This window comes from Actinomadura physcomitrii (genome assembly GCF_008923205.2).
GTDB lineage: Bacteria > Actinomycetota > Actinomycetes > Streptosporangiales > Streptosporangiaceae > Spirillospora > Spirillospora physcomitrii.
The window spans coordinates 7,335-99,685 of sequence record NZ_WBMS02000039.1 but is presented as its reverse complement, the minus strand read 5'-3'; the positions used below and the strand labels follow the sequence as shown (position 1 = coordinate 99,685).

95 protein-coding genes, 3 tRNA genes and 5 pseudogenes are annotated in these 92,351 nt (G+C 72.0%); 43 read left to right on the top strand and 60 right to left on the bottom strand.

Going from position 1 to position 92,351, the window contains the following annotated elements:
* Positions 1-490 precede the first annotated feature (490 nt).
* A complete protein-coding gene (locus F8568_RS35770; protein ID WP_151598058.1) occupies positions 491-1,057 on the bottom strand; it encodes an RBBP9/YdeN family alpha/beta hydrolase in 567 nt (188 codons plus the stop codon).
* 90 nt (positions 1,058-1,147) lie between these two features.
* Here F8568_RS35770 and F8568_RS35765 point away from each other — a divergent pair, with 90 nt between their 5' ends.
* The 3 genes from F8568_RS35765 to F8568_RS35755 are packed head-to-tail and all read left to right on the top strand — an operon-like array spanning position 1,148 to position 3,377.
* Positions 1,148-1,984, top strand: a complete 837-nt coding sequence (locus F8568_RS35765; RefSeq protein ID WP_328601169.1) for a patatin-like phospholipase family protein — start codon at positions 1,148-1,150, stop codon at positions 1,982-1,984.
* A 1-nt stretch (position 1,985) separates the two neighbouring features.
* Positions 1,986-2,945 (top strand): 1-acyl-sn-glycerol-3-phosphate acyltransferase, encoded by a 960-nt coding sequence (locus F8568_RS35760; RefSeq protein ID WP_151598057.1) that lies wholly within the window; start codon positions 1,986-1,988, stop codon positions 2,943-2,945.
* 30 nt (positions 2,946-2,975) lie between these two features.
* Positions 2,976-3,377, top strand: a complete 402-nt coding sequence (locus F8568_RS35755) for an RNA-binding S4 domain-containing protein (protein WP_151598056.1) — start codon at positions 2,976-2,978, stop codon at positions 3,375-3,377.
* A 14-nt stretch (positions 3,378-3,391) separates the two neighbouring features.
* On the opposite strand, the gene F8568_RS35750 is transcribed toward F8568_RS35755, so the two are convergent.
* Positions 3,392-4,861, bottom strand: coding sequence for an arylsulfotransferase family protein (locus F8568_RS35750; RefSeq protein ID WP_151598055.1), 1,470 nt, complete (start codon positions 4,859-4,861; stop codon positions 3,392-3,394).
* A 171-nt stretch (positions 4,862-5,032) separates the two neighbouring features.
* Between F8568_RS35750 and F8568_RS51240 the strand changes: the two are divergent.
* Both F8568_RS51240 and F8568_RS35745 read left to right on the top strand, forming a co-directional pair.
* Positions 5,033-5,662, top strand: a pseudogene (locus F8568_RS51240) (hypothetical protein); the annotation flags it as partial.
* A gap of 115 nt (positions 5,663-5,777) precedes the next feature.
* The gene (locus F8568_RS35745; protein ID WP_202125723.1) at positions 5,778-6,095 is read left to right on the top strand and encodes a hypothetical protein; all 318 of its coding nucleotides are present in this window, start codon (positions 5,778-5,780) and stop codon (positions 6,093-6,095) included.
* A gap of 67 nt (positions 6,096-6,162) precedes the next feature.
* Here the strand turns inward: F8568_RS35745 and F8568_RS35740 are convergent, their stop codons facing one another.
* Together F8568_RS35740 and F8568_RS51235 are read right to left on the bottom strand one after the other, a co-directional pair.
* Positions 6,163-7,260, bottom strand: coding sequence for a flavin-containing monooxygenase (locus F8568_RS35740; RefSeq protein WP_236009823.1), 1,098 nt, complete (start codon positions 7,258-7,260; stop codon positions 6,163-6,165).
* A 106-nt stretch (positions 7,261-7,366) separates the two neighbouring features.
* Positions 7,367-7,615: pseudogene (locus tag F8568_RS51235) on the bottom strand (monooxygenase); the annotation flags it as partial.
* Positions 7,616-7,809: 194 nt separating this feature from the next.
* On the opposite strand from F8568_RS51235, the gene F8568_RS50740 reads away from it, so the two are divergent.
* Positions 7,810-9,009, top strand: a complete 1,200-nt coding sequence (locus F8568_RS50740) for a phosphorylase family protein (RefSeq protein ID WP_151598054.1) — start codon at positions 7,810-7,812, stop codon at positions 9,007-9,009.
* Between the two features lies 1 nt (position 9,010).
* Here F8568_RS50740 and F8568_RS35730 read toward each other — a convergent pair.
* Positions 9,011-9,298, bottom strand: a pseudogene (locus tag F8568_RS35730) (theronine dehydrogenase); the annotation flags it as partial.
* Positions 9,299-9,507: 209 nt separating this feature from the next.
* Here F8568_RS35730 and F8568_RS35725 point away from each other — a divergent pair.
* The gene (locus F8568_RS35725; RefSeq protein WP_151598053.1) at positions 9,508-9,900 is read left to right on the top strand and encodes a DUF2267 domain-containing protein; all 393 of its coding nucleotides are present in this window, start codon (positions 9,508-9,510) and stop codon (positions 9,898-9,900) included.
* Positions 9,901-10,069: 169 nt separating this feature from the next.
* Positions 10,070-11,125, top strand: a complete 1,056-nt coding sequence (locus tag F8568_RS35720) for a S1C family serine protease (protein WP_151598052.1) — start codon at positions 10,070-10,072, stop codon at positions 11,123-11,125.
* Positions 11,126-11,167: 42 nt separating this feature from the next.
* Here F8568_RS35720 and F8568_RS35715 read toward each other — a convergent pair whose 3' ends face one another.
* Entirely contained in the window at positions 11,168-12,268 is a 1,101-nt protein-coding gene (locus F8568_RS35715; protein ID WP_151598051.1) for a hypothetical protein, read from the bottom strand.
* Between the two features lie 75 nt (positions 12,269-12,343).
* Positions 12,344-12,877 carry a potassium channel family protein gene (locus tag F8568_RS49965; protein ID WP_151598050.1) on the bottom strand — a complete coding sequence of 178 codons (534 nt, stop codon included), beginning with the start codon at positions 12,875-12,877 and terminating at the stop codon, positions 12,344-12,346.
* Between the two features lie 72 nt (positions 12,878-12,949).
* Between F8568_RS49965 and F8568_RS35705 the strand changes: the two genes are divergently transcribed.
* Positions 12,950-14,077 carry a glycosyltransferase gene (locus F8568_RS35705; protein WP_328601168.1) on the top strand — a complete coding sequence of 376 codons (1,128 nt, stop codon included), beginning with the start codon at positions 12,950-12,952 and terminating at the stop codon, positions 14,075-14,077.
* Here F8568_RS35705 and F8568_RS35700 read toward each other — a convergent pair.
* From F8568_RS35700 to F8568_RS35670, 7 genes are all read right to left on the bottom strand, one after another.
* The gene (locus tag F8568_RS35700; protein ID WP_151598048.1) at positions 14,070-14,873 is read right to left on the bottom strand and encodes an SAM-dependent methyltransferase; all 804 of its coding nucleotides are present in this window, start codon (positions 14,871-14,873) and stop codon (positions 14,070-14,072) included. The two genes, F8568_RS35705 and F8568_RS35700, sit on opposite strands and share 8 nt — an antisense overlap.
* 122 nt (positions 14,874-14,995) lie before the next feature.
* A complete protein-coding gene (locus F8568_RS35695) occupies positions 14,996-15,406 on the bottom strand; it encodes a VOC family protein (protein ID WP_151598047.1) in 411 nt (136 codons plus the stop codon).
* A 10-nt stretch (positions 15,407-15,416) separates the two neighbouring features.
* Positions 15,417-15,863 carry a helix-turn-helix transcriptional regulator gene (locus tag F8568_RS35690; protein ID WP_151598046.1) on the bottom strand — a complete coding sequence of 149 codons (447 nt, stop codon included), beginning with the start codon at positions 15,861-15,863 and terminating at the stop codon, positions 15,417-15,419.
* A 72-nt stretch (positions 15,864-15,935) separates the two neighbouring features.
* Positions 15,936-18,326, bottom strand: a complete 2,391-nt coding sequence (locus tag F8568_RS35685; RefSeq protein ID WP_151598045.1) for an ATP-binding cassette domain-containing protein — start codon at positions 18,324-18,326, stop codon at positions 15,936-15,938.
* A 123-nt stretch (positions 18,327-18,449) separates the two neighbouring features.
* Positions 18,450-18,806 carry a VOC family protein gene (locus tag F8568_RS35680; RefSeq protein WP_151598044.1) on the bottom strand — a complete coding sequence of 119 codons (357 nt, stop codon included), beginning with the start codon at positions 18,804-18,806 and terminating at the stop codon, positions 18,450-18,452.
* A gap of 222 nt (positions 18,807-19,028) precedes the next feature.
* A complete protein-coding gene (locus F8568_RS35675) occupies positions 19,029-19,439 on the bottom strand; it encodes a DUF7144 family membrane protein (protein WP_151598043.1) in 411 nt (136 codons plus the stop codon).
* Positions 19,440-19,580: 141 nt separating this feature from the next.
* Positions 19,581-20,303: a class I SAM-dependent methyltransferase gene (locus F8568_RS35670; RefSeq protein ID WP_151598042.1), complete on the bottom strand. Its 723-nt coding sequence runs from the start codon at positions 20,301-20,303 to the stop codon at positions 19,581-19,583.
* A 139-nt stretch (positions 20,304-20,442) separates the two neighbouring features.
* Here F8568_RS35670 and F8568_RS35665 point away from each other — a divergent pair, with 139 nt between their 5' ends.
* Positions 20,443-21,870, top strand: coding sequence for a glycoside hydrolase (locus tag F8568_RS35665; protein WP_151598041.1), 1,428 nt, complete (start codon positions 20,443-20,445; stop codon positions 21,868-21,870).
* A gap of 11 nt (positions 21,871-21,881) precedes the next feature.
* Complete coding sequence (locus F8568_RS35660; protein ID WP_151598040.1) at positions 21,882-22,280, top strand: VOC family protein; 399 nt, start codon at positions 21,882-21,884, stop codon at positions 22,278-22,280.
* A 30-nt stretch (positions 22,281-22,310) separates the two neighbouring features.
* Here F8568_RS35660 and F8568_RS35655 read toward each other — a convergent pair whose 3' ends face one another.
* Together F8568_RS35655 and F8568_RS35650 are read right to left on the bottom strand one after the other, a co-directional pair.
* Positions 22,311-22,589, bottom strand: coding sequence for a hypothetical protein (locus tag F8568_RS35655; RefSeq protein ID WP_236009822.1), 279 nt, complete (start codon positions 22,587-22,589; stop codon positions 22,311-22,313).
* 2 nt (positions 22,590-22,591) lie between these two features.
* Positions 22,592-22,948: a hypothetical protein gene (locus F8568_RS35650; protein ID WP_151598039.1), complete on the bottom strand. Its 357-nt coding sequence runs from the start codon at positions 22,946-22,948 to the stop codon at positions 22,592-22,594.
* Positions 22,949-23,371: 423 nt separating this feature from the next.
* Here F8568_RS35650 and F8568_RS35645 point away from each other — a divergent pair, with 423 nt between their 5' ends.
* A complete protein-coding gene (locus F8568_RS35645; protein ID WP_160573886.1) occupies positions 23,372-23,509 on the top strand; it encodes a hypothetical protein in 138 nt (45 codons plus the stop codon).
* A gap of 171 nt (positions 23,510-23,680) precedes the next feature.
* Here the strand turns inward: F8568_RS35645 and F8568_RS35640 are convergent, their stop codons facing one another.
* Positions 23,681-25,039: a serine/threonine-protein kinase gene (locus tag F8568_RS35640; protein WP_202125722.1), complete on the bottom strand. Its 1,359-nt coding sequence runs from the start codon at positions 25,037-25,039 to the stop codon at positions 23,681-23,683.
* Between the two features lie 198 nt (positions 25,040-25,237).
* Between F8568_RS35640 and F8568_RS35635 the strand changes: the two genes are divergently transcribed.
* On the top strand, positions 25,238-27,268 hold the full coding sequence (locus F8568_RS35635; protein ID WP_151598038.1) for a phosphocholine-specific phospholipase C: 2,031 nt from the start codon (positions 25,238-25,240) through the stop codon (positions 27,266-27,268).
* 16 nt (positions 27,269-27,284) lie between these two features.
* Here F8568_RS35635 and F8568_RS35630 read toward each other — a convergent pair whose 3' ends face one another.
* The 5 genes from F8568_RS35630 to F8568_RS35610 all read right to left on the bottom strand — a co-directional run bounded on the left by F8568_RS35630 (position 27,285) and on the right by F8568_RS35610 (position 34,309).
* Entirely contained in the window at positions 27,285-28,019 is a 735-nt protein-coding gene (locus F8568_RS35630) for a class I SAM-dependent methyltransferase (protein ID WP_151598037.1), read from the bottom strand.
* Between the two features lie 74 nt (positions 28,020-28,093).
* Positions 28,094-28,918 carry an SWIM zinc finger family protein gene (locus tag F8568_RS35625; RefSeq protein ID WP_151598036.1) on the bottom strand — a complete coding sequence of 275 codons (825 nt, stop codon included), beginning with the start codon at positions 28,916-28,918 and terminating at the stop codon, positions 28,094-28,096.
* Positions 28,915-31,839: a DEAD/DEAH box helicase gene (locus F8568_RS35620; RefSeq protein WP_328601167.1), complete on the bottom strand. Its 2,925-nt coding sequence runs from the start codon at positions 31,837-31,839 to the stop codon at positions 28,915-28,917. Before F8568_RS35620 ends, F8568_RS35625 begins: the two co-directional genes overlap by 4 nt.
* Positions 31,840-31,913: 74 nt before the next feature.
* On the bottom strand, positions 31,914-32,879 hold the full coding sequence (locus F8568_RS35615; protein ID WP_160573885.1) for an asparaginase: 966 nt from the start codon (positions 32,877-32,879) through the stop codon (positions 31,914-31,916).
* A complete protein-coding gene (locus F8568_RS35610; RefSeq protein WP_151598034.1) occupies positions 32,879-34,309 on the bottom strand; it encodes a cytosine permease in 1,431 nt (476 codons plus the stop codon). The genes F8568_RS35615 and F8568_RS35610 overlap by 1 nt, the downstream gene beginning before the upstream one ends.
* Positions 34,310-34,411: 102 nt before the next feature.
* Here F8568_RS35610 and F8568_RS35605 point away from each other — a divergent pair, with 102 nt between their 5' ends.
* Positions 34,412-35,968, top strand: coding sequence for a PucR family transcriptional regulator (locus F8568_RS35605; RefSeq protein ID WP_151598033.1), 1,557 nt, complete (start codon positions 34,412-34,414; stop codon positions 35,966-35,968).
* Positions 35,969-35,981: 13 nt separating this feature from the next.
* On the opposite strand, the gene F8568_RS35600 is transcribed toward F8568_RS35605, so the two are convergent.
* From F8568_RS35600 to F8568_RS35590, 3 genes are read right to left on the bottom strand one after another with little or no spacing between them, the layout of a single operon-like run.
* Complete coding sequence (locus F8568_RS35600) at positions 35,982-36,854, bottom strand: polysaccharide deacetylase family protein (RefSeq protein WP_151598032.1); 873 nt, start codon at positions 36,852-36,854, stop codon at positions 35,982-35,984.
* A gap of 32 nt (positions 36,855-36,886) precedes the next feature.
* A complete protein-coding gene (locus F8568_RS35595) occupies positions 36,887-38,011 on the bottom strand; it encodes an oxidoreductase (RefSeq protein ID WP_151598031.1) in 1,125 nt (374 codons plus the stop codon).
* 43 nt (positions 38,012-38,054) lie between these two features.
* The gene (locus tag F8568_RS35590; RefSeq protein ID WP_151598030.1) at positions 38,055-38,651 is read right to left on the bottom strand and encodes a DUF1989 domain-containing protein; all 597 of its coding nucleotides are present in this window, start codon (positions 38,649-38,651) and stop codon (positions 38,055-38,057) included.
* A gap of 90 nt (positions 38,652-38,741) precedes the next feature.
* On the opposite strand from F8568_RS35590, the gene F8568_RS47185 reads away from it, so the two are divergent.
* Positions 38,742-38,957 carry a hypothetical protein gene (locus F8568_RS47185; RefSeq protein WP_202125721.1) on the top strand — a complete coding sequence of 72 codons (216 nt, stop codon included), beginning with the start codon at positions 38,742-38,744 and terminating at the stop codon, positions 38,955-38,957.
* Between the two features lie 213 nt (positions 38,958-39,170).
* On the opposite strand, the gene F8568_RS35580 is transcribed toward F8568_RS47185, so the two are convergent.
* Positions 39,171-39,244, bottom strand: a tRNA-Phe gene (locus tag F8568_RS35580).
* A gap of 20 nt (positions 39,245-39,264) precedes the next feature.
* Positions 39,265-39,342, bottom strand: a tRNA-Asp gene (locus tag F8568_RS35575).
* A gap of 265 nt (positions 39,343-39,607) precedes the next feature.
* Between F8568_RS35575 and F8568_RS35570 the strand changes: the two genes are divergently transcribed.
* The 3 genes from F8568_RS35570 to F8568_RS35560 all read left to right on the top strand — a co-directional run bounded on the left by F8568_RS35570 (position 39,608) and on the right by F8568_RS35560 (position 43,913).
* Entirely contained in the window at positions 39,608-41,029 is a 1,422-nt protein-coding gene (locus F8568_RS35570) for an amino acid permease (protein ID WP_202125720.1), read from the top strand.
* Positions 41,030-41,070: 41 nt separating this feature from the next.
* On the top strand, positions 41,071-42,801 hold the full coding sequence (locus tag F8568_RS35565; protein ID WP_328601166.1) for an adenylate/guanylate cyclase domain-containing protein: 1,731 nt from the start codon (positions 41,071-41,073) through the stop codon (positions 42,799-42,801).
* Between the two features lie 155 nt (positions 42,802-42,956).
* Positions 42,957-43,913: a glycerophosphodiester phosphodiesterase gene (locus tag F8568_RS35560; RefSeq protein ID WP_151598029.1), complete on the top strand. Its 957-nt coding sequence runs from the start codon at positions 42,957-42,959 to the stop codon at positions 43,911-43,913.
* Here the strand turns inward: F8568_RS35560 and F8568_RS35555 are convergent.
* Positions 43,910-44,809 carry a LysR family transcriptional regulator gene (locus F8568_RS35555; protein WP_151598028.1) on the bottom strand — a complete coding sequence of 300 codons (900 nt, stop codon included), beginning with the start codon at positions 44,807-44,809 and terminating at the stop codon, positions 43,910-43,912. The two genes, F8568_RS35560 and F8568_RS35555, sit on opposite strands and share 4 nt — an antisense overlap.
* A 348-nt stretch (positions 44,810-45,157) precedes the next feature.
* On the opposite strand from F8568_RS35555, the gene F8568_RS35550 reads away from it, so the two are divergent.
* Entirely contained in the window at positions 45,158-46,465 is a 1,308-nt protein-coding gene (locus F8568_RS35550) for a sensor histidine kinase (protein ID WP_151598027.1), read from the top strand.
* Between the two features lie 33 nt (positions 46,466-46,498).
* Here the strand turns inward: F8568_RS35550 and F8568_RS35545 are convergent, their stop codons facing one another.
* Positions 46,499-47,863 carry a cyclic nucleotide-binding domain-containing protein gene (locus tag F8568_RS35545; RefSeq protein WP_151598026.1) on the bottom strand — a complete coding sequence of 455 codons (1,365 nt, stop codon included), beginning with the start codon at positions 47,861-47,863 and terminating at the stop codon, positions 46,499-46,501.
* 895 nt (positions 47,864-48,758) lie between these two features.
* Between F8568_RS35545 and F8568_RS35540 the strand changes: the two genes are divergently transcribed.
* The 3 genes from F8568_RS35540 to F8568_RS35530 all read left to right on the top strand — a co-directional run bounded on the left by F8568_RS35540 (position 48,759) and on the right by F8568_RS35530 (position 51,894).
* Entirely contained in the window at positions 48,759-49,631 is an 873-nt protein-coding gene (locus tag F8568_RS35540) for a helix-turn-helix domain-containing protein (protein WP_151598025.1), read from the top strand.
* A gap of 262 nt (positions 49,632-49,893) precedes the next feature.
* Positions 49,894-50,106: a DUF397 domain-containing protein gene (locus F8568_RS35535; protein WP_151598024.1), complete on the top strand. Its 213-nt coding sequence runs from the start codon at positions 49,894-49,896 to the stop codon at positions 50,104-50,106.
* Positions 50,107-50,397: 291 nt separating this feature from the next.
* The gene (locus tag F8568_RS35530) at positions 50,398-51,894 is read left to right on the top strand and encodes an alpha/beta hydrolase (protein ID WP_202125719.1); all 1,497 of its coding nucleotides are present in this window, start codon (positions 50,398-50,400) and stop codon (positions 51,892-51,894) included.
* Here F8568_RS35530 and F8568_RS35525 read toward each other — a convergent pair.
* The 4 genes from F8568_RS35525 to F8568_RS35510 are packed head-to-tail and all read right to left on the bottom strand — an operon-like array spanning position 51,888 to position 53,662.
* A complete protein-coding gene (locus F8568_RS35525; RefSeq protein ID WP_151598023.1) occupies positions 51,888-52,580 on the bottom strand; it encodes a maleylpyruvate isomerase family mycothiol-dependent enzyme in 693 nt (230 codons plus the stop codon). The genes F8568_RS35530 and F8568_RS35525 overlap by 7 nt on opposite strands.
* Positions 52,581-52,615: 35 nt before the next feature.
* Positions 52,616-53,233 carry an alpha-ketoglutarate-dependent dioxygenase AlkB gene (locus F8568_RS35520; protein ID WP_151598022.1) on the bottom strand — a complete coding sequence of 206 codons (618 nt, stop codon included), beginning with the start codon at positions 53,231-53,233 and terminating at the stop codon, positions 52,616-52,618.
* A 37-nt stretch (positions 53,234-53,270) separates the two neighbouring features.
* Entirely contained in the window at positions 53,271-53,537 is a 267-nt protein-coding gene (locus tag F8568_RS35515) for a hypothetical protein (protein ID WP_151598021.1), read from the bottom strand.
* Complete coding sequence (locus F8568_RS35510) at positions 53,489-53,662, bottom strand: hypothetical protein (protein WP_160573884.1); 174 nt, start codon at positions 53,660-53,662, stop codon at positions 53,489-53,491. Before F8568_RS35510 ends, F8568_RS35515 begins: the two co-directional genes overlap by 49 nt.
* On the opposite strand from F8568_RS35510, the gene F8568_RS35505 reads away from it, so the two are divergent.
* On the top strand, positions 53,651-54,001 hold the full coding sequence (locus F8568_RS35505; protein WP_151598020.1) for a hypothetical protein: 351 nt from the start codon (positions 53,651-53,653) through the stop codon (positions 53,999-54,001). The two genes, F8568_RS35510 and F8568_RS35505, sit on opposite strands and share 12 nt — an antisense overlap.
* A gap of 46 nt (positions 54,002-54,047) precedes the next feature.
* Here the strand turns inward: F8568_RS35505 and F8568_RS35500 are convergent, their stop codons facing one another.
* Positions 54,048-55,679: a DEAD/DEAH box helicase gene (locus tag F8568_RS35500; protein WP_407924504.1), complete on the bottom strand. Its 1,632-nt coding sequence runs from the start codon at positions 55,677-55,679 to the stop codon at positions 54,048-54,050.
* Positions 55,680-55,863: 184 nt separating this feature from the next.
* A complete protein-coding gene (locus F8568_RS35495) occupies positions 55,864-56,067 on the bottom strand; it encodes a cold-shock protein (RefSeq protein ID WP_131944142.1) in 204 nt (67 codons plus the stop codon).
* Between the two features lie 254 nt (positions 56,068-56,321).
* Here F8568_RS35495 and F8568_RS35490 point away from each other — a divergent pair, with 254 nt between their 5' ends.
* Positions 56,322-56,549, top strand: a complete 228-nt coding sequence (locus F8568_RS35490; protein ID WP_151543932.1) for a hypothetical protein — start codon at positions 56,322-56,324, stop codon at positions 56,547-56,549.
* 115 nt (positions 56,550-56,664) lie between these two features.
* Here the strand turns inward: F8568_RS35490 and F8568_RS35485 are convergent, their stop codons facing one another.
* The 6 genes from F8568_RS35485 to F8568_RS35460 all read right to left on the bottom strand — a co-directional run bounded on the left by F8568_RS35485 (position 56,665) and on the right by F8568_RS35460 (position 60,586).
* On the bottom strand, positions 56,665-57,225 hold the full coding sequence (locus F8568_RS35485; protein WP_151598019.1) for a GAF domain-containing protein: 561 nt from the start codon (positions 57,223-57,225) through the stop codon (positions 56,665-56,667).
* A gap of 41 nt (positions 57,226-57,266) precedes the next feature.
* Positions 57,267-57,632 (bottom strand): STAS domain-containing protein, encoded by a 366-nt coding sequence (locus F8568_RS35480; protein WP_151598018.1) that lies wholly within the window; start codon positions 57,630-57,632, stop codon positions 57,267-57,269.
* Between the two features lie 271 nt (positions 57,633-57,903).
* Positions 57,904-58,968: an XRE family transcriptional regulator gene (locus F8568_RS35475; RefSeq protein ID WP_151598017.1), complete on the bottom strand. Its 1,065-nt coding sequence runs from the start codon at positions 58,966-58,968 to the stop codon at positions 57,904-57,906.
* A gap of 6 nt (positions 58,969-58,974) precedes the next feature.
* A complete protein-coding gene (locus F8568_RS35470; RefSeq protein ID WP_328601165.1) occupies positions 58,975-59,616 on the bottom strand; it encodes a hypothetical protein in 642 nt (213 codons plus the stop codon).
* A 10-nt stretch (positions 59,617-59,626) separates the two neighbouring features.
* Complete coding sequence (locus tag F8568_RS35465; protein WP_151598016.1) at positions 59,627-60,208, bottom strand: hypothetical protein; 582 nt, start codon at positions 60,206-60,208, stop codon at positions 59,627-59,629.
* 72 nt (positions 60,209-60,280) lie between these two features.
* Positions 60,281-60,586 carry a hypothetical protein gene (locus F8568_RS35460; RefSeq protein WP_151598015.1) on the bottom strand — a complete coding sequence of 102 codons (306 nt, stop codon included), beginning with the start codon at positions 60,584-60,586 and terminating at the stop codon, positions 60,281-60,283.
* Between the two features lie 310 nt (positions 60,587-60,896).
* Here F8568_RS35460 and F8568_RS35455 point away from each other — a divergent pair.
* A pseudogene (locus F8568_RS35455) lies at positions 60,897-61,545 on the top strand (RibD family protein).
* Between the two features lie 131 nt (positions 61,546-61,676).
* Here F8568_RS35455 and F8568_RS35450 read toward each other — a convergent pair.
* Genes F8568_RS35450 through F8568_RS35430 form a run of 5 tightly spaced genes read right to left on the bottom strand, consistent with a single transcriptional unit; the run spans position 61,677 to position 63,303 of the window.
* The gene (locus F8568_RS35450; protein WP_151598014.1) at positions 61,677-61,859 is read right to left on the bottom strand and encodes a DUF397 domain-containing protein; all 183 of its coding nucleotides are present in this window, start codon (positions 61,857-61,859) and stop codon (positions 61,677-61,679) included.
* A 49-nt stretch (positions 61,860-61,908) separates the two neighbouring features.
* Complete coding sequence (locus tag F8568_RS35445) at positions 61,909-62,091, bottom strand: DUF397 domain-containing protein (RefSeq protein ID WP_151598013.1); 183 nt, start codon at positions 62,089-62,091, stop codon at positions 61,909-61,911.
* Positions 62,088-62,264, bottom strand: a complete 177-nt coding sequence (locus F8568_RS35440) for a DUF397 domain-containing protein (protein ID WP_151598012.1) — start codon at positions 62,262-62,264, stop codon at positions 62,088-62,090. The genes F8568_RS35445 and F8568_RS35440 overlap by 4 nt, the downstream gene beginning before the upstream one ends.
* 47 nt (positions 62,265-62,311) lie before the next feature.
* Entirely contained in the window at positions 62,312-62,497 is a 186-nt protein-coding gene (locus F8568_RS35435; protein WP_151598011.1) for a DUF397 domain-containing protein, read from the bottom strand.
* The gene (locus tag F8568_RS35430; RefSeq protein ID WP_151598010.1) at positions 62,494-63,303 is read right to left on the bottom strand and encodes a helix-turn-helix domain-containing protein; all 810 of its coding nucleotides are present in this window, start codon (positions 63,301-63,303) and stop codon (positions 62,494-62,496) included. Before F8568_RS35430 ends, F8568_RS35435 begins: the two co-directional genes overlap by 4 nt.
* A 117-nt stretch (positions 63,304-63,420) precedes the next feature.
* On the opposite strand from F8568_RS35430, the gene F8568_RS35425 reads away from it, so the two are divergent.
* Positions 63,421-64,182 (top strand): ATP-binding protein, encoded by a 762-nt coding sequence (locus F8568_RS35425; protein ID WP_151598009.1) that lies wholly within the window; start codon positions 63,421-63,423, stop codon positions 64,180-64,182.
* A 1-nt stretch (position 64,183) separates the two neighbouring features.
* Here the strand turns inward: F8568_RS35425 and F8568_RS35420 are convergent, their stop codons facing one another.
* From F8568_RS35420 to F8568_RS51230, 3 genes and pseudogenes are all read right to left on the bottom strand, one after another.
* Positions 64,184-65,098: an HNH endonuclease gene (locus F8568_RS35420; RefSeq protein WP_202125718.1), complete on the bottom strand. Its 915-nt coding sequence runs from the start codon at positions 65,096-65,098 to the stop codon at positions 64,184-64,186.
* A gap of 502 nt (positions 65,099-65,600) precedes the next feature.
* The gene (locus F8568_RS35415; protein ID WP_151598008.1) at positions 65,601-65,810 is read right to left on the bottom strand and encodes a DUF397 domain-containing protein; all 210 of its coding nucleotides are present in this window, start codon (positions 65,808-65,810) and stop codon (positions 65,601-65,603) included.
* A pseudogene (locus F8568_RS51230) lies at positions 65,807-65,980 on the bottom strand (Scr1 family TA system antitoxin-like transcriptional regulator); the annotation flags it as partial. The gene F8568_RS35415 and the pseudogene F8568_RS51230, both read right to left, overlap by 4 nt.
* Before the next feature lie 391 nt (positions 65,981-66,371).
* Here F8568_RS51230 and F8568_RS35410 point away from each other — a divergent pair.
* Genes F8568_RS35410 through F8568_RS35400 form a run of 3 tightly spaced genes read left to right on the top strand, consistent with a single transcriptional unit; the run spans position 66,372 to position 70,069 of the window.
* Positions 66,372-69,467, top strand: coding sequence for a protein kinase domain-containing protein (locus F8568_RS35410; protein ID WP_151598007.1), 3,096 nt, complete (start codon positions 66,372-66,374; stop codon positions 69,465-69,467).
* On the top strand, positions 69,464-69,922 hold the full coding sequence (locus F8568_RS35405) for a WD40 repeat domain-containing protein (RefSeq protein ID WP_151598006.1): 459 nt from the start codon (positions 69,464-69,466) through the stop codon (positions 69,920-69,922). Before F8568_RS35410 ends, F8568_RS35405 begins: the two co-directional genes overlap by 4 nt.
* Positions 69,923-69,925: 3 nt before the next feature.
* Complete coding sequence (locus F8568_RS35400; protein ID WP_160573882.1) at positions 69,926-70,069, top strand: hypothetical protein; 144 nt, start codon at positions 69,926-69,928, stop codon at positions 70,067-70,069.
* A 4-nt stretch (positions 70,070-70,073) separates the two neighbouring features.
* On the opposite strand, the gene F8568_RS35395 is transcribed toward F8568_RS35400, so the two are convergent.
* Genes F8568_RS35395 through F8568_RS35385 form a run of 3 tightly spaced genes read right to left on the bottom strand, consistent with a single transcriptional unit; the run spans position 70,074 to position 72,316 of the window.
* Positions 70,074-70,631 (bottom strand): TetR/AcrR family transcriptional regulator, encoded by a 558-nt coding sequence (locus F8568_RS35395; RefSeq protein ID WP_151598005.1) that lies wholly within the window; start codon positions 70,629-70,631, stop codon positions 70,074-70,076.
* Positions 70,632-70,649: 18 nt separating this feature from the next.
* Positions 70,650-71,816 (bottom strand): acyl-CoA dehydrogenase family protein, encoded by a 1,167-nt coding sequence (locus F8568_RS35390; protein WP_151598004.1) that lies wholly within the window; start codon positions 71,814-71,816, stop codon positions 70,650-70,652.
* Between the two features lie 17 nt (positions 71,817-71,833).
* Positions 71,834-72,316, bottom strand: a complete 483-nt coding sequence (locus tag F8568_RS35385; RefSeq protein WP_202125717.1) for a TetR family transcriptional regulator C-terminal domain-containing protein — start codon at positions 72,314-72,316, stop codon at positions 71,834-71,836.
* Here F8568_RS35385 and F8568_RS35380 point away from each other — a divergent pair.
* Complete coding sequence (locus F8568_RS35380) at positions 72,309-72,833, top strand: TIGR03086 family metal-binding protein (RefSeq protein WP_202125716.1); 525 nt, start codon at positions 72,309-72,311, stop codon at positions 72,831-72,833. The two genes, F8568_RS35385 and F8568_RS35380, sit on opposite strands and share 8 nt — an antisense overlap.
* A gap of 146 nt (positions 72,834-72,979) precedes the next feature.
* On the top strand, positions 72,980-73,498 hold the full coding sequence (locus tag F8568_RS35375; protein ID WP_151598002.1) for an LLM class oxidoreductase: 519 nt from the start codon (positions 72,980-72,982) through the stop codon (positions 73,496-73,498).
* Positions 73,499-73,536: 38 nt separating this feature from the next.
* Here F8568_RS35375 and F8568_RS35370 read toward each other — a convergent pair whose 3' ends face one another.
* The gene (locus F8568_RS35370) at positions 73,537-74,469 is read right to left on the bottom strand and encodes a GlxA family transcriptional regulator (protein WP_151598001.1); all 933 of its coding nucleotides are present in this window, start codon (positions 74,467-74,469) and stop codon (positions 73,537-73,539) included.
* Between the two features lie 72 nt (positions 74,470-74,541).
* Here F8568_RS35370 and F8568_RS35365 point away from each other — a divergent pair, with 72 nt between their 5' ends.
* The 6 genes from F8568_RS35365 to F8568_RS35340 all read left to right on the top strand — a co-directional run bounded on the left by F8568_RS35365 (position 74,542) and on the right by F8568_RS35340 (position 80,975).
* Positions 74,542-75,768: an MFS transporter gene (locus F8568_RS35365; RefSeq protein ID WP_151598061.1), complete on the top strand. Its 1,227-nt coding sequence runs from the start codon at positions 74,542-74,544 to the stop codon at positions 75,766-75,768.
* 338 nt (positions 75,769-76,106) lie between these two features.
* The gene (locus F8568_RS35360) at positions 76,107-76,982 is read left to right on the top strand and encodes an SDR family NAD(P)-dependent oxidoreductase (protein ID WP_151598000.1); all 876 of its coding nucleotides are present in this window, start codon (positions 76,107-76,109) and stop codon (positions 76,980-76,982) included.
* A gap of 37 nt (positions 76,983-77,019) precedes the next feature.
* Positions 77,020-77,784, top strand: a complete 765-nt coding sequence (locus F8568_RS35355; protein WP_202125715.1) for an alpha/beta fold hydrolase — start codon at positions 77,020-77,022, stop codon at positions 77,782-77,784.
* 1,023 nt (positions 77,785-78,807) lie between these two features.
* The gene (locus F8568_RS35350) at positions 78,808-80,115 is read left to right on the top strand and encodes a hypothetical protein (RefSeq protein WP_151597998.1); all 1,308 of its coding nucleotides are present in this window, start codon (positions 78,808-78,810) and stop codon (positions 80,113-80,115) included.
* Positions 80,116-80,193: 78 nt separating this feature from the next.
* Entirely contained in the window at positions 80,194-80,553 is a 360-nt protein-coding gene (locus F8568_RS35345; RefSeq protein ID WP_151597997.1) for an nSTAND1 domain-containing NTPase, read from the top strand.
* The gene (locus F8568_RS35340; RefSeq protein WP_151597996.1) at positions 80,550-80,975 is read left to right on the top strand and encodes a hypothetical protein; all 426 of its coding nucleotides are present in this window, start codon (positions 80,550-80,552) and stop codon (positions 80,973-80,975) included. The genes F8568_RS35345 and F8568_RS35340 overlap by 4 nt, the downstream gene beginning before the upstream one ends.
* Here the strand turns inward: F8568_RS35340 and F8568_RS35335 are convergent.
* Positions 80,965-81,144, bottom strand: coding sequence for a hypothetical protein (locus tag F8568_RS35335; RefSeq protein WP_151597995.1), 180 nt, complete (start codon positions 81,142-81,144; stop codon positions 80,965-80,967). The two genes, F8568_RS35340 and F8568_RS35335, sit on opposite strands and share 11 nt — an antisense overlap.
* 262 nt (positions 81,145-81,406) lie before the next feature.
* Between F8568_RS35335 and F8568_RS35330 the strand changes: the two genes are divergently transcribed.
* A complete protein-coding gene (locus tag F8568_RS35330; RefSeq protein WP_151597994.1) occupies positions 81,407-81,901 on the top strand; it encodes a hypothetical protein in 495 nt (164 codons plus the stop codon).
* Between the two features lie 85 nt (positions 81,902-81,986).
* Here the strand turns inward: F8568_RS35330 and F8568_RS50735 are convergent, their stop codons facing one another.
* The gene (locus F8568_RS50735) at positions 81,987-83,756 is read right to left on the bottom strand and encodes a SpoIIE family protein phosphatase (RefSeq protein ID WP_151597993.1); all 1,770 of its coding nucleotides are present in this window, start codon (positions 83,754-83,756) and stop codon (positions 81,987-81,989) included.
* 214 nt (positions 83,757-83,970) lie between these two features.
* The gene (locus F8568_RS35320) at positions 83,971-84,888 is read right to left on the bottom strand and encodes a C40 family peptidase (RefSeq protein WP_328601164.1); all 918 of its coding nucleotides are present in this window, start codon (positions 84,886-84,888) and stop codon (positions 83,971-83,973) included.
* Between F8568_RS35320 and F8568_RS35315 the strand changes: the two genes are divergently transcribed.
* On the top strand, positions 84,797-85,774 hold the full coding sequence (locus F8568_RS35315; RefSeq protein WP_151597991.1) for a recombinase family protein: 978 nt from the start codon (positions 84,797-84,799) through the stop codon (positions 85,772-85,774). The two genes, F8568_RS35320 and F8568_RS35315, sit on opposite strands and share 92 nt — an antisense overlap.
* Positions 85,775-85,853: 79 nt before the next feature.
* On the opposite strand, the gene F8568_RS35310 is transcribed toward F8568_RS35315, so the two are convergent.
* Positions 85,854-85,926: transfer RNA gene (locus F8568_RS35310), tRNA-Glu, on the bottom strand.
* 73 nt (positions 85,927-85,999) lie between these two features.
* Positions 86,000-87,718 (bottom strand): metallophosphoesterase family protein, encoded by a 1,719-nt coding sequence (locus F8568_RS35305; RefSeq protein ID WP_236009819.1) that lies wholly within the window; start codon positions 87,716-87,718, stop codon positions 86,000-86,002.
* Positions 87,719-87,749: 31 nt separating this feature from the next.
* On the opposite strand from F8568_RS35305, the gene F8568_RS35300 reads away from it, so the two are divergent.
* Together F8568_RS35300 and F8568_RS35295 are read left to right on the top strand one after the other, a co-directional pair.
* Positions 87,750-88,091, top strand: a complete 342-nt coding sequence (locus F8568_RS35300; protein ID WP_151597989.1) for a metallopeptidase family protein — start codon at positions 87,750-87,752, stop codon at positions 88,089-88,091.
* 112 nt (positions 88,092-88,203) lie between these two features.
* Complete coding sequence (locus F8568_RS35295) at positions 88,204-89,538, top strand: MFS transporter (protein WP_151597988.1); 1,335 nt, start codon at positions 88,204-88,206, stop codon at positions 89,536-89,538.
* Positions 89,539-89,596: 58 nt separating this feature from the next.
* Here the strand turns inward: F8568_RS35295 and F8568_RS35290 are convergent, their stop codons facing one another.
* Positions 89,597-89,914 carry a PspC domain-containing protein gene (locus tag F8568_RS35290; protein WP_236009818.1) on the bottom strand — a complete coding sequence of 106 codons (318 nt, stop codon included), beginning with the start codon at positions 89,912-89,914 and terminating at the stop codon, positions 89,597-89,599.
* Between the two features lie 270 nt (positions 89,915-90,184).
* Here F8568_RS35290 and F8568_RS35285 point away from each other — a divergent pair, with 270 nt between their 5' ends.
* Both F8568_RS35285 and F8568_RS35280 read left to right on the top strand, forming a co-directional pair.
* Positions 90,185-91,204, top strand: coding sequence for an aspartate-semialdehyde dehydrogenase (locus tag F8568_RS35285; protein ID WP_151597987.1), 1,020 nt, complete (start codon positions 90,185-90,187; stop codon positions 91,202-91,204).
* A 90-nt stretch (positions 91,205-91,294) separates the two neighbouring features.
* Positions 91,295-91,921, top strand: coding sequence for a hypothetical protein (locus F8568_RS35280; protein WP_151597986.1), 627 nt, complete (start codon positions 91,295-91,297; stop codon positions 91,919-91,921).
* 21 nt (positions 91,922-91,942) lie between these two features.
* Here F8568_RS35280 and F8568_RS35275 read toward each other — a convergent pair whose 3' ends face one another.
* Positions 91,943-92,161, bottom strand: a complete 219-nt coding sequence (locus F8568_RS35275) for a DUF2277 domain-containing protein (protein WP_151597985.1) — start codon at positions 92,159-92,161, stop codon at positions 91,943-91,945.
* Between the last annotated feature and the right edge of the window lie 190 nt (positions 92,162-92,351).

Genomic DNA, 92,351 nt, shown 5'->3' with positions numbered 1-92,351 from the left:
GGGGGGGCGCCCCCGGGGGGCGGGGCCGGCGGCCCCGGCCCCCAACACCTGCCCAGGGGCCGCAGAGGCTCCACAGTCAAGGGTGGACGAAGTCCATCGCGTAGCGACGCCGAAGGCGCCCTTGACTTTGGAGGGGCGGCCCCGTACGCAAGCGCCACCTCATCACCCGAACACCCCTCTTGTGGATTTTCGAACACCCGAACACTCCTCGCGAGGAACACCCGAACACCCCCTTGAAGAACAGCCGAACACCCCCTTGAAGGCCTCCGGCACGTGTGCAACCCATGGCCGATCGTCTGAGCGAACTCAGGTCGGGCGGTTGATGCGTCATGTGCTGCCGCATGCTTGGGGATGTTCGGTGCTCGCACCATCCCCCCTTATCCACAGGCTGTGGATAAGGGGGGATGTGAGGACAGGGACAGAGAAACCGCGCCGATCGCGCCTACCGCACTGACCGCACCGAGCGCGCCGACTGCGGCACCTGATCGTTTCAGGGTAGGGCGGCGGTCAGGGCCTGGGGGAGGGACGTGATGCCTTCGGTGGCCAGGAAATGGCCTGCGCCGGGGACGATCTCGGCGGTGGTGCCGAGCCGCCGGGCGAGGCGGTCGGTGTGGCCGGGTGGGACGACCGGGTCCGCGTCCGAGCGGAGGACCGTGAGGTGGTCGATGCGGTCGGCGAGGCCCTCGACGTCGCAGCCGTCCGCTATGTAGGCGTCCAGTCCGGGGAGGGCGGGCAGCGGCTCGGTGAAGCCGGCGACCAGGACGAGGGTGCCGAGGCGCGACGGGGCCGGGAGGGCGCGCAGGTGGCGCAGGGCGGTGAGACAGCCGAGGCTGTGCGCGACGATGATCGAGTTCTCGTCGGGGGCGCCGGCGGCGGCGCGGACGGCGGCCGTCCACGCGGCGGGGTCGGGGTCCAGCGGGTCCGGGAGCGCGGGGATCGTGGTAGCGACGCCGGCGCGGCGGAGTTGTCCGGCGAGGTCGCCGAACCAGTGGTCGGCGGGGGTGGCGCCGTAGCCGTGGACGATCGTCGCGCGTCGCTGTGGTGTCCGGGTGGTCATACCGGGACGGTAGGGCCTCGCATGGGTGTGAAGGTCAAGCGGATTTGGCTTGGTTTCTGGGGGGATGTACCGGTGGGCTGAGGAGGGACGGTGGCGGAGTCGGGCGGGACGGCGTTCGTGCTGGGCGGCGGGGGCGTGCTCGGTGCGCACGAGGTGGGGATGCTGCGGGCGCTGGAGGAGGCCGAGGTGCGGCCCGATCTGGTGGTGGGGACGTCGATCGGGGCGTTGAACGGGGCGTTCGTCGCGGCGGATCCGGAGACGGCGGTGGAGCGGCTGACCGGGGTGTGGTCGGACGACGCGGCGCGGGAGGTGTTCGGGGCGCGGGTGTGGGAGCGGTTGTGGACGCTGGCGCGGTCGGGGACGCATCTGCATTCGGCGGAGCCGCTGCGGCGGATGCTGGACGGGCTGCTGCCGGCGCGGGCGTTCGAGGAGATGGCGGTGCCGTTCCAGTGCGTGGCGGCGGGGATCGAGACGGCGATGGGGCACTGGTTCTCGCGGGGTCCGGTGATCCCGGCGGTGCTGGCGTCGTGCGCGGCGCCGGGGCTGCTGCCGCCGGTGGAGGTGGACGGGCGGCACTACTTCGACGGGGGGCTGGTGCACAGCATCCCGGTGGGGCGGGCGGTGGCGCTGGGCGCGACGAGGATCTTCGTGTTGCAGGTGGGGCGGGTCGAGCGGGCGCTGGCGCCGCCGCGCAGGCCGTGGGAGGTGGGGATGGTGGCGTTCGAGATCGCGCGGCGGCACCGGTTCTTCGAGGAGATGGCGGCGCTGCCGGACGGGTTGGAGGTGCACGTCCTGCCGGCGGGCGGGAAGCGGCATAAGGCGGGCGTCGACTACACGCAGATCCGGTACCGGGATGCGTCGGGGATCGCGGGGCATATCGAGCGGGCGTACGCGGCGTCGGCGAGGTATCTCGAGGAGCGGGTGTGAGATGGTGCCGCCCCCCGTGGTCCGGCGGCTGGTCTGCACGCCGGTGCTGTTCCTGCTGACGTCGCTGGTGGTGCTCGCGTTCCCGTTCGTGTGGTTCTTCGGGACGGTGTTCGGGCGGGAGCGCCGGCGTGCCGTCCGGTTTCTGTGGTTCGCGCTGGCGTGGGGGCTGCGGGAGTCGGCGGCGGTGCTGGAGTGCGGGTGGCTGTGGTGTACGGGGCGGGGGCGTGACGAGCGGCATTACGACGTCATCCGCCGTTACGTCGCGGGCCTGTACGCGGTGGCGGGGCGGCGGCTCGGGCTGCGCGTCGAGGACGAGGGGAGCTGGGACGGGACGGGCGGCGACCGTCCGCTGATCGTCCTCAGCCGGCACGCGGGTCCGGGCGACGCGCTGATCCTCGTCCACCACCTGCTGTCGGGGTACCGGCGGCGGCCGCGGGTGGTGATGAAGGGGGAGCTGCAGCTCGATCCGTGCATCGACATCGCCGCGAACCGGCTGCCGAACGTGTTCGTGCAGGGCGGCGGCGCGACGGAGCGGATCGGGCGGCTGGCGGAGGGGCTGGGGCCGCGGGACGCGCTGCTGATCTTCCCGGAGGGCGGGAACTTCTCGCCGGAGCGGCGGCGCCGGGCGATCCGCCGGCTGGCGCGCCGCCGCCGGCGGCGCGACGCGGTGCGGGCGGCGCGGATGCGGAACCTGATGCCGCCGCGGCCGGGCGGCGTCCTCGCGGCGATCGAGGCGGCGCCCGGCGCGGACGTGGTGTTCGTCGCGCACGTGGGGCTGGATCACATGGCGTCGGCCGGGGACATCTGGCGGCGGGTGCCGCTGACGGAGCCGGTCCGCGCGCGGTGGTGGCGGATCCCGGCGGAGGACGTCCCGGAGGAGCGGGAGGCCCGGATCAACTGGCTGTACGCGCAGTGGGAGCGGGCGGACGCGTGGATCACGGCGCATCGAAGATCGGGATAAGCCGTTGACGTGGTCAATAGACTCCTGGGCATGGCGGACGAGGGGACGGTGCGGGTCGATCTGTGGATCTGGTCCGTCCGGCTGCTGAAGACGCGGTCGATGGCGACGACGGCCTGCCGCGCGGGGCACGTGCGGGTGAACGACGAGCGGGCGAAGCCGGCGACCGCGGTGAAGATCGGCGACGAGGTGCGGCTGCGGCACGACGGCCGGGAGCGGATCGTGGTGGTGCAGAAGATCGTCCGCAAGCGGGTGGGGGCGCCCGCGGCGGCCGAGTGCCTGATCGACAAGAGCCCGCCCCCGCCGCCGCGGGAGGCGCTGATCCCGATCGGCCGCCGGGACCGGGGCGCGGGGCGCCCGACGAAGCGGGACCGCCGCGAGCTGGACCGGCTGCGGGCGCTGAACTCGACGCTGAACCGGCCGCCCGGGGCCTGACCCCGGGGCCGGAATCAGACGCTGACGGCCTGGACGGCGGACCGGGCGAGGAGACCGCCGTCCGCGCCGAGCGCCTCGGCGATGACGCGCGGCGCGACCGGCATGGTCGCGGCCGTTTCGAATCCGGTGCGCCGGACGGTCGCGGCGGTCGTGAAGCGGGCCGCGTCCGCGTCGGTGCGGAACCGCCAGGCCGCGACGTCGGTGGCCCCGTTCCAGCTCGCGTGGACCCGCATCCGCCCGCTCGCCACCGACGCGACGGCGACGGACGGCGCCGTCGCGGGCCGCGCCGACCAGGGCGAGCGGTACGCGCGGTAGGAGCCGGCGCCGGTCATCTCCATGACGGGCTCGCCGTCCGGCCCGTACTCGATGACCGCGGCGGTCGAGCCGTACCCGACGAGCACGTTGCCGCCCTGGAGTTGCTGGACGTTGCCCATGTACTGCCCGTAGGTCTTGCCGTCGGTGTACTCGCGCAGCAGCGTGGCCTTGCGGGCCTTCTCGTCGATCTTCAGGACGAGCCCGCGGGACGCTCCGTCGCCGACGTTGGTGATGTGGTTGTCGAACAGCGAGATCGTGGTGGCGTCGAGGCGGCGGGCGTCGTGCTGCCAGGCGAACGCGGCGCGGGAGCCGACCGCGAAGTCGCTGCGCCGGCCGCCGAGCCGCCACCGCACCGCGCCGGTCCGCCGGTCGACGCAGTACAGCGCGCAGGTGTCGCGGGCGGAGATCAGCAGCGTGTCGCCGTAGGCCTGCACGGAGTTGACGTGGACGGGGTCGAACGTCTTGCCCTCCGTCCCGTCGGTGTCCTTGGTCATCGGCATCCTGGTCTCGGCGATGTCGATGTGGTCGAGCGCCTGCCAGTCGAGCAGCACCTTCCCGGACGCGATGTCGACCTCCTGGACGCGGCAGCCGTACACGTGCCCGTCGCGGGGGCCGCCGATCGGCCGCAGGTCCGCGGTGACCTCGGGGTAGGCGGTGAGGAGCGCGGTGCCGCGGTCGGTGAGCTGGAACTCGTGCAGGTCGCCCTGCACGCCGTCGCCGGCCCGGACCTCCGCGATCTTGGTGTAGGTCCGGTCGAGGACGACGCCGTTGCCCGCGCCGTGCCCGCCGGTGAGCCGGGCGCCCTCCCAGTACGTCAGCACCGGCTCGCCCTTGTAGGTCTGGACGCGCAGGTCCGTCACGAGGTCGGTGGAGCCGCGGAACCAGACGGGTTCGCCGTCGTCGTCGACGATCAGGGCGTCGGCGTAGTCGGTGCCGCGGAACGGCCCGAGGAACACCAGCCCCGGCGCGACCTGCCCGGTGCGGCGGACGGTCACCTTGGGCGGCTGCGTTCCGGGCAGCGTGAGGTATCCGCTCGGCTCGGCGGCGGCTGCGGTATCGGCATCGGCGTCCGTGCCGCCGCCGCGTTGCAGCGTTCCGGCCGCGCCCGCCAGGGCGGCCCCGCCGGCCAGTACCGTCCCCATCAGGAACCCGCGTCGTGTCAGACCCATGACGGACGGTCTATGCGGCCCAGTTCAACGTCCGGTGAAAGAACCCTGAGAGGTTCCTGGTGGGTCGCGGTGGATCCTCCAGTGCGGGCGTGAAGTATGTGGACATGACGGGCCGGCGTCTGCCAGCATGCGGTACATGATCGATGAAAGGGGCGCCGCCGCCCGCATCCGATGAGCGGAGCCGTGCAGCGGGACGCTGCCGCCATCCGCGACGCATGGCTGGGCCGGGCACTGCGCGCGCGGCCCGCCGACCGACCGGCCGCCGAAGCGGCCATCTCCGGCCTCTACCGCCTGGCCGGACTCGCTCCTCCCCGGTTCCACTGGGTTCCCTCGCCGCTCGCGGCCTTCGAGACCGTCCCGCCCGGGATGCGCCTGCGCCCGGAGGGCCCGCACGTCTTCGACGGGCCCGCCGCGCGCGCACTCGCCGCGTCCGCGCTCCGGCTCCGCCTGGACCTGGACGAGGCGGTCAGGGAGCACTGCTCCGGCCTGGCCGGCCTGTTCCAGCAGCAGGTGCGGTTCTCGCTGGCCCGCTCGGTGCGCGGCACGCTCGCCATGGCCGCACGCGAGGCGCACGATTTCCGGCGCCTGGCCCCCACCTGGTACGGCACGCTGTGCGTCTCCTGGATCGCCTACTACGACGTCGTGCGCCGTCTGGCGGGCGTCCCGTTCACGTCCGGGCAGGCCGAACACCTCGATCTGTGGGAAGCCGCGCTCACGTCGGCCGGCTGGTGGTGGCCGCACGACGACGTGTGCGCGGTGTCCGAGCGGCCCGTCGCCGTCCGCACCGAGCCGTGCGGGGACGACGGCGAGGTGCGCCTGCACGCCCCGGACGGCCCGGCCGTCCGCTACGCCGACGGCTGGGACGCTGCAGGCCCAGGGCGACCTGATCGTCATCCCGCTGGACGCCGTCCCCGGCGTGAAGGTCCTGCCCGAGCGCCCCGGCCCGTCCGCCCGCCCGGGCTGGCGGGACGTCCCGCCGGAGGGCGTCGAGCTGCTGCGCGCCGAGGCGGGCCGCAACACGCACTCGCTCGTCGCCGAGCCCGGCACCTGCCGCTGGACGAGGAACGTCGTCGACGACACCCTCCTCGCCATCGGCGTGTTCGAGGCGTCGGAGGTCGTGTACCTGCTGCATCCCGAGCACGGCGCGTCCGGCTGCGCGCCGGGGACGTACGTCGTCCGGCGGCAGCGCGAGCACGACCGCCGCCGCGGCGGAACCCGCTACGTCGCCGACTAACCCGTTGACTTGTGGCGTGTCGTGGTTATCGCGCGCGGAATAACCACGACACGCCACAACTCAACGGTTAGTGGAACCGTAGGCCCGCGAATGTCGTGCGCCAGCGTTCCAGGTAGGAGAAGTAGGCGGTGGGGCCGGCCGGGTAGCCGACGTTCAGCAGCGACCACGGCGACGGCGCCTGGCCCTCGTTGTTGTAGTAGCCGGGCGTGCAGTCCGGCAGGAACGCCATCCGGGGCGGCGCGGTGCGCAGCAGGTCGAGCCAGGCGTCCTCGGCCTCCCGCGTCACCTCGACCTCGGTGTACCCGCCGTCGAGGGCGTGCCGGATCACCGCCGCGGTCGTCGCGCCCGCCTCGGTGAGGTTGTGCGGGATGTTGGAGATGAGGTTCGCGCCCTGCGCGGGCTGCACGATGAACGCGTTCGGGAAGCCGTGGACGTGGGTGCCGTGCAGGGTGCGCATCCCCTGCGACCAGTACTCCGACAGCTTCACGCCGCCGCGTCCGGTCATGTCGTAGCCGGCGCGGCGGGTGTGCTCGGTGCCGACCTCGAACCCGGACGCGTAGATGACGCAGTCCACCTCGTACTCGCGGCCGCCCGCGACGACGCCGGACGCGGTGACGCGCTCGACGCCCTTCCCGTCGGTGTCGACGAGGTGGGTGCCGGGGACGTTGAACGCCTGCAGGTACTCGTCGTGGAAGCAGGGCCGCTTGCACAGCTGCCGGTACCAGGCCTTCAGCCCGGCCGCGGTCTCCGGGTCCTCGACGATCGCGTCGACGCGGGCGCGGATCTCCTCCATCTTCTCGTGGTCGGACTCCTCGTAGACCTCCGCCATCCGCTCGGGCGTCGCCTCGCCGGGGCCGAGCGCGGCATAGCGGGCGCGGATGCGGCGGCTGAGGTCGGTCCAGCCGTCCATGACGAGGTCGGTCTCGGCGGTGCCGCCGGTCTGGTTGGAGGTGAAGTTCTCCAGCCAGCGCCGCTGCCAGCCCGGCGTCGCGATCCCGGCGAACCACTCGGGGTCGATCGGGTGGTTGCCGCGGACGTCCACCGACGACGGCGTCCGCTGGAAGACGTACAGCTCGCGGCAGGCGCGCGCGAGGTGCGGGACGCACTGGACGGCCGTCGCGCCCGTCCCGATGATCGCGACGCGCTTGTCCGCGAGCCGGTCCATGGGCGCGCCGGACGGGTCGCCGCCGGTGTAGGCGTAGTCCCAGCGGCTGGGCGCCCGGGTACCGGTTCCAGTACCAGGTGCCGCCGAAGTCGCCGCCCTTCTCGACGATCCGGACGTCGTCGACGCCGGCCTCCTTCAGCCGGGCGCCGGTGACGAGCCCGGCGAACCCGCCGCCGATGAACGCGGCGGTGACGTGGTCGGTGCGCGGCTCGCGCGGCGCGACGGGGGTGTACGGGTCGGCGAGGTAGTGGGCGAACCGGCCGGTCAGCCGCTGGTACTGGGCGTTGCCGTCGGGGCGGAGGCGCTTGTCGCGTTCGGCGCGGTACTTCCGGCGGAGGGCTTCCTTGTCAAGCATGCGTGCTCCGGGGGCGGGGCCGGCGGGCGGGCGCGCGCACCCGCCCTCGTCCAGAACAGAATGACATTCAGGACCGTGCAAAGGCGACACTCATGAACTGATCACCTGCTCGCGGTCGTCCGGCCGGATACGATCGCCGCGGGCGGCGGACCGAGGACGCCGCCCGTGCACGGGGTTCGGAGGGAGGCGTCCGGGTGGTCGAGCGGAACGCGGCGGGCACGGCCGGGCCGGTCACGGCGGCGCCGGCGGAGACCGCGGGGGCCCCGGCTCCGGCGGTGGAGGAGCTGCTGGACGCCCTGTGCGCGATCGACGCGGACGGCTGGTATCCCGCGATCGACGTCGAACGCCCCTGGTCGGCGGCGAACCCGCACATCACCGGCGAGTTCGCGCGGCCGGGCGCGATCCGCGGCTACCTGCGCCGGGAGCTGTCTGCGCTGATCCGCGCCGGCGCGAACGTGAGCGTTCGGGCGTCGCGGCGGGCGCTGCCGTTCGACGACCCGGGGTTCTTCGCGGCGCTCGACGAGGACCACGTCGACCTGCGCGGCAAGAAGCTGTTCCTGTTCGGGCCGGAGCGGATGGCCCTGTCCCTGGACCGGCTCTCGCACTACTGCGGGACTCCCGCCGAGTCCTTCCAGCGGCACGTGCTGTTCACCAACTACGCGATGTACGTCGAGACGTTCCGGGAGCGGTTCCCGGGCGCGGAGGGGCCGGAGCGCCCCGGCGTCCAGATGGCCGCCTGGCACCACCGCACCCCGGAGGGGGACGGCGTCAGCCTCGTCGACATCGGGGTCGGCCCGTCCAACGCCAAGACCATCACCGACCACCTGGCGGTGCTGCGCCCCGACACCATGATCATGGTCGGGCACTGCGGCGGGCTCCGCAACCACCAGCGGCTCGGCGACTACGTGCTCGCCACCGCCTACCAGCGCGGCGACCAGGTGCTGGACGAGGTGCTCCCCACCGACATCCCGGTCATCCCCAACCACCGGCTCAACACCATCCTGCTCGACAGCCTGGAGGCGGCCGGGGCCGGCTACCGGCTCGGCGTGGTGCACACCACCGGCAACCGCAACTGGGAGTTCAACCAGCGCCGGACGCTCGCGGCGATGAAGGGCGCCCGCTGCATCGCCGTCGACATGGAGTCGGCGACGATCGCCGCGAACGGGTTCCGGTACCGCATCCCGAACGCGACGCTGCTGTGCGTCTCGGACAAGCCGCTGCACGCCGCGCCCAAGCTGTCGGACGGTGCGAGGTCCTTCTACGAGACCAGCAAGCGGCGCCACCTCGACATCGCGCTGGCCGCGCTCGAACGGGTGCGCCGCGACTTCCCCGACGGCCTGCCGAACCAGGACCTGCGCGCCTCCGACGAGCCGCTGCTCGGCATGGAGACCTGACACCGGCACCGGTGACCAGGACCGACGTCGGCTCGTACCAGGCCCGCGCGCCGACCTTGTCGACCTGCTCCCACGCCTTCGCGACCACCGTCGTCGGCTCCAGCAGCATGCCGACGTCGGCGAGCCGCGGGTCCAGCTTCACCGCGTAGTCGGCCTCGACCGTCCACGCCCGGCTCGCGTAGCCGTCGATCTCCTTGATGCCGCGCTCGGTGTACCGGCCGTTGCGGCACATGTCGAACTGGCCGTGCGCGCACGCCCCGCAGGGCTCCGGGTCGGGCCTCCGCACCACGTGCGAGTACGCCTGCGGGACGTTGCCGACCTGCCGCCCCGCCGCCGTGTCGTACTCCTCGCTCAGCAGCGTCCCCCTGCCCTACCCGAGGGGCCGGTTCCATGCGGGGACGTGGGGCGATTCACCACGTCGCGGGCCGAATGGAGGCCGCGTTCGCGGGCACCCCGGCAGGGAGGACCGGACGCAGACGTGCGGAGAGGGGACAGACCATGAAGTACGGGCAGTTCATCGCGACGGTCCGCGACAACGGGGACTACAGCGGCCGGGAGGAGGCCGAGCGCGTCACCCAGGCGGTGCTGAGCGTCCTGCGGGACCGGCTCACCGAGGAGGGCGCGGACCACCTGGCGGCGCAGCTCCCCGAGCCGCTGGACGAGCTGATGCGCGACCGCGACGCGGCGCGGGCCGAGTCGTACGGGTCGGCGGAGTTCTGCCGCCGGGTCGCCGGGATGACCGGCGCCACCGAGCGGACCGCCGAGTGGGACGCCGACGCCGTGCTCAGCACGCTCGCGGGCACCGTCTCCGGGGGCGAGCTGAACCACCTGCTGAGCCAGCTCCCGTCCGGGTACGCGCCGTTCTTCGGCAAGAACGAGCTCACGGACTGATCCCGGCGCCCGCCTCCCGGTAGGCGGAGGGGGCCTCGACGGTGCCGCCGGGCGCGGCACCGGCGGTACCGGCGTGGCGGGCGGGGTCGCGGCGTGATCACGTCCGTGCGGGTCGGGGGTGCCTTCCCGGCGGAAAAGGGAAGGACCGGACGCGGAGGGGGGAGTTTCGGTGGACCGGAACGTGAGGATCTTCGCGGGGGCCCTGGCGGGCACGGCGCTGCTGCTGGCGGGCTGCGGCGGGGGTGACGGCGGGAAGGTGCGGACGGCCGCGGCGGCGCCCACGCCGGCCGGCGGCGCGGCGCAGCTTCAGCAGCAGTACGAGCAGGTCGTCGGGTCCGTGCTGCCCTCGGTCGTGAAGATCGAGACCGACCAGGGCGAGGGGTCCGGCGTCGTCTACGACGGCAAGGGCGACATCGTCACCAACGCCCACGTCGTCGCGGGCGCGAAGCAGATCCGGGTCACCGCGTCCAGCGGCGGCAGCCCGCTGAAGGCGAGCCTCGTCGGCTCGTTCGTCGCCGACGACCTCGCGGTGGTGAAGGCGAGCGGCGGCAACCTGCGCCCCGCCTCCTTCGGCGACTCCACCCAGGCCAAGGTCGGCCAGATCGTCCTGGCGATGGGCAACCCGCTCGGCCTGGCCGGCAGCGTGACGAACGGGATCGTCTCCGCGCTGAACCGGACCGTGTCCACCAAGCAGGAGGGCGCGTTCCCCGGCGCGACGATCGGCGACGCGATCCAGACCAGCGCGCCCATCAACCCCGGCAACAGCGGCGGCGCGCTCGTCACGCTGGACGGGCGGGTCATCGGCATCCCGACCGCCGCCGCGTCCGACCCGCAGATCGGCGGGGCCGCCGCCGGCATCGGGTTCGCGGCGCCGAGCGCGACCGTCAAGAAGATCGTCCCGCAGCTGATCCGGAGCGGGAAGGTGTCGCAGTCCGGGCGGGCCGCGATCGGCGCGACCGTCCGCACGATCGTCGACCCGGACAGCGGCGAGAAGAGCGCGGTCGCCGTGGTGGAGGTGACGAAGAACGCCGGCGCCGACAAGGCCGGGATCAAGGCCGGCGACCTGATCCTCGCGGTGAACGGCACCGCGACGCCCGACCAGACCGCGCTCGCCGCCGCCCTGGCGAACCTGAAGCCCGGCGACACCGCCAAGGTGCGGATTCAGCAGCCGGACGGGTCGAAGAAGGACGTCCAGGTCAAGCTTGGCGAACTCCCCGGCGGCTGATCTCTCCGGCCCCTTCCTGACCCCTGCCGGGGCCGGCCGGGGTCAGCGGAGGGCCTCGCCGATCGGGCCGGACGAGACGTCCCCGACCGACAGGACGGGCCCGTGGCCCGGCAGCCGCGCGATGTCGCCGACCTCGACGTAGGCGGTGCCGCGGACGGGGCCGCGTGCCGTCGTCCACTGGCCGCCGCTGTAGTGCAGGTACAGGGACGAGCCCTGGGCGGACGTGGCGGACATCCACACGCCGCCGCCGCCGTCCGGCGTGAGGCCCGCGAGGGCGCCGGTCGGCTCCGGCACGGCGATCTCGGTCCAGGCCGTCCCGTCCCAGTGCAGCAGCGTGTGCTCGGCGCCGAGGATGAGGTCGGTCCGGTAGGCCCACACGTCATCGGACGCGACGGCGGCGATCCGCTTGATCGCGCCCCAGGCCGGCTTCTGGATCCGCGCCTCGGTCCACGTCCGGCCGTCCCAGTGGTAGATGAACGGCGTGTCGGTGGAGGTGTCCATGCCGCCGATCCACACGTCGCCGTCGGAGCGGGCCGAGACCGACAGCAGCGCGAACGTCCCGGCGGGCATCTCCTTCTCGACCCACGCGCCGTGCTCGTAGTGCAGGACGGCCGCGGCGTACGTGCCGTAGTCCTGCGCGGCGGCCCACGCCCCGCCGCCGCGCGGTGCGGACACGTCGAGCCCGGTGAGCCCGGCGGGGAACGCGACCTGCCGCCAGGCCGTCCCGTTCCAGCGGACGGCGGTGCCGGAGCCGTCCGGCTGCGGGTCGCCGAGCGCCCAGGCCGAACGCGGGCCGGACGCGGCGACCGTCCGCAGGCCGCCCCGCGCGACCGCCGCGGGCAGCGCCTCGGTGCGCCAGGCGCGCCCGTCCCAGCGCAGCATCACCGGTGCGGACGGCGAGCTCTGCGCCCCGACGGCCCACGCGGCGCGCGGCCCGGCGGCGGCGACGTCGGTCAGGCGGGCGGACGCGGGGAGCGGTGGAAGGGAGACGTCCTGCCAGGTGGGCGCGGTGGCCGGCGCCGCCGGGCCGGCGGGCGCGGCGGCGGACGCGGCCGGAGCGGCGGCGGCGACGCACAGCGCGGCGGCGAGCCCGGCCGGGAGCGCCCTGCGGACGGCGGTGGCGTCGGTGATGCGGTGCCTCATGGGATGCCTCCTCGGTGTGACGCCGAAACTATGCCAGCGAACACTGGGAAGATCAACGGTGTTGGCCGGACCCGGCTAGCGGGGCCGCCGGGGGAGGCCGCCGCGCCCGGCTCGCTGCGCGCCCCGGCGCGCCGCCTCCAGCAGCACCCGCCCGACCGCGCCGAGGAACACCAGGTCGCCGAGCATCTGCACGGTCGCCAGGATGCGCGCCGCCGTGGACAGCGGCACGATGTCGCCGAAGCCGACCGAGGAGAACATCGTCACCGTGAAGTAGAACGCGTCCACCTTCGACAGGCGCTCCGAGAAGTGCCCCGGCCCGCCGCTGTCCATCAGCCGGTACGCCGACGCGAACACCACCAGGAACAGCACGAGCGACGTCACCAGCGCCTCCAGCGCGCGCAGCCACGGCGACGGCGAGGACACGATCGACCGCGCCTGCCAGCCGACGAGCACGCCCAGCGCCGCCAGCGCCCCGAGCAGCGCCAGCGCCGACGCGGGCCCGAACCGCACGTCCAGCGGCGCCACCGCGTACAGGGTCAGCGCGCACGCGGCGGTCAGCAGCATGCGCGCGGTCGTCCGGACCAGCGGCCGGCGCCAGGGAGCATCCACACCCTGTGGATGCCCGCATTCACTCTCCGTGATGCTGGACGATCACCGCCGCCGGATGCGAGGCTGCCGGACGTGCTGATCCCGAGCGTCCTGGCACTGCTCTCCCTCGCGGCCTGGCTGTACCTGGCGGCCGGGCACGGCGGCTTCTGGCGCACCCGGACCGGGATCCCGGACGGCGGCGCCGACCCGTCCGCCGACCCGTCCGCCTGGCCGCACGTCACCGCCGTCATCCCGGCCCGCGACGAGGCCGCCGTCCTGCCGGCGACGCTGCCGACCGTCCTCGCGCAGCGCTACCCCGGCCGCTTCGACGTCGTGGTCGTGGACGACGCCAGCACCGACGGCACCGCGGAGGCCGCCGCCGCGCTCGGCGCGTCCCGGGTCGTGCGGGCCCGCGAGCGGCCCGCCGGATGGGCGGGCAAGGTGTGGGCGATGTCCGAGGGCGTCCGCGCCGCCGGCGAGCCCGCGTTCTACCTGTTCACCGACGCCGACATCGCCTACGCGCCCGGCACGCTGGCCCGGCTCGTCCGCGCCGCGCACGACCGCGACCTCGTCTCCCGGATGGCGACCCTGAGCACCGCCACCGCCTGGGAGCGGTGGATCGTCCCGGCGTTCGTGTACTTCTTCGCGCAGCTGTACCCGTTCCGCCGGGTCGCGCGGGGCCGCCGCACCGCCGCCGCGGCCGGCGGCTGCATGCTCGTCCGGCGCGAGACGCTCGAGGCGGCGGGCGGGCTCGCCGCCATCCGCGACGCGCTGATCGACGACGTCGCGCTCGGCCGCCTCCTCAAGCGCGCCGGCGCCCGCTGCCGCCTCGACCTGGACCGGGACGTCGTCAGCCGCCGCCCCTACCCGCGCCTGGGCGACCTGTGGGCCATGATCGCCCGCAGCGCCTACCACCAGCTCCGCTACTCGCCCGCGCTGCTGGCCGGCACCGTCCTCGGGCTGCTGCTGATCTACGCGGTCCCGCCCGTCGCGGCGGTCGCCGGCCTGGCGGCGCTCAGCCCGCTGCCCGCCGTCGCCGGGTTCCTCGCCTGGGCGCTGATGGCGGCCACCTACATTCCGATGCTGCGCTTTTACGGACTGTCCCCGTTCCGGGCGCCCGCGCTGCCGCTGATCGCGCTCATGTACGCCGCGATGACCGTCGACTCCGCCCGCCTCCATTGGATGGGCCGTGGCGGTGCGTGGAAAGGCCGCGTCAGGTGACCGGCGGTTTCCGCGCGACGCCGCAGAATGCCGTCACCTCGGGCGGGTTGCCCCACGGATTGGGCTCCGGACGCCATTGCGACACCGAGACCACGCCGGGATCCAGCAGTTCCAGGCCGTCGAAATAGCCCGCGATCTGCTCCGGAGTCCGCAGCTTGTAAGGGTCGCCCGCCTCCGCGCGGGTCTGCTCCGCCTGCGCCGCCGCCTCCGGGTCGACCTTGTCGGTGCCGTCCTCCAGGACGAGGAAACTGCCCGGCGCCAGCGCCCCGATCAGCCGGTCGCGGATCGCACGCGCCTCCGCGTCATCCCACACGTTCCCGAGGATGCCGAGCATCATCAGCGCGACGGGACGGCCGAGGTCCAGCGTCGCGGCGGCCTGTTCAAGGATGGCGTCCGGCTCCCGGACGTCCGCGCTGATGTAGTCGCACGCGCCCTCCGGGGCGCTGTTGAGCAGGGCGCGGGCATGCGTCAGGACGAGCGGGTCGTTGTCGACGTAGACGATCCGGCAGGCCGGGTTCGCCCGCTGCGCGACCTCGTGCGTGTTGTCCACCGTCGGCAGCCCGGTGCCGATGTCGAGGAACTGATCGACGCCCGCCTCGCCCGCCAGGAACCGCACCGCGCGGCCGAGGAACGCCCGCGCGTGGCGCGCCACGTCCACGATTCCCGGGTACACCGCGCGGACCTGCTCGCCGACCTCCCGGTCGACCGGATAATTGTCCTTGCCGCCCAGCCAGTAGTTCCAGACGCGCGCCGAATGCGGAACGCTCGTGTCGATGACCGGCTCGCCCGCTGCCATGAACGACGCCCTTCGCTCGGGGATTCCGCCCCAAATTACCGCACCATCCCCGGGACCCGGACGGCCGCGGCCGGACCCGCCGCACGCCTTTTCCGGAAAGACGTCCCGGAAATGCGCTCGGGTCAGCGGATCTGCTGGATGCGGATCAGGTTGCCGGCGGGGTCGCGGACCGCGCAGTCCCGCACCCCGTACGGCTGCTCGGCCGGCTCCTGCACGATGTCGGCGTTGCCCGCCTGCAGGCGCTTGAAGGCGCCGTCGAGGTCGGGCGTGGCCAGCTGGATGATGGCGTAGGTGCCCTTCGCCATCATCTCGGCGATGGTGCGCCGCTCGTCCTCGGTGACGGCGGGGTCGGCGGCCGGCGGGTGCAGGACGATGGCCGTGCCCGCCCCGCCGGGCGGCCCGACCGTGATCCAGCGCATCCGCCCGCCGCCGACGTCCAGCCGGACCTCGAAGCCGAGCACGTCGCGGTAGAAGGCGAGCGACTCCTCCGGGTCCTCGTGCGGGAGGAACGTCGAATGGATGGCGATGTCCATGCAGGCCAGGCTAACCCCGCGGCCCGTCCGGGCCCGGTGAACGGCCCCGCACCGGCCGCGTCACCTGCTTCGCCACGCACGATGGCAGCTCGCCCGGCGTTTCCGCAGCCCGCCGCCGGTAGACGCTCGGCGGCATCCCGACGAGCTCGGCGAACCGGGTGCTGAACGTGCCGAGCGACGAGCAGCCGACCTCGAAGCACACCTCGGTGACGCTGAGGTCGCCGCGCCGCAGCAGCGCCATCGCCCGCTCGATGCGCCGCGTCATCAGGTACGAGTACGGCGACTCGCCGTAGGCGGCGCGGAACTCCCGGCTGAGGTGTCCCGCCGACATGTTCACGCCGCGGGCGAGCGCCTCGACGTCGAGCGGCCGCGCGTACTCCCGGTCGATCCGGTCGCGGACGCGCCGGATCCGCGCCAGGTCGAGAAGGCGCTGCTCCGAGGCTTGCCTGCGGGCCACATCGGGATCGTACGTCGCGCCGGTGACATCCTCGCGGCGTGCCGGCCGTCCGAGGCGCGGGCGCACGGCGGGTCAGCCGCCGACGTAGGCGGCGAGGTGCTCCCCGGTGAGGGTGGAGCGGGCGGCGACGAGGTCGGCGGGCGTCCCCTCGAACACGATCCGGCCGCCGTCGTGGCCGGCGCCGGGACCGAGGTCGATGATCCAGTCGGCGTGCGCCATGACGGCCTGGTGGTGCTCGATGACGATGACGGACTTGCCCGCGTCGACGAGCCGGTCCAGCAGCCCGAGCAGCTGCTCGACGTCGGCGAGGTGCAGGCCCGCGGTCGGCTCGTCCAGCACGTACACGCCGCCGTCCTCGCCCATGTGGGTGGCGAGCTTGAGCCGCTGCCGCTCGCCGCCGGACAGGGTGGTGAGCGGCTGCCCGATGCCGAGGTAGCCGAGCCCGACGTCGACGAGCCGCCGGAGGATCTTGTGGGCGGCGGGCAGCCGCGCCTCGCCGCCGCCGAAGAAGTCCTCGGCCTCCGCGACCGGCATCGCGAGCACTTCGGCGATGTCGCGGCCGCCGTAGCGGTAGCCGAGCACCGCCTCCTGGAACCGCTTGCCCTCGCACTCCTCGCAGGTCACCGCGACCCCGGCCATCATCGCGAGGTCGGTGTAGATCACGCCGGCGCCGTTGCAGGCGGGGCAGGCGCCCGCGGAGTTCGCGCTGAACAGCGCGGGCTTCACCCCGTTCGCCTTCGCGAACGCCTTGCGGATCGGGTCGAGCAGCCCGGTGTAGGTCGCGGGGTTGCTGCGCCGCGAGCCGCGGATCGCGCTTTGGTCGATCGCCACCACGCCCGCGCCCGCCGGGATCGACCCGTGCACGAGCGAGCTCTTGCCGGACCCGGCGACGCCCGTGACGACCGTCAGCACCCCGAGCGGGATGTCGACGTCGACGTCCCGCAGGTTGTGCGCGGACGCGCCGCGGATCTCCAGCCTGCCGGTGGGCTCGCGCACCGCCTTCTTCAGCGCGGCCCGGTCGTCGAGGTGGCGGCCCGTGACCGTGCCGGACGCGCGCAGCCCCTCGACGGTGCCCTCGTAGCAGACGGTGCCGCCGTTCGTGCCCGCGCCGGGCCCGAGGTCGACGACGTGGTCGGCGATCGCGATCGCCTCCGGCTTGTGCTCCACGACGAGGACCGTGTTGCCCTTGTCGCGCAGCCGCAGCAGCAGGCCGTTCATCCGCTGGATGTCGTGCGGGTGCAGGCCGATCGTCGGCTCGTCGAAGACGTAGGTGACGTCGGTGAGCGACGACCCGAGGTGCCGGATCATCTTGACGCGCTGCGCCTCGCCGCCCGACAGCGTGCCCGACGGCCGCTCCAGGGACAGGTAGCCGAGCCCGATCTCCACGAACGAGTCGAGGGTGTGCGCCAGCTTCCCGAGCAGCGGCGCGACGGACGGCTCGTCCAGCCCGCGCACCCATTCGGCCAGGTCGCTGATCTGCATCGCGCACGCGTCGGCGATGCTCATCCCCGCGATCTTCGACGACCGGGCCGCCTCGGTGAGCCGGGTGCCGCCGCAGTCCGGGCAGACCGTGAACGTCGTCGCCCGCGTCACGAACGCCCGTACGTGCGGCTGCAGCGAGTCGACGTCCTTGGACAGCATCGACTTCTGGATCCGCGGGATCAACCCCTCGTAGGTCAGGTTGATCCCTTCGACCTTGATCTTCGTCGGACCCCGGTGGAGCAGGTCGTCCAGTTCCTTCTCGGTGTACTCGCGGATCGGCTTGTCCGGGTCGAAGTAGCCGCAGCCCCGGAAGATCCGCCCGTACCAGCCGTCCATGGTGTAGCCGGGGATCTTGAGCGCGCCCTCGTTCAGCGACTTGTCCGCGTCGTACAGCTCGGCGAGGTCGATGTCGGAGACCGTGCCGCGGCCCTCGCAGCGCGGGCACATCCCGCCGGTGATCGTGAAGCTGCGCTGCTCCTTGACGGTCTTGCCGCCGCGTTCGAACTTCACGGCGCCGCCGCCGCTGATCGACGCGACGTTGAAGGAGAACGCCTGCGGCGAGCCGATGTGCGGCCGGCCGAGCCGGCTGAACAGGATCCGCAGCATCGCGTGCGCGTCGGTGGCGGTGCCGACCGTGGAGCGCGGGTCGGCGCCCAGCCGCTGCTGGTCGACGATGATCGCCGTGGTCAGCCCCTCCAGCACGTCGACGTCCGGCCGCGCCTGCGCCGGCATGAAGCCCTGCACGAACGTGCTGTACGTCTCGTTGATCATCCGCTGCGACTCGGCGGCGATCGTGTTGAACACCAGCGAGGTCTTGCCGGAGCCGGACACGCCGGTGAACACCGTCAGCCGCCGCTTCGGCAGCTCGATGGCGACGTCCTTGAGGTTGTTCTCGCGGGCGCCGTGCACGCGGATCAGGTCGTGGCCGTCGGCGGCGTGCCGCGCCCCGTCCGGCGCGTCCGTGCTGGTGGTGGTGCTCATGCTCTCCCCATCGGGTGGCGGGCCCGGACCGGCGGGCCGCGTCGGCGCCGCCTGCTCAGTCCGACAGTATGTCCCGTTCGCCGCTCCTCCGGCCCGCGCCGCGGCGGGCCGGAGGGACCCCGGTCACTTGTCCTGGACGAGTCCGAGGACGTTGCCGTCGGGGTCGGTGAACGAGGCCACCAGGCGGCCGCCGCCGACGTCGCGCGCCGCCTCCTTGAGCGTCGCGCCCGCCGCCGTCACCTCGGCCAGCTTCGCCTCGATGTCCGGCACGTGCCAGTACGCGACGGGGGAGTCCATCCGCTGCGGCCCGCCCTGCGGCACCAGCCCGATGTGCTGGCCCTCGGCGTCGTAGCCGACGTAGTACTCCGAGTCGGCCGTCGGGGGGACGCCGAGCAGGGCGGTGTAGACGGCCTTGGCGGCGGCCAGGTCGGTCACCGGGTGCAGGACCGTCCTGATCCCCAGGGTGGAAGACTCGCTCATGATCGCTCCTCGGTCGGTGGGGGACGCCCCGTCCGGCGGCGCCCGCGCCGGTCACGCTAGTTCCGGCCCGGTCATCGCCGCTTCTCGATTCCTGACCGGTCTGGTCAGCCGCCCCACCTGCGCCGACGCCGGCCCGCGAGGGCATGGTGGCCGTCCTGGACGGCATGGACCCGGCCGCGGCGGTGGAGCATCGCGCCGCGGCCGGGGACGTCCCGCGGGACCTCAGCCTCGGGCCCGCGGCGGCGGCGCGGTGAGCGCGTAGATCAGCAGGATCGACATCGCGATGGTCAGCACCGACCAGAGCGGGAACGCCCGCAGGAACGCGATGTGGCCGATCGCCGCGAGGACGGCGAACAGCACCCCCACGGCGCGCGCCCACATCCGCCCGGCGATGATCCCCGCGCCGACGGCGATCTGGACGGCGCCGAGGATCAGCCAGAACCAGCCCCAGGCGGTGAAGTCGAACACCATGATCTTGTTGTTGCCGACGAGGTAGTAGTCGTCGTTGAACAGGCCGACCAGCCCGTCGATCACGTTGAACGCGCCGATCACCATGGCGAGGGTGCCGGCGAACGTCAGCCAGCCGGACGTCTGCGGGAGGTGCCGGGCCGAGCCGTGCGCCATCCTGGTCATCGTGGGCCTCCTCGAACTTTAGCCGGACTGGATGTCCGAAAGGTGCCCTTTCAATCGTCAACGGCAACCGCACCCGGCGCCCTTTTGGCACGCCCGAGACCAGACCGTTCCCAGAAACTGGAACTGTGCGGCGATCCGGGCTCAGGCGGGACCGGGGGCCTTGCGGGCGAGGACGAGGCGGGCTCGCGGGGCGCCGTCGTCCCGCCGGCCCAGGGCCGTCAGCGGGACGGTCGTCACGCCGAATCCGGCCGCCGCCAGATCGTCGCGGACCGCGCCCAGCGGGCAGGTGCGGTAGTACATCACGAACGGCGGACGCCAGACCGCGTTCCGGACCCGCATGACCGCGTCGAAGGCGAGCAGCGCCCAGTACAACGCCGACGTGACGGGCGGCGGGCCGCCGATCGGGAAGGCGAAGAGCCCGCCGGGACGCAGCGCGCGATGCACCCCGGCGAAGACCGCGGGCCGCTCGGCGGGCAGCAGATGCCCGAGCGCCCCGAACGTCACGGCCAGATCGAATTCCCCATCGAAGGAAAGGCTCCGCACATCGGCCCGGACCAGGTCGGCGTCCGGATGCGCGTTTCGGGCCTGCGCGAGCATCCCGGCGCTGAAGTCGACCCCGGCGATCCCGTCCCGGCACACGGCCTCGAGCGTCCGCATGCCCGCGCCGGTGCCGCAGCACACGTCCAGCCCACGCCCGAACGGCCCGAGCGGCCGGAGCGCGCCGGCCGTCGCGTCGAGAACGCCGTCGGGCGTCCGGAACGGCGTGCGGTCGAACTTCGGTGCGAGCAGGTCGTATCCCCGCTCGACCGAGGACAGCGCCTGCACCGCCAGCTCCCGCAACGAGGGCCCCTGATCCGAGAACACCGCCCAAGGCTACTCGGACGCCGGGTCGAACGGCCGTCGCTCAGGTCGCGGGCACGAACCGGCAAAGTTCTGGAAAGCGCCGGATAACGCCCGCTCGTCCGAACACATCCCGGTGGACGTGACGAGCGAAGGCGTGGACATGTCCGATGAACGGGTCATCGACCCGAAGAACGCGTACACCTGGGACGGGTGGGGGACGTGCCTGTCCTGGTGGGCGAACACCGAACTGGGAACGCGCGACGACCTGGCCGCAGCCCTGTTCGGCACGGACACGGTCGGCGTGGAGGCGGCGGGCCGGGACATGGCCCTACCCGGGCTGGGCCTGAACATCGTGCGTTACAACCTCGGGGCCTGCACGTGGACGGACGGATCGGCGATGGTCGAGTCGCCCGCCATCGTCCGGCGCAAGCAGATCGAGACGTTCTGCGACGGTGACGCATGGGACTGGCGCGCCGGCGCGAATCAGCGGAGCATGCTGGCCAAGGCACGCGAGGTCGGCGCCGACACTTTCGAGATGTTCTCCGTCTCGCCGCCGTGGTGGATGACGGTCAACGGCAATCCCTCCGGCGCCGAGCACGGTGAGCAGGACAACCTGGAATTCCAGTACCAGAAGGCGTTCGCGCGGTTCATCGCGGTGGTGGCCGGGCGGGCCCGCGACGAATGGGGCATCCGCTTCGCGTCCGTCGAGCCGTTCAACGAGCCCTCACTGTCCTCGTGGCATGCGAAGCAGAACCAGGAGGGCTGCCATTTCACGCTCGGCGCGCAGGAGGCGGTCATCGAGTGCCTGCGCGGCGCCCTGGACGAGCGCGGCCTCGACGACGTGCTGATCGCCGCGTCCGACGAATGCCACTACGCGGGCGCGGCGAACACCTGGCGGAAGTTCACCGCCCAGACCCGGCGGCTCATCGGACGCGTCAACGTGCACGGATACGAGCGCGACGAGAGCTGCCGCAGCCGCGCCGCGCTCCGCGAAACCGTCGGAGACGGAATGCCGATCTGGCAGTCGGAGTATTCCGAAGGCGAGCCCGACGGCTTGGCGATGGCACTGAGCATCAGCCGCGACATCCGTTATCTCCGCCCCTGCGGATGGGTCTGCTGGCAGCCGGTCGAGGCACTCGACTGGGGCCTGCTGGACGGAGAGTACGACGACCAGACCCCGAACCCGAACGGCGGCGCCAAGGGAACGCTTAAAGGGCAAGTGGGCGGCGTCAACACGAAGTATTACGTCCTCGCCCAATACACGCGCCATGTCAGGCCGGGAATGCGCATCCTCGGTTCCGGCCATGCGAACACCGTCGCCGCCCACGACCCGTCCGCAGGGCGGCTGGCCCTGGTCACCGTCAACGACGGCGCGCAACGGACCGTCACCTACGACCTGAGGCTGCTGACCAGCGGCACGAGCACCGCCCGCGTGCGGGTCACCGACACGATCGACGCCCCGGACGCACGCCGGTACGCCCGCGAAACCGACGCTCACTCGCGAGACGGAATCCTCACGGTGACCCACGCGGCGAACACGGTCACGACCCTGGAACTCACCACCCATGGACGCACGTCAGGCGTGTGAGAGAGTGGCCCATGCCCCTGAGCGCGCATCAGGTCAGGACTTCGATCGCCGTGTCGGACATGGAGCGGGCGGTCGACTTCTACGAAGGCAAACTGGGCCTGCGGGCCCTGTGGTCCGGTCCCAGCGCCAGGATCGCCGGCGGCAGCCGCGTCTACGCGTCCGGCGGAGGCCCGGCGCTGAACGTGTACCAGTCGGCCACCGCCGGGAAGACCGACGCGACGCTGGCGACCTGGTACGTCGACGACATCGACCGGATCGTGGCGGAACTCGCCTCGTCCGGCGTCGAGTTCGTCCGCTACGACCAGTTCGAACACGACGCCAGAGGCATCACCCCGCGGGCCGGCGGCGGGCGCATCGCCTGGTTCCAGGACCCGGACGGCAACACCTTCGCCATCGAAGCCGACGCCTGACCGCCGCCGAGGCTCAGCCGTGGCGCGCCGTCACGGCCCGACCTCCCGACTCCGCTGCCTCAACCGCCGAACACGCCGCTCATGCTGCCCGGCCCGCCGCCGTTGGGCGCGGTCGATGACCAGCGTCCGCGGGTCGGCTGCCCGTTCGTACAGTTCGACCTCGAACGGGTCGGCGTCGTCTTCGACGAGACGGGCCAGAGCGTCCCGGTCCTGCTCCGCGGTCACGCGCCGGCGCACCTCGTCCCGCCAGACCTGCCCGCTCGCCTCCGCCTCGTCCATGGCCAAGGGACGGCCGCGTCGCTTTCTCATGGTCACGAGCTGGGGAGGCGCTGGTACCGGTAGACGCCGTAGGCCTTGTGGCCGTTGATGTGGCTGTGCGAGTGCAGGCACAGCTCCATGCCGTGCGGGGCGATGACGCCGAGGTATTCGACCGTCCCCTCCTGGGACGTCGCGTCGAACGACAGAACGTTGCCCTCCACCGAGTACGGGCCACGGGACGCATAGGGGTGGTCGGGGAGTAGCCAGGCGGCAACCGCCACGACGGTCTCCTCCATCGGAAGGCGACGCTGGACCGAGACGGACATGCCCTCGCCCGTGCGGAAGAAGCGCAGGAACGAGGTATACGTCTGGCCTTGCTCGGCGTACAGGCCATCGAAGCGGAGCCCCACCTGATTCCTCCAGGGGGTCGGGACATCTTCCGACACACGGATCTGACGTCCGTACGCGGCCGGCAGATTCCATCCACCCGGCGGGAGTTCATATTGCGGCCCGGGCCTTCGCCGTGAAACGCGCCGAGTTCGTCCGCTACGGCCAGTTCGAGCACGACGCCAGGGGATCACCCGCGGGTCGGCGACGGGCGCATCGCCTGGTTCCGGGATCCGGATGCCCCCGCCGCACCATGACGCCGGGCAGGCCCGCCACGGTCCGCGCGAGCAGGGCCTCCATCTCCGGCTGGTAGAAGTGGTAGGAGGGCGGCCAGCCCGAGGGGGCGCTCCAGGTCCGGGGCAGCCGCGCGAGCACGCTCCCGTCACGCGACGCTCTGGCCCGGCGAGAACCCGCCCATCAGCCTGACGGACCCCACGATCATCGCGATGCCGCTCGCCGTGCTCGGATGCGTGGCCGGGACGCTGCTCACGCGACGCTCCCCCGCGGGCGACTTCGACGACATCCAGGTGGAGTCGGAACTGGGCCGGGCCGACCAGACCGCCGAGGCCACGTCGGTGAGGTGAAGTCGACCGAGGCCGGTCGAGGGATCGCCGGGTGAGGCGCGGCGCAGGTCCACGGCTCCGTTGATCCGCGCCCGACCCGCACCACCGCGAGCCGCGGCTCGCTGCGGGGCGTCACGGGACCGGCTCAGGAGATCGTGCGAGCCCTAACCCCTTCGCGCACGGCGGCGCGGCTCAGGTGACGTCGATGCGCAGGAGCGTCTTGTCGGCCTCAAGGACGATTTCGGCTTTGATGACACCCGGCGCGTGCACGGGCCGCACCCCGATGATGCAGCTCCTTTCGTCGCGGGCCATCGCGGGCGGGTTCACCGCCGCGATGCCGGGCCTGGTCTGCAGCCACTGCAGGACGGCTTGGAACGCCGCGCGATCGGTCGGCGTGGCGGGGCCGGAGCACGCCGCGCCGCAAGCGCGGGGAGCGGTGAGGGTGACCTGTGCTCTGCCGCCGCCGACGTCCTTCTCCGACGTACGGGTGTAGCCGCTGGGCGCCCCGAGTTTCTCGGCGATGTGCAGGTTGTTCTTGTAGGTGGGGTCCGAGCCGGGACGCAAGACGAACCCGAGCACCGCCGCGACCGCGACCACCGCCACCGCCGCGCCGATCAGCACCGGCCACAGGAGTCTCCCGCGCCGCGCCGTCGGCGCCCTCGGCATCGGGGCGTAGGGGACCGGCGGTGGTCCTGGGACGGGCATCGGCGGAGGCGGTCCGGCGGGCGCAAGCCGGCCCGAAGCGATCGGGGCCAGCATCGCCCGGAGTTGGTCGGCGGTCGGCCGCTGGGCCGGGTCCTTGCGGAGAAGGCCGCTGATGACCGGTTCCAGGGGGCCCGCGTGCGCGGCGGGTGCGGGATCTTCCGTCGCGACGGCGACGAAGACCGCGCCGGTGCTCGTTCCGGTGAACGGGGGACGGCCCTCCACGGCGGTGTAGAGGGTCGCGCCCAGCGACCAGAGGTCGCTCTCGGCGCCGACCGGACGCCCCCGCACCTGCTCGGGGGACATGAAGGCGGGCGTCCCCACGACCTCGCCCGAGCGGGTCAGGGCGGCGTCGCCGTCGACGGCGGCGATGCCGAAGTCGGTCAGGACGACCCGCTCACCCTCCAGCAGGACGTTCGCCGGCTTGATGTCGCGGTGGGTGATGCCCGCCAGGTGCGCGGCCTGGAGGGCGTCGAGCATCCGCAGGCCGATGGACGCGGCCTGCTGGAACGGGAGCGGCCCGCTGGCCTTGAGGAGGTCGTCCAACGACCCGCCGTGGACCAGTTCCAGGACGATCCAGGGGCGCCCGTCGTCACCGACCACCAGGTCATGGACGGTGACGATGCCGGGGTGCTTCAGCCGCGCGGCCGCGCGCGCCTCCCGGTCCAGCCGCGCGATCCAGGTCCGCCGCTGGTCGGCGCCCAGATGCTCGGGGAGCCGGAGTTCCTTGACGGCGACGTCTCGCCCCAGTTGCTCGTCATGGGCGCGCCAGACGGCCCCCATGCCGCCCCGTCCCAGAAGACCCGTCAGGCGGTACCGGTGGGCGAGGACGTGGCCGAGATCGCTCACGGGCCCGACCCTAGCCCCGCCCCGCACAAACGAACAACTATGTCTGGCACGGGCCTCGGAGCCCGTGCCCGCGAGCGTTCGGTGATCGCTTTCGTGCGGCGTTACTGGCCGCTTCCCGCACGCGTCGCCGGGAGTTCGCAGACGCCTGCTGATCTAGTGCCCCCTCACCGCACCGCCCATCAGGGAGGCACCCCAGCCATGACGGAGTTCAACCGGCGGCGCTTTCTGCAACTGGCAGGTGGAACCGCGGCGTTCACCGCGCTGCCGAACAGCATCGCGAAGGCGGCCGCGATCCCGGCGCACAGCCGCACCGGCACCATTCGCGACGTCGAGCACATCGTCGTGCTGATGCAGGAGAACCGCTCGTTCGACCACTACTTCGGCTCCTTGCGCGGGGTGCGGGGCTTCGGCGACCCGCGGCCGGTGACGCTTCCGAACGGCAAGACGGTGTGGCACCAGCCGGACGGCACCAGGGACGTCCTGCCGTTCCATCCCGACGCGGACGACCTCGGAATGCAGTTCATCCAGGGCCTCAACCACGACTGGACCGGGGGCCACAAGGCCTGGAACGACGGCAGGTACGACCAGTGGATCCCCGCCAAGACGGCGACGACGATGGCCTACCTGACACGCGAGGACATCCCGTTCCACTACGCGCTCGCCGACACGTTCACCCTGTGCGACGCGTACCACTGCTCGTTCATCGGCAACACCGACCCGAACCGCTACTACATGTGGACGGGCTACACCGGCAACGACGGCGCCGGCGGCGGGCCCGTCCTGGCCAACGACGAGGCCGGCTACGACTGGACCACGTACCCGGAACGGCTCGAGAAGGCCGGAATCTCCTGGAAGATTTACCAGGACGCAGGCGACGGACTGGACGCGGCCGGATCCTGGGGTTGGACGAACGACCCGTACATCGGCAATTACGGCGACAATTCACTGCTCTACTTCAACAATTACCGGAACGCCAAGCCGGGCGACCCTCTCTTCGACAAGGCCCGGACCGGAACGAACGCCAAGGCCGGGGACGACCTGTTCCGCATACTGAAGGCGGACGTCCAGAACGGCAGGCTCCCGCAGATCTCGTGGATCGCCGCCCCCGAGGCGTTCAGCGAGCACCCGAACTGGCCCGTCAACTACGGCGCCTGGTACATCGCGAAGGTCCTGGACGCGCTGACGGCGAAGCCGGAGGTGTGGAGCAAGACCGTCCTGCTCATCACCTACGACGAGAACGACGGGTTCTTCGACCACGTCGTCCCGCCGGTCCCGCCGTCCTCGCGCGCGCGGGGCCTGTCGACCGCCGAACCCGCGAACGAGATCTTCCCGGGGTCGGCCAAGTACGCCGCCGGCCCGTACGGTCTGGGCCAGCGGGTCCCGATGCTCGTCGTCTCGCCGTGGAGCAAGGGCGGCTGGGCCTGCTCGCAGGTGTTCGACCACACCTCGATCATCCGGTTCATGGAGCGGCGCTTCGGCGTGCGCGAACCCAACATCTCGCCCTGGCGCCGCGCGGTGTGCGGGGACCTCACGTCCGCTTTCGACTTCGCGCGCCCGAACGAGCGGCCGGTGCGCCTCCCCGACACCAGCGGATACTCGCCCGCGGACCACGAACGGCACGACGACTACGTCCCGACCCCGCCGTCGACCCCCGCCCTGCCCGAGCAGGAGCGGGGCGTCCGTCCCGCGCGTCCGCTGCCCTACGCACCGGTGGTGGACGGCAGGCTCCGCGACGGCGAGCTCACCGTCGACTTCTCCACCGGGACTCGGGACGGCATCTGCTTCCACGTGACCTCCGCCGTCCGGACGGACGGCCCCTGGACCTACACCGTCCACGACGGCAAGAAGCTGTCGGACTCGTGGAAGGTCGACGGAACCTACGACCTCTCGGTGCACGGACCGAACGGATTCCTGCGGCAGTTCAAGGGCGCCGCCGGCACCGGTGTCGAGGCGACCGTCCGCGACAAGCACGGCACCTTGACGCTCGTCCTGGTCAACAACGGCAGGTCCGCCCGCCGCGTCACGGTCTCCAACGCCTATGGTGGCCGCTCGGCGAACTACACGCTCCTGCCCGGCGGACGAGCCGTCCACACGACCGACCTGGGCCGGACCAAGGCCTGGTACGACCTGTCCGTGACCTGCGCGACCGACAGGTCCTACCTGCGGCGCTTCGCCGGACACGTGGAGAACGGCAAGCCCAGCACGACCGACCCGGCCCTGAGCCACTGACGCTCTCGCCGCCTGGTCAGGGAGCGGCCGGTTTGCGGGCGCTGAGCAGACGGGTCGGGACCCACGGGCTGCCCCACCACGCCCGCCAGCCGAGGCCGCGCACCCGGATGTCCTGGGCGTCCAGCCCGGCCAGCACCGCGGCGTACTCGAGGGGCGTCCGCGCCAGATCGGCGATCAGCAGCCGGCCGCCCGGCCGCAGCACCCGGTACGCCTCGGCGATCGCCCGGGCGCGGGCGTCCGCGCCGAAGATGGTGTGCACCGTCAGGCTGGACACGACCAGGTCGAAGCTCGCCTCCGCGTACGGCAGTCTGCGCAGGTCACCGCCTTGCACGCGGACGCGGTCGGCGACGCCTTCGGCGCGGGCGTTGCGCAGGGTCGCCGCCGGGGAGTTGCCGGACTGGTCCCGTCCGCGCCACAGGTCCACGCCGACCGCCCGGCCCCGCGGGAGGCGCCGGGCGGCGGCCAGCAGGACGGCGCCGCGCCCGCAGCCGAGGTCGAGCAGCCGCTCGTCGCCGCGCAGGTCCAGCTCGTCCAGCACGTCCCGCCAGACCAGGAACTTGCCCCGCAGCGTGGCGTGCAGGCTCAGGGCCAGGCATCCCGCCAGCAGGGTGCCGGAGACCAGCGCGGGCAGCGCGGCGGCCAGATCGGCGGTGACCGCCATCACCAGCCCGGTCGCCCAGAACCCCACCACGACCAGGCCCACGAACCCGAACCCGTAGGGCGCATCCATCCCGTACCGCGCGCCAGGCATCCCGCCACTCTGCCACGCCCCGACGGCCCCGTCCGCCCATGGCCGGTACCCGCCACCACGGTGACACCGACCCGTCAGGGGCCTGGCGGCGACAAGGACGAACCGGCGAGGGCCTGGTACACGGGATCGAGCAGGTCGAGCAGTGGCGTGCCGCGCACCTCGACCTGGGGAGGCTCCAGAGCGCGCAGCAGCAGGTCCGCCGGGGCGGGGGCCGGGGCGACGCGCGACACCCGTCCACCGGTGAAGAAGTCTTCCAAGCGCTCGGCGAACGGGGCGTCCTGCACATCGAGCAAGCCGGGGCGTCGCGGCTCCTCATCGGCGGGGGCGCCGCGCAGGTCGTCCAGCAGGTCCTCCTTGGCCCTGCCCCGCCATGCCAGGACCAGGAACGGGTCGTCGTCGAACGCCTCGGCCAGCAGGTACAGGGCCGCGGACACGTGCTTGCACGGCCACCCCCAGTCCGGGCACGAGCAGTCCAGTTCCAGTTCGGAGCCGTCGGGGAACAGCGGCAGCTCCAGGTCGCCGAAGACCTGCTCGATCTCCGGCGGCATCTCCCCGGCCAGCAGCTTGGCGCGGTGGACGGCCCGCGCGGCCAGCGCGTCGGTCAGGTCCGCCCACTCGTCCGCGTCGTAGGCGTCGATCCGCAGCACGACCTTGTACGGGCGGGGACGCGACCCCTGCACCAGCGCGCGGACCTCGCCGGGAGCGACTTCCAGCGACATGACCTGGCCCTTGCGGGCGTAGGCGCGGCCGCGCGAGAGCCTGCCGGGGTCGCAGATGTCCTCCAGGACGTCGATGAACCGCCGCGACCACCATTGCGCACCGATGGAGCCGCGCCGCGATCTCGCTTTGAGTCCGCCCTCGACCTGGATCGGCCGGGACGATTCGAACCAGGGGCTCATGTCACCGCCTTCTCCCGGTCCAGAGCGAACAGGTCGCGGAGCCGGTCGGTGGACAGTTCCGAGATCCAGTCCTCACCGGTGCCGACGACCCGCTCGGCCAGTGCCTGCTTGCGTTCGATCATCTCGTCGATCCGCTCCTCCAGGGTGCCGAGGCAGATGAACTTGCGGACCTGCACGTCGCGGGTCTGGCCGATCCGGAACGCCCGGTCGGTCGCCTGGTTCTCCACCGCCGGGTTCCACCAGCGGTCCAGGTGGATCACGTGGCCCGCGGCCGTCAGGTTCAGACCGGTCCCGGCCGCCTTCAGCGACAGCAGGAAGACCATCGGCTCGTCGTCGTGCTGGAAGCGGTCCACGAGCTCGGCCCGCCGCCGCTTGGTCAGGCCGCCGTGCAGCCACAGCACCGGGCGGTCGAGCCGGGCCTCGAGGTGCGGCTGCAGCACCGTGCCGAACTCGGCGTACTGGGTGAACACCAGCGCCTTGTCGCCTTCCTCGACGATCTCGCCGGCCAGTTCCTCCAGCCGGGCCAGCTTCCCCGACCGGTCCGGCAGCGCCGAGCCGTCCTTGAGCAGCAGGGCGGGATGGCCGCACACCTGTTTCAGCCGGGTCATCGCGGCCAGCACGTTCCCGCGCCGCTCGATGCCCTCGCTGCCGTCGATACGGGCCATCATGTCCTCCACCACCGCCTGGTAGAGGGAGGCCTGCTCGGGGGTCAGGGTGCACCAGGTCTTCATCTCCATCTTGTCCGGCAGGTCGGAGATGATCGACTTGTCCGTCTTCAGGCGGCGCAGCACGAACGGGCCGGTCGCCCGCCTGAGCGCGGCGGCGGCCTCCTCGTCGGCGCGGGCCTCGATCGGCTCCTGGAACCGCCGCCGGAACCGCCGGGCCGGGCCGAGCAGCCCCGGGTTGGTGAACTCCATCAGCGACCACAGCTCGGCCAGATGGTTCTCCACCGGGGTACCGGTCAGCGCCAGCCGGAACGGCGCGGGGATCGCGCGGACCGCCTGCGCCTGCTTCGCCGCACTGTTCTTGATCGCCTGCGCCTCGTCGCAGACGACCCGCGCCCACTCGACCGCCGCCAGCGCCTCCCGGTCGCGCAGCGCCGTCCCGTAGGTGGTGACGACCAGGTCGGCCTCGTGGGCGAGCGCGACGTCCCGGTCCGTGCCGTGGTGGACGTACACGCGCAGGCTCGGCGCGAACCGCTCCGCCTCCCGCTGCCAGTTCCCCACCAGCGACATCGGGCACACCAGCAGGGTCCGGCCCGGTGCGGCCAGCAGCAGCGCCAGTGTCTGGGCGGTCTTCCCCAACCCCATGTCGTCGGCCAGGATGCCGCCCAACCCGAGCCCCGACAGGAACGACAGCCACGCCAGCCCCCGTTCCTGGTACGGACGCAGCGTGCCGCGGAACGTCTCCGGCGTCGGGACGGGCGCCAGCCGGCGGTCGGTCTCGCCCGACAGCAGGTCCCCCAGCAGCCCGTCGGCGTCGACCTCCACCAGCGGCAGATCCTCCTCGCCCGCCAGCGCGATCTCGCCGAGCGCCTCGGCCACGGTCATCTCACCTCGACCGCGCTCCTGGACGGCCCGCAGCGCCGCATCGAGCTGGCCGCCGTCCAGCTCGACCCACTGCCCGCGCACCCGCACGAGCGGCACCTTCAACCGGACGAGCTCGGCCAGCTCGTCCTCGCCGATCGGCTCCCCGTCCATCGCCAGGTCGATCCGGAAGTCCAGCAGCTCGTTCAGCCCGAACCCCTGCGCGGTCGTCGCGCCCGGCCCCTTGCGCTGCCGCGCCGTCATCCTCAGCCCGACCCGCCGCCGACCCGCCCAAGCCGGGAGCCGGACCCCGAACCCGGCCGCCTGCAGCAGGGCCGCGCTGTCGCGCAGGAACGCCGCCGCCTCGGCCGTCGTCAACTCCAGCGCGCACGGCCGGGCATGTCGCAGCGCACGGTCGAGCGCCGGATAGAGCCGCGCGGCGCGGCCCAGCCCCGCCAGCAGCCTCTCCTCGGCTCGTCCGCCGTCCGCCCAGACCTCCTCGGCCGGCACGTAGACGCTCAGGTCGTCGGCCGACTGCAACGCGAACTCCAGCCGCCACGCGTCGTCATCGCCGTCCGGTTCGGCCAGCCGGAAGCACGTCCGCACCGGTTGGTCCAGCGCCTGCGCGTCGGCGAACCACCCGTGCAGCGCGGCGGCCAGCTCCTGTGCCTGGTCCTCCCGCACGCCCGGCAGCGAACCGTCCGTGCCGGTCAGCGCCGCCGCCCACCGGTCGGGCAGCGCGGATCGCGCCCCCGGACGGCGGCCACCGACGACCGGCCCGGGCAGCGCCGCGCGGACGGCGGCGTCGACCAGGCACACCAGTGCCTCGATCAGCACGTGCGCCGACGGGCGCTCCTCCTCGACCGCCCGGCCCACCGGCGGCATCGCCGCCGCCGTCTCGCGGAACCACCGCGCGTCGTCCCCCGTCAGCACCGGCCGCCAGCGCGCCGCGAACCCCGCGGACTCGCGCACCAGCTGGGGGAGGACCCGACCGCGCCGCACCAGGTCACGCGCCCGCGCCGCGACGGCGACAAGGTACCGCAGCGACGCCCCGGCCTTCTCGCCGACCGACCCGTCCGTCAGCAGCGCGAATGCCTCGGGCCCCGCGACGAACAGCACCGGCACGCGCCACCGCCCCAGCCGAAGGGCGCGCGCGGACACCGCCACCCCGCACTCCGGCGAGGCCAACGGGGATCCCGCCGACCCCGGCAGCGCGAGCGTTACCTGCCCCTCCACACCGTCCACCTCGGGAAAGGCACCGACCAGGTCCGCATGGGAAGCCGCGAACGGGTGGGGCCTGACCTTCGCCCGCGAGGTGCTCCGGGTCACCTCACCGGACCGCTCCGCCCACAGCACGAGCCGGTCACCGGCCCAACTCCCATGCGCCACGAGCACAGCGATCGACCCTTTCCACTCGGCGGCATTTTCACGAGGGTACGCCGCCGCTCCCATGGCCGCGCACCAGAGCCTTAGGCGGGAAGGTGCGGTCGTAGGCGGGCCAGGGCATGTTCGGCGTCGGCCTCGGCGGCGAGCGCGGCCATGAGGAGCAGCCGGGCCTTGGGGGCGCCGAGGCGGCCCGCGAAGACGGCGCCCGCCTCGGCGAGGTCGGCGCCCCCGCCGGCGCCGTAGACGGGAACCGCCGGCCCCTCCGCGCAACGCGACGTGACCAGGACAGGAATGCCCTGATCGAGGCAGGTCCGGATCTCGGTGAGGACGCCGGGAGTCGGGTTGCCCGTGCCGAGCGCCTGGACGACCAGACCGCGGGCTCCCGCCGCCCGGCAGGCCGCGATCTGCACGCCGTCGGCGCCCAGGTGGACGGGCACGATGTCCACCCGGGCCTCCAGCGCGCCCAGTTCGGCGAGCCGGAACCCGTCCGGGCGGGCGGGCCGGGTGATCGCCTCGATCCCGCCGTCCCGGACGAGGGCGATCGGCCCGTGCCCCGGTGAGGCGAAGGCCTCCGGCGCGAGCGTGTGGGCCTTGGTCGCGTACCGGGCGGCATGGACCTGCCCGGCCATCGTGATGACGGCGCCCGCGCCCCGGGTCTCGGGGGCGGCGGCGACGCGGACGGAGTCGGCGATGTTGCCCGGGCCGTCGGCGTCCGGTGCGGACGCGTGCCGCTGGGCGCCGGTGAACACCACGGTGCGTCCGGGAGGCAGGACGAGGTCGACCAGGTAGGCCGTTTCCTCCATGGTGTCGGTGCCGTGCGTGACGACGACACCGTCCGCGCCGGAGCCGTCGGCTTCGGTGAGGATCCGCCGGGCCAGCCCGAGGACGTCGGCAAGGGTGAGGTTGAAGCTGTGCGCCAGCATCACCTCGCGGACGCGCACCGCCCCGGGGACGGGCAGGGCGGCCCCGGGCACCGCCACCCGGACGCCTCCCCGCGAGGACGGGCGCGACGCGATGGTGCCTCCGGTGGTGAGGACGGTGACTCTCATCAGGACACCGCCCCGGCCGCCATCGCCGCGCCGGCCGTGGCCTGCCGTCGTGCCCGGACGGCGAGGGCATAGTAGAGCCCGCCCGCGACCAGGCCGCCCGACAGCCAGGAGAAGTCGGTGTGGCCCAGCGTCCGCGCGAGCGGTCCCTGCAGCGCCGGCACCATGCCGAACTGCCACGCCCACCCGGCCGGCAGCCCCAGCGCCAGGCTGACCAGCGCGGGACCGCCGCGGCCGCCGCCGGCGCGGTACAGGGCGGCCACGTCGACGCGCCCGCGCCGCAGGACGAAGAAGTCCACCAGGCAGATGGCCGCCCACGGGCTGATCCAGACCAGGATGGACGACATCCAGTTGTCGAAGGCCTGGGCGAAGCCCGAGGCCTGGAGGAACACCGCGAGGAAGAGGGACGCGACCGTGCCCGCCGCCAGCGTCACCTTCCATCGCGCGGCCCGGATGCCGATCGACAGGGCGGCCAGCGAGCAGGAGTACAGGTTGAGGATGTTGGTCGCGACCGGCCCGTGCATGATCAGCAGCAGGACGGGGATCGCCATCACCCCGAAGGTGCCGGTCACCAGGCTCGAGGGGTCGCTGCCTTCGCCCGCACTGGCCAGGCAGGCGCCGAGCGCGGCCAGCCACACCGTCGGGACGTACATTCCGAGCGCGGTGGACCAGAACACCGACCGGTCGGAGGCGCCCGTGCGGACGAACCGGCTGTAGTCGGCCGAGTACGGCAGCCAGGTGATCCCCCAGCCGATGCCGATGGCGGTGAGCAGCTGGGTCACCGCGGTGACCTTGCCGCCGGCGGTCGTGGCGGTCGCGGCCGTCCAGTGCGGGGCGGTGTGCGCCAGCGCGAGGACGGTCATGACCACCATCACCAGCACCGTGGCCGGGACGGTGTATTTCTCGAACGTGCGGATGGCGTAGAACCCGTACAGAGCCAAGGCCAGCTGGAGAGCCATGATGAGCCCGGCCACCAGGTACTTCAACCCGGTGCCGCCGTGCACGCCGAGCTGCGCGAGGATCTCGATGACCAGGTCGAGCACCACCCAGGTGTTGACGCCGACCCAGCCCGTGGTGAGCAGCCCCTGCACCAGGCCGGGGACGAGGGCGCCGCGCCGGCCGAACGGCCCGCGGCCGAGGACCATCTGGTTGACGCCGGTGCGGTGGCCCATCACGTTGAACAGCCCGAAGACGGCGCAGCCGAGCACGTTGCCGAGGGCGATGACCGTCAGGGTCTCCACCAGGCTCAGGCCGAGGGTGACGCCGAGCGCGCCGAGCACCCAGTTGATGGGCGCGATGTTGGCGCCGCACCAGATCCAGAACTGCTGCCATGGCGTGGAGTCGCGCGAAGAGCCGGGGATGGGGTGGATGCCGTGCTCGTCGAAGCGGACCGCCTCGGGCCGGACGCTCTGTGCCGGATCGTTGTTGGCCATGGTTCCTCCGTCCGTGATGTGTAACACAAAAGCACCAGGGACCGACGATGCGAAGTAGAGAAACCTCTATCCCTGACTCCTTCGGCTGTGTAGATTCACATCATGTTCACCCTGCGGTCGCTGCTGGAGGACGAAACGCTGGAGCTGCGGCTCCTGGTCCCGGGACCCAGGGGCGCGCTGGACGAGCCGGCCGCCTGGGTCCACGGCACCGAGCTTCCCGACCCCTCGCGCTACGTGCGCCGGCGCGAGCTGGTGCTGACCAACGGCCTGTGGAGCGACCGCGTCAGCGCCGCCGAGTTCGTCGCCGACATCCGGCGCGCCGAGCCGGCGGGACTGGTCTTCGGCCTGCGGCCGGAGTGCCCCGCGACGCCGGACGACCTGGTCGGCGCCTGCGCGGAGGCCGATGTGCCGCTGCTGGAGATCTCCGCGGCGGTGCCGTTCACCGCGATCTCGCAGGCGGTGGCCGCCCGCTACACCGAGGAGCGGCAGGGCGCGCTCGTCGGCCTGGTCCGCCGGGGCGAGGCGCTGGCGACGGCGATCTCGCAGGGCGCCGGCGCCTCCGGGGTGCTGCGGGTGCTGCGCCGCGACCACGAGCTGCCCCTCGCGGTGGTCGACCGCATGGGGCGCCTGCTCGCATCGGCCGGCACCGAGCTGGAGTCCGGGCAGCTCCACGCGGTGGCCACCGGCCTGGCGCGCCGTCCGCCGCCCCTGGAACTGGACCTCGGCACCGCGGGCAGGGCGGCCCTGTACCTGGTCGGGGCGGTCGGCGAGGCCGACGCGGCACTGGTCTGCCTGCGCCCGGTGACCGGCCTCACGCGCGCCGAGCAGGACGCGCTGGAGCAGGCGGCCCGTTACCTCAGCCTGGAGGTCGCCAGGAAGCAGGCGATGCAGGCGATCGAGGGCCGGTTCGCCGGCGAACTGCTGGAGATGGTGCTGTCGGGCGGCAGCCGCGCGGCCGAGGTCCCCGGCCGGCTGCGGGCGTTCGGGGTGGACGCCGAAGGGCCGCTGGCGGTGTGGGCGCTCGCGTTCGCCGGCACCGACGCGGCCCTGCCCGGACTCGCGGAGACGGCCGGCGAGTTCTTCGCCGCCGCGGGCGTTCCGGCCGTGGTGGCGGGCGGATCGCAGGACGTGGTGGCCGTCCTGGCGTGGCGGCACGGCGACCGGGAATCGGCGCCCCTGGCCGAACGGCTCGTCTCGGCCGTGGCCGGCCGCTTCCCCGGACACCGGCCCGTCGTGGGCCTCGGCGGGGTCGTCCGGCACCTGGACGGGCTGCGCGAATCCCTCGTCCGATCGCGGGAGGCGTGCCGGGCACTGCGGCAGGGCCGTTCCGGACGCGCCGTCCAGACGTTCGCCGAGCTCGGCGCGCACCGGCTGCTGCTCGGCATGCAGGACGCCGAGACCCTGCGGACCCTGTCCGACGCCGTGCTCGCTCCGCTGCGCGAGCACGACGCCGGCCGGGGCGCCGAACTGGAGGGCACGCTGCGCGCCTTCCTGGACCATGACGGCCACTGGTCGGCCACCGCCGCGGCCCTGCACGTCCACGTCAACACGCTGCGCAACAGGCTCGCCAAGATCACCCGGCTGACCGGCCGTGACGTGACCCGCACCGCCGACCGCGTCGATCTCTTCCTCGCCCTTCAGGCCGCCGGCATGAAGTGACGGCCGTTCCCGCTCAGTACGGGTGGATCTCCGGGTCGACCCGGGGCCGCTCGTGCGGGCGCGACCGGACCTGCGGGTCGGCGAGGGCCGCCGCGGCGACGTCCCGGCAGCGCGCGAACGCCACGTCCCCGCACTCGCGGGCGTACTCGATGAGGTGCCGCAGCGCCATCGCGCGGCCCGGCCGCCCCGACAGGAACGGATGCGCGCACAGGTTGAACAGGCACCGGTAGGCGCGCATACCGTCCAGCTCCGCGCGCCACAGCTCCAGCACCTTGCGCGGCGACTCGATCACCGACCCGATGTTCGGTTCGGGCAGATAGGCGTACTGCTCCCAGTCGTCCAGCGACCAGTGCACCGGCAGCTCGACGATCTCTCCGGCCGCCGTCGCGATCCGGTACGGCCGGTCGTCTCCCATCAGGGACGAGTCGTAGCGCAGCCCGTGCTCGGCCACCAGGTCCGCCGTCGCCCAGGACGCCTCCCACAGCGCCGCGCGGAACCCGGTGACCTCGATGCCCTGCAGCGCGAACACCTCCAGGGCGCGCACGAAGTCCGCCCGCTCCTCCTGCGGGCTCATCGACGTGGGCGGGCGGTGCGCGTAGGAGTGGTGCGCCACCTCGTGGCCGCGCTCGACGATCGAGGCGGCCAGCCCCGGGCGGCGCTCGGCCACCCAGCCCGGCACGAAGAACGTCGCCGGCACCTCCAGCTCCTCCAGCAGGTCCAGGATGCGGGGCAGTCCCACGTCGGGCCCGTAGGACTGGTGCGACATCGTGCCGGCGTGCCCGGCGTAGCGTCCGCCGTGGGCGAGGATCGGTGTCTCGGCGTCCACGTCGAAGGTCAGCGTCACCACGGCCGCCGCCCCGCCATGCCAGCTTCCGGCCCCGTCCATGATCTCGTCCCTTCCTGGGTTTCCGGCTTCCGTCAGACCCTCGCCCCGGCCGCCCGGCGGCGGGCGTTGTCCAGGGTGACCGTCGGTTCGAGAAGCCCGTGGTCGAAGCGCTCCAGCGCCCCGCCCTCCGCCAGGCGGCGCGGCAGGTCGGCGTTGACCAGGGCGGCTCGGGCCACGGACACGAAATCGGCGTGCCCGTCCCCGAGGACCTGCGCCGACAGCTCCGCGTCGTGCATCCCGCCGTTGGCGATCACCGGGAGCCCGGCCACCCGGCGGGCCTGGCCCGTGATGGTGAGGCCGCCCTCCAGCTGCGCCGATTCGATCCAGTCGCGGCCCTCGCTGGCGATGTGCAGGTACGTCGCGCCCGCGTCGGCCAGCGCGGCGAAGATCACCTCCCCGTCGCGGGCACCGCCGGGCCAGCGATAGTGGAAATCGTTCACCTTCGTCTGCGACAGCCGCACCCCGACGCACCAGTCCGGCCCCACCTCGGCACGGATCGCCTCCACGACCTCGGCCGCGAGCCGAACGCGTGCGGCGACCGGCCCGCCGTAGGAGTCCTCGCGCAGGTTGGTGTAGTCAGTGAGGAACTGGTCCAGCAGGTACCCGTTGGCGGCATGCACCTCCACGCCGTCGAACCCGGCGTCCCGGGCGTTCACCGCCGAGGCGACGAAGCCGGCCACGGCCTCCTCGATGTCCGCAGAGTCCATCTCCTCGGGGACCGGCCATGGGCCGCTCCCGCCGTACTCGGGCATCATCGCACCGCGCGGCTTCACCGCCGACGGCCCGGCCGTGCCGTCGCGATGCGGGTTGCCCTGCGACAGCGCGCCCGCGTGCATCAACTGCGCCACGATCAGGCCTCCGGCCTCGTGAACCCCGTCGGTGACCTCACGCCACGCTCCCATGTGCCGCGCCGACACCAGCCCCGGCTGGTTGAGGTAACCCTGGCTGTAAGCGGAGTCGGTGTAGACGCCCTCCGTGATGACCAGCCCGAACCCGCCGCGCGCGAACTCGGTGTAGTAGGCGGCCATCTCCGGTGTCGCCGTGCCGTCCGGGGTGGCCGACACCCTGGTCATCGGCGCCACCACCAACCGGTTGGCCGTCCGAAGCTCCCCGATACGTCCCGGCTCCAGCGCGGGATGGCTCTCACGAACGCTCATTGGTCTTCCCTTCACTTCTCAGCGATACGCCTGCACTGGGGCGTCACCACACGTCGATCGCCAGTGGCGTCGGCCGGTCGTTGTTGATGCCGACCATGTCCTGCGGGCACGCCGACACCACGACCACGCAGTCCATGGCCGCCTCGAAGGTGATCGAGTCCCCGGCCCGGCTCTCGGCCGGCAGCCACCGCAACCGCCCCGACTCCTGCACCGGAATGCGCATGAACACGTTGACGGGCTGCGGCGTGACGGCGACCTCGATTCCCAGCTCCGCCAGCGCCAGCTCCAGGTTCCGGGCGCACGAGCGATGCTCCGGCACCCCCAGCGCCGCATAGCGCGCGGGGTCGCAGGCGGCGATCAGCATGTCGTGCGAACCCGGCGAGGCGTCGCCGGCGAGGACGAGGATCGGCCTGCGCCGATCCGTCACGAAGGCCTCCCCGACCTCCGGGAAGAGCCGGCTCGTCACGCTGCGGGTGTGCGCGGCGCTCAACCGCTCGCGCGGATCGCCGGCGGCGAAGGCGAACAGATCACCGACCTGCCCGCCCTCCAGATCCACCACACGCACCCGTCGCCCGGCGGCCACGCGGACCGCCCGCCCTTCCCCGGCGGGCACCGTCGTCCGCTCTGTCGTCGACTCCATGCCGCAAGCACACCACCAACTCCACCCCCACCCCCATAGACGTTCCTCTATGGCTAATCGCGAAAAATGGACATTCCTCCAGCCCGGCCGGTGAGGGTCACGGAGGTGCTCGGCCGGTCGCGCGACTGGCCGCGGTCAGCGAGACTGAACCGCGGGCTCACGGTCGACCAGGCGCGCGATGCTCTCAAGGCGGCCGAACATGAACGGCTCCGCGCACTGTACGTCCTGGCGCTCTGCCTCGGCCTGCGGCGCGGGGACCTGCTGGAAGGACGTCCGGCTCGTCGGCTGCCGGGCCTGCGGCGGTGAGGGCGGCACCCACGACGGTGAGCCGTGCGGGCGCTGCAGGGAAAGCGGCACCGAGTCGGCGACACTCGAAGTGGTACAGACGCTTCAACGTATGCGCTGGGCGGCGCTCGGGAAGCCGGGGGACGCGCTCGGCTGACGCCGTTGTCGTCAGCGTTGTCGTCAAAAACGCCCCGGGCCTGTTGGCTCCGGGGCGTTTTCGCTGGTCACGAGGTGTGGGCAGGGGCGGGGTCGAACCGCCGACCTTCCGCTTTTCAGGCGGACGCTCGTACCGACTGAGCTACCTGCCCAGGACGCGCGTCGGCGCGTCTGGCGGTCCTGACGGGATTTGAACCCGCGGCCTCCACCTTGACAGGGTGGCGAGCACTCCTAACTGCTCCACAGGACCTTGCTTGCCTCGAGCTTAGCGGCTTCGGGGCGGTGGCCTCACCGGCGGGCTGCCGGTCTTTGGCGACGTCCGAGAGCATACGCGACTCCCGAGGGCGGCGCCAACTCGTTAACCGCGGGCGGGACGGGGGAGGACGGGGGGATACGGAGCGTCATCGGCCGGATGCGGGGGTGTGTTTCGCGTTCGGGGGGATGGTTCCTAGTCTGGCCAGGCCAGAGCCGTTCCGGGAGGGGCGGCCGTAGACGTGAGAGGCTGGAAATAACGCGTGGTCGCAAAGCTCCCAGACCAAGCGGACGGCTATCAGCGCGGGCTTGGAACCCGCCAGATCCAGATGCTGGCCATCGGCGGCACCATCGGCACGGGGCTGTTCCTCGGGGCCGGGGAGAACATCGCCAAGGCCGGCCCGAGTCTCGTGCTGACGTACGCCGTCGCGGGGTTGATGCTGTTCTTCGTCATGAGGGCGCTCGGTGAGCTGCTCACCTACCGGCACGCGGAGGGGGGTTTCGCCGGGTACGCCCGTGAGTTCCTGGGCCCGTTCTGGGGGTACGCCACGACGTGGACGTACTGGATCATCTGGGTGACGACGGGGATGGCCGAGCTGACGGCCGCCGGGAAGTACGTGCAGAAGTGGTTCCCGGGGGTCGAGCAGTGGCAGACGGCGCTGGTGGCGCTGGTCGTGCTGTTCGTGGTCAACCTGATCTCCGTGAAGCTCTTCGGGGAGCTGGAGTTCTGGTTCGCGATGATCAAGGTCGCGGCGATCGTGATGATGATCCTGGTGGGGATCGGGGTGCTGGCCTTCGGGTTCAGCGACGCCGGGCGGACGGCGAGCGTGGGCAACCTGTGGGATCACGGCGGGTTCTTCCCCGAGGGGTTCAGCCCGACGCTGATGACGCTGCAGATGGTGATGTTCGCCTACCTGGGCGTCGAGCTGGTCGGGGTGACGGCCAGTGAGGCGAAGGAGCCGGAGAAGAACATCCCGCGGGCGATCAACGCGCTGCCGGTGCGGTTCGCGCTGTTCTACCTGGTGTCGCTGCTGGTGATCATGGCGGTGGTGCCGTGGACGGCGTTCAGGGGCGGGGCGAGCCCGTTCGTGCTGGCGTTCGACAAGATCGGCATTCCGGGCGGTGCGGACATCGTCAACTTCGTGGTGCTGACGGCGGCGCTGTCGTCGTGCAACGCGGGCGGGCTGTACTCGACGTCGCGGATGCTGCGGACGGCCGGGGTCAACGGGGACGGGCCGCGGGTCCTCGGGGCGTTGAACGGGCGCGGCGTGCCGGTGCTCACCGTCGTCATCTCGGCGCTGGTCATGGGCGTCGGGGTGGTGGTGAACGCGGTCGTGCCGGACAAGGCGTTCGAGTACATCACGTCGGTGTCGACGGGTGGCGCGATCCTGGTGTGGAGCGTCATCCTGGTGGCGCACATGGCGTACCGGCGCAAGGCGGCGGCGGGTCTGCTGCCGAGGGCGCCGTACCGGATGCCGTGGGCGCCCTACACGAACTGGCTGGTGCTGGCCTTCTTCGCGTTCGTCACGGTGACGATCGCGTGGGAGGCGGACACGCGGGTCGCGCTGTACGTGATGGCGGGCTGGTTCGTGCTGGTCCTCGCGGGCTGGCCGCTGGTGTGGCGGAGCTCGCAGCGGCGGGCGCCGGCGGACGCCGCGATCGCCGAGGAGAGCACCACCGCCTAGTGCGATGATTTCCGTGGACCCTCGGGGACGGAGGCGCACAGGTGGCCAGGACGGTGGCGCGCGGACTTCTCCCCGGGGTGCCCCGGACGATGCTCGAGGTGCGGGTCCGGTGGGTGCTCGCGGTCGTGGTGGTGGTCGCGAACATCGTCGGCGGTCTGGTGGTGCTGCTGTTCGCGACGTTCGTGGTGCCGGACCCGCCGCTGCGCGATCCCGAGCACGTGCATCTGGTGAACGCGGTCGCGTTCTTCGGGTATCCGGTGGTGGCGGGGCCGATCGCGCTGCTCGCGGGGCTGTGGCTGTGGCGTCCGGTGGTGAGCCTGGTGCGCGGCGGCGGGATGCCGGACCGGGTGCAGGGGCGGGCGGTCCTGCTGGGGCCGCTGCGGCTGACGTTCCTGGTCGGCGCGCTGTGGGGGGTCGGCGCGGCGGGCTGGGCGGGGCTGGACGTGGTGCTGTTCACGGGCCGGCTCGCGGTGAAGACGGGCCTGACGTGCCTGCTCGGCGCGGCGACGACCTGCACGATCGTGTACCTGCTGTCGGAGCGGCTGCTGCGTCCGGCGGCGGCGCTGGTGCTGGCGGCGGAGCGGCCGCGCCGGTTCCGGCTGCCGGGCGTGACGACACGGGTGATGCTCGCGTGGGCGCTCGGGACGGCGATCCCGGTGTTCGGGCTGATCTGCGTGGCGGTGGCGGCGCTCGCGGCGCCGGACATCGACGTCACCCAGCTCGCGATCACGATCCTGGGGCTGGGCGGCGCGGCGCTGGCGGTCGGGGTGTACGTGACGTACATGGCGACGCGGGCGATCGCGGACCCGATCAAGTCCGTCCGGACGGGGATGGCGCAGGTGGAGCGGGGGGACCTCGGCGCCGAGGTGGCGGTGTACGACGCGAGCGAGGTCGGGCAGCTGCAGGCGGGCTTCAACCACATGGTGGCGGGGCTGCGGGAGAACGAGCGGCTGCGTGACCTGTTCGGCCGGCACGTCGGCGAGGAGGTCGCGGGGCTGGCGCTGGAGCGCGGCGACATCGAGCTGGGCGGCGAGACGCGCGAGGTGGCGGTGCTGTTCGTCGACCTGACGGGGTCGACGCGGCTGGCGGACACGCGGGGCCCGGACGAGGTGGTGGGGCTGCTGAACCGGTTCTTCGGCGTGGTGGTGGCGGTGGTGGCGCGGCACGGCGGGTGGATCAACAAGTTCGAGGGGGACGCGGCGCTGGCGATCTTCGGTGCGCCGACGGAGCTGGAGGACTCGGCGGGCGGGGCGCTCGGCGCGGCGCGGGAGCTGGCGGTGCGGCTGCGGGCGGAGGTGCCGATGCTGGACGCGGGGATCGGCGTGTCGGCGGGCCCGGTGGTGGCCGGCTACATCGGCGCGGAGCAGCGGTTCGAGTACACGGTGATCGGCGATCCGGTGAACGAGGCGGCGCGGCTGAGCGATCTGGCGAAGACCTCGCCGGGGCGGGTGCTGGCGTCGGGGACGGTGCTGGAGCTGGCGCATCTGGCGGAGTCGGACGAGTGGGAGTTCGGCAGGTCGGTGACGCTGCGGGGGCGCAGCCGCCCGACCCGGCTGGGCGCGCCGAAGTCGCCGGAGTCGACGCGGGGGCCGGTGGTGCCGGGTCCGGCGCCGGCGCCGGACGCGGAGGGGGTGCGGCGCGTCCGGTTCCCGCGTCCGCTGCGGCGCGGGCGGCGGGTGCTGCTCGGCGCGCTGGTGCTGACAAAGGCGGCGAAGAGCGCGAAACGGGTTACAAACGGGCGGGCGAAGGAAGCGCCGCAAGAGGACGGATGAGTCGTTCCGGGGAAGAAACTGTGTCCGGCGCGTGACGTACGCTCCGAATGCGTAATGTCACCCTGTGTACATGGTCTGCTATGGACTCGTAACCCGGGTGTCACCGGCCGAATCGAGGGTCGAGGCAGGCAACCCCCCGCCCTCGAGAGGTGACAATGTCCCGTCGGCATGGTCTCGCCCTCACCGCCGTCCTGACCGTGGCCGTGAGCACCGGTCCCGCGACGGCGGCCACCGCCGGCCCGCAGCCGGCGGCCGCCGCCGGCCCGCGCCCCCTGATCCCGTCCCCCGGCCCGCTCGTCCCGTACGTCCCGCTCGCCGTGCGGCAGGCGGCGGCGCCCGCGATCCTCGACGTCGGGCACCGCGGCGCGTCGGCGTACGCGCCGGAGAACACCCTCGCGTCGTTCAGGCTCGCGAGGTCCCGGCACGCGGACATGTTCGAGCTCGACGTCCAGCAGACGAAGGACCACAAGCTGGTCATCATGCACGACACCACCCTGGCCAGGACGACGAATGTCGAGCACGTCTACCCGCAGCTGAAGCCCTGGAAGGTCTCCCAGCTCACGCTCAAGCAGATCAAGCGGCTGGACGCGGGGTCCTGGCACGCGAAGAAGTACAAGGGCGAGCGCGTCCCGACGCTGGACGAGGTGCTCACGGCGATGGGCGGCACCGGCGCCGGCATGCTGCTGGAGCTGAAGAACCCCGCGCTGTACCCGGGGATCGAGGGACGGGTCGCCGCGGCGCTCGAGCGGCACCGGCCGTACTGGCTCGGCGCGAAGGGCGCGCCGGCGCGGAGCCGGCTGATCGTGCAGTCGTTCGACTGGGGGTCGGTGAAGCGGTTCCACAAGGATCTGCCCGGCGTCCCGACGGGCCTGCTCGGAATGCCGAAAGCGAAGGACCTGAAGAAGGTCAAGGCGTACGCGGACCTGGTACACCCGGCCTACGGCGACCTGACGAAGACCTACGTGAAGCAGGTGCACGCCGCGCACCTGGGGCTGCTCACCTGGACGGTCAACAACAAGACGAAGATGGCCAAGGCGGTCGACCTCGGAGTCGACGGGATCATCACCAACAAACCCGACGTCCTCTACACCGTCCTGAAGGCGAGCGCTTAAGACGCCTGACCCAGTGAGGGCAGCGCCGCGCGGGCGCGGGCGATCAGCGCCCGCGCCGCCGGGCCGCGCGGCCCCTCCGCCCGCCACGCCAGCGCGATCCGGCCGCGCAGCCGGGGCCGGACGATCGGCATCGACGCCAGCTCGTCCGCCCGGATCGCGGTGGCGGACTCCGGCAGGACCGCCACGCCCAGCCCGTGCGCGGCGAGCTGGGCGAGGACGGGCGGCTCGCCGGCCTCGAACGCGATCCGCGGGCGCAGGCCGGCGGCCGCGCACGCCTCGTCCAGGACGGCCCGCAGCCCGGTGCCCTTCGGCAGGCTGACGAGGTCCTGCTCGGCGAGCGCGCGCAGGGTGATCGACGAGCGGCCGGCCAGCGGGTGGTCGCGGGCCATCGAGGCGAACAGCTCCTGCTCGATGACGGGCTGGACGGCGATCCCCGGCGGCGGCTCGGCGCCGAGGCTGAGGAAGGCGAGGTCGGTGCGCCCGGCGAGCAGCGCCTCGGCGAGCGACGCCGACTCGTCCTGGACGACGGTGATCTCCACGTTCGGGTGGTCGCGGTGGAACCCGGCGAGCAGCCCCGGCAGGTCGAGGGAGGCGATCCAGTCGATGGTGCCGATGGTGACATGGCCGCGCAGCAGGCCGGTCAGCTCGTCCACAGACAGCCTGGCGCCCTCGACGGCGGCGAGCGCGGCCCGCGCGTAGGGCAGGACGGCGGCGCCGACCTCGGTCAGCCGGACGGTCCGCCCGGAGCGGTCGAGCAGCGGCTGCCCGAGCTCGCGTTCGAGCTGGCGGATCTGCGCGCTGACGCCGGGCTGCGCGACGTGCAGCTTCGCGGCGGCCTTGGTGAAGCTCGCCTCCTCGGTGACCGCCACGAAGTACTCCAGCTGGCGCAGCTCCATAACCGGGGATGCTAACAGCGAGAGCATTCAGCTCTTGGACTTCTGGCCGACTCGGGACGCACGCTGATGGCATGCGCGCAGAATCGTTCGTCGGGGCGATCGTGTACTTCAGCGCGTTCTTCCAGCAGGTCCAGGGGCGCTCGCCGGTCGAGGCAGGGCTGGAGGTCTCGGCTCGGCAGGTGAAAGCGGTGTCATCGCAGGTCAGCGGCCGGTCATGGGCAACCATTTCTTTGGCCTCTCTTGGGCGCCGGGCACCCGTCGCGAGGACTGAACCCGGTCCTGCGGGTGATTACCTCACCTGCGGGAGGTCGGGTGTACGGACGGCGCACATGGTCCATACGGGTGCGGATGACCGTGATTGCCGGGACGGTCGCCGCCCTCATCTGCGCCGTGCTCATCGCCCTGATCGTCCTCGGGGTGCGCGGGCGCGTCGTCGAGTACGAGCGCGGCCGGGCGGTGTCGGCCGGGATGAAGGTCGCCGAGGACGTGCGGCGCCGCCCGGTGCGCGGCGCCGTCGGCGCGCCGCACGGCGTCGCCGTCCAGGTGCTGGACGCGCGGAACAACGTGATCGCCGGGACGCCGGGGCGGGTGAGCGGCCCGCCGATGGCCACGTTCCGGCCCGGTGCCGCGACCGGGTTCAGGAACGCCCAGGTGCTCTGCCCGCCGGGCGGCCTGCACGGCTGCCACTGGGTGATCGAGTTCACGGTCCGGCTGCCGTCCGGGGAGTGGCGGGTCTACGCGGCCGCGCCGGAGGTGCCGTGGTTCGTCAGCGGCGGCCTGCTCACCTTCGTGATCAGCGCGGGCCTGCTGCTGGTGCTGATGGTGTGCCTGCGGACATGGCGGACCGTCGACCGCACCCTCGCGCCCGTCGACGAGATCCGCCGCGAGCTGACCGAGATCACCGCGAGCAAGTCGGGCCGCCGGGTCACCGTGCCGGAGAACCGGGACGAGATCAGGATGCTCGCCGAGGCCGTCAACGCGACTCTCGACCGGCTGGACGCGGCGCTCGCCCGGCAGCGCGGCTTCACCTCCGACGCCTCGCACGACCTGCGCAGCCCGATCGCCGCCGCGCGCACACAGCTGGAGGAGGCGCTGCTGTACGCCGACGACACCGACTGGCCCCGCACCGCCCGGACCGTCCTGCAGACCCTCGACCGGCTGCAGGCGATCGTCACGGACCTGCTGCAGCTCGCCCGGCTGGACGCGGGCGCCTGGCAGGACTCCGAGACGATCGACCTCGCCGCCATGGTCACCATCGAGCTGGCCCGGTCGGACCGCAGCAAGCGGATCGTCCCGCACCTGCAGGAGGGCGTGCAGGTGCGCGGCGACCGGCTGCGGCTGGTCCGGCTGTTCACGAACCTGCTGGACAACGCCGAGCGGCACGCCGAGTCGCAGGTCGACATCACCGTCCGCGACGACGGCGGCGTCGCCGTGCTGGAGGTGCTGGACGACGGCGCCGGCATCGCGGCGGAGGACCGCGAGGTGGTCTTCCAGCGGTTCGCGCGGCTCAAGGACGGCAAGGCCCGCGACGCCAACGGCACCGGCCTCGGCCTCCCGATCGCCCGCGAGGTCGCCAAGGCGCACGACGGCACGCTGAAGGTCGAGGACAGCGACCGCGGCGCCCGGTTCGTCCTGCGGCTCCCGCGCGAGTCGTGACCGGCCGCGCCGCGGCGGCCACCGCCCGGCCGGTCAGCCGGCGTGCCCGCCGTCCGCCACCCGGATCCAGCCCTTGAGCCGCGACTCCTTCACCCGGCACGTGAACGGCGCGTAGCGGGCGGCGTCGTGGCCGGGCGCGTGCGCGAGCACCGTCTCGTACAGGAACGCGGACGCGACGAAGGCCAGGTCGGCGCGGGACTCGGCGAGGCGCTGCCGGACCGGCCGGGCGTCCAGCAGCCGGGCCGCGTGGATCACCGACGAGCCGGACACGCCCTGCGGGTCGGCGGTCACCGGCCCGACGTGCAGCGCGACCCGCAGCTGGATGCGGACGGCCTCGTCCGCGGTCCGGTTGTGGCGGTGCAGGGACGCGGCGAGCCGCGCCACGACCGGCTCGACCGCGGCGGCCGGGGTCTCGGGCGGGACGACGATGAGGGCGCCGTCGCCGCGGTCCTCGCGGTGGCACTCGTCCCACGGGACGCCGGCCTCCGCGAACGCCTCCCACAGCAGCTCGTACATGATCCTGCGGATTTCGAGCCGGTCCTTGTCGGTGCGGTAGGGCGCGCTGAAGGACGCTATGTCGACGAACATGATGGAGCACATGTGGCCCGTCCACGGCCGCCGCGCCGGGGGCTCCTTGAGGGCGGTGGCGTACACGCCCTCGGGAATGGCCCTGGTCCGCGTGGGCGGCGTGGTCTGCGCATAGGACGGGGTTAGCCGCAGTGGGGGCTCCGCCGCGCGCGCGGCGTAGGGGGACAGGACTCCGTCGTCGTAGGCGGTGATGGCGGCGTAGGCGCTCGTCCCGGTGTAGGGGTCGAGCGGGGCCGCGGTGGTGCGGGCGTGCTCCTGCGGCGGGAACACGCGCTCGGTGAGGCGGTCGTACACCTCCTTCTCCACCAGGGCGACCACCCGTGTGTGCGCGGTCAGGTACGCGGCGAACTCCTGGGTGGACATCCGCAGCGCGCGGACGGTGTCGACCGCGACGACGGTCGCCGACCGGCGCCGCAGCAGCAGCGCGGCGCGCTCGCCGATGATGTCGCCGGGGCCGCGGAACGCGACGATCCGCTCGCCGCCGTCCCGGTCGGCGCTGATGCGCACCGCGCCGGAGCGGATCACGAGGAGGTGGTCGGCGGTGTCGCCCTCGCGCCACAGCACCTCGCCGAGCGCGTACTCGACGTCGTGCGCGGCGGCGAGGAACCCGGCCTGCTCCAGCGGCGCGAGCGAGGCCCAGAACCCGGACCGCGCGGGAAGCCGCGGCGCGCCAGCCTCGGGACGCGGCGCCTCGGACGGTGCGGGCCGGGGGACGGCGCCTGCCATGGCGGCGCCTCCCATTTCGAAGAGGGCGGCGGACGTGGAGAAGGCGGTCGCGTCGGGGTCGTGCAGGTGCGTGCGCTCGGCCATCACCACCCCCGCTTCGGGACGGCCCCGCCGGCGGCGGCGTGGCGGAGGCTCGGGTGGGGGAGAGGAGGGACGGAGGAGCCCGGGAGAACCGGGAAAGGCGGGTGAATAGGGAGAAAGACAAGAGTCGGGGGACGATTCTGCTTTTCTGACATGTCGCTGAACCCCATGCCTCGAAACGCGTTTCCGGGCAGGTCACGCCATTCGTCCTGTGCGCCGGGGGCGCCGGCGGCGGGCGGACCGATGCCGATGTCGCGTTCACCTATGGCCCATGCCGCGTGATCGCGGTTAGACTGGGGGCGTCCGCGGAGCACGTTTCACCAGGTCAGTACGGTGTTCCCGCAGTCGCGCAGGAGGGCCCGCAGACCCGGTGCGAAAGTGCCCGGCGGTGCCGAGGAGTCGCCTCCCGCCTTCCGGCCGATCGTCTTGGCTCGCAACCGGTGATCGTCCGAAGGTGGGGGCGACTCTTTCTGTTCTATGTGGAATTACCGAAAAGAGCCGTCTGTGGATCGCCTCCCCGTATGCCCGCCCGGCGGCGCTGCCCGAGCCGCCGGGTCGTGCGGTTCCGCTCCCGGTCCCGTCCACCGGGCCGCCGCGGTGCCCCCGCCGCGTGTTCACCCTGTGTCAGGATCGTGTCCGTTCTGAGGTGGCAGCCCGCCCTCTTGCAGGGCGGTTGCTGCTATTCTGCTACCTAGCACATTACAACATAGTCTACCGACATACAGCACGCCGAAACCTTCTGATCGTCCGGTTTCACGGGTCATCGCAAGCGCAGAGCCTTGACACCGCCGCTCGACGGGCCGTCAGGTGTCGGTGTGTCGACATGCGTCCTGACATCTTGCGCCTTGCCAGGTAGCATGCAGTGAGGTGGCGACAACTACGCAGAGTGAGCCGTCCTATGACCAGTGACCAGGGGCCCATCGTCCAGAGCGCGCTGCTGCGCACCGAGCTCGTCCGCCTCCGCAAGGAGAAGGGGCTGACGCAGGAGCAGGTGGTCCGGCAGCTCGAGTGGTCCCCGTCCAAGCTCATCCGGGTCGAGGGCGGGAAGAACGCCATCACCCGGACCGATCTCCAGGCCCTGCTGAACGTCTACGACGTGACCTCGGAGGGCCGCCAGGAGCGGCTCCAGGCGCTGGCGCGCGGCGCGCGCGAGCCCGCCTGGTGGAGCGCCTACCGCGGCGAGTTCGACCCCAACTTCCTCAACTACGTGGGGTACGCCGCCGGCGCCGCCTACATCCGGCACTTCCACGGCTCGGTGATCCCCGGCCTCCTGCAGACCCGCGAGTACGCGGAGGTCCTCGCGACCGCCAAGGTGTCCCCGCAGGCGCGGGCGATGGGCGTGAAGCTGCGCATGCAGCGCAAGGAGGAGCTGGCCAAGCGCGAGAACCCGCCGCGCCAGCTCTACATCGTCGACGAGGCGGTCGTCCGGCGCCATGTCGGGATCAAGGTCGACCCCGGGATCATGCCCGCGCAGCTGCGCGCCATCGCCGACCAGGCCGAGTCCGACGACCTGCTGACCGTCCGGATCATCCCGTTCAGCGCGGGGGCGCACCTCGGCCTCGAAGGGCCGTTCACCCTGCTGGAGTTCGACGGCGACCTCGACGACGTGCTGTTCCTGGAGGGCCGGTCGGGCAGCAGCGCGATGATCACCGGCGAGGACGAGCGGATCACCGAGTACCGCGACACCTTCGAGCTGCTGCTGGACGACGCGCTCTCCGCCGAGGAGTCCATCGCGCTGCTCCGCCGGGCCGCCGAGGACCTGATGGCCTGACGCCCCTTTCCGGGGAACGAATCGACCGCGGCGGGAGGTGACGCCCTTCCAGTCCCAACCCCGGGCCGAGTGGTCCGCATAGCACACAGAGTGATCTTGTGTTCCCTTGTAGGCGGGATAACTGGAACCGTTTACACTCGTGATCGGGAAAATTTCCACAAGGTCGTGGTTCGCTGTGCCCTGCTTGGCTTCTCACCGGCGGGTGCCCTCGGCCCGATCGGTCGCGAGGCGGCACCGCCGGCACCGGATGGAGGGTTGCTGGATGGTCTATCGGTCGGCTCCGGGGGCCGCGCTGAACTGGCGCAAGGGCCGCAGAAGCAGCGACAAGAACGAATGCGTGGAGGTCGCGGCGGCGGGCCCGGCGGTACTGATCCGCGACTCCCGCGACCACGCCGCCGGCACGCTCGCGCTCGACGCCGCGCAGTGGCGGACGCTGCTGCGCTCCGTCCGGAACGGAGATCTGGACGGCCGCTGAGTCACGCGACTCAATCCGACCGCGCTCGCGACAATTGTCGTCCGCCGCAATCGCGGACGCCGTTTACGGGCGGATTCCGGCAACGCCGCGAAACGGCCCCGGGGCCGTCCGGCGGCCGACCCTGAGGCGTCCCTGACCGCACCCTGAACCGTCCCTGGTCCCCCTGCCGCGCGCCGGGAGCGCGGCCTAGCGTGATCTTGCGGTCCGGGGCCGCAGGGTGTCCCCGGCCGTCCCGGACGATCGTCCGCCGCTCGGCGGAGCTCCCTCGACGTCCCTCCCGGAAGGACATCCATGCAGCTCAAGCACAGGCGTATCGCCATGGGCGCGGCGGCGGGCATTTTGCTCGCGGGCGCGGCCGTTCCGCTGTCGCCGCCGTCGGCGGACGCGGCGCCCGCGGCGTCCGCGACGCCCGCCGGGACCGGTACCGGCACCGGCATCGACTGGAAGGCGTGCGGAGACGACGGCAAGGCGCAGTGCGCGACCCTGCGGCTCCCCGTCGACTGGGCCCACCCGGACGGCCCGACGTTCGGCCTGGCCATCGCCCGCCGCAAGGCCCTCGACCCGTCCGCCCGCGCCGGCACGCTGGTCTTCGGCCCCGGCGGGCCCGGCGACTCCGGCGTCCAGCGGATCACCACCGGCATCAGCCGGTTCAGCGAGCGGATCCGGCAGCGCTTCGACATCGTCAGCTTCGACCCGCGCGGCATCGGCGCCAGCAACCCCGTGACGTGCTCGGCCGCGCTCCTGGCCGAGCGTCCCGACCCGAACATCACCAGCGCCGGGGAGTTCGACGCGACGCTCGCCTACAACAAGCGGCTCAGGGACGACTGCCGCAAGCGCACCGGACCGCTGTACGACCACGCCGACACGATGAGCACCGTCCGTGACGTGGACGCCATACGCGCCGCTCTAGGCGAGACCCAAGTGAGCTTCTGGGGCAGCTCCTACGGGACGCTCTTGGGCGCGGAGTACGCGGAGACGTACCCGGGCCGTGTGCGCGCGATGGTGCTGGAAAGCACCATCGACCACGGCGTCCGGTCCACTCAGCCGTTCCTCGATGCGGAGATGAGCGCCGCGCAGGACTCTTTCGACCAGTTCGTCAAGTGGTGCGACGCGACGGCGAGCTGCGCGCTGCACGGCCGGGACGTCCGCGCCGTTCTGCGCGACCTGCGGGCACGCGCCGCACGCGGCGAGCTCGCGGACCCGCAGACCCCGGGGCGCGCGCTGACGGAGTTCGAGCTGCTCGTGGTGACGTACAAGCAGTTCTACGGGCCCGACTGGGCGAAGCTGGCGTCGCTGCTGTCGGCGCTGGAGGCGAGCAAGCCCGTCCAGCCCGTCGCGGCGGAACCCGCCGAGGGGACCGGGACCGACAACTTCACCGCGCAGTTCTGCTCCGACTGGAACCTGCCGGTCCGCGACTACCGCGAGTTCGCGCGGCTGTCGCGGCCCAGCGAGCGGATCGCGCCGGACATGCACGGCACCCGCCCGGTCATGGCCGTCACGGCGTGCCTCGGCTGGCCGAAGCCCGTCGCGAACCCGCAGCACCGGCTCAAGGTGCGCGCCGAGGCGCCGGTCATGATGCTGAACGCCGTCCACGACCCGGCCACCCCGTACGCGTGGGCGCGGAGCGTCGCGCGCCAGATCGGCCCGAAGGCGACCCTGCTCACCTACGCGGGCTCCGGCCACGGCGTCTACAACAGCGGGCCGTGCACGCGCGACGCGATCGACGACTACCTGATCTCGGTGAAGGCGCCCGCGCGCGGCACCGTCTGCCCCGCCGTGCCTCAGTAGAGGAACGGCAGCTCGACGCCCTCGGCGCCGGTGAGGTCGCGGCCGTCCGCCCGTCCCATGAGCCACGCGAGCAGGGACGACGCCGGCCCGGACACCACCGTCCCGCCGTCGCCGTGGGCGGCGCCCGTGTCGGTGGCGCGGACGCGCAGGCGCGGCGCCTCGGCGCGGCGCGCGTAGGACGCGACGATGTTCGGGAGCATCCGGGCGACGTACTCCGCGGGCCAGTCGCCCGGCCCGAATCCGGCGTCGAGGTCGACGTGGTGGGTGAGCACTTCGGTGAGCCGCGAGTCGGTGGCCCGCGCGATGGGGCGCCGCGCACCCGACGTCCATACGACGACCCGCTCCCACGCGTCGTCCGGCATCGCCTCGTACGCCTCCGCCCACCGCTCCGCGCTGTCGCGGACGTCCGCGACGAGGACGGCGGCGGGACGTCCGGCACCGTCCTCGATCTCGGCGGCGCGGGCCTCCACGCTCGGGTACTCGCGCGCCTCGACACCGGTCCGCGCCCAGGTCAGCAGGCGGGTGCCGCCGTCGGCGTTGCGCGCGACGTGGGTGAGCACGTGGCCGCGCGTCCAGCCGGGCAGCAGCGACGGCGCGCGCATGTCCGCCTCGCCGAGCCGGGCGGCGGACGCGATCAGGTCACCGGTCGCCGCGGTGATCGCTTCGAGCGGTTCGACGCGGGTCATGCACGGTCCTCTCAACGGGGGTCACCAGGGGACTTTCAGCGGACGCCGCGCGGGCGGAACTGGACGCTGATCCGCGGGCCGACCGCGCGGGTGCTCTTCGGGATCGCGTGGTCCCAGGTCCGCTGGCAGCTGCCGCCCATCACGATCAGGTCGCCGTGCCCCAGCTCCCGCCGGATCGCCGGGCCGCCGCCGCGCGGCCGCAGCAGCAGCGGACGCGGCGCGCCGACCGACAGGATCGCGACCATCGTGTCCGCGCTCGCTCCGCGCCCGATCCGGTCGCCGTGCCAGGCGACGGAGTCGCGGCCGTCCCGGTAGAGGCAGAGGCCGGCGGTCCGGAACGGCTCGCCCAGCTCCGCCGCGTAGTGCGCGTTCAGTGCGGCCTTCGCCGCGTCCAGGACGGGGTCGGGCAGCTCGGCGTTCTCGTCATAGAACGACAGGAGGCGCGGCACGTCCACGACCCGGTCGTACATCCGCCTGCTCTCCGCCCGCCACGGGACGGACGTGTGCAGCCGCTCGAACAGCGCGTCCGCGCCGGGGATCCAGGCGGGCAGCACGTCGATCCAGGCGCCGTGGGCCAGCCGCGTCCGCCGCGCCTCGCTCAGCGGGCGGGGGCCGGCCCCGTCGGCGCGGTCCAGCAGCGAGCCTTGGAACATGCCCCCACTGTACCCAGCTGGTCAAACACATGTTCGATCAGCTGTGGTACATCGCGTCGCAGAACACCAGCCCGGTGCTCGGGGCCTTCTTCTCCACCGGCTTGCCGTCGACGAGCACCTCGCAGCCCATGGCCGTCGACGGCGCCGCCGCGCCGGTGATCGACAGCACCGCGGTCGGCCGGCTGCCGGTGTTCGGCATCGGGAACTCCTTGTGCCAGGGCAGCTTCACGTTCTTCAGCGTCACCGACTCGCCGCTCACCGGGTCGCTGTAGGCGAGCTGGAGCGCCGCCCCTCCCGACCCCACACCAGGTACTTCACCTGGTGCACGATGCCGGTGTCGGTCTTGCCCACGTCCGGGATCCGCTGCAGCACCAGCGCCGCCAGCGCGGCCAGCATCCCCTTCGGGTCCTTGTCCGGATGCTGCGGCACCTCGGACAGGACGATCCCGACGGTCAGCCCGCCGCGCCGAGCCTGCACCTCGTACTCCGTCGGGCCGCCGCTCAGCGCGTCCTCCAAGGCCGGTGGCAGGCCCTGATCGCCTCGATCGCCCCGGAGCGCGAACGTCCCCGCTGGTTCGCGTTCTTCGGCTCGTCATGGGGCGTCGCGCAGCCGGCCGTGCCCGGCCTCGCCGCGCTGGCCGGCGGCGCGATGCCGGTCGCGGCCGCCGCCTTCCTCGTCGTCCCGCCGGCTCTCCGCCGCGCCGGACCGACCCGCGACCGCACCGCCGGCCCGGCCGCCGCTGTCGAGCCCGTGGCGGACCGGTCCTGAGGACGCCGCGTTGATCAGGGCGGCAGGGGTTGCGGCGGCGCCGGGCTCAGGTGTTCAGGGAGGACACCTGGCGGCGCGGCTTGCGCTGCGGCGCGGCGCCGCGCCGGCCTCTCTGCCCGCCCGCGCCTTCCGCCGAGGCGGCGCGGGTGTCCTGCGCGTTCGTCCGCTGCGCGTCGGCGCGACGGCGTGAGTTCCGGCCGGACGCGGTGTCCGTCGCGGGCGTGCCGGTGGTCTTTCGCCGTGCGTCGCCGGTGCCGCCGCCGCGACGGCGGGGGCTCTGGCCGGACGCGGCGTCCGACGAGGCCGAGCGGGCGGCCTTGGCCGGGGCGGTGCCCTGCGCGGCGGGCTCGGCGGGCGGGGTGCGGGCGCCGGTGATGCGGGCCAGCTCGACATCGCCGGGGCGCACCTCGGTCACGCGCGGGGTGATGCCCGCCTTCGCCATCAGGTCGGCCATCTCGCGGCGCTGCTCGGGCAGGACGAGCGTGACGACGGTTCCGGGACGTCCCGCGCGGGCGGTGCGCCCGCCGCGGTGCAGGTAGTCCTTGTGGTCGGCGGGCAGGTCGACGTTGACGACGAGGTCGAGGTCGTCGATGTGGATGCCGCGGGCGGCGACGTTGGTCGCCACCAGCACGGTGATGTCCTCGTTGTGGAAGTTCTCCAGCGCGCGGTTGCGCTGCGACTGGGACTTGCCGCCGTGCAGCGCGGCGGCGCGGACGCCGCGCGCGGCCAGCTTGCGGACGAGCCGGTCCGCGCCGTGCTTCTTGCCGACGAACATGATGACCCGGCCGTCACGTGCCGCGATATGTACAGTCGTGTCCAGCTTGTCGGTGTCGGCGATGTGCAGGACGTGATGCTCCATCGCGGTGACCGCGCCCGCCGACGGGTCGACCGAATGGGTGACCGGGTCGTCGAGGAACCCGCGGACGAGCCGGTCGATGTTGCGGTCGAGCGTCGCGGAGAACAGCATCCGCTGCCCGTCGCCCGGGGTCAGCTCGAGGAGCCGGGTGACCTGCGGCAGGAAGCCCATGTCGGTCATCTGGTCGGCCTCGTCCAGCACGGTGGTGCGCACCTCGCCGAGCCGGCAGTCGCCGCGCTCGACCAGGTCGGCGAGCCGTCCGGGGGTCGCGATCAGGACGTCGACGCCGCGCCCCAGGGCGCCGGCCTGGCGGGAGAGCGACATGCCGCCGACGACGGTGGCCGTCCGCAGGCCGACCGCGTCCGCGTACGGCGCGAGCGCGTCGGTGACCTGCTGGGCGAGTTCCCGGGTGGGGACGAGGACCAGCGCGAGGGGCGCGCGCGGGGCGGCGCGGCGGCCGGCGGTGCGGGTGAGCAGCGCCAGCCCGAACGCGAGGGTCTTGCCCGAGCCGGTGCGGCCGCGTCCGAGGACGTCGCGTCCCGCGATGGCGTCCGGCAGCGTCGCGGCCTGGATGGGGAACGGGTCCGTCACCCCTTGCGCGGCCAGCGCGGCCAGGAGCCGGGGCGGCATCGGCAGCTCGGCGAACGCCGCGACCGGCGGCAGCGGCGGGGTGCGGGTCTCCGGGAGCGCGAACTCGGCGTCCCGCCGTGCGCTCGCGGTCTTCGCGGCCTTCGTGGCCTGCGCCGGACGGCGGCGGCCGGTGGAACGGGACCGGGACGAGCCGCCGCGGGCGGCCGGGCGTCCGGCATGGTGCATGGTCATGTGAAACCTTCCTCGGAAGCGGTGCGTCCCGAGGAAGAGCTCCGCCTGCGCGGCCGTGCGCGGCGGCGCGGCGAAGAGCTAACAAGAACGAACCGTGCGCGCGGCCGTGCCGCGCGCTGTGAAATCGGGAGCGTCGTGCGGCGGCGGGCTCGCCCGGGGGCGCGCCCGCCGCGCCGGTCCCCGGTCAGGCGGGGACGATGTTCTCCGCCTGCAGGCCCTTCTGGCCCTGCGTGACGTCGAACGACACCTTCTGGCCCTCCTGGAGCTCACGGAACCCCTGGGCGGCGATGTTGGAGTAGTGGGCGAAGACGTCGGCGCCGCCGCCGTCCTGCTCGATGAAGCCGAAGCCCTTTTCCGAGTTGAACCACTTGACGGTACCGGTGGCCATGATCGTTCTCCTTCTGGGTGGTGCCCGTGCCGCACACCTTGCGCGGCACGGCGCCGCGATGGCCCATCCGGAAGATCCAGAACAACAAAAAATGCGCCCGAGGATGAACCGTCAGGCGCACATACATGTCTATGGGAACCGCAACTCCGACTACGCTACCACATGGTAGCGCGGACGGAACCGGTCGCCGAATTTTGCCGTCGACTGCCGGTGAGACTCCCCGCAAACGTCCGGCCGGGCGCATACTGGCAGGAATGAAACCCTTCCGGCCCGCCAAGCGGCGACACCTGCCCACCAGTCCCTTCGCGCCTCCGGCGGCGGCCCCGCCCGCCAAGGAGTTCGACCCGGACGACCAGGTCACCCACGACAAGTACGGTCTCGGACGCGTCCTGGAGGTCGAGCCGGGACGCGCCGTCCTGGTCGACTTCGGCACGCGCAAAGTCCGGATTCTCGCCCCCTACGCCAAGCTTTTCAAGCTCTGAAACCGGCCTCCGCGCCGCTCGGAAACACCACACGAAACCGCCTCCCCGCCGCTGCCCGAATCGCGATATTCGCCGGCCGCCGCGGGAAAGATCGCCCATGGCCGGCGCGGCCGGTTCACGTTCGCGCCCGCCACGGCGGGCGGTGACCGCCGGGCGCCCGCGCGCCGCCGGCGGAGGCACGGCGGTCCTCGGCGAGCTCGACCAGCCGGGCCGCCATGTCGGCGAACAGCAGCAGCCGGCGGGCGGTGCCCGGCCCGAACGGCTGCGCGCCGGGACGCCCGAGGACGGCGAGCACGCCCCGCGTGGTCTCGCCCGTCTCCAGCGGCAGGATCAGGATCGGGCCCGGCGGCAGCCGGGTGAGCGTCCGGTCGTCGACGATCCGCGCCGACAGCGCCCGCCGCGACGCGAACGCCCGGCCGAGCATCGACCGGCCCTGCCGCACCGTCAGCCCGCGGAGCCGCTCGCCGTCCGCGCCGACCGCGACCTCGATCCGGAGCACGGGGCCGTCCTCGACCGGCAGCGCGATGAGCGCCAGCGGGACCCGCGCGAGCGCCCTGGCCTGCGTCGCCACGAGTTCCAGCAGCTCGGGCAGCGGCGCGCCGTCCAGGACCGCCGCCATCAGCTCGAACGACGCCGCCGACCGCTGCTCGTCCGCCGCGTCCCGCGGTGACCGCACCGGGCCCCACGCACTCGGGAGCGGACCGCTCGCCTCCGCGGTCACGCGGCCGCCGGGCGGGCGCCGAGCGGTTCCGCCGCCTGCCGCACGGTGAACACCCGGTCGAGCCCGGTGACGTGCAGCAGCCGGAGCAGCTGCGGGCGCGGCGCGGCGAGCACGACGGCCCGGCCCGGCCCCACCCGGCGGCGGGCGTCGATGAGCAGCGCCAGCCCGGACGCGTCGCAGAACGCCACGCCCGACAGGTCGATCACCACGTACGGGCCGGTGTCGATCAGCGCCGCGTGCAGCCGTTCCCGCAGGGACGGCGTCGAGGCGATGTCGAGTTCGCCGCTGAGGGCGATGAGGGTGTGCTCGCCGCGCTGCTCGCGGCTCAGCCCGACCTCGGACGAGGCGGTACGGCTGGGCATGTGGATCTCCGATCCGAAGTCTGTGGATGCCGGCTCCCGGTGCCCGGCGTGCCCGGGCGGCGTCGCGCGGCAGTGCGGGCCGCGGCGCGGAAGGCGCCCGTCCGCGGGCGGGAACGGCGGTGTCGCGGCGTCACGTGCGCCGACCTGTCTGGCCTCCTCGGAGGCCGAGTAGCGGGAAACCAGGGGGACGCGGGCTTGGCCGCCCGCATCGAAAACCCCTCGCTCACCCTCACTGTACGCCGCGCACCCGCCGCCCGGCGGGAACCCAGGGTCAGCGGTGCGGGACGAGGAGGTCCAGATCGGCGCGCGTGACGCGGGCGCGTTCGGCGAGCGCGTCGCGGTCCGTGCCCGCCGCAGCGACGACTTCCAGCGCGCGCGTCAGCATCGTCGGCTGCTCCAGCGCGCGCGCAGGGCCCGGCTCCTGCCGCCGCCACCCGCGCGAACTCAGCGTGCCCATCGCGTTCCGGTACACGCCCTCGTCCATCACCCGCAGCGTCCGCGCCCGGTACAGCAGCGCCGCGAGGCTGACGCCCCACTCCGCCTTCAGCGCGCCGAGCCGGTCCCAGTCGGCGGACCGGGGGAGTTCGCCCGCGATGTCCTCGGCCGGCATCAGGAACTCCGCCGCGAACCGGTGCGCCTGGTCCTCGACGATCTTCCCGCCCGGCTCCGCGTCGGCGTGCATCACCAGATGCCCCAGCTCGTGCGCGCCGTCGAACCGGTTCCGCCAGTAGTCGGCCTTCGCCGGGTTGAAGAACACCATCGGGCGCGGATGCAGCCCGACGCTGAACGCGTCCACCCGGTCAGCCGCGTCCGGCAGGACGAGCACCACCACGCCCCGCGCCTCCAGCGTCCGCACCACGTGCGGCACCGGCCCCGGCTCCCCGACCAGCGCCTTCCGCGCGACCCGCGCCGCCTCGACCGGCCCGCCGCCCGCGATCTCGTCCGGCGGCACCGCGTACTCCGGCACGTCCACGACCGGCAGATCGACGAGCTCCTCCAGCGCCGCCACCACGTCCGCCGCGATCCGCCCGTACGCGAGGGCCTGGTCGCGCTCGATCTGGCTGGTCGACCGCAGCGACCGGAAGTGCGCCCCGTCCAGCGACACGCCCCCGGGCCCGCCCCGGAAGAACTCGACCGGCACCCCGAGCGCGATCGCCAGCCGCGACACCACCGCGTCCTCGGGACGCTGCACCCCGGCCTCGTACTGCCCGATCGCCCGCGGCGTGCTCCCCACGGCCTGCGCGAGCTGGTTCTTGCGCAGCCCCCGGAGCCGCCGGGCCAGCGTCAGCCGCTCGCAGTCGAACAGCAGCCGCGCCCCGGCGACCCGTCCGCTCATCGTCCCCTACGCCGTTCCTGTGCTCGTCTCTTCGCGCAGCCGCACGGGCACGTCGGCCTCGTCGTCCCAGAGCGGCATCGTCCGTTCGACGAGCTTACGGCGTGGATCACCTCCCAGCGCGTCGTCCAGCTCCCGGACCCAGTGCCACGCCGTCCCGCCGTCGGCGTTCCACCGGGGACGTCCCAGGAAGAGCTCCATCTCCAGCGGCTCGTCGCTCGCGCTGTGCGCGAGGACCAGCGTCACGACCTCGGGCGTGTCGGCGCCGATCCCGATGTCGAGCGCGAGCTGCCGGTCCTCCGCGTACTCCTGCCGCGCGACGGCCTGCTTGGTGGGGCTGTCCCGGTCCCACCTGATCTTCCGCACCGCCCCGAACTCGTGCCGCTTCAACAGCACCCGGTACTTCCCGTAGCGCCACCCGGGCGACCCGTTCAGATCGTCCCGCACCACCCGGCGGTCCCCGTCGAAGACCCGGTCGATCCAGGACGTCAGCACGTCGAACGCCGTCACCCCGTACGACCGCTCGGTGAACCCGGCCGCCCGGCTCAGCCCGCCGAACACGGCCAGCGTCGCCTCCCGGTGCGCCTCCCGCACGCCGTGCAGGAACCCGCCCGCCCGCAGCTCCCCCCAGACAACCGTCTCCTCGCTCACACCCCGGACCCTAACCGCCGCCACCGACAGAACGTCCGATGGTGAACAGCCGCACCTCCCGCAGCCGCGGCACCGGCCCGGCCCGCCCCTCCCGAACCCACAGCGCCCGGACGGTCGTCAGGACCAGCGTCCGCGCCCCCAGGAAGAACAGCGCCGCCAACGGCAGCTCACCCAGCAACGCCGTCACGACGCTGACCGGGAACTCGCCCGACCCCCACGACAGCATCACGTCGAACCACGCATCGCACACCAGCAGCGTCCCCGTGACGACCTGCCCCAGGATCGCCAGTTGCAGCCGCCGCCACACCGCGAACGCCGTGAACGCGAACGCCGCCGTCAACGCGGCGTCGAACCCGATCCACGCCACGCCCCACTGCCTGGACGTGTAGTGCTGCGGCAACGTGACGCCCAGCAGCACCGTCCACGGAACGAGCCACGCGCAGCACGCCACCAGGAAGAACAGCACCAGCCCCCGCCGCCGCCGGTACCGCGGCTGGTCCAGCGGGTCCTCGTCCGCGAGCGCGATCAACGCCCGCAGCAGCTCGGCCCGCTCCTCGGCCGGCAACCCCCGCAACTCCTCGACCGACACCACACCGAACCACCGCCTCCCGGCCGACGACCCGCCCCCAGCATAGGAAGCCGGCCCCGCGGTGCCTCGGATCCCCTACTTGGCCGCCTTCCGCGTCTTGACCGGCGAGGCCTTCCCCTCGGCGACGAGCCGCTCATGCTGCTGCCACCCCTGCAACCACTTCCACCCGGCCCCGAGCGCCGCCGTGGTCGCCGCCACCATGAACGAGGTCACCTGCGTCTCGTCCAGATGCGCCCCCGGCACCCACTGCGCGACGACCCCCGCCAACCACCCGGCCGCAACGGCGAACACGGGCGTGAACAACGCCACCCCCCGCCCCAACCAGGACCCCTCCGTAACGGGATCCTCGACCCCCTGCACCGGCGCCTCGCCCTCACTCACACCCATCACCATCCCGCTCCAGTAGGACGGCCCACCCGCCCACGCCCCATGCTGATCCGCCGCCACCACAGCCGCCCCCAAAACCCCAAAACCCACAGCGCCAAGTCGCGCCGCGCCGCCCTCCCAAGGCCGCCACACCACGTCAGCAGCAGCACCCGCCGCCGATACGATCAACGTCTCCGCGCCCCGCTGGACGATGAGCAGCTCGGTGCTCTCACGCTTGCGCCGACTCCGGCGAAGACCTCGTCCGTATCGTCGAGCAACTGCTCGACAACGACCCTCGGAGCACCGAACAACTGAACGCCCCTAAGTGCCGCTGTCCTGCGCGGCCTCGGTCGACGGCTACATCGACGAGCGTCTCCTGCTGTCCGACGACGAGGACTTCGACCGCGTCGACGACGTCCGTGCCGGTTGTGACGCCATCCTCGTCGGCGCCAACACCATCCGCCGAGAGAACCCGCGCCTGCTCGTCCGAACCGAGGAGCGCCGTGGCCCGCATCGCCCGCGGTCTGCCCGAAAGCCCGATCAAGGTCACCTTCACCGCCCGCAGTGACCTCGACCCCGACGCCAAGTTCTTCGCCGCCGGCGACGTCGAAAAGATCGTGTACTGCTCAAGCACCGCGGTCGACGGCTGCCACAAGAACCTCGGCGACGTCGCCACCGTCGTGGACGCCGGTGACCCTGTCGACCTCGACACCATGCTCGCGGACCTCTCCGGCCGGGGTGTGCAGCGGCTGATGGTCGAAGGCGGCGGCACCGTCCACACCCAGTTCCTCACCGCAGGGCTGGCCGACGAGCTGCACCTCGTCATCGCGCCGTTCTTCGTCGGCGACTCCGCAGCCCCGCGCTTCGTCGGAACGGGCGAGTTCCCGCACCACCCCGGCAACCGGATGACACTCGAAGAGGTCCGCCCCATCGGCGACGTCATCCTCGCCCGCTACCTCCTCGCCCGCCCCTGACCGTCGAGACAAGAGAGGGTGCCCTCCCGGCGGACGCGGCGACGGCCCCGGCGCGTCGCAGGCAGAGCCGATCGGCTCGAAGAGACTCAGAGCCGACGACGGCCCTGACGCACGTCAGGCGCCCTGGCCCGTCAGTGAGCGTCCTTCAGCCTCCGGACGAGCGCCGCGAACTGCGCGGGTGCCAGGGCGAGATGGCCACCATGAGGATCCTTGCTGTCTCGCATTCTGATGCAGTCGGAGAACGCGGCTACCTCGACGCACTCGCCACCCTGGTTGGTGCTTCTGTTGCTCTTACGCCATGCAAGAGGAGTCATGCGAAGCCCTCCGTCCGCTCCTCGATCAAATGCCGCGACGTGGCGCTCGTCAGGCGAGGCGCTTCAGGCATCGGACGAGCGCTGCGAACTGCTCGGGCGTGAGGGCGAGGTGCCCAGCCTTGCGGTCCTTGCTGTCCCGTACCCCGATGACGCCGGAGAACGCAGCGACCTCGACACACTCGCCGCCCTGCGTCGTGCTCCTGCTGCTCTTCTGCCATGTCGGAGCGGTCATTTGACGTCCTTGAGCCGCTGCAGTACCACGGCGAACTTCGCGGTCGTGAGGATGAGGTGCGACGCATGAGGCTGCTTGCTGTCACGTACCCCGATGGTCTTGCCGAAGCGGGCAACCTCAACACATTCGCCGGAGGTTCCCTGTGTCGATCGACTGCTCTTACGCCATGTCATGGACGTCCTCCATGCGTTGTCGATCAGTCGTCGTTACGTGACGCTCGTCAGACGAGGTTCTTTATCTGCCGGACGAGGGCTGCGAACTGCTCAGGTGCGAGGGTGAGGTGCCCGCTGTCGGGCTGCCTGCTGTCCCGCAGACCGACAGCGTTCGAGAGTGCGGCGACCTCGACGCACTGTGCGCTGGTGCCCTCCGTCGAGTAGCTGCTCTTGCGCCAGGCTGGGGAAGTCACGTCATGGCCTCCATGTACTGCTTGATGAGGGTTCGAGACGAGTCTACGGGTAGCGCCACCGCTCCGATGCGGTCGAATCGTAGCTTGAAGCTTTCCACCTCCGGCACGTCCGCGACCAGGCGTCCCCCGTTCGGCGCCTCGACGAAGGCCACTTCGCCCTCCTTCACTTTTATGATCTTGAATGAGCCGTCCAGGCCCAGGTTCGCGCCTGCCGAGTTAGGGACGATCCGCAGTGTGACGTGCGAAAGCGCCGACATCTCCAAGAGTCTTGCAAGTTGCTCCCGCATGGCTTTCGTGCCGCCCACGGTGACCACCAGAGCGGTTTCGGCGAGCAGTACCCACAGTTCGGGAGGAGTGTCGTTCTCCAGAATGGACTGCCGCTTCAGCCGATCGGCGACTGCCGCCTCGATCTCCTTCTCGCGTCCTGCGGCGAGCAACGCGCCCGCGTAAGCGGGCGTCTGGAGGAGGGCAGGGATGAGCTGACCGCTGTACTGCTTCGTGAGTGACGCCCTGCTTTCGAGACCGGTAAAGCTCTTGAACCAGGTCGGATCGTGTCCTTGGCGGGCATACCAGACGAGAAGGGAGAAGTGTCGCCCCGTGTTCCACGCCTCGTCCAGGATGGCAGCCTGCTTCTCGTCGAGCTTCGCCTCGCCGTTCTCGAGTCTGGAAATTGAGGAACGGGCGCAGTTGAGCAGCTTGGCCACGGCGTCCCCGGTCAGGCCGCGCTGCATGCGGTGAAAGCGTAGTGAGTAGGCGATCCAGGCCCACATCGAAGATCGCGGGTCCGGTGGCTCGTTGACGTTCATGATCGTCTTCTTCCTCCCGAAGTTCCAGAACTTCCTGGGAACCGGAAAAGAGTAAGCCGAAGGGCGCACCCTGTGGGTCGGAAGTGAGAAACCTCTGACCTGCGAGGACGGTGCAAAATGGTGCAGACAGTGCAGGCCGGGCAAATATCGATCGGTCACGCGGCCGAAATAGCGCACGGTGGGATGTGCGCATGGCGCCTGCCCTCGGACGCGACGAGCGCGTCCGTCAGCCGATCACTCATCGCCATGGCGCTGAAGACCCTCGGGCTCGACCGCGACGTGATCGACGACGTGGGACTCGCCGCCAGCGAGCTGACCACCAACGCCTACAACCACGGCGCGCAGCCTGACGTCCCCGCCACGTCGTTCCCCCCAGAACTCTGGCTCTGGGCCCGCGCCACGCCCTCGCCGCAACTCGTGGTGTCGGTGTTCGACTCCTGTCGCGACTCGTTCCCAGACACCGCCCCGCACGACCTGCTCGACGAGCACGGCAAGGGCCTGGGCATCGTCGCCATGCTCGCTGCCGCCTGGGGAGCGCACCCCTCGCGTTCGAGACTCGGCGGCGGCCAGCGAGGAAAGGCTGTCTGGTGCGCGTTCCCTCTCCTCGGCGCTTGGCCGAACCCCAAGCTGACGGCCCCGCCCGTCCTCGCGGCCCGCCACCTCGCAGCATCTTTGACCGCTAGGGGCATCCGCGATGTCGAGCATCGACATGGCCGAGGTGTTTCGCTGGTCACCGTCCCAGTGCCTAACGGCAAGATCAACGTTTGGGTGGAGCCGGCTCACCTCGCTTACGCGACGGGAGACGGATCGCGCCGGCGCCGCCCTGTCGCCGACCTCCATGACGTCGCCGAACATCTCACTGCTCACCATGAGCAGTGAATCAGCTCGCGTTGCGGAAGGCCTCGTAACGCTGCTCTATGGCCTCCGAGTTCGGGCGGTCGGCCCGTCGCCGGGGGAGCGTGAGAGTCAGGCCATTCATCTCCTGAAGGCCGTGTTTGAGCATCGGCCCGTCGATCTCTTGGAGTATGTCGGTGCGGACCTGGATTGTCAGGTCGGGGCGTATTCCTAGGATGTTGGCGTCGTACGCGGCGTGGTGAATCTTGCAGAGGGACAGCCCGTTGGAAACGGCCGGCAGGCCTCGGTCGTCCCTGTCGGGGATGATGTGCGCGGCGTCGAGCAGCGAGACATGCCTCAGGCGGCACATCGCGCAACTGGTGTTGTAGGCGCGGATGACTCGCTGCCGGAACACGGGCTGGTGGAGCCGTTGCCTGCTGATCCGTTCGGAGTACCTGCGCTCCAGGGGAGTCAGCGACGTATGGTCGGCCAGCCTCGTCTGCGACTCGTCGAGCGCGACCGCGACCTGTGACTGCTCCGGTTCGTCCGCGACGATCCAGACGGGGTAGAAGGGGAGGTACAGGCCCTGCTGGACGCCAAAGAACCAGATGAGCGGTACTCCGAGCGTGTGAGCCTCCCGTAGGCCTCTGTTGGTGTAGTGCTGCGGGTTGCCTTGGTACTTATACCTGAGAAAGCCGTCCGGGCCGAGGGCGTCCTCGTAGGGGGCGCGTTGTCCATCGGACGTGTACGTCGTCAGCATGGACAGCGCCGCCACCAGATCTTTCGGTTTGCGGATGCCGAGCTGGTTGTCGATGAGCGGAATCCGGCGGCCTTCGAATCGGAAATCGAGGAGTTCGGTGCGCTCGACGACAGGATTGTCGGGCGTGCACCGGCCGTCGAGCCATGCCATGGCAGCGCTGCGCAGGCGTCGGTCGAAGTCCTCGATCTCCAGGTGGCTCATGGAGAACTTCTACTACTTCGTTGCTCACCGCGCCATAGCGATGGCCGGAGACGGCGTCGGCGGTCCGGTACACGCTGGCCCACGCCCAAGTGGTTCGACCCAAAAGTCATCACGGTCTGTTGATGGCGTATGACGGCTTGGCAGACACGTGGCGAGAGGGTGCCCGCGCCCAGGTGCCCGTCGCGCATCGGATGAGCAGAGCCGCGCGACTGCAAGCGATGTCCGGCAGGGGCGGCGTCTGTCGCGCCTCGCTCGAGATGGTCTGTTAGCTCCGCGGCATGCACGCGGAGCGGAGGGAATCTTCGGCCTCTTGACCGCGACCACCCGAGGCTCGCGGCTGCCGCGGATGTCGTGGTTCCCCTGGTCATAGGAGGGCCCCGGGTCTTGGTGTCCCTCCATCGTGGCGGGCCGCGCCAGCCCGCCACGACCTGAAGCGTAAGTTCCCTGTGGCCCTAGCGCTTCCATGGGGCTGCAGGGGTGCGTGGCTTCCCTGGCCGGCCTCTCAGGCAGAAGCGATCTTGATGGTGGTCAGCAGCGAGGTCCAGGCATTGGGGGAGACGGCAAGGACTGGGCCTTGAGGGTCCTTGGAGTCGCGAATCAGCCGTGTGGGGCCCAAGGCAGCGACCTCGATGCAGCTGCCGCCGTTGTTGCTGTAGGTGCTCTTGCGCCACCGCACGGCGGCAAGGTCGGACGTGCTGTATGAGGGGGTCATGTGACTTCCCGGATCCGCTGAGTGATCAGCGCGTGGGACTGATCGGGGTCGAGTGCCTTCGCGCGCAGCTGGTCGAAGATCGTGTGATACCTGGCGACTTGGGGCTTTTCTTCTAAATACAGGGCGCCAGTCTGTGACTCAAGGTAGGCCACGTCATGAATCAGGATCCCGGGGAAACCGAAAACTCAGCCCGTACGTGGGCTACACGGTTTGGCCTGACATCGACCTGCGCTCCGACGCCAACGGAGACCCGGCCCGCAAGTTGTCTTTGGTGTCCCTGAGGAGGGGTCGGGCTGCCGGTGACAGGCTGGCCCCTCAAGGGCTTCTCCGGCGCTGGTGTTTCGTCCGGGCGCCTGACTTGAGCGCCCGGCGGCCTGAAGAAGGCGTGTTCACGGGTGTGGCCGCCTTGGTGTCTACGCGTCCGGTGTGGTGGGTGACGTTACTGAGGGTGGCCGCCAGATCGTCTTTTTCAAATGGGCAGCTTGCCTTGGGGGCGGTGACGTGGGGGCCGGGTGCTGCGGAGTGGGGGCGTCCTGTCGGAGTGGTGGGGCGGTGAGGTGGATGGGGTGGGTCACACTCGGGTGTTGCGATCCAAAAGGACATCGGTGTCTGTATATGCTGGGCCCTCCTGAGGGCGCTGCTGGCGTCCGTGTCTGTGGAGGGGCGTCTTCATGTCCGGGCCGCTGTTGGTTAGTGATCCCCGGCAGTTGGGCGGGTACTGGCTGGCCGGGCGGCTGGGGGCCGGTGGGCAGGGTGTCGTCTACGAGGGGTACGACGCCGGGGGGCGCGCGGGTCGCGGTCAAGGCGCTGCATGTCGACTCGGTCAATGAGGCGCTGCGGAACGGGCTCCGTAAGGAGGTCGCGACGCTGCAGCGGGTGGCGTCGTTCTGCACGGCGCGGATCATCAGCGCGGACCTCGACAGCGTGCCGCCCTACATCGTCAGCGAGTACGTGCCCGGGCCGGACCTCGAGAAGTGGGTGCGGGAGCGGGGGGCGTACGGGCCGGACGAGCTGCACCGGCTGGCGATCGGGATCGCGACGGCGCTGGCGTCGATCCACCGGGCCGGGATCGTCCACCGGGACCTGAAGCCCGCGAACGTGCTGCTGGGGCCGGACGGGCCGCGGGTGATCGACTTCGGGATCGCCAAGACCGAGGAGATGTCGCGTAGCGCGACGGGGATGCTCAAGGGGACGCCGCGGTGGATGGCGCCGGAGTTGTTCCAGGGGAGGCGGGCGACGCCCGCTGTGGGCGTGGGCGCTGGTGGTGCTGTTCGCCGCGACGGGCAGCGCGCCGTTCGACGCCGACACGATGGCGAGCCTGCATCACCAGATCGTGAACGAGCGTCCGAGGACGGACATGCTTCCGACGCCGCTGCGGGGGCGCTGGTGGATGCGGCGCTCAGCCAGGATCCGGAGCGGCGGCCGAGCGCGCAGGACGTGCTGGACGGCCTGCTCAGCGGGGTGACCGGGGACGCGCTGGAGGCGGGGACGAGGGCGGCGGGGGCGGGGGAGCCGCCGTCGTTGACGTTGCCGCCGGCGCTGGGGGACGTCGCGGAGCAGGTGTACCGGCGGCTGGGGTGGGAGGCGCAGCAGGCGGTCCCGCGGGTGCTGCTGAGGATGGTCGCGGCTCCGGCGGACGCGCAGGGGGCGCTGCGTCCGGTGCCGGTGGGCGATCTCGTGGACGGGATCACGAGCGAGCGTGCGCTGCAGGAGATGCTGGACGCGTTCTGCGGCGCGGGGCTGCTGCGGCGGGACGAGGTGACGATCTCGATCGCGACGCCCGCGCTGCTGCGGGCGTGGCCGCGGCTGGCGGACTGGGTGCGGGCGGAGAGCGACGGGCTCGCGGCGCAGCAGGCGCTGGCGGGCGCGGCGCGGTTGTGGAACGCGAACGGGCGCAAGCCGGCCGATCTGCATCAGGGGTCGGCGCTGGACGGGGCGCTGGCGTGGGCGTCGGTCGGGCGGCGGCAGCTCACGTTGAACCTGGTGGAGCGGGCTTTCCTGGACGCGTCGGTGAGGCAGACGCGGGATCGGGCGCGGACGCGGGCGGCCGTCACGACCACGCTGGCGGTGCTGCTGGTCATCGCGTTGTGCGCGGGGGCGGCGGTCGCGGTGCAGAGCCGGGACCTGCGGCAGACGAACGCGACGGTGGCGAACCAGCGGGACACGGCGGTCGGGCGGCAGCTCGCGACGCGGGCCGTGCAGCTGCGCCGGACCGATCCGGTGCTGGCGCGCAGGCTCGCCGTGGCCGCGTCCGCGCTGGCCGGGGACACGTTCGAGACGCGGGACGCGCTGCTGACGCTGACCGAGCAGTGGGAGGAGGGGATGTTCCGGCCGGCGGGGGTCGGGACGGACTGGGCCACGCTGAGTCCCGACAAGGCCGGGCCGTACGCGTGGTGGAAGGGCAACACCGTCGTTCTCGGCAACCCGGACACGAGGAAGGCGCTGACGCTGCGCGTCGCGGGCGCGGCGGTGGCCGGTCTGGGGATGACGCTGGAGGGCAAGCGGCTGCTCACGCTGCAGCAGGACGGCACGCTGGCGCTGTGGGACACCGCGTCCGGGGCGCGGACGGCGCTGCCGTTCAAGCACACGCTCGGCGACGGTCTCTGGTTCAGCCCGCGCGGCACGCTCCTCGTCACGACGCACGGCGGGACGGTGAACGTCCTCGACACGGCCACCGGGCGGGTGCGGTTCACCGCGAAGGAGGAGTTCAGCGTCGCGGGCCCCGTCATCTCGCCGGACGAGAAGACGCTGGTCGGCGCGGTCAAGGACGGCGGCCACTGGCATCTCATCGGGCGGGACCTCACGACCTTCAAGCCGATCAAGGTGCCCGATCAGTTCCGGGACCTCACGCAGGCGTCCCGGATCGCCTTCAGCCCCGACGGGCGCTTCCTCGCGGCCACCGACGCCGGCGGCCTCAAGGACCAGATCACCGTGGTGGACGCCAGGACGGGTGAGCTGCGCACGAGGCTGAAGGCGCCGAAGGGCTCCGACAGCCTCGACACCGACTTCACGTTCAGCCCGGACGGGAACTTCCTCGCGTCCGGCATGGCGCTGTGGAGCACCGAACCCGGCACCTCCGAGCCGCCCTACCTGTTCTACAAGCCGGACGACATGTGCAACACGACCCGGTTCAGCGCGGACGGAAAGAGCCTGCGCTGCGTGGACTCCCAGGGGCGCGTCCAGTCCATCGACGTCTCGGTGTTCGTGCATCCGGTGCAGGTGTCGCGGCCGTACGGGGACTCGGCGATCAGCCTGGACGGGTCGACGCTGGCCACCACGGACCCGCCGCCGTCCAACGGCGTCCAGATCTGGGACACCGCGAAGCGGACACGCCTCGCGACGATCCCGACCGTGTACTCCAACGGCTACGGCGGCGACCGGATGGCGCTGTCGCGGGACGCGCGGCTGCTCGCGCTGTTCCGGCAGGACCGGACGGTCGAGATCTGGGACGTCCGGTCCCGCACGAAGCGGGCCGCCATCGACCTCGGCCCGGCGCCGCGGCCGCTGTCGCGGGCGCTGCCGTCCTTCTCGCCGGACGGCAAGGCCATCGCCACCGTCACGCTCGGCGGCCCGACGGCCCCGCCGGGCCGACGACGCTGCGGTTCTGGGACACCTCGACGGGACGGCAGCTCGGCCAAGCGCGCGCGGGCGGCGTGACCAGCACGTCGGAGAACGCGACCAACCTGCGGATCGTGTGGAGCGCGGACGGGAAGAGCGTCGTGTCCGCGAACGACCTCGGCGTGGTCGTGTTCCCGTCCGGCCGGACGCTCGCGCCGCCGAACCCGCTCGCGACGACCGTCCAGGCCGCTGACAAGCAGGGGACGCTCGTCACCGTGCAGGACCGCGCGGACCGGCGGTCGCTGGCGTTCTGGAACGTCCGGACGCTCAAGCAGATCGGCACCCCGGTCGCGATGCCGGACGGCAAGTCCCCGATCGCGGCGCTGTCGCCGGACGGACGGCTGCTCGCCACCGCCGACGTCAAGGGCAAGATCGACCTGTGGGACGTGCAGGGTCAGCGGCGGCTCGGGCTGCCGCTCACCGGGCACACCTCGAGTTCGGTCGACGCGACGATCGAGTCGCTGGCGTTCGGCCCGGACGGCACCCGGCTCTAAAGCGTGAGCGGCGACGACGGCAAGCTCGTCACCCACACCGTCGCGCCGGACCTGCTGCAGGACGGTCTCTGCGAGCGGGTCGGGTCGCTGTCGCGGAGCGAGTGGAAGCAGTACGTGCAGGACATCCCGTACGAGAAGACCTGCTGAGGCATCAGGCCGGCGGCCGGCTCAGCAGGATGTCGAGCATGCGGTCGCCGGGGTCGGTCCCGGCGGCGGCGCCCGGCGCACCGGACGGGACGAGGTAGCCGCCGACCCAGGAGCGCAGCATCAGCAGCGCCCGCAGCCGCGCGTCGTCGGCGCCGAACCCGAGGCCCTCCAGGCACGCGGCGATGTGCCCGAGGAGCGCGCGGTCGGCGTGCCGCACCGCCTCCTCGGCGGCCGGGTCGTGCTGCGCCCACAGCCGCATCGCCCGGTCGACCGGCGCGATCTCGCGGCCGAGCGCCTGGATGCGGCGCAGCCGCTCGCGCGGGTCGCCGGTGCTGCCGAGGGCGAGGCCCAGCATCTCGTCGGTCCGCTCGTGCGCCCACCGGTCGAGCAGCGCCCGCATCAGCTCGCCGCGGTCCTTGAAGTGCCAGTAGAAGCTGCCCTTGGTGACGCCGAGCCGGGCGGCGAGCGAGGTGATCGCGACACCGCGCTCGCCGGTGCGCGCGAGTTCCTGGTAGCCGGCCTCCACCCAGTCCCGCCTGGCCATCCTCGTACGGGCCGTCATCGCCCTCCTCGCGCTCCGTTAGACCAGGACCACCGGACCAGGGTCCATGCCCAGCTCGATCCTGCCGTACAGGGCGTACGCCGCGTCCGGGTCGAAGACCACATGGCCGCTGATCGTATTCACATCGCGCTGCGCCCGCTGGAACGGCGAGTCAGCGAACTGGGTGCTCGCCCCGGCCGCGCCGCACAGCTCGTTGACGACGCGCCGGGAGGTGGCGGCGACGTGCGCGGCGACCAGCCGGGTCCGGGCGCGGCGGGGCAGCCCGGCGGCGTCGCCCGCCGCCGTGGCCTCGGTGACGTCGCGCACCGCGTCCTCGAGCAGCAGCCGCGCCGCGGCCAGGTCCGCGGTGGCGGTGGCGAGCCGGATCTGGGCGCTCATCAGGTCGCGCTGCCGCTCGCCGCTGTAGGCCATCCGCCGGCTCCGCATCCGCTCGGCGAACAGCGCGAGCACGCCCTCGGCGACGCCGAGCACGGGCGCCGCGCTGGTCAGCGCGAACACCGGGACGAGCGGGGTCCGGTAGAGCGGCGCCTCATGCACGCGCGACCCGGGTGACCGTCCCTCGGTCAGCGCCGCCATCGGCACGGACCGGTGCGCCGGGACGAAGGCGTCCGCCACCTCGATGTCGTTGCTGCCGGTCCCGCGCATGCCGCTGGTGTGCCAGACGTCGTGGACGGTCACGTCCGCGCGCGGCAGCAGGAACAGCCGCGGCTCGATCGCGCCGTCGACGGTGACGAGGCCCATGACCATGGCGTGGTCGGCGTGCATGGAGCCGCTTCCCCACGACCAGCGTCCGGTGACCCGGTGCCCGCCGTCGACCGGCTCGGCGGTGCCGGTCGGGGCGAGGACGCACGGGATCAGCGCGTACGGCCGCTCCGCCCAGACCTCCTCCTGCGCCTGCTCGGGGAAGAGCGCCACCATCCAGTTGTGCAGCGTGTAGATGACCGACAGCCACCCGGTGGACGCGCAGGCGGCGCCGATCGCGCGGCACGCCGCCGCCATCGGCTCGAACCCGAGTTCCGCGCCGCCGAACCGCTTCGGCACCAGCATGCCGAACAGGCCGGACGCGGCGAGGTCGGCGATGGTGGCGTCGGGCAGGCGGCGCGCGTCCTCGGCCTCGCGGGCCCGCTCGGCGAGCGAGGGCGCCAGCTCCCGCACGCGGCGGACGATCTCGTCTCCATACTCCATGGTATGGAACCATACTCCTAAGTATGTGATTCGGGCAGGCCGGCCGCGTGGCGCATGGCGGCGCGGGCACGCGCCGGGGCGGACGGGTCCTGTAGAAGCTGGATCTCCTGGTTGACCGCCATGGACAGGCCGACCAGGGTCGTCGCGACCTCCTCGGCGGGACGGTGCGGACCCGGCAGCTCGGCCTGGGCGGCGGCGATGTCCGCCGCCAGGGCCCGCCGCTGGGACGCGACGATCTCGCGCAGCCGGTCGCGCAGCGGCCCCGGACGCCCGTCGAGCTCGCACGAGGCGGAGGTGACGAAGCAGCCGCCGGGGAACGGGCAGTCGGCCAGGTAGTCCACCCACCCGTCGATCAGGCGTCCCAGCCGTTCCGCACCGGGCGGCAGGCCCTCCAGCGGTGCGGTGACCGCCGCGCGGAAGACCTCACCGGCATGGTCGAGCGCGGCCATGAGCAGCCGGTCGCGCGTTCCGAACGGGCCGACCAGGCCCGCCTTGCTCATCCCGAGCCACGACGTCGCCCTGATCCCCGACGCCGCGATGAAGGAACCGACGCCCTGTGACGGGTGGACCGTCACCGACCTGCTGCATCACATGAACGAGCGGCACGAGGCCATGGCCCGCACCGCGCTCGCGCCCGTCGAACCGGCCGGCGACCCGCGGGACGACTTCGCCCGCATCGCCGCACGTTGCCACGCCGTGCTGGAACAGGCCGGCGAGACCGTGCACCTGCCGCAGCGGGGCCCGGCACCGACGCGGATGGTGCTGGGCGTCCACACCGTCGACATGCTGGTCCACCGCTGGGACCTGGCACGCGCGCTCGGAACCGCACCCAACGCGCCGTCCCGCCTCACCGACGCCGCGCTGCCGCTCGCCCGCGCCAACACCGCACCCGGCAGCCCGCTCAACGGGCCCGGCGGCGTCTACCGGCCGTCCCTCGCCGAGGATCCGGCCCGGCCGCCGATCGACAACATCGCCGCACTGCTGGGCCGCGACCCGAACTGGGCGCCACCGGCCTGACACGCGGCTCCGCGCGGGTGGCGGCCGTCCTGGCGTGCAGTGATGCCTGATTCGTATCGCGCATTGCGAAACAGCGATTGGACGTCGGAGGCCGCCCTTCCGCACGGTGGAACCACGGCATCCGCTTCCGGGAGGAGTCCATCACCATGCGCGTCGTCGAAAGGGCCCGCCGGGCCCTCGGACCGGTCGGGACCTACGTGCCGGTGCCGTTCACCCGCTGGATCCCCATCGACGAGCAGCGCAAGGCCGTCCGGCGCCTGGAGGCCGCCGGCCGCGACTTCGGCCGCCCCCTCGAGACGATGCGCGCCTACCTGGACGCCATGGCCGAGCCCCCGCCGATGCCCGGGCCCGATGCGGCCTATCCCCGGGTCATCGGCGCGAACGGCCCGAAGATGCTGGGGCTGGCCGCCGACACCGCCGACGGCGCCTTCCCCGCCAACCAGCCCCCCGAGTTCACCGCGGAGACCCGCCGCACGCTCGGCCCCGACGAGCTCCTCGTCGTCGGGACGGCCCACAACGCCGACGACGAGCCCGCCACCGCCGCCGAAGTGCGCGCCCACCTCGCCGCGGGCGCCGACCACGTCACCCTGTTCCCCGCGACCGGCGACGACTTCACCGCCGACGTCGACCGGCTCGTCCACCTCGCCCCGGCACTCCTCCGGTAACGCCGAGGCCGGAGACCCGGACGGTCAGGACGCCGGCTTCACCTTCCGAAGGTGCGGCGGTAGGCGGTGGGGGTCGTGTCCAGCGCGCGCCGGAAGTGCAGCCGCAGGTTGGCGGCGGTGCCGAGCCCGCACTCGCGTGCCACGCGCGCCACCGGCTGATCGGTGGTCTCCAGCAGTTCCCGTGCCCGGCCGAGACGGGCGTTGAGCAGCCACTGCAACGGGGTCGTGCCGGTCTCCTCGGTGAACCGGCGCATGAGCGTGCGCTGCGAAAGGCCGGCGTGCCGGGCGAGCTCGCGCAGCGTGATCGGTTCGCCGAGGCGTCGCAGAGCCCATGCGCGGGTGCCGGACAGCGATGCGTCGCCGGCCGCCGGGACGGGCGCCGGCACGTACTGGGCCTGCCCGCCTTCGCGGTGCGGAGCCGCGACCAGGCCGCGGGCGACGCGGTTGGCCACCGCCGCGCCGTGGTCGCGGCGCACGATGTGCAGGCACAGGTCGATGCCGCAGCACACCCCGGCCGAGGTGAGGACGTTCCCCTCGTCGATGTAGAGCACGTCGCGCTCCACCGACACGGCCGGGAAGGCGCGTTCGAGATCGTCGATGTACTGCCAGTGGGTGGTCGCGCGCACACCGTCCAGCACTCCCGCCGCGGCCAGCGCGAAGGCCCCCGTGCAGATCGACACCATCCGCTTGCCGCGCTCGTGCGCCTCGGCCAACACGGCGAGCACGGCCTCCGGCGGACGTCCGGGCGGCTCGGCCCCCGGCACGATCACGGTGTCGGCGGCGCGCACCCGCTCCAGGTCCGCCTCCGGCAGCACGGTGAAGCCCCCGGTGGTGTCCACCTTCGTGCCGAGGCCGCACACGGTCGTCTCGTACGAGGTCTCCGGCCGGGACCCGAAGATCTGCGCCGGGATCGCCAGGTCGAGGGGCATGACGTCGTCCAGGGCCAGGAGCGCGATCCGGTGAACCGTCATGGCAATATCCTATCGAAGTATGGAAATCTTGCCTATCACCAGGTCAGGAGGGTCTCGGACACGCTGAAGGGCATGACAGCACCGTTCGGCCTCCTGCTGCCGGCCTCGATCGTCATCTCGTTCCTGGCCTCTTCCAGCGCCCCCACGCCGCTCTACGCCGCGTATGCGGACCGATGGCACTTCTCCCCGATAACGACCACCGTGGTGTTCGGCACCTACTGCATCGCCGTCCTGGCCGCACTGCTCGTGCTCGGACGGGTGTCCGACCACCTCGGCCGCAAGCCGGTGCTCCTGGGCGCGCTGACGTTGCAGATCGCCGCCATGGCCGTGTTCAGCGAAGCCGGCGGCATCGGCGCTCTGTTCGCCGGCCGGATCCTGCAGGGCATCGGAACGGGCAGCGCACTGGGTGCGCTCGGCGCCGCGATGCTGGACGTCGACCGTGAGCGCGGCACCCGCGCCAACGCCGTCGCCCCCGGGCTCGGATCCGGGATCGGCGCCTTGGCGTCCGGCTTGATCGTCCAGTACCTGCCGGCGCCCACCCGGCTCGTCTACCTCGCGTTCATCGGAGTCTTCCTCGTGCAGGCCCTCGGCGTGGCGCTGCAGCCGGAGACCGCCGGCCGCAGGCCCGGACTGCGCGCCGCCCTCAAACCCGAACTCGCGGTGCCCCGGCACCTGCGGCACCTCCTCCTCGCGGTGGCGCCGGTGCTGTTCGCCGTATGGTCGCTCGGCGGCTTCTACGGCTCACTCGCACCGGCGCTGGCGCGGCGGTTGTCGGGCTCGGACTCCGCCGTGATCGGCGGTCTCGGATTGTTCGTGCTCACCGTGGTCTCGTCCGCCGCCATCGTCGCGATCGCGCGCGTCCCGGCCGGGACGGTGATGCTCCTCGGCATCACGCTCCTCGTCCTCGGCTCGCTCAGTACCTTGCTCGCCGTCGAGGCGTCGTCGGTCACGGGATTCTTCGCCGGCACCCTCGTCTCCGGGATCGGTTTCGGCGCGGGATTCCAGGGCGGGATGCGCACCGTCGTGCCACTGGCCGCCGACCACGAGCGCGCGGGCGTCCTCTCTTCGCTCTACGTGATCTGCTACCTGGGCATGGGGCTGCCCGCCGTCGTCGCGGGGACCCTCGTCGTGTACGGCGGTGGACTGCCGACCGCGACCCGGGACTACTCGCTGTTCGTCGTCACGCTCGCGCTCGCGACCCTGATCACCCTGCTGCGCATGCGCGGCAGGACGCGTCCCGCGAACTCGGCGAGCGCCGCGCACGACGACGCCCACCGCGCGCCTTCCCCGAACCGCTGACCGCCCGTCCCGCACCCGCATCAGCCTTGCTCAGGCGCTACGAGAGATTCAGACTTTTAGAACCATCGACGGGCGACGTGCCGTCAGGCGTTGCTCGACCTGCAGGATTTCGCGGCGGACCGGCAAGCGAGGCCGGTCTCGACCGCGCCGGCCCTCGGCCACTACCGGGTGGGGAGGCGGCTCGCCTTGTCCCGGATGTGAAGCCGGGGTACCTTACGTTTTGAGATCTATCGAACTGTGCAGGACGTTGCGGCGTCTTGCGGAAGCACGGGGAACCGGAGCCGAGTCGACAGCGGCCTCTTCCATCACCGACTCCCCAGGCAAGGAGCTTCACGACCGTGACGTCCACCGCGTTTGTCACCGGGGCCAGCCGTGGTATCGGCAAGGCGATCGCCGTGCATCTGGCTCGAGCCGGCCTCGATGTCGCGCTCACCGCCCGCACCGTGAAGGAGGGCGAGCGGCGGGAGCACTCCTCGACCCTGCACCGCTCCGACACCAGCCCCCTGCCCGGTGCGCTCTCGTCGACCGCCGGGCTCGTGGAAGCGGCCGGCGTGCGATCGCTCGTCGTGCCCGCCGACCTGACCGACCGCGCCTCGGTGGTCGCCGCCGCCGACACCGTGCTGGCCGAGTGGGGACGCATCGATGTGCTGGTGAACAACGGGCGCTACATCGGTCCCGGGCACATGGACCACATCGAGGAGACCCCGCTCGATCTGCTGGAACTGCACCTCCAGGCCAACGTGATGTCCCCGTTGGCGCTCATCAAGAAGGTGCTGCCCGGCATGCTCGAGCGCGGGTCGGGGACCATCGTGAACATCACGTCCGGTGCCGGCTTCCATGATCCGCCGGCCAAGGCCGGTGAGGGAGGCTGGGGTCTGGCCTACGGCTTCAGCAAAGCGGCCCTGCATCGCGTGGCGGGCATCCTCGACCTCGAGGTCGCCGACCGCGGGGTCCGCGCCTTCAACGTCCAGCCCGGTTTCATCGCCACCGAACGGATGGCGCAGGACATGGGCGACTTCGGTTTCGACGGCGGCGCCCCGCCCGACGTGGTCGGCGCGGTGGTCGCCTGGCTGGTGAACAACCCCGACGCCGCCGAGGACGCCATGGAGGACAAGGTGTCCCCGCCTGTCATGCGGTCGACCAAGGACGGCCGCAACATCGAAGCCCAGGAGGTATGCCGGGACCTGGGCCTGCTGCCCGGATGGCCCGGCTGACATGGAATCCGAGCGAACTGGGAGGACCCCCGCTCGCGTGAGCGCCCGCGACGACGGGGTGCGGCGGCCGGGCGGCGACGCGGTCTCCGTCTTCGTCGACAACGACGGCGTCCGGCTCCATGCGCTCGACAACGGCCGGGTCTCGGACTCGCCGCCGGTCGTGGTGATCCCCGGAATGGGCGAGTACGCGGACGAGTACGCGTGGATGCTCGACCGGCTCGGCGATCGGCGGGTCGTCGTGGCCGACCTTCGCGGGCGGGGCCGCAGCGACGCGCCGCACACCGGCTACGCGTGGGAGGACCACATCGGCGACCTGCGCGCGGTCGCGGAGGCGCTCGAGCTGGAACGGCCGATCCTGGTCGCGATCTCGCGCGGCTCGTCGTATGCCCTGGGGTACGCGCTGCGGTTCCCGGACCGTCTCAGCGGACTGGTCGTCGGTGACTACTCCGCGCGGCATGTCGGCCTGCCCGCCGAGTACGCCGAGCAGCAGCTGCGCATGAAGGTCCGCGGAGTCCCGGTCGCCGAGCGGATGCCCGAGCACGCCGTCCGAGCCGTGATCGCGGAAAGCCGCGAGGCCCCGCTGTGGGACCGGCTGGTCGAGCTCCGCTGCCCGGTGCTGGTACTCCGCGGGGGCCGACGCGGCCGCGTCCTGACCGATGAGCTCGCCGAGCAGTGGCGGACGTCGCTGCCCTCGGTCGAGATGGCGACCATCGCCGGCGCCGGACACGACCTGTGGAGCCGCGACCCGGACGCCTACCTCGCCGCCCTCCTCCCGTTCCTGGACCGGATCAGCCCGGATTGACCGCCGGGGCCGCGTGCCCGCGAAGACCACGTCGACCCCGCTAGACGAAAGCGGGAGCACGGCGACCAGCCGGTCCCAGAACCGGGACGGGATGGTGCGGTTCGTTCATGTCGAACTACGACCGCCGCCGAAGGTCACTGGTCATCGGCGGTGGCCACCGTCGGCGCGACCGTGACATGGCGCGGACGAGGCGAGGACACGGCCGACCGGCAGAGGATGGAGTCCAACGGCGGGCGGATCACGGAGCGTGCGGTGAAACTCGGCGGCGTGTCGCAATGAGATTCCAGCCGCATTTATTGATCGATGAGGCGTCGCTGTCGTTGGTGCCGGTGGGCGCGGGCTCGGTGGCGGCGTCGCCGGAGTGACAAAGTGGAAGCGGTGTGCGGGTGGGTGTCAGAGGTGGAGATGCGCACTCGGCTGAGGGTGAGGCGCTCGGCGGAGTGGTGATGGGTTCCGGTCGAGCCGGTTCCGCAAGTACGTCCTACGGTGAAACCCACCAACCGGCTCGCCCCATCCCCGGCGCCCGCCTGACAATCCCGTCCCGCATCCGCATCTCCTGAGTGCACGCGACGCACCGGGTACGGGGAGGTCCGGTACGACAGATGAGAAATGACCTCGCGGTTCCTGCGTTCTGCTCTTCATCCTGCGCTCCTCGATGCGGGAGCACAGGATGAAGGGAGGGACTTCAGGGCGCACGGGGCCACCGGCGCCGCCGCCTGATGTGCGGGGACGCGGTGAGCGGGCCGGACGAGACAACCCGGGCCCGGTGGCGGATTCCGGTTGTCCGGACCGCTCCGGGTGGCGTTCGCCGGACGGACTGGACTGCCCCGGCGACGTCGGCAGCGGACAGGCGGGCGGGCAGGTCCGGTAGTGCCGTCGTGGTGCGAGACCTGCCCGGTGGATCGGCACGACGTTTGACCGCCATCAACGAATGGCTCACCTGCTTCGAAACACGTTTTTAGGAAGCCTGCGATTCACCGCGAAAGGGCGTCACGAGCGGAGCCGGTCCGACAGTATTCCGATATGCCGTACACGCTGCCGATCGTCCTGCCCGCCCGGCTCATCGAAACCCACCGCGTTGACCTGTCCGCGCCGTATTCGACCGGGTGGAGGGTCACGGCCCACGACGTCGCGGCGGCTCCCTGCGGCGACCTCTACGCGCTCTACCAGTTGTATCGGCACGGCGGCGGCCTCGCCGCAGACCAGACCGGCCCGGCCACAGGCAATTTCAACTACCGGATCATCACGCGATACGCGCCCGACGGCGTGCCGCTGGCCACCGCGCTGTGCTGTCCTTCCGGCGCCGGCGCCGGCGAATGGGCGTCGGCGGTGGTCGACGGACCCGACATGACGCTGTGCGTACTGCCCGACGGCCTGCTCTCGGTGAACGCCCATCCCGACTGCACCACACTCATCGCACCGGACCTGAGCGCGGTGGTCGGCACCTACCACACGCGAGGGCGACAGGCCTTCGAGGAGTTCGCACCGGGCGACCCGTTCGCCTGCTCGATCAGCGTCACACCGTCGGGGCGGCTGCTGTGCACGACCACCGAGTACGGGGTGCAGGGATACGGCAACAGCCTCGCCAACATCGTCGGAGTGGCCGATGGTCCGCTGACCCCCGACCACAAACCCTCCATCCAGGCGGTGGCCGCCTTCGACCCGGAACCCGCCGGCCAAACCCAGGACGACCTACGCCCGCACGTCCTTTTCGATGGGCAGCCGGTGGGCCTGCAGAACCGGCCGCGGCCCGCACTCAGAGAGATCTTCGAGCCCGGTAGGCCCATCAGCCGCTGGAACCTGTCGGAACTCTTCCGGCCGGCGGCCCTGTCGGACGAGTTGTTCGTCGTGCCGATGCGCGCCCGCCGCGGCAGCAGGGGCGGCGCGTTCGCGTTCGCGCTCGTCAACGACCAAGCCGAGCAGAAAGGGCGGCTGCTGGGCATGGACCCGTGGGCCGACAGCCCCTTCACCGGCGAGTGTTTCAACGTGGCGGCCGGCGGCGGACACGCGTTCCACCTCAACCGGTACGGCCTTTTCGCATGGAACGCCGACGGGACACTGGCGATCAAGCTGAGCACAGCCGACAAGACCTTCAAGCCCCTGACGCGATTCACCCTGACGACCTGCTCACCCGCCGGCGAACTGCTCCTGACACACGGCGAGCAACACCTCGTCCTCCGCGTTCCCGTACCGGAAGATATCGCCGACCTGGGCAAGTCCGTGGAGACGGCCCTGACGGCCTATCGCCGGGAACGCGCGGCCCTGAAAAAGACCTGGACCCCGATCGGATGGCACTGGGTCCAGGACGGCGCAGCCGTCCACCACCTCTGACTCACACCTACCCAGCGGGTCGATACCGTAGTCCCGAAAGGAAACAGTCTGGCCACCGCCAACGGCGTCGGTCCCGCATTGACTCCATCACCTGGGCAAGAAACGCTTCAAGCTCAGGACGAGTGGCTGAACGGGAGTTCCGAAAGGAACGCGGCCGCCCGGCTGCTGCTGCTGCGCCTGGTCGCCGTGCACAGCGATGATGCCCCGCCTGCCCGGCGGCGGGTCCCGCGGGCCCGGTTGAAGTGGGCGCAGCAGGTGGTGGAGGTGTTCGCCCGGGCACGTCTGGTCACCGTCACCCAGGACACCGTGGAGATCGCCCATGAGGCGCCGCTGACCGGGAGGGGGTACGGCGGCGGCAGCGGCTGGACGCCGACGCCGAGGAGTGGCGGCAAAGCCCGCCGCCCGAGCTGCTGTACCGCGGCACGCGGCTGGCGGTGACGCTGGAGTGGGCGCGGTCCTGCCCGGACTTGAGCGCGGCGGAGCAGGCGTTCCTGGACGCCGCAGTGCAGGCGCGCGATCGGGAGATCGAGGAGGCCGAGCAACGGCGCAAGGCCGAGACCGAGGCCCGGATCGAGCGGGAACGCGCCGAGGACCGGCACCGCGCCGACCAGGCCGAACTCGCCAGAGTCCAAGCCGAGCGCGCGGCCAAACAGATCGTCGCTTTGGCCCTGAGCCCGGACCAGCGGCGGCTGGCGACCTCCGCCCGCGACGGCAGCACCTGGGTCTGGGACCTGCGCCGCCGCACCCCGCTGCTCAGCCTCACCGACCCGATCCCGGGCCAGGAGATCAACGGCGTCGCCTTCGTCGACGAAATGCATCTGGTGACTGCGACCAACTACGCGGTCCGGTTCATCGGCTGACGCCGGTGCGCCCCGGGGACCGCGCCCCCGGGGCGCGCAGCGGCGGGCACGGAACCCGGTCGGGCGGGTCACCGATCAGGGCGCGCCAGTAGCCGGCGGAGACGCCGGTCACGGCGCGGCACACCTTGGCTTCGGCCCGGTCGGGGTCCAGGTCCCAGAAACGCAGCACGCCTTCGCTGGTCGGAGGCCGGAGCCCCTACCGGGACCAGGAGCGTGCGCGAAGCGGCCTAAGCCCTTGACCTGTCTCGTCTTGGAAGCAGATTTAGGCGCGGGCGGCCCGTCCTGCGGCCGGGACCACCCGAACGGGCCGGAGGACTCCAAGCACATCGGCTACGACTGCTCGGGTCTGACCGCGTACGCGTTCTGGAAGGGCGCGGGCATCGACATCCATATACAGCGCTTCGGAACTCAACGATCCCACCGGAGGGCGAATGCCCGAGCCCATTCAAAAGGAGCGTCTTCTCGCTTCGCCTGACTATCGCATGTTCGCCCTCGCAGATGCCGACAACGCCGCCAATGACGCGCCCGTTCCCGACGATATTGGCTCGCAAGGTTGGCTTGGTTTGAGGAGTGCCATGTTCTACATCGGGACAGCGCAACCATTATTTCCAGTTACACTCGATATCGAATATTGGGATAGAGGGCCACCCTCATGCAACGACGGTCCCGAAGTGATGGAACGTTCCCGACTGTCCCTTCCTTCTGGTCGCCCAATCCTGTCAGAGGTCACCGCCGGCTCGCCGGGTGTCGTCTTCGTTGTACCGACTGGCACCTATGCCAGTCTTGTAGCCGCGTGGTCTCGACGGCAAGCTTTTCGTGACTATAACCGTCTTCTTTCGATGGACGCATCTTCCACCAAGTATGAACTGCTGGAGCAAGAACTGTGCGGCCGTGAGCGCTATGCTTTTCAACTCTGGGCAGAGTAAAAATGTTCGAGCCGCTTCCTTTTGAAAGCTGGTTCATGACACTTTTACGGAGACGGCGGCATCTCATTAGGCTTTCGAGGGGGACCTAAAGTACCCGCGCTGCAAGAACGCAGATGTCGTCGTCGGAGCTAGCGCCGAGACGTTGCAGGGTGCAGTCGATCAGGTCCTCGGGGTCGGTCAGTGTGCAGGACTGCAAAGCGTTGACCAGGGCCTGGATGCCGGTCCCCAGGTCACGGTTTCGTTGTTCAACTAGGCCGTCGGTGTAGAGTAGGAGGAGGTCGCCGGGTTGCAGTTGTGTGGTGTTCATCTGGTAGTCGCACTCGACGCCGCCTAGCAGTGGGCCGGATGCCCCTTCGAGAGTCCCGGCATGACCTCCGCGGATGAGGATAGGGCTGAGATGGCCGGCATTGGCCCAAGAAAGAGTGCGCTCGGCGACGTCGAAGCGGCTGACGATCGCGGTGCCAGTGGTGGCGATCTCCCGGTTGTTGTGCAGTACCAGCTCGTTCAGCCAGGTGGTGAGCCGGTCCGGGGCGGCGCCGGTGTAGGCCAGCCCGGCCAGGCCCGAGCGCATCTGCATCATGTTGCTGGCTGCGGCCAGCCCGTGCCCCATGGCGTCGCCGATGACCAGCAGGACCTGGTCGTCGTCGATTAATCGGGCTTTGAAGAAGTCGCCGCCCAAGCGGGCCAGGCGCTCGGCCGCCTGGTAGCGCACGCCGACGGCCAAGCCGGGCAGGTCCATCAGGCGCCGGCCCGGTGGCAGCAGGATGTTCTGCAGGTGGGCGGTAATCCGGCGCTCTTCGGCGGTGCGCTCTTGTTCCCGGGCCGCTCGTTCCCGGGCCCTGGTCACGGCGCGTTCGCGGTGCCGGGCAGCGGTCAGGTCCTGGACCAGTAACCTGACCTTGAGCGGGATACCGTCGCAGTCCAGTAGTGGCTCGCCAATGACATGCAGGCGCCGCACCCCGTGCCGATGCTGGATCGAGAACTCGGCTTGTACCGATTCCCGGTTGTGCAGCAGCGAGTCGATCACATCGTCGAGCACTGGGCGGTCTTCGGGTACCGCCATGGCCGGAAGGTCTTCCAGCGAGATCGGCTCGCTAGTAGGTTCGCGGCCAAAAATCTCATACGTCTGCGGGGTCCAGGTCACCTTCGGGCTGGCCAGTTCCCACTCGGCCCAGCCCAGCCCTGCCAGGTGCTGGACCCGTGCCCAGCCGGAGAGGAACAGTTCACGTTCATCTATCCTGGTGAAGTTCAGCAGCAGGCCGTCCAGGACCCGGGCGGCGCGGACGTTCAGCAGGATGGGCCAGGGCCGCTCGTCCACGATGTCCACATACTCCATCGACTCCCTGTGGAAGGGCACACCGCTCTGGTAGGCGGCAGTGAACTCATCCAGCAGCCCGGCGGCCCACACGCCTGGACTGACCTCCAGAAGGCTTTTGCCGACCAGCTCGTCATGCTGCCGGCCATCGGCGGTGCAGCCATGGCGGTTGACGGCCAGCCAATAAAAGTCGATCACCCGGCCGACCGAGTCGGTGATAGGGACGGTATAGCTGGCCAAGTCGTCGTGGGTATCCAGCATGCCCTGGATCCAGTCGGGCAGCTCGGGCGGGCTGAACGCGTGCGGCGTATCCTCGATCCCCTCGGCCACCTCGATCAGGCTTATCCCACTGTGCTCGGCCATCTGCTCCAGATGCTCAGCCGCCTCGCTCGGCCGGGTGTTCAGCTTCCTGGCCAGCCGCGTGATGGCCCTGTTCACGATTGCCTTATCCCGCATGACGCTGCTGACGCGTGTGCACTGCTTGCGTACGGTGTCCGATGCGGCGCTCCCGCTGCGGCCGGACTGGGCGTAGTCGATCACACATTTTTCATGCCCACGATCACCTTTCTTGATGATCGCCGGTTGGGGCAGAACCTGGTGTTCGTTGAGTACACCAGCCGTCAAAACCCTGGACGTACGAGGTGTTCCGGGCCACGCCCTGGTCAGCGACAGGTCATCAGCGTCATCGCCGCCCAAAGGATGTGCGCTTGCGGAATGTGCGGGCGCCGCTCGTACGCTGCGGCGGGCCTGCGTACTACAGACGGAGGAGGGGGCGGGTGGTGCCGATCCAGTCGGGGCGGTGGTAGGTCTCGACGCCGATGGCTGGGTGGCAGGTGGAGCAGCGGGCGGCGATCATTTGGCCGTGTCCGATGACGAGGCCGACGTGGCCGGGTGTGGTGGTGGAGGTGGCGGGGCCGGAGTTGAAGAAGACGAGGTCGCCGGGTTGGGCTTGGTTGTTGAGGATGCGGACGCCGAAGGGCCATTGGGCGAAGGTGGTGCGTGGGATGGTGAGGCCGGCGGCGGCGTAGGCGGCTTGGACGAGGCTGGAGCAGTCCCAGGCGTCGGGGCCGGTGGCGCCGAAGACGTAGGGCTTGCCGCGTTGGGCCATGGCGAAGGCGATGATCTTTGCGATGGTGGTGTTGGGTGCGGTGATGGCGGCGGCTTCGGTGCACTCGGCGGGTGGTGAGGCGTTCGGCGGGGTGGTTGCGGTGGGTGTGGTCTTGTACTTGTGGGCGCGGTTGAGGACGTCGTCGACGTAGGTGTTGCTGTGGTTGTAGGCGAACAGGGCGGCGCGCATCTTGGGTGGTGCTCCGTTGTGGCGGAGGTAGTTGGCGGCGGCGGGGATGGCGTCTGCGGGGTCGTAGCGGTTCGTTCTGCCGTCGTGGTTGCCGTCGACGCCGTAGGTCTTCCAGGTGCCGGCGAGGAACTGCATGGGACCTCCGGCGCCCGCGTGGTTCTCGCCGGAGTGGATGCCGGGCGCGTGGGAGCGTCCGTGGTCGGACTCGATGGATCCGACGGCGGCGAGGATCTCCCAGGGGATGCCGTAGTCGGCTGCGGCTTTTCGGTAGAGGGCGAGGTAGGTGGCGGGTATTCCGGCGACCGGCGGACCGTCGACCTGTGAGTCGCAGGGGTCGGTTTGGGGCGTCGAGCCGGTGACGGCGCCGGTGGCCACGGCCGCGCATCGGACCATCGGCAGGTGGACCTACTCCTTGGTGCGCGACGTCCTGTCCAACCCCAAGTACACCGGCTACATGGTGTGGAACCGCAAGGCCACATCGTCGGGAACCGGCAGGAACAATCCGCCGGAGGTGTGGGTGTGGTCCGGCGAGTCCACACACCCCGGGCTGGAGTCGATCGAGGTCTTCACCCAGGCGCAACGGGTCGCCCGCGCCAAGGCCGGGACCCCGAGCCGTTCAGATGGCCCGCGCAAGCCCAAGAAGCCGCGGCGGATGTTCGTGCTGAGGTCCTACATGACGTGCGGGCTGTGCGGGAGGCGCATGTTCGGCAAGCAGGACTCCGGCAACACCTACTACGTCTGCAGCCCGAAGCGCTCCTACCTGCCCGACGGGCATCCGGCCGTGATCCGGGTGCGCGAGGAGCCTCTGATGGCGGGGCTGAACGAGTTCTTCAACCGCGAGATCTTCGGCGCCCAGCGCCACCAACGCCTGCAGGCGCTCCTCGCCCGGATGAGCGACCAGCATCTGGACGAGCACCAGGAGCAGGTCGCGATGGCCAAGGCCAGGATCAAAGACCTGGTCCGGCGGCAAGCACGTGTGCTCGATCCGCTGGAGAACCTGGACGATCCGACTCCGGCGCTCGTCCAGCGGGTCAACGAGCGCGCCGCCGAGATCGCGACCGAACTCAAGGCGGCACAGGACAGACTCCGGGAACTCCACGAGACCGCGCCCGTTCACGCGGCGCCCGAACTGCTGGATCTGCTGCCGACCGGAGCGGTGGACCTCGGGCTGCTTCCTGAGGCGACCCTGCGGAAGCTGCTGGACGTCTTCGGGCTGGCGATGCGCCACGACGGCGAGAAGAACTCGTCGAGTGCGAGGTGACGATCACGTCCGAAATCGTCGATATTCAGCGGGATGTCGCGAACGCGGTGATCGGTTCCGGTCGAGCCGGTTCCCGTTGTACCCCCTACCGGATTCGAACCGGCGCTACCGCCTTGAAAGGGCGGCGTCCTAGGCCGCTAGACGAAGGGGGCCCGGTGGTGGCAGAGATGGTTGCCACTCGACCCGGTCAAGTGTAGAGGACGGGGCGGGGCGGCGCGCAAACGGTTACCCGCGCTCGCGGGTGGGCGACGGCGACGAGGGGGGCGGCGAGGTCGGGGACGGGCTTCGGGACGGCCAGTCGGACGGGAACCTCGACGGGAACGGGGAGGTCGGGGACGCGGGCGGGGCGGTGGCCGGGGGCTGCGGCTTGATGGCGCGGTCCGGGTCGGGTTCGAGGTGCCGCTCGATCTTGGCGGAGGTGAGGCCGAGGCCGCCGAGCTGCAGGTCGTCCCAGCCCTGGAGGCGGTGCGAGGCGCGGTTGAAGTACAGGACGGACAGCTCGATGGGGGTCGGCTGCTCGTGTTCGAGGCCGCGCAGGCCGGCGCCGCCGGTGGAGCCCTGGACGAACAGGCGGGTGCCGGTGGGCAGGAGCTTGGTCTGGCGGGCGTGCAGGTGGCCGGAGAGGATCAGGGGGGTGAGGCCGGAGAACGCCTCGCCCTCGGACGGGTCGTGGGTGAGGACGACATCGGGCGTGGTGCCGGACTTGCGGAGCTTGTCGGCGAGGACGTCGCCTTCGGCGCGGACCTGGTCGGAGCCGACGAAGTCGTCGCGGGTGCTCTTGTCGGGGGTGAAGCGGGGGTCGCCGACGCCGTAGAGGCGCAGGCCGCCGACCTCGCGGGTCCGGTCGTCGAGGACGATCGCGTTCTTCTGCCGCGCGACGGCCCGCTGGGTGCTCCGCGAGTCGTGGTTGCCGCGGATGTAGACGTACGGGATCTTCAGGTCGGAGATCGAGTCGGCGAACCTGTCCTCGGGCTTGCTGCCGTGGTCCATGAGGTCGCCGGTGTCGATGATGAAGGTGGCGTGGAACTGGGTGCTGACGGACTTGATGACGTTCCACGCGGTGGGGTTCAGGTGGATGTCGGAGACGTGCAGGACGCGGATGGTGGACGGGTCCGGCTCGTAGGTCGGGAGCGTCGAGGTCGCGGCGTAGAGCTTGGAGGCGTTGCCGACGAGGCGGGCGAGGTTCGCGCGGTAGGTGGAGAAGCGGGTGAAGACGGTCTCGGCGTCGCCGACGACCTGGGGCGCGTTGGCGAGCAGGCCGGTGTAGCGGGGCTCGGCGATGGAGTCGGGGTTGAAGGTCGTCCAGGCGAGCAGGGCGACGGCGACGAGGCCCGCGGCGGACGCGCCGAGGGCGGCGAAGGCGCGCCGCCACGATCGGAACAGCACCAGCGCGGCGAGGAACGCGAAGGCCAGGGCGAGGACGGCCGCGCGGATCAGCAGGACGGTCACGCCGTGCCGGATCTGGTCGGCGATCTGGTCGGTGACGCGGTCGAGCGCCGAGTCGTCCTCGATGAGCTGCTGCGCCTGGTCGGGGCGGACGTCGGTGAGGTGCGCCTCGACGGACACGGGGCCGGAGTGGGTGTCGAGGTGGACGGCGCCGAGCGGCGGCAGTTCGAGGGTGGTGCCGCCGTGCAGCGACGGGTGCAGGACGAGCTGGACGTTCGCGGGCCCGACGGGGGTGACGGTGCGGCCGCCGACGAGGAGGCCGACGTAGCCGCCGGCGAGGCCGATGACGACGGTGAGGGCGATGCGGGTCCAGCGGCTGCGGGCGGCGCGGGCCCCGGCGGCGCGCGCGCGGCCCGTCGCGGCGGCGGCGCGGCGCGCGGCGGACGCGGCGTGGGGGTACCGGGCGGCGAGCGCCGCCGCGCGGGCGGACGCGGCGCGGGGCAGTCGTGCGGCGAGGGCGGTGATCCGGGCGGCGAGGGCGGTCGGCCGGAACGGCAACGATCCTCCTTCTGTCGAGCAGAATGGCACTGTGATCGAGATGTCGCGGGAGGCGTTCGAGGACCTGGTCGGGGCGGCCCTCGACACCATCCCGGCCGAGCTGGCGGCGCAGATGCGCAACGTCGTCGTCGTGGTCGAGGATGACGCACCCGAGCCTGGCCTGCTGGGCCTCTACCAAGGCGTACCCCTCACGGAGCGCGGTGACTGGTACGGGGCCGTCCTGCCCGATCACATCTCCATCTACCGCCGGGAGATCCTCCGGATCTGCGACACCGAGGAGGACGTCGTCGAGGAGGTGCGCATCACGGTGATTCATGAGATCGCGCATCATTTCGGGATCGATGACCGTCGGCTCCATGACCTGGGGTATTGAGACCCGGCGGCAACGCGTTTCAATATTTGGGCACGGTAGGTCACATAACTGCCACGCAGCGTGAGTTAATAGGAGGGTCGTCCACCCCTGGGCGAGCCGAACTGGAGCGTGCGTGGCGGGAAGGCAGACCGGCCGGCATCGGCGTCCGGCGGAGGAGCAGGCCACCTACCGCGAGGTTTTCGCGGTCGGTGAGTTCCGCGCCCTCTGGCTGGCGCAGGCGCTGTCGTTCGTCGGGGACCAGCTGGCGCAGGTCGCGCTGGCCGTGCTGGTGTACCAGCACACCGGGTCCGCGCTGCAGACCGCCGTGACCTACGCGCTGACGTACCTGCCGCCGATCGTGGGCGGGCCGGTGCTGTCGGGGCTGGCCGACCTGTTCCCGCGCCGCACCGTGATGATCGTCTGCGACGTGCTGCGGGCCTGCCTGGTGGCGCTGATGGCGCTGGTGCAGATGCCGTTCGCGGGGCTGTGCCTGCTGGTGTTCGCGGCGGTGCTGCTCGGCGCCCCGTTCACCGCCGCGCGCGCCGCGGTGCTGCCGGACGTGCTGGAGGGCGACCGGTACGTGGCCGGGTCGGCGATCAACAACATGACGCACCAGGGCACCCAGATGCTCGGGTTCCTGGCCGGCGGCGCGATCGTCGCGGCGGTCGGGCCGTACGACGCGCTCGCCATCGACGCGCTGACGTTCGGTCTGTCGGCGGTGATCCTGGTCGGCGGGCTGCGGCCGCGCGCCGCGCCGAAGCGGCGGGAGCGCGACTCGCTCGGCCTGTGGCGCGGGACGCGGGACGGGGCGAAGCTGGTGTTCGGCGACCCGGTGCTGCGGGCGCTGGTGTCGTTCGCGTGGCTGTGCGCGTTCTACGTCGTCCCGGAGGGGCTCGCGGCGCCGTACGCGGCGACGTTCGACGGCAGCGCGGTGACGGTGGGGCTGCTGATGTCGGCGATGCCGACGGGGATGGTGCTCGGCGCGTTCCTTTTCAGCCGCTTCGTCCGTCCGACGAACCGGCTGCGGGTGATGGGGTGGATGTCGATGGCCGCGTGCCTGCCGCTGGTCGGCGCGGGCGTCCACCCGCCGCTGTGGGGCGTCGTGGCGCTGTGGGCGCTGTCCGGGATGGGCAGCGCGTACCAGCTGGCGGCGAACGCGGCGTTCGTCGCGGCGGTGCCGGCGTCCGGCCGCGGGCAGGCGTTCGGTCTCGCCCAGTCCGGCATCCTCGCCGGTCAGGGCCTCGGCATCCTCGTCGCCGGGGCCGCGACGCAGGTCCTCGGCCCGCAGACGGTGGTGGCGCTCGCGGGCGTCGCCGGGCTGTCGGTCGCGGCGATGCTGTCGCTGTCGTGGAACCAGGTCCGCGGCGGCGTCATCTCCGGCATGACCGAACCGGCCGAGCCCGTGGAGGTCACCGCGTCCCGCGAGGACGACCTCCCCGGCATCCGCCGCTCCGCCCCGGCCCCGTGAACCCCTAAGCGTGTCTTATGTGGGGGGGGCGACCCCCACACCCCCGGAGAGGGCGCGCTCAAGCGTGCGTGCGGTTCTTGTTCACCGCGTTCTTCGTGCGCTGGACGGCGTCCTGGACGTTCGGGTTGTCCTGGGCCTTCTTGAACAGGTCCTCGGCGACGGACGTCGCGGCGCCCTCCTCCGGGATCAGCAGCCAGGCGATCACGTAGAGGGCGATGCCCGCGCCGCCGAAGACGGTGAAGACGGCCAAAACGAGCCTGACGATGTTGGCTTCGACGCCGAGGAACTCGGCGGCGCCGGAGCAGACGCCCGCGAGCATGCGCCCGTCGCGGGTGCGGCGGAGCCGCCGTTCGGTGGTGCCCTTGTTCATGTCCATGCCCTCGATGATGCCCATCCCGGCGGGGACGCGACATCCGGAACCGCCCTGATTCGCCCCCGATGCCGCCCCTGAGGCCGTCCAGGGCGGGGAACCGGGGCCCCCGCGCCCGCCGTTGACACCGGCGGATGCGTGTGCGCGTCCGTTGAGCGCCGCTTAAAGTCGGTGTGAAGGGTTAATTACTGGACGTCCCCGACCGGGCCTCGGCAGACTCGTCGGCCCAGGTAGGGACGTGAGAACGAGCAGCGCGGGACGAGCAGAGGGAGCGGCATGAGGATCGGGATCGTCGGGGCCACCGGCCAGGTCGGGGGCGTGATGCGCCGCATCCTGGCGGAACGCGGATTCCCGGTGGACGAGCTGCGGCTGTTCGCCTCGGCCCGCTCGGCCGGGCGCAGGCTGCCCTGGAACGGCACCGAGATCACCGTCGAGGACGCGGCCGCCGCCGACTACGCCGGTCTCGACATCGTGCTGTTCTCCGCGGGGAAGGGCTCGTCGAAGGAGCTGGCGCCGAAGGTCGCCGCGGCGGGCGCCGTCGTGATCGACAACTCGTCGGCGTGGCGGATGGACCCGGACGTCCCGCTGGTGGTGGCGGAGGTCAACCCGCACGCGGCGGCGGACCGCCCGAAGGGGATCATCGCGAACCCGAACTGCACGACGATGGCGGCGATGCCGGTGCTGCGGCCGCTGCACGCCGAGGCGGGGCTGTCCGCGCTGGTCGTGTCGACGTACCAGGCGGTGTCGGGCAGCGGCCTCGCGGGCGTGGCGGAGCTGCACGAGCAGGCGCGAAAGGTCGTCGAGAACGCCGACCGGCTCACCCACGACGGCTCGGCGGTGGAGTTCCCCGACCCGCAGGTGTACGTGCGGCCGATCGCGTTCAACGTGCTGCCGTTCGCGGGGTCGATCGTGGACGACGGGCTCGCCGAGACCGACGAGGAGCAGAAGCTCCGCAACGAGAGCCGCAAGATCCTGGAGATCCCGGACCTGAAGGTGTCGGGGACCTGCGTGCGGGTGCCGGTGTTCACCGGGCACTCGCTGCAGATCAACGCGCGGTTCGAGCGTCCGATCGGGCCGGAGCGGGCGAGCGAGCTGCTGTCCGGCGCGCCCGGCGTGGTGCTGGCGGACGTGCCGACGCCGCTGCAGGCCGCCGGGCAGGACCCGACCTACGTGGGCCGGATCCGCCGGGACGAGACCGTGGAGAACGGGCTGGCGCTGTTCTGCTCGGGCGACAACCTGCGCAAGGGCGCGGCGCTGAACGCCGTGCAGATCGCGGAGCTGGTCGCCGCACAGTAGCGACATAACCCGCATTTCGGGCAAACTGAACCGTTCGCGTGCCGGCTCCGTCTGATGGGCCGGCACGTGACCGTTTCTGGGGGAGTCCGGATGAGGTGTTCGGCGATCGTGACGGTGGGGACGGCGGCGGGGGCGCTGCTGCTGACGGGCTGCGGGGGCGGCGGTGGCGGCGGGGACGTCGCGGGCGGCGGGACGGCCGAGGTGTCGGCGCCGGCGATCGGCGCGACCAGCACCCCGAAGCTCGGCGGCGGGGGCGGTGGAGGCGGCGGGCAGCCCGCGCCGCGCCGGACCGGCGCGCCGAGCCGCGCCGCGACCCTCGGCCCGCTCGGCTATGGAGCGTTACGACTCGGCATGACGGCCAGGCAGCTGCGCGGCAGCGGCCTGCTCGTCGGGAAGGTGCGCGCGGGCGCGAACGGCTGCTCCGGCTACGACCTGCGGACGCGCCGCACCCCGAAGGGCTCGGTCGGCGTCTACTACTCCGCGCGCTACGGCATCGTGTCGATCTTCGCCGTCGGGGGGATGCGCACCCCGCAGGGCATCGGGGTCGGGTCCACGCTGGCGCAGGTCAAGCACGCGTACCCGAAGCTGGCGAACGGCGTGAACGGGGCGTCCGCCCCCGTCCCCGGCAACCCGAAGGCCGTCTACAGCCTCCTGCTGTCGGGCGGGCGCGTCGCGTCGCTCGCGCTGGACCTCGCCGGCCAGAACTGCCACAACTGACCGGACGGGACGGCCCGCGGGCTAGCTCGCGCGGCGGCCCCGCATCTCCAGCGCGTCCAGGAGCGCGGCGGTGGAGCGCGCGATCTCCTCGACGGCGCGGTCGAACGCCTCGGCGTTGTGGGCCGCGGGGGCCCGGAACCCGGAGATCTTGCGGACGTACTGGAGCGCGGCCGCCCGGACGTCCTGGTCGGTCACGTCCTCGGCGAACGGCGGGCGGAGCGTCTTGATGCTGCGGCACATGCGTCCATTGTGACCCTCGCCACCGACAGAACCGCACCCCCGGACGGGCCGGAAGGGACGTGTGGGGCCCCGGCGCGCCCAGCGGAGGTGGGGCGCCGGGGCCCGGCGGGGGGCGGTGTCCCGGAGGGCCGGTGTCCCCGAGGGGCGGCGGCCGCGCGGGGGCGGTGCGGACGGTTCTCGGGGGACTGCC

Excerpts from the sequence above, each read along its gene's own strand:
- F8568_RS35635 (WP_151598038.1), top strand. The coding sequence starts at position 25,238 with ATGACGGAGTTCAACCGGCGGCGCTTTCTGCAACTGGCAGGTGGAACC.
- F8568_RS35555 (WP_151598028.1), bottom strand. The coding sequence starts at position 44,809 with ATGGAGCTGCGCCAGCTGGAGTACTTCGTGGCGGTCACCGAGGAGGCG.
- F8568_RS35700 (WP_151598048.1), bottom strand. The coding sequence starts at position 14,873 with ATGGCAGCGGGCGAGCCGGTCATCGACACGAGCGTTCCGCATTCGGCG.
- F8568_RS35540 (WP_151598025.1), top strand. The coding sequence starts at position 48,759 with ATGACCAGTGACCAGGGGCCCATCGTCCAGAGCGCGCTGCTGCGCACC.
- F8568_RS35740 (WP_236009823.1), bottom strand. The coding sequence starts at position 7,260 with ATGGACCGGCTCGCGGACAAGCGCGTCGCGATCATCGGGACGGGCGCG.
- F8568_RS35395 (WP_151598005.1), bottom strand. The coding sequence starts at position 70,631 with ATGACGGCCCGTACGAGGATGGCCAGGCGGGACTGGGTGGAGGCCGGC.
- F8568_RS35625 (WP_151598036.1), bottom strand. The coding sequence starts at position 28,918 with ATGAGCCCCTGGTTCGAATCGTCCCGGCCGATCCAGGTCGAGGGCGGA.
- F8568_RS35425 (WP_151598009.1), top strand. The coding sequence starts at position 63,421 with ATGGTGCAGACAGTGCAGGCCGGGCAAATATCGATCGGTCACGCGGCC.
- F8568_RS35545 (WP_151598026.1), bottom strand. The coding sequence starts at position 47,863 with ATGGCCGAGCGCACGCACCTGCACGACCCCGACGCGACCGCCTTCTCC.
- F8568_RS35685 (WP_151598045.1), bottom strand. The coding sequence starts at position 18,326 with ATGAGCACCACCACCAGCACGGACGCGCCGGACGGGGCGCGGCACGCC.
- F8568_RS35615 (WP_160573885.1), bottom strand. The coding sequence starts at position 32,879 with ATGAGAGTCACCGTCCTCACCACCGGAGGCACCATCGCGTCGCGCCCG.
- F8568_RS35370 (WP_151598001.1), bottom strand. The coding sequence starts at position 74,469 with ATGACGGTTCACCGGATCGCGCTCCTGGCCCTGGACGACGTCATGCCC.
- F8568_RS35770 (WP_151598058.1), bottom strand. The coding sequence starts at position 1,057 with ATGACCACCCGGACACCACAGCGACGCGCGACGATCGTCCACGGCTAC.
- F8568_RS35330 (WP_151597994.1), top strand. The coding sequence starts at position 81,407 with ATGCCCGAGCCCATTCAAAAGGAGCGTCTTCTCGCTTCGCCTGACTAT.
- F8568_RS35365 (WP_151598061.1), top strand. The coding sequence starts at position 74,542 with ATGACAGCACCGTTCGGCCTCCTGCTGCCGGCCTCGATCGTCATCTCG.
- F8568_RS35475 (WP_151598017.1), bottom strand. The coding sequence starts at position 58,968 with ATGAGCGGACGGGTCGCCGGGGCGCGGCTGCTGTTCGACTGCGAGCGG.
- F8568_RS35645 (WP_160573886.1), top strand. The coding sequence starts at position 23,372 with ATGCCGCTCGCCGTGCTCGGATGCGTGGCCGGGACGCTGCTCACGCGA.
- F8568_RS35595 (WP_151598031.1), bottom strand. The coding sequence starts at position 38,011 with ATGAGCGTTCGTGAGAGCCATCCCGCGCTGGAGCCGGGACGTATCGGG.
- F8568_RS35755 (WP_151598056.1), top strand. The coding sequence starts at position 2,976 with ATGGCGGACGAGGGGACGGTGCGGGTCGATCTGTGGATCTGGTCCGTC.
- F8568_RS35590 (WP_151598030.1), bottom strand. The coding sequence starts at position 38,651 with ATGGAGTCGACGACAGAGCGGACGACGGTGCCCGCCGGGGAAGGGCGG.
- F8568_RS35480 (WP_151598018.1), bottom strand. The coding sequence starts at position 57,632 with ATGCCCAGCCGTACCGCCTCGTCCGAGGTCGGGCTGAGCCGCGAGCAG.
- F8568_RS35495 (WP_131944142.1), bottom strand. The coding sequence starts at position 56,067 with ATGGCCACCGGTACCGTCAAGTGGTTCAACTCGGAAAAGGGCTTCGGC.
- F8568_RS35530 (WP_202125719.1), top strand. The coding sequence starts at position 50,398 with ATGCAGCTCAAGCACAGGCGTATCGCCATGGGCGCGGCGGCGGGCATT.
- F8568_RS35750 (WP_151598055.1), bottom strand. The coding sequence starts at position 4,861 with ATGGGTCTGACACGACGCGGGTTCCTGATGGGGACGGTACTGGCCGGC.
- F8568_RS35655 (WP_236009822.1), bottom strand. The coding sequence starts at position 22,589 with ATGAGAAAGCGACGCGGCCGTCCCTTGGCCATGGACGAGGCGGAGGCG.
- F8568_RS35385 (WP_202125717.1), bottom strand. The coding sequence starts at position 72,316 with ATGAGCAAGGCGGGCCTGGTCGGCCCGTTCGGAACGCGCGACCGGCTG.
- F8568_RS35275 (WP_151597985.1), bottom strand. The coding sequence starts at position 92,161 with ATGTGCCGCAGCATCAAGACGCTCCGCCCGCCGTTCGCCGAGGACGTG.
- F8568_RS35280 (WP_151597986.1), top strand. The coding sequence starts at position 91,295 with ATGAGGTGTTCGGCGATCGTGACGGTGGGGACGGCGGCGGGGGCGCTG.
- F8568_RS35660 (WP_151598040.1), top strand. The coding sequence starts at position 21,882 with ATGCCCCTGAGCGCGCATCAGGTCAGGACTTCGATCGCCGTGTCGGAC.
- F8568_RS35605 (WP_151598033.1), top strand. The coding sequence starts at position 34,412 with ATGTTCACCCTGCGGTCGCTGCTGGAGGACGAAACGCTGGAGCTGCGG.
- F8568_RS35420 (WP_202125718.1), bottom strand. The coding sequence starts at position 65,098 with ATGAGCCACCTGGAGATCGAGGACTTCGACCGACGCCTGCGCAGCGCT.
- F8568_RS35500 (WP_407924504.1), bottom strand. The coding sequence starts at position 55,679 with ATGACCATGCACCATGCCGGACGCCCGGCCGCCCGCGGCGGCTCGTCC.
- F8568_RS35490 (WP_151543932.1), top strand. The coding sequence starts at position 56,322 with ATGAAACCCTTCCGGCCCGCCAAGCGGCGACACCTGCCCACCAGTCCC.
- F8568_RS35715 (WP_151598051.1), bottom strand. The coding sequence starts at position 12,268 with ATGAGGCACCGCATCACCGACGCCACCGCCGTCCGCAGGGCGCTCCCG.
- F8568_RS35535 (WP_151598024.1), top strand. The coding sequence starts at position 49,894 with ATGGTCTATCGGTCGGCTCCGGGGGCCGCGCTGAACTGGCGCAAGGGC.
- F8568_RS35285 (WP_151597987.1), top strand. The coding sequence starts at position 90,185 with ATGAGGATCGGGATCGTCGGGGCCACCGGCCAGGTCGGGGGCGTGATG.
- F8568_RS35430 (WP_151598010.1), bottom strand. The coding sequence starts at position 63,303 with ATGAACGTCAACGAGCCACCGGACCCGCGATCTTCGATGTGGGCCTGG.
- F8568_RS35520 (WP_151598022.1), bottom strand. The coding sequence starts at position 53,233 with ATGTTCCAAGGCTCGCTGCTGGACCGCGCCGACGGGGCCGGCCCCCGC.
- F8568_RS35410 (WP_151598007.1), top strand. The coding sequence starts at position 66,372 with ATGGGGTGGGTCACACTCGGGTGTTGCGATCCAAAAGGACATCGGTGT.
- F8568_RS35450 (WP_151598014.1), bottom strand. The coding sequence starts at position 61,859 with ATGACTCCTCTTGCATGGCGTAAGAGCAACAGAAGCACCAACCAGGGT.
- F8568_RS35350 (WP_151597998.1), top strand. The coding sequence starts at position 78,808 with ATGCCGTACACGCTGCCGATCGTCCTGCCCGCCCGGCTCATCGAAACC.
- F8568_RS35525 (WP_151598023.1), bottom strand. The coding sequence starts at position 52,580 with ATGACCCGCGTCGAACCGCTCGAAGCGATCACCGCGGCGACCGGTGAC.
- F8568_RS35760 (WP_151598057.1), top strand. The coding sequence starts at position 1,986 with ATGGTGCCGCCCCCCGTGGTCCGGCGGCTGGTCTGCACGCCGGTGCTG.
- F8568_RS35675 (WP_151598043.1), bottom strand. The coding sequence starts at position 19,439 with ATGACCAGGATGGCGCACGGCTCGGCCCGGCACCTCCCGCAGACGTCC.
- F8568_RS35550 (WP_151598027.1), top strand. The coding sequence starts at position 45,158 with ATGACCGTGATTGCCGGGACGGTCGCCGCCCTCATCTGCGCCGTGCTC.
- F8568_RS35445 (WP_151598013.1), bottom strand. The coding sequence starts at position 62,091 with ATGACCGCTCCGACATGGCAGAAGAGCAGCAGGAGCACGACGCAGGGC.
- F8568_RS35610 (WP_151598034.1), bottom strand. The coding sequence starts at position 34,309 with ATGGCCAACAACGATCCGGCACAGAGCGTCCGGCCCGAGGCGGTCCGC.
- F8568_RS35375 (WP_151598002.1), top strand. The coding sequence starts at position 72,980 with ATGCGCGTCGTCGAAAGGGCCCGCCGGGCCCTCGGACCGGTCGGGACC.
- F8568_RS35600 (WP_151598032.1), bottom strand. The coding sequence starts at position 36,854 with ATGGACGGGGCCGGAAGCTGGCATGGCGGGGCGGCGGCCGTGGTGACG.
- F8568_RS35680 (WP_151598044.1), bottom strand. The coding sequence starts at position 18,806 with ATGAGCGAGTCTTCCACCCTGGGGATCAGGACGGTCCTGCACCCGGTG.
- F8568_RS35505 (WP_151598020.1), top strand. The coding sequence starts at position 53,651 with ATGCTGCGGCACCTCGGACAGGACGATCCCGACGGTCAGCCCGCCGCG.
- F8568_RS35440 (WP_151598012.1), bottom strand. The coding sequence starts at position 62,264 with ATGACATGGCGTAAGAGCAGTCGATCGACACAGGGAACCTCCGGCGAA.
- F8568_RS35725 (WP_151598053.1), top strand. The coding sequence starts at position 9,508 with ATGAAGTACGGGCAGTTCATCGCGACGGTCCGCGACAACGGGGACTAC.
- F8568_RS35630 (WP_151598037.1), bottom strand. The coding sequence starts at position 28,019 with ATGCCTGGCGCGCGGTACGGGATGGATGCGCCCTACGGGTTCGGGTTC.
- F8568_RS35695 (WP_151598047.1), bottom strand. The coding sequence starts at position 15,406 with ATGGACATCGCCATCCATTCGACGTTCCTCCCGCACGAGGACCCGGAG.
- F8568_RS35415 (WP_151598008.1), bottom strand. The coding sequence starts at position 65,810 with ATGACCCCCTCATACAGCACGTCCGACCTTGCCGCCGTGCGGTGGCGC.
- F8568_RS35665 (WP_151598041.1), top strand. The coding sequence starts at position 20,443 with ATGTCCGATGAACGGGTCATCGACCCGAAGAACGCGTACACCTGGGAC.
- F8568_RS35290 (WP_236009818.1), bottom strand. The coding sequence starts at position 89,914 with ATGGACATGAACAAGGGCACCACCGAACGGCGGCTCCGCCGCACCCGC.
- F8568_RS35560 (WP_151598029.1), top strand. The coding sequence starts at position 42,957 with ATGTCCCGTCGGCATGGTCTCGCCCTCACCGCCGTCCTGACCGTGGCC.
- F8568_RS35390 (WP_151598004.1), bottom strand. The coding sequence starts at position 71,816 with ATGGAGTATGGAGACGAGATCGTCCGCCGCGTGCGGGAGCTGGCGCCC.